Genomic DNA, 106,743 nt, shown 5'->3' with positions numbered 1-106,743 from the left:
CTACCAAGACCCCACCGAGCCTCAGACCTCGCCATCCGTGGCCCTGGCCGCTTGACGAAAACCATAGAGGCACCCCCCGGGGGGCGCCCTGCGCGTCGTCGCTTCGCGCTCAGTCCTGCTGCTCGCCCGCCCGGTCGAAGTGACCCGGCCAGTCCTTCGCCCTGATCCTCTTGATCTCCCGGATCGGGCCCAGCGTTCCCCATTCATTGCGACCCAGCCGGGACAAGGGTTCCAGCAGATCGATCCGCGGGTGAGCACCTTCCAGGATCTCGGAGGACACCGCGGCATGAACGACCTCCCCGAACACCAGCGTGCTGTCCCCCATCGGCAGCATGCGGTGGAGCCGGCACTCCAGAGCCACCGGTGACTCCTGCACCCGCGGCGGCCGCACCTTCACGCTCGGCTCCCGCGTCAACCCCACGGCGTCGAACTCGCTGACCTCCGGAGCAAAATCCGTACCCGTGGCGTTCACCTCCTCGAACAACGACGCCGGAGTGAGGTTCACGACGAACTCCCCCCTCACCTCGATGTTGCGCAACGAGTCCTTCTCCCCCACCGACGTGAACTGCACGATCGGAGGATCCACCGAAGCGACCGTGTAGAACGAGTGCGGCGCGAGATTGTCCACGCCCTCCTCGGACGTGCTGGACACCCAAGCGATCGGTCGTGGGACCACCACCGCGGTCAACAACCGGTAGAAATCCCGTGACGAGATGGCACCGGGATCGAAATCTGCTCGTGCCATTCTCTTTCACCTGTCCTTCCCGATCCTGGCAACCCGCCCGTGGCAGACATGCCCAGGTCGACTCACTCGAACTCTACGGTGCACCGACTGGAGATCACGACCGTCAGACAGGTGCGACTGCCCCACACCCGTCTGCTCTCCCCTTCCCTGCGGCCTCGAAACAGCCCGGGAGCTACCCGATGGTGCGCAGAGGCCGTGGCAGCTCACCACTCAGGTCCTACTGACAGGGACCCTAGCCGGACACGGATCCACGCATAGGTTGCAGGAGCCGTCCAAGAGCACCGGCATGCACCGAGCACCCCGCCCGGTAAGAGCCCCATCTGAGGACCCGTCCAGGGCGACTTCTGCATCACCGGCCAGTGGCCCGAACGACATCAAGTCCCCGCGCCTGCGGCAGCCTCCCGGTCCGCCAATACAGGGTTGCCCACGGCATCATGCAGTCGCGCCGACATCACCGCGTTCGCCGCTGCCCAGGTCCACGACTCCACCCTCTGCAACCCCGCTGCCCATCAGCAGCCGATTCGTACCACCTCGCTGCCCCGCCAGGGATGCCGTGTCGCTGTGCGCAGCACAGGATTCACTCAGCACACCCCATCGCCGGTCGCTGACCGGACCATTCGCAAAGCGGTGGACTGCGCCTGAGTCGGCACCCTAGGCGGCAACTGAGTCTCAGCCACGTCGGGGCCTGTCTCAGCGTGTCGTTTCGGGCGGGGCGTCGGCAGGATCGGGGGTGCCCTCCTCGGTCACTGGTCAGGCACCGAGGGTGACCAGAGTCAGTGCTGCCGCCGCCAGGAGAAGTCCGGTGGCCACGGTCATCGCGGTGCCGAATCCGGCGACCAGGCCCGCCCCGGTTGGCAACGCCGTGTGCTACGGGGCGGCGGAGACGGTGGCGGCGATCCCGGCCAGGACGGCCAGGACGGCCAGGACGGCCAGGACGAGGAGACACTGGCAGCAACTCGCGCAGGTCGTTCACCGGGCCCAGACAGTTGAAACGATTCCTCGGGTGACCTCGACTTCGTCCCGGGGCTCCAGCCGGCGCCACTCATGATCCAGGGCAGTGCGCCTATCGCCGCGACCCCAGAATGTCGTCGAGCCAGTCGAGCACCCGCCGGTTGAGCAAGGAGCGGTTCATCATCTCGCAGTGCTCGCCCGCTCCTTCGGCCGCGCTGAAGTCGACGACCGTGGCCGGGGACGACAGTGCGGCCGCGAACCGCTCGACCCCCGCCGCGAGAGGATCGTTCTCCGCCCTGGTCAGCAGCACCGGGCAGCGGAGGTCGACGATCCGGTCGCGGAGGGTGAACTGCGCGGTCCTCTCCAGGAAACCGCGCATGTCGCTGACACCGTTGGCCCAAAAACCGCGCTGGATAACCCCCCACGTCAGCTTGGGGCTGGCGCGCACCGATGCGGTGATCCGCTCCAGCAGGGCGTCACTGATCAGACGCGGATCCGCGGCCTCCTCCGGCGTCGCCCCGAACCGGTGCACGAAGTCGCGGATGTTCTCGCCGAGATCCCACTGACCCGGGTCGGCGATGCACGCGGCGATCCGGGGGTCTCCGGATGCCGCCCGCGGGGCGAGATAGCCGCCCAGGCTCCAGCCGCTCACCGCGATGCGGTCGGGGTCCACGATCGGGGAGCCCAGGGCGTGATCGATCAGGGCCGAGACGACCACTTCCCAGTCGGGCCGCAACGGCACTCCCTGCTCGTAGAGGACCCCACCCTGTCCGGGCCCGTCGAACAAGAGACAGTGGTAACCGCGGCGCAGAGCGGCGACCGCGGAGGCGAAGTAGACGTCTGTGATGGTGGCGTCGTAGCCGTTCACGAGGATCAGCAACGGCCGCACCTCGGTCTCGTGGCCGAGGGCGGGAATCAGATAGACGGGCATGCGGACCGGCCCGTGGACCGGGTCCGCGAGGACGACCTCCTCCGGAGGCACCGGAACCTCGCGCAGCGCCATGCCCCGCTCGAAGGCTCGCACCTGTGCCCGGTAAGCGTGCAGCAGCCGGGGGTCGACCGGCGCGCCGTACAGCGGATGGTAAGCACTGGCGTAGAAGGCACTGGCCCGCAGATACAGATCTTCGGCGCTTGAGCGGTGCCCAGCAGAGGCTGCGGCCTCCGCCTCTGTCACGGACCGGTCACCGGCGGTGACCCAGGCGTCGTAGAACGCGCCGTCGTCACCGTCGCCCACCGCTGCAGCCACCGCGGCGACGTCACCGTGATCGCCGCCTCCGTATGGTGTGTACCCCAGCATCCAGGTGCCGAACTCGTCGTGCAGCGCGTCGATGAACAGTTGGCCTGAGGCGTTGCCCATCGCCTGAGCCTACCGCCGGGCGGCCACCCCATCCGCCTGCCCGCCGACTGTGACGCAACCCCGCTCCGATTGCAGGACGACGGCAACACCCGACGCGACGACGCGCATGCACGTTCCGCCCCCGACGACCGCAGACGGTGTCCCCGTCCGCGGCGGGTACGCGACGACGCCGATGATCAGTTCCGGCATGACGAAGCGCCGTTCCCGGACCAGCGCCTCTCCCGGTTCCTCGAGAACTGCAAGATCAGACGGGCCCATTGGTGGTCCGGAAGCAGTGTCGGACCCACTGCCCACGACGCTTCACACCGACCTGTCCTGCCGGCTGTGGGGGACTGTCGCGCCAATGGTGTAAGACGTCCATGGGCGGCATCAGCGCGAGGTCCTGGGTGGGTGCAGGGGTGCCACGTGCAGAGTCCCTTGCGGACGAAAATCTCTGTGATCTTCACGTACCCAGGCGTTTCCGACCGGTTGGCTTGCCCGCCGAGGGACCCTGCATCCGAGTCATGCCGCGGGAGACGAGCTCTCAGAGTATCCGGTGGCGTTCGGCAGTCGTCAGACCGTGGGCCGAGGTTGTGAAGAAGTAGGCCGTGTCGTTCCAGTCCGCCAGAAGCGCTAGAAGATTCAGGCCCTGGTTCCTGTGCTGCTCCAGACCGTCGGCCAAGGTCTCGAAGATCGCGGACCGCAGTTCGGTGTTGATGTTGATCTTGCCGATGCCCGCCAGGGGTGCGCGGACCAGCATGGTCTCGGGAATTCCGGAGGCGCCGTGCAGGACGAGGGGGGTCTGGCCGGCGGCGTCGCGGATCTCCTGGATGCGGTTCCAGTGCAGGCGCGGGGTGCCCTGGTAGTGGCCGTGCACGTTCCCCACGGCTACGGCCAGAAGGTCCGCCTCGGACACGGCCAGGAACCCGGGGACCTCATCGGGGTCGGTCATCCCGCCGGCCACGGAGGCTCGGGCCGTGTCCTCGTCGCCGGGGAGGCTGCCGAGCTCGGCCTCCACGACGATGTCGGGGCCCACGAGCTTCCGTGCCCGGGCGACGAACTCCGCGTTCTCATCGGGGGGCAGGGCGGAGCCGTCGGGGAGGACGGCGTCGACGCCGGCTGCCACGGCTCGCTCGATGAGTTCCAGGTCGACGGCGTGGTCCAGTTGCACGCACACGGGAGTGGCGGCGTCGTCTGCCAGATGGCGCAGCGCGGTGATGAAGCGGCGCCCACGCGTTCCGGCGGCCGCCTTGGGCGGGACCAGGAGGATCACGGGCCGGTCGGCGTGCTCGCTGGCAGCCACCACGGCCTGGGCTGTGGAGAAATCGTAGGTGGTCAGAGCCGGCACGGCGGTGCGGGCGTCGAGGGCGGAGGTGACGACGTCGAGCATGTTAGCGCGCACGGGGGGAGTCCTTCGAAGGGGTGTTCAGCGGTCGGCCGGGGAGTCGTCCCCGAGGACGTAGGTCTTCAGGTCAGAAAGTGTCTGCTGCATGTGCTCGTCCATGGCTTGGCGAGCCCGGACGGAGTCGGTGGAGGCCAGCGCGTCGACGATCTTCCGGTGCTCGGCGATGGCGTGGGTCTGGATCTCGGGCACCCGGGAAGTCTGGACGCGCCGCTCCTGCAGGACCCGGTGCAGCGGTTCGAACAGGACGGCCATGAACACGTTGCCGGAGGCCTGCAGGATCTGGTCGTGGAAGTGCAGATCGGCGGCCACGAAGGCCGCCACGTCCTGGGAGCCATGGGCGTTCTCCATGGCATCGACGTCCCGGGACAGCCCGGCCAGTTCCTCGGCGGACAGTCGTCCGGCGGCCAGCTCGCAGGCGCCGGTCTCCAGGAAACGGCGCAGCTCGATCAGCTGCACGGCGGCCTTCGCGTCGTCCTGCCCCTCGGAGACCGCGCGGAGGACCGCGTGCAGCGACGCCCATTGGGACACGGGGTTCACGAACGTACCCCGCCCGCGCTCGACGCGGAGGATGCGCTGGGCGCCGAGGGTCTTGATCGCCTCGCGCACGGTCATGCGACTCACCGCGTGCTCCGAGCTGAGGTCGATCTCCCCGGGGATGACCGCTCCCGGGGGGAAGTCCCCGGAGATGATCCGGTCGAGGAGGGCGTCGGCGACCTGATCGACGAGGGATGGGCGAGCCATGATGCTCCTCTGGGGTTGATGAGAGCGTGCCGGCGCATTCTCCTGGCGCACTCCACGTCGGGTAGTCCATTCTACTCGAGGTCAGACATCTTACCTATGGAGTCGCGTCCGTCTGCTGTGCCGCTGACGGCGTTCACATCACAGGAGCTTCCGGTCCCCAGTGGCCGCACGGGTGTGGCCGCAGACACAATGGGCGGACAACACCACTCCGGGTCGGGGAACACCACCTTCTCGCCGCCCTTGTCGACTCCAGCGCTGTGACACCCATGGCTTTCCGGAAACGACTCATTGACGACGTGTCGCGCCTCACATAAGATGTCTGACATCTTACAGGTGGGGCACTGGCCCCTAGAGATCAATGAGGCATTCATGACCACCACCACACTCGTTCTGCTGGGGGTGGCCGCGGTTGCGGTCATCCTGGGACTGATCATCAAGGGCAAGGTGCACCCGTTCCTGGCGCTGATGATCACCGCCGCCGCCCTGGCGCTGGCCGCCGGGATCCCACTGGGGGAGGTCGTCCCCACCTTGAGCACCGGCATGGGCAACACCCTCGGCAGCGTCGCCCTCATCGTGACCCTCGGTGCGATGCTGGGCCGGATCATCGAGGTCTCCGGTGGCGCCGATGTCCTGGCCCGCTGGTTGCTCGACAAGTTCGGGGAGAAGCGCGCGCCCTTCGCTCTGGGGGCCACCGGTTTCATCTTCGGCATCCCCGTGTTCGTGGACGTCGGGCTGATCGTGCTCATCCCGATCGTCTTCGGCGTGGCCCGCCGTCTGGGCGGCAACATGCTCGCCTACGCCCTGCCCATCGCGATCGCGATGCTGACCGTGCACGTCGTGATGCCGCCGCACCCGGGGATCGTGGGCGGTTCCGAGCTGCTGGGCGCCGACATCGGCCTGGTCCTGTTGCTCGCCTTCATTCCCGCGGTGCCCATGTGGCTGTTCGGGCACTGGCTGGCCATGCGCCTGTCTCGCACCGCGCACGTGGAGGTCGCGCAGGACGACGTCCTGCAGAGTGTCGGGGGCACCGGGCACACCGGTGTCCTCCAGACCAAGGCTCCCAGCATGGGGCTCGTGGTGGCGATGATCGCCCTGCCGCTGGTGCTGATCATGCTGCAGACCACCAGCGCGATGGTGCTGCCCGAGGGCAACGCGTTCCGCACGCTGCTGTCGATGGTCGGGGCGTCTCCGATGGCACTGCTCATCGGCGTGGTCACCGCATCGATCCTGCTGGGCTACCGGCGGGGCTGGGGACGGGAGGAGACCGAGCACGTCATCAACTCCGCGCTGCCCCCGGTGGCTGCCGTCATCCTCATCACCGGCGCCGGCGGCATGTTCGGCTACGTCCTGCGGGAGACGGGCGTCTCCCAGGCCGTTGCGGACGTCCTGGGCGCCACCGGCCTGCCGATCATCCTGCTGGCCTACGTCATGTCCGCCCTGATCCGCGCGGCGCAGGGTTCGGCGACCGTCGCGATCCTCACCACTGCCCCGCTCATCGCGCCCCTGGCCGCCGCCCAGAACCTCGCCCCGGTCCAGATGGCGATGCTCGCCCTGGCCATCGGTGTCGGGTCCATGGCGCTGAGCCACGTCAACGACTCCCTGTTCTGGGTCTGGAGCCGCTACTTCCGGGTCCCGGTCGCGACCGCCCTGCGGACGTTCAGCGTGCTCACCACGGCCACATCGCTGGTCGGGTTCCTGGTGGTGTCCATCCTGTGGTTCGCCCTGTCCGGTCTGTCCTGATCCACCCGCCCTTCCGAAAGGAGCCCCACCATGAATCCCACCCTGCTCGTGCTCGATGACGATCCGACCGGGTCCCAGTGCGTCCACGACGTCGACGTCGTCCTCGAGCTCGACCCCGCTCCCGTGCTCGACGTCGTCCGGCATCCCGGGCGCACCTGCTTCGTGCTCACCAACAGCCGGGCCCGGCCCGAGGCCGAAGCCGTGGCGATCAACACCGAGCTCATCTCGGCGGTGCTGAGGACCCTCGCGGCCGAGCACCTGCCCCTCCCCCACCTCGTCTCCCGCAGCGACTCCACGCTGCGCGGGCACGTGATCGCCGAGCCCACAGCCCTGGCGGACGTCCTCGAGCAACACGGGGTGGCCGTCGACGGGTTCCTCTTCGCCCCGGCCATGATCGAGGCCGGGCGCTACACCGAGGACGACATCCACTACGCGGTCCTGCAGGGCCGCCCGATGCCCGTGGGCGAGACCGACTTCGCCGCGGACGCCACCTTCGGCTACTCCTCCTCGGACCTCAAGGACTTCCTCGTGGAGCGCTCCGGCGGGAGCCTCGACCGGGACTCGATCCTGTCGATCGGTCTCGAGGACATCCGCTCCGGAGGCGTGCCCGCGGTCATGGAGATCCTGCGCCGGACCCGGGACCGGGCCTGGGTGGTCGTCAACGCCACGGACTACGCGGACCTCGACACCGTGGCGGAAGCCCGTGCGGCCCTCGAGGCCGAGGGCCGCACGTTCGTCACCCGGTGCGGGCCCTCCTTCGTCCGCCCGCTGGCCGGTCTCACGGACTCGCGGGTGCTGGGCCCGGAGGACATCGTCGTGGGCCCCGGGCGCCTCCCGCACGGGCTCGTGGCCGTCGGATCCCACGTGGGGCTCACCAACCGCCAGCTCGCCGAGCTGCGGACCCGTCGGGAGCTCTACGAGGTCGAGCTGCACGTGCCCACCCTGCTCGACGACGACGCCCGCCCCGGCTACGTGGCCGACGCCGTCGGGCGGATCACCGAGGCCCTGGCCGCCAGCGACGCGGCCGTGTGGACGAGCCGGGAGCTCGTGCGCACGGACGACCCCGAGGAGTCGCTGGCCATCGCCCGCTCGGTCTCCGACGCCCTCGTGGAGGTCGTGCACGGTGTGGCGCAGGCCCGCCCGGCGTGGGTCGTGGCCAAGGGCGGGATCACCTCCCACGAGGTGGCCCACCGCGGCCTCGGGATCCGCCGGGCCACCGTGGCCGGTCAGTTCTTCCCCGGCCAGATCTCGATGTTCCAGCCCACCGACGCCCCGGACGCCACCCGGGGCGGGCCCTACGTGGTCTTCCCCGGCAACGTGGGCGCCGAAAGCGCCCTCGCCGACGTCGTGGACGTCCTCGACCGGGCCGCCGAGCTCGCCCGGGCGACCACCCGCAGCACCCGACCCAGCACCACCGACCCCGAGGAGAACCAGTCATGAGCACACCACTGTCCGTCGGCTTTGTCGGCCTGGGCGCCATGGGCGCTCCCATGGCCCTCACCCTGGCCGGCGCCGGCTTCCCCGTCCGCGGCTTCGACGTCTCGCCGCGCGCCGAGGAACTCGTGGGCGACGCCCTGGAGTTCCTGACCGATCCCCGCCAGGCCGCGACAGGAGCCGATGTCGTCGTCGTCATGGTCGCGACCGGGGCGCAGCTGCACGACGTCCTGTTCGGTGAACGCGGCATCGCCGAGACCCTCGGCCCGGACTCGGTGCTGCTCGTGATGGCGACCGTCGGGCCCCAGGCCGTGGAGTCCTGCGCGCAGGGCCTCGAGGCCCATGGGGTGCGGCGGATCGTGGACGCACCGGTGTCCGGCGGCACCGCGCGTGCTGCCACCGGGGATCTGCTCGTGATGGTCGGCGGCGCGGAGGCCGACGTCGCCGCGGTCCGGCCGCTGCTGGAGGCGATGGCCGGCAACGCACCGGTCGTCGGAGCCCGGGTGGGCGACGGGCAGCGCTTCAAGGTGGTCAACCAGCTGCTGTGCGGGGTGCACATCGCCGTGGCCGGCGAGGCGCTGGCCCTGGCGGACTCCATGGGCCTGGACCCGGGCCAGTGCCTGGAGGTTCTCTCGACCGGGGCCGCCACGTCCTTCATGTTCGAGGACCGCGGACCGCGGATGCTGCAGGGTGATCAGGCCGAGGTCCGCTCCGCCCTGGACATCTTCGTCAAGGACATGGGCCTGGTCACCGACGCCGCCCGGGCGGTCGCCCAGCCGGTGCCGCTGGCCTCCGCGGCCGAGCAGCTCTACGTGCGCGGCCGCCGTGAGGGCCACGGCCGGCACGACGACTCCTCGGTCTACGACATCCTCCGCTCCAAGTAGGGACCGTTCCACGGGGAGGACGGAGAACGACGCGCCGCACGGCGTGAGCGCCACCGGCCATGATGTCCGTGCGCACGCCGGACGAGGACGTCCGCGCGGGCTTCCGGCGGAGGGGTTACCCCTCCTCCGCCGGAAGCCCGCGGTGCTGCGCCCGGGGCTTGTGCCAGTGGAGGGCCGTGCTTCAGGAGAGCATCTGCGCCACGCGGGCCGTGCTCAGCATCGCGACGATCGTGGGCAGGAGCACCGTGTCGCAGCACACCTGCTTCGCGCGGCCGGCCTGCGGTCCCTCCGGTCCGCAAGGCACCCGAGCGTACGGCGCCGGTGCTGACCGGGGATCTGGAGGCGCCGCGCAAGCAGCGGTGCACCGCCCGCCGGGTGCGGCAGCGGCCGTTCGAGGAGGAAGGGGGCGCAGGTGGCCGAGTCCACGGTGCGCAACATGGTCGCGCGGTTGCGCATCGCGATCGGCGCGTGACGGGCGCAGCTGACCAACGGGGCCGCACGGTCAGCGCTGGGCAGGACGATTCAGTCGCCACAGGCTGTACGTCCAGGGCAGGTCGTAGCCGATGACCCATAGGGTGTACGGGGTAAGGACGAGGACAGACGGCCGGTCTGAGGCCACGGCCTTCTGCAGCGCCAGAAGTGGCGCCAGGAACGCGACGATCCCGAGGAACCCGGCGCGTGGATCGCGCCGTCCGAAGAACGACACGTTCCAGAGCTCGTTGCCCGCGAGCACGAGCAGGGCGAGCCGCCGAACGCGCCGGTCGTCGTTGCGGTGGGCGCGATACAGAACGGCGCCGAGCTCGAGGTAGTACAGCGCTCCGACGACACCGAAGGCGGGCAGCGGCAGCTGCATCCGCGGAGCCTTCAGCTCGCGGAACCAGCCCATGGCCTCCTTGCCGATGAAGGAGTTCCCCAGCACCGCGGCGGCCACGGGGGGCCCGCCCACGGCCGTCCACTGCCTCACGCGAGCCCCGTGCTTCATGGGGTTCAGCATGCCACTGTCAGCCGATCAGCACAGTCACGTGCCACGAGCGCGGAAGGGCTGGACAGGACGAGTCGCCACGACAGCCGGACGGCCAGGATCTCAACGACCATCACGTGAAGGGGGCACCACCCCGGTCAAATAGCTGCGCACCACCGCGGCGATCTCGGCCTGGGACTGCGGCGTTCCAGGGACGGCCGCTGACATCGAGCCCACCCCCACGAGCCGATCGAACTGCAGCCCGTCGATCAGGGCGACCAGGCCGTCGGCCTGTCGCGGCGGGTCACCGGCGCCGAGCCGGGTGAAGGCAGCGACCGCCGTCCTCCGGAAGACGTCTCCTGCATGCAGGACCGCGCGCAGGTCCGGATCCGAGGCGACCTCGATCTCGCAGGCCATCCGGGCCAGGGTGTGTTCCCGCTGCTGGGTGATCTGACCATCGACGAACACCGCGATCCGTTGGGCCAGCTGGTCGGCTTCCGCGAGCCGGTCCGTCCGGGTGGCGGGCACGTCAACGGCTTCGGGGGGTGGACCCGGCACCCGGGCCGGCCGCTCGTGGTTGATCTGCGCGATCCGTGAGAGCACGCCATGCAACAGTTCGCGACGGGTCGGGAAGTGGTACGAGGTCGTTCCGTACGGCACCCCGGCGGCGGCGTCCACCGCCCGGTGGGTGAGCGCCCGCATCCCGCTACTCGCAATCACGCCGATCGCGGCGTCGGCCAGCAGTCGCGGCCGGTCGGTCCTAACAGGCATCGCACTCATACCCCTTCCACTTTCCACGCTACAGCTGTAGCGTAGCGACTACACGCATAATGCTACATGTGTAGCAGAAAGTGGGAGACACCGATGTCTGGACAACCACTCCACGTGGTGGTCGGGGCGGCGGGAGCGACCGGACGACGCGTAGTCGCCCACCTCGTCGCGGCCGGATGCGAGGTGCGGGCACTCACGCGGGACGGCCGCTCGATCGGTCACCCGGAGGCGGAGCTCGGTGCTGCCGACGCGGCTGATCCGGCGGCGCTGGTGGCGGCGACGGTCGGCGCCTCGGTGATCTACCACTGCGCAATGCCACCGATCAGCCTGTGGCAGCAGGACTTCCCCTTGCTCACGGACGCCGTCGTGACCGCTGCGGAGGCGGCCGCCGCCCGGGTGGTCTTCGCCGACAACACCTGGATGTACGGGCGGGTGGGTGGGCCGATGACCCCGGATCTGCCCTACCGGCCGGTCAGCTCTCTGGGGGTACTACGCGCGTGGTTGGCAGACCGCCTGCAGCACGCCGCGGCTGCGGGGCGCATCCGGCTGTCCCTCGTCCGGGCCGGGGAGCTGTACGAGCCCGGAGTGCGCTCGATGATCGCCGGCAACGTGTTCAACGCCCCTGGCCCCGGGGACCGCGCATTCTGGTTCGGCTCACCCGACCTGCCGATCACACCGACGTTCATCGACGACTTCGCTCGCACCATCGCCACGGTGGGTCGGGCGGACACCTCGGACTGCGCGACCTGGCACGTCCCACATCCTGAACCCACCACGGGGCGCGCGTTGGTCGCGTCGGCCGCTCGCGAGGCGGGCCGGCGGACCGCCTTGACCGCTGTCCGCGGCCGGCACCTTCGCGCGCTCGGCACCGTCGTGCCGCTCGCCCGCACCGGCGTTGAGCTGCTCTACCAGTTCGAGCAGCCGTTCGTCGTCGACGGAGCAGCGACCACGAAGGCGTTCGATCTGTGGCCGACCCCGTACGCCGTCGGCGTGCGCGAGACGCATCGCCTTGCGGGTCTCCAGCACTCCTTTCCCTGACGGGAGCAGACATGTCCACGGCATCCATGCGCGAGGGCTCGACGGCGAACCCTCCGAACGGTGGGGCGGTCGTCCGGTTCGTTCGCCGACGCCCCGAGGCTCACTGCGGGGCGCCCTCATTGTGGCACCGCTGTTCGCGCTGCAGCGCACGTCCTTTGTCGCCGGCCATAGCCTGATGGCAGGTGCGGCGATGCTGGTCCTGCTGGCAACCCTCGCGGTGCCGTTCCGGTTCGCGCTCGGGTGGACCGACCACCGCACCGGAAGCCTCTTCCTCATCGGGCTCGTCCACGCGGTCGGCAACGCCACGACCGGCGGCGACGGGGTCAACGCCGGCTACCTGCACCACCTGTACCCAGGCGACACGAACGTGACCATGGCGCACCTTGTGGCGATGTCTCTGCCCGAGCTGCTCGTCGTCATCGCCACACGCGGGCGGCTCGGGCACCGGACGTCGGGCGGTCCTGCGGAGGAGCGCCTCGAAGAGGTGGGGATGGCCACCCACGGAACAACGGACGAGTCATGATCGGGTCCCGCTGGGGAGTGTCCGACAGCGAGACCACGCTGCGCTACCCGTGTGACGCATTTCTTCCCGCTCCCACACTCGAGGTGTGGCGCGGCGTCACCGTCCAGGTGGAGCCAGAAGCACTCTGGCCATGGCTGACACAGGTCAGAGTCGCGCCGTACTCGTACGACTGGATCGACAACCTCGGTCGTCGGTCCCCGCGCAGACTCCTCCACCTGCCTGAGCCAAGAGTCGGCGACCCGTACACCACCGCCGGGCGCCGCGAGATGGGCCGCATCGTCGCCGTCGAACGCGGACGTCACCTGACCGGAACGATCCTCGGGGCGTACATGTCCTACCTGTTGGTGCCCGGAGACCCCGGGACCACGCGGCTGCTCCTGAAGGTCGTCGCGGACGTCAATTCCCTGCTCGCACCAGCACTGTCCGTCGGTGACCTCGTGATGGCCAGACGCCAGCTACTGAATCTGAAGGCCCTCGCCGAGGAAGCACCCCGCCCGGCAGGGCGGTGAACGCACCGGCGTTCTCCGGAGCCCCACGCAAGACCCAGTCATCTGCCCGGATGACCGCGCCCACACGCTCCGTGACCGCGAGGTGCCCATCAGCACCGCTCAACAGAATCCGGTGCACGCTCTGCGCATCATGATGTCCACAGAAAAGACGGACTCAGATGGCCGTCACTGGCGGCATCTCCCGGATCCGCCGGTACAGAGCGGCCCGGAACATCCCGAGGTCGCGGGCGACCTGGATGGCCGGCTCCCCGGAATCGATCAGCCGCAGCGCATGGCGAACCTGGGAGTCGGTGAAGGTGAGGCGCCGCCCGCCGAGGTCCATGCCGGCCGTCCGGCGCTCGCCCACCGAGTCGGCGATCCGTTCTCGTTCGATCTCCAGCTCCCTCTGCGCCGGAGCCGCCATCACCGTGAAGACCGTCGGAGTGGCCGTGTCCACGTCTCCCCCACCCGGATTCAGCACCCGCAAACCGGCACCTCGTCCCCGGAGCGCCTCGGCGACGACCAGCATGTTCTGCGTCGACCGCCCGAGCCGGTCCAGGGCCCCCTGGCCTTCCGCCGCGGTCGAGGGTGCGTGTTCCGGTCCGTGGCAGGCCGGCCGTTGCACATCAGAGCGTCGATAGCGGCCAGATTCTCGCAGGTCAGCGCCACCTTCTGTCACAGTCCTCGGCTGCTCCGCTCCGGAGGTGAGGACGGGCCACGATGTTGCACGGATCCGTAGGTGGCGGTGGGGGCACAGAGGACGCGCAGACAGACGGTCAGGCCGACGAGGCCCGAAGCGACACCGACACAGCGGTGGAGCAGTTGTGGCTGGGTCACCAGGTGCAGGCCCGCGTCCACGGGGTGGTGCACCGGGCCGGGACGGTGAAGACGGTCTCGACCCCATGGGGCGTGGTGTGGATCCGAGAGAACGGACTGGGGGAACGCGATCTGCTGGACCTGCAGGAGTACCAGGTGCAACCCGAGGACCCCGACGACGGGTGATCCGAACCGATCGCATCCGGTACGTGTCGGGGCCGACCGGTTCTCCCCGCGCCGTTCTGCGCAGGTTCATCCCGCTCTGGCTCACGTCCAGGATGCGACACTCGGGCCGGCGAACCCGAACTCGGCCGTGATGGCGATGTGTGGTCCCGGTCTTGCGGAGCCGCCATCGGCCGCCATGTCCGCAAGCGGAACCCCCAATGGCAACGTCCTGGCTCTGAAGGGGAGCGTCGATGTCTTCCGTGCAGCGGGCGGGGTGGTCAGCCGGCACGGTCGGCGCAGCGCAACACGCGCAGGTAAGCCCAGGAGTGCCGGGCCCGGACGAGGCTGATCACGGCGAGACCTGCGATGGCGAGCACCCACCACACCCAGGAGCGCTCCGCCACCAGGAACCAGGCCACTACCATGCCGACCGTGGCGGCCACCGCGTAGACCGCGGCCTCGACACGCTGGCAGGCCGTGACCCCGGCCGCGGCTCGCACCTGCGGATCCGCCGGCACCGCACCGTCCCGAGACGCCGACCCCAGCGCGGACCGAAGCCGCTCTGCAGGCACCTGTTGCAGGCCGGGCCGCGGGGCGCCCGCCAGACGGGCCAGCACATGGAACAGCACAACGAGGCCGATGAGCAACGCCATCCACCACAGTGTGTCCAGCACGGCGGGCGTGGCCGACAACCACCACAGCACCCCCGGCATTGCGACAGCCAGGACTGCGGCGGCAGGCATGGTTCGCACCACAACCCGTCCGAGGGTGGGCACCGGGACGGTCGCGACCGGTGGGGCAGGACCGTCTGCGGCGGAAGCCGTGGGCTCACTCATGTCTGGACCCTACCGACCGGAACACCACGGGCAGAGTACCCGGCGCGGACGGACCTGGTTCGTCACAGCGGTGGATCGAGGGGTTCGTCGACGGCGTGGATCTCGTTGGTGAGGCTGCTGCCCCCGATGCCGTCCAGTGGGGTGATGTCCACGACGATGCCCGTCTGCACGTCCAGATGCACGCAGTACACCGTCGGGACCTCACCGGTGGTGAGGGCCGGATCCTCGGGGCCGTACTCAGGGATCAGGCTGGCGGGGCTGAGCAGCAACGGGCAGCAACCGCACCTCGGGTCGTAGCCGCCGCCCCATTCCTCGTCCTCCTCGAGCAGCGGCCGGCAGGTCGCCGACCACGTGGGACGGCCCCGCAGCACAGTGGCTGCGACATCACTCACCTCTACCCCCTGGCTGAGCTCTGCCGGATCGAGCATGGCCGTGAACTGGTAGTCACGCCACATCGGATCGCCGTGGTCGTAGTGCCACCCTTCCGGGCGCTGGGCGACCAGCCCGTCCGGACGCAGCACGACTCCCGTGTCCGGAGACGGCTGAACAGCGCACACCGCCCCGCCGTCGTGGTCGTTGCAGCCCACCAGGCTGACAGCTGTTCCGTAGGGCACGCCCTCGGCCGTCTCGACCCCCGCGCCGGAGCGCACGGCCAGCCGCCCAGTACCCCGGTCGAGCCAGACCTCGACCGGGCCGCCGGACGGGGTGCTCCCGTTGTCCTGCTGGCACCGGTGAGTGAGGCGCACAGTGGTGAACCGCCACGGCGAGCTGGACGCCAGGGCGCGGAAGTCAGCCGCAGTGGGGGTGCCGGGCAAGAACTCGCTGCTCATACCACCGAGTATGAGCACATCCCCAGCCCTGCGCGACGGACCCTTGAGATCAATCGACCGCACCGAAGAAGAACACCACGTTCGAAGAACCTCGACAGCAACTTCTGCGCAGCCGGCGCGCTGGGTCCGTGTTGGTGTCAGGGGCACTCACCGCCGTGACCACAGCACTGGTCGGGCAGGTGTGGTTGCGTCTCAATTCTCATGCCCTCACCACCATCCCTTTCAGCCTGCTGCTGACCGGACTGATCGCGCTCACCATCAGGCGAGGCTCACCCTCACCGCATCGCATCACCTGAAGCCTGCCTGCCCTGCTCAGCAACGGTGAACGGGTCCAGGGACAGCTCCGGGGCGACCGGGCGGGTCTTGCATCACTGCATGTGGACGTGTGCGGGGTGGCGGGGGGTGAGCACCTCCAGTCGACGCGGTGGGCCCAGACGCTATGAGACTCCGCGCTGAGGGCGGACCAAGAGCCTCGCTCGCAAGTTAGCGTGGACCCTCAGAGCATCCAGATCCCAACCCCTTTCCGGTGCCGGCACCCCGTCGGGGCGCGGGCACCGTCAGGAAAAGCACCCCCATGCGCATTCTCGTCATCGGAGCCGGTGCGACCGGCGGCTACTTCGGCGCCCGTCTGGCCCAAGCCGGCCGTGACGTCACCTTCCTCGCCCGCGAACCCCGAGCCACCCAGCTGCGGGAAGAAGGACTGACCGTGGTCGGGCTCGACCGCACCGACACCTTTGCACCCACCGGTGGTGACCACCGAGGACCTGAGGACACCCTTCGACCTCATCATCGTCGAGGTGAAAGCCACCTCCCTGACCGCAGCCCTGCAGGGCCTCGACCCCGCAGTGGGCGAGCACACCATGGTCCTGCCGTTCCTCAACGGCATGGCCCACCTGGACGAGCTCGCTGCACGCTTCCCCGGCCACGTGCTGGGCGGGATCGTGCGCGTGGTGACCACCGTCGACGAAGCAGGCCGCATCGTGCAGTTCACCCCGATCGCCACCCTCACCCTCGGGGAACTCTCCGCAGACACCACCCCGCGGGTGCGGGACGCACTGGAAACCCTCACCGTGCCCGGCATCGACACCACCCTGGCACCGGACATCACCGCATCGATGAGGCACAAATGGGCCTTCATCGTCGCCTCCGGGGTGGCCACCTGCCTGTTGCGCAACAACATCGGCCACATCGTGGCCACACCGGGAGGTGAGGACGCGTTCCGGCGGATCATCGCCGAGAGCGAAGCCGTCGTCGCCGCCGCCGGACACCCCGTCACCGGCACCGAGCGCCAGGCCACCCTCAGCATGCTCACCGAGCCCGGCGCCGTGTACACCTCCTCGCTCTACCGCGACGTCACCGCCGGACGCGCCGGAGAGACCGAACACCTCATCGGTGACTTCGCCGCCCGCGCCCGTCAGTACGAGGTACCCACCCCCATCCTCGACCTCGCCCTCATCCAGCTCAGAGCCGCAGCACGCACCACCACCGCATGACCGAGGTCGGTGGACCTATGGCAGGTCCCGCGCTGCCCGTCCCATACGGGTCAGCGCCTCGGTGAGGATCGCCTGTGAGGTCGCGAAGTTCAAGCGCACGTGTCCGGCTCCGCCGGTGCCGAAGACATGCCCGGAGCTGAGGGCGACCCGGGAGCGGTCCAGGAACATCTGGGCGGTTGCGCCCATGTCCGAGACGACGGCGAGCCCCTCGGAGCGCTCCCCGGACTCCAGGCCCAGCGCGCGGCAGTCCAGCCACGCCAGATAGGTGCCCTGCGGCGGGGTGTGCCGCACGCCCGGCAGGTGCTGCGCCAGCAGGCGAGCCAGCAGCGCCCGGTTGGCGTCCAGGCCCTCCAGGAGCGCGTCCAGCCACGCCTCCCCTGCGGCGAAGGCAGCAGTGTGGGCGATGATCCCGAGGTGACTGGGCCCGTGGCTGACCTCCTCGGGCATGCGCCGCAGGTCCGCAACGGCCTCCGGGCCGGCGAGGATCAGGGCGGCCTTGAGCCCGGCGAGATTCCACCCCTTGGAGGCCGACATCAGCGCGAACCCGCCCTCGGCGCCGGGCACGCTCAGATACGGGGTGAACCGGGCCCCCGGCAGCACCAGGGGCGCGTGGATCTCATCGGCGACCACCCGCACCCCGTGCCGGCGGGCCAGCTCGGCCACCGCGGCCAGTTCCTGAGCAGTGTGGACGGCCCCGGTGGGATTGTGGGGGTTGCTCAGCAGGTAGGCGACCTTACCCCCGCGCGCCCGCGTGCGCCGGAACGTGGCCTCCAGGACGTCCAGATCGATCCGCAGATCCTCGCCCAGCGGTGCTTCCACCACACGGCGGGCGTCGTGGGAGACGAAGGCGTAGAAGGGCGCGTAGACCGGGGAGTTCACCACCACCGCGTCCCCCGGATCGGTCAGCAGGCGCAGCACCTCGACCACCCCCAGCATGACGTCCGGGACGACGGCGGTGCGCTCCACGGCGATCCCGTCCCACTGCCATCGCCGCCCAGCGAAAGCGCTCAGCGCCTCGGCGTAGTCGGTGCCGGCCGGGTACCCCGTGTCACCGCGGTCGATGGCCTCGTGCACGGCCCGGGCCACCGCCGGAGCCAGCGAGACGTCCATCTCCGCCACCCACAGCGGCAGCACGTCCTCGGGGTGGGCCCGCCACTTCATGCTGGTGCGCCGGCGCAGCTGATCCAACGACAGGATCTCCAGCGGATTCGGCAGTGCCTCCATCATCACGGAACCTTTCTGACCACCGGATCTGCCAACAGCGGCCGGCGACCGTCCGGATCACATCACCAGCGCTCAGCGCCTACGATGCCACAGCCTGCCGTGCGCGCCAGCCCCGCGGCCCGTGCTCGGCCAGCAGCACCCGGCAGGCGCGTTGATCACCATGAGGGGCGTCGCTGAAGCCATCACCACGAGCTGTCCAGCCCCCGATCCTCACCGTAGACAGCGCAGCACCGGGCTCTCCCGTTCCCAGGTCTCGTCCATGGCCGCCGACCTCGACACCCACGTCGAGGCCTTCCGCACCCGCCCACAGGACGCAGGGACCTGCACGTTCGTGGCCGCCGACGCACTGACCATGACGGCGCGCGAGGGCGGGCGAACGATCAACACCCACGTGCTGCTGGCCACCGGGGTCAACGCCGACAAGCACCGCGAGATCCTCGGGGTGCCGATCGGCTCGGCCGAGGACACCGCCGGGTGGCTGGGATTCTTCCGCGACCCGGTGCCGCGGGCTCACCGGAGTGCGTCTGCTGACGTCCGAGGCCCACCCCGGGCTGGTCGCCGCGATCGGGGCGACCAGCCCGACGCGGACGCGGTGCGCGCCCAGTTCGACCGCGTCCTGGACACCCTGGCCCCGAAGAGCTGGTTGAACCCCGGATGACGGACGTTCCTCGGGCCCCCGCCAACGGACCCCGCTGGGGGTCGGCCCGAGCCCCTCGCGGAAGAAACGCGGGCACCGTCAGCAGATCGATGCCTCATGGGACCGGCCACCCCATCCGGTCGCCTGTCACCAGAAGGAAGCACCTGGCTCACCGTGACAGGTGAGCCAGGTACCGTCGTTGTGGGCCAAGGGAGAGACGGTTGCCGAACCGCGCCCCTGCTCGTTCCGGTGGCCGCCTGTCCATCTGCTGGACGTAGGGGCGCACAGCGTCGTCGATCACGGCTCGAGCGGTGCTGTCCCGGTCGGGAGTCTCGCAGACCGGATCGGAGACGTCCTGGGCCACCTGCACCCCCGGCCGAATCGTGGGCTCGCGGCGAGGCCGACTACGGCCCCGCCTGCGTGCGCCCACCGGGTACTTCTCGGCCGGTGTCGTCCGTAACGGTGGTCCCGACCCTGGTGGCGCCGCGGCCCGTGGGGGCGAAGAGCCCACCAGTTCGATGTGCTCACCCGGTGCCGTCCTCCGTGACGGTGTCCGGGGCGCCGAGAAGCCGGCGGTGCCGGCAGAACAAGCTTGCCTGCCGGTCGGGAACCTACGGGACCGGCCAGGTGTGCACCGGTTCGTTGGCGTCCATGTGCTCGGTGTAGGCCTCCAGCATCCGGCGCAGCGCGGTGGGCCGGTCGGCGCCGTGGCGCTCGAAGTGCTCGACCGCCCGCGTCTGCCACGCCGCGCCGTTGACCCCGGAGACGCACCGGCCCTCGATGATCCCCAGGTAGCGCTCGCGCACCTCCGGGGCGACCCCCCACTCCTCGAGGCCCTGGTGGGCCAGCGGGAGGAGGTGGCGCAGCACGAGCTCGTCGGCGCTGACCTCCCCGAAGCCCGGCCAGTAGAACCGGGCGTCGATCCCGTCCCGGGCGGCCCGGGTGAAGTTCTCGGCGCAGGCCGGGAAGCTCATCCGGGTCCACACCGGCCGCTCCTGCCGGGCCAGGACGCGGACGGCACCGTAGTAGAAGGCGGCGTTGGCCATCACATCGGCGATCGTCGGCCCCGCGGGCAGCACCCGGTTCTCGACCCGCAGGTGCGGACGGCCGCCGACGACGTCGTAGATCGGCCGGTTCCACCGGTAGACCGTCCCGTTGTGCAGTCTCAGCTCCGAGAGGTCCGGGGCGACCCCGGCCCGCAGCTTCGCGGCCGGGTCCTCCTCGGAGCACTCGGCCAGCAGCGCCGGGAAGTACCGGACGTTCTCCTCGAACAGGTCGAAGATCGAGGTGATCCACCGCTCGCCGAAGAACACCCGCGGGCGCACCCCCTGGTTCTTCAGCTCGATCGGCCGGGTGTCGGTGGCCTGCGCGAACAGCGCGATCCGGGTCTCGGCGTGCAGCCGGCGGCCGAAGAACCAGGGGCTGTTGGCCCCCAGGGCCACCTGCGGGGCGGACAGGGCCTGGGCGGCGTTCCAGTGGGCGGCGAACTGCGCGGGGGCGACCTGCAGGTGCAGCTGGACGCTGGTGCACGCCGACTCGGGGGCGATCGAGTCGCAGTACATGGACAGCCGCTCCCCGGAAGGCCCCTCGATCTCGAGGCGGATGTCCTCGCCACGGGCCACGAAGATGGAGTCGTTGAGCGCCGTGTAGCGGTTGTTGTCGCTGATCCACTCCTGCTCGTAGTGCTCGGGCCGCAGCGTGGGAAGGATGCCGATCGTCACAATCCGTGAGCCGACGCCGCGGGCCGCGGCGTCGGCGGAGTTGAGCGAGGCCCGCAGGTCCTCCTCGAGGTCGAGGGCGGCCCGCCCGGGCAACGGCCGCGGCGGGACGTTGAGCTCGATGTTGTACCGCGCCAGCTCGGTCTGGTAGCCGGGATCGGCGATCGCGGCGAGCACCTCGTCGTTGTGGAAGTGCGGGTCGAGGCGCTCGTCGACGAGGTTGAGCTCGATCTCCAGCCCCGTCATGGGCCGCTCGAACTCGAACGAGTCCCGGGCGAGCATCCGCGCGAACACGTCGAGGTCCTCGTGGACCTTCTCGCGGTAGCGCTGGCGCTGCTCGCGCGTGTAGCTGCGGGAACTGACCTCTTCGCCCACGGTGGCCTCCGACTCCCGGCCGCGGCGCGGCCCCAGGACTCCAACCAACCACACCGCGGCCCGTGCGCCAACACCCGGCCCGCCCCGGGCGGGGCGCCGTCCGCGGGAGCCCCCGGCCGGCGCGGCCCTCAGAGCAGGTCGGTGACGTCGCAGCGCACGTGCACCGGGGCGTGCTTGCGCAGCGCGGAGGCCTTGGACCGGGCGGCCCGGAGCCGGCGGGTGACCTCGCCGGCCACGCCGTAGCCGAAGAACAGCAGCGCCCGGTGCGGGGCCGGCTCCCCGTCCGGCCCGGGCTCGTGGTCCTCCAGGGGCGTGGGGCCGATGACCCGCACGGCGGGCGGCAGCTCGAGGTCGGCCAGGAACGCCGACACCGCCGCGGCCGGGCCCGTCACGGCCGCCGAGCGCACGGCCGGGGGCAGGCCCAGGGAATGTCGCTCCACCAGCTCGCGCTCGGCGTACCCGGCCGGGTCCCACCGCACGAGCGCGCCGACCGCGGCCTCGTGCTCCGCGGTGACCACCACGATCCCGCCGTCCCGGGCCCGGCGCACCAGCGCGGCCGCGTTGCACCACCGGCGCAGCGTCTGCTCCGCGGCGCGCAGGGCGGGGCGCATGAGCATCTGGTTGCCGTCCAGCAGCAGGGCCGCCGCGTAGCCGCCCTCCGCGACCGGCTCGGCGCCCGGGGTGGCCACGACGAGGGCGGGGGCGCCGGGGACGTCCGTGCGCACCGCGTCGCCGGAGGATGCCACGACGGGCACCTTGGGAAACGCCCGCCCGAGCTCCTCGGCGGTGCGCAGCGCCCCCACGGTGATCAGGCGCATCCGCGGGGACCCGCACGCGGCGCAGGACCAGGAGTGCGCCGAGCGGCCGCACCACCCGCACCGGGGCACCCCGCGCCGGGACACGACCCCGAGGGGCCCGTCGCAGGCCGTGCAGCGGGCGGGCTCCCGGCAGCGCTCGCACGCGAGGTGCGGGGCGTAGCCGGCGCGGGCGACCTGGACCAGGACGGGGCCCCGCTCGAGGGCCTCGCGGGCGGCGCGGTAGGCGGTCTCGGGCAGCCGGGCCCTAGAGGCCAGCGGGTCCCGGGCGGCGTGGAAGGAGTCGGCGGTGGAGACGATCCGGGGCGTGTGGACGCGCAGCACGTCCCGGGCGGGGGCGATCCGGCGGGCCCACCCGGAGACGACGAGCCGCTGGGCCTCGGGGCTGACGGCGTGACCGGCGAACAGGGCCGCGCACCCGGTGCGCCCGGCGCGCAGCAGCAGCACGTCCCGGACGTGCTGGTAGGGGGCGCGCTGCTCCACGAGGTTCTCGTCGCCGTCGTCGAAGCAGGCCACGAGGCCGAGGTCGTCCACCGGGGCGTAGGCGGCGGAGCGGGTGCCGAGCACCACCCGGACCTGACCGGTCGCGGCGGCCAGGAACGCCCGGTAGCGGGGCGTGGGGCCGTCCTCGGCGTGCAGGCGCACGAGGTGCTCCCCGCCGATCTCGTCCACGACCGAGCGCTCGATCCGTGCCAGCGCCTTCTGGTCCGCGACGACGGCGACCGCCCCGCGCCCGGCCCGCCACGCCGCGCCGATCGCGGCGGCCAGGACGTCCGTCCAGTCGTGGGCGGGATGGGCGGGCAGCACCTCGACGACGGCCCGCGGCGAGGCCCCCGCCGCGAGTTCCGCCAGGAACCCCGGACCGCCGGTGTAGTCCGCCAGCGCGGCGTCGTGGGAGGGGCCGGGGGCGTGCGGGGACAGCCCGGTGGAGTGGCCCGGCGCCTCGGCCAGCCGCTGCTCGACCTCCTTCTCGACGCGGGCGACGCGGGGCGGGACGGCCACCCGGACGACGTCCGCGGCCGTCCCGGCCGAGCGGGCGGCGACGTCCTCGGCCAGCCGCGCGATCTCCGGGGCGAGCACCGGCAGCGGGGACATGACCCGGCGCAGGGGCTGGATCCGGGGCATGACCTCGGAGTCGGCGGTGCGCTCGAGCACGTAGCCCGTCAGCTCCTGGCCGCCGAAGCCGACCTTGACGCGGGCGCCCGGCACCGCCGCCTCGGCCATCTCGGCCGGCACGAGGTAGTCGAACGGGCGGTCGAGGTGCGGGACGTGGGTGTCCAGCAGCACGCGGGCCACGGGCTCGTGCGCGGCCGGCAGCACCGCGCCCACTCCCTTCGCGTCCTCGCGCGGCGGCCGGGGCGGGAAGCCCGAGAGGAGCGACAGCTGCCACGGGCCCTCCGCGGCGGCCCCGGCGTCCTCCGGGTCCACGGTCAGACCCCGGCGGCCGACCGCAGGTCCGCGACGCGGTCGGTGCGCTCCCAGGTGAACCCGGGCTCGGCGCGGCCGAAGTGCCCGTGCGCGGCGGTGCGGGCGTAGATGGGCCGCTTGAGGTCGAGGTCCTCGATGATGGCCAGCGGCCGCAGGTCGAAGACCTCGCGGATGGCGCGCTCGATCCGGGCGGGGTCGGCCTTCTCGGTGCCGAAGGTCTCGACGTAGAGACCGACGGGGGCGGCGCGCCCGATCGCGTAGGCGACCTGGACCTCCACGCGGTCGGCCAGGCCGGCCGCCACCACGTTCTTGGCCACCCACCGCATCGCGTAGGCGGCGGAGCGGTCGACCTTCGAGGGGTCCTTGCCGGAGAAGGCGCCCCCGCCGTGGCGGGCCATGCCCCCGTAGGTGTCCACGATGATCTTGCGGCCGGTCAGCCCCGCGTCCCCCACGGGCCCGCCCCGGACGAAGTTCCCGGCCGGATTGATGATGACCTGGGTGCCGGACAGGTCCAGCCCCGACTCCTCGAGCACGGGGGTGATTACGCTCTGCCGCAGGTCGGAGGCGAGCTGGTCGAGGTCGTAGCCCTCGATGTGCTGGGAGGAGACCACCACGGTGTCCACGGCCACCGGGCGGTCGCCGTCGTAGCCGAGGGTGACCTGCGTCTTGCCGTCGGGGCGCAGACCGGGCAGCACGGCGGTCTTGCGCACGCGGGTGAGCTGCTCGGAGAGGCGGTGGGCGAGGAAGATCGGCGCCGGCATCAGCACCTCGGTCTCGTTGGTCGCGTAGCCGAACATGATGCCCTGGTCCCCGGCGCCCTGGGCGTCGCGGGCGTCGCGGGCGGTGCCCTCGCGGACCTCGAGGGACTGGAACACGCCCTCGTAGATCTCCGGGGACTGCTCCCCGACGCTGATGGACACCCCGCAGAACTCGCCGTCGAAGCCGTGCACCGAGGAGTTGTAGCCGATGTCGAGCAACGTCTTGCGCACCACGTTGGGGATCTCCACGTACCCGCGGGTCTTCACCTCGCCGGCGACGTGCACCAGCCCGGTGGTCACCATGGTCTCCACCGCCACCGACGACTCGGCGTCCTGGCGCAGGAGGTCGTCCAGGATGGCGTCACTGATCTGGTCGCAGATCTTGTCGGGATGTCCCTCCGTGACGGACTCGGAGGTGAACAGTCTCAGGTGCTGGGTCGTCTCGCTCACGGGAGACCACACTACCGGGCGCCCCGGACGGCGCAGCGCCGCAGCGTACGGTGCCCGGCCGGCACGGGACCGGACGCCGGATCGGGCGCGGACGCCCGGACAGGGGCGCGGACCCCCGTTCAGGCGTGGACGCCGGCTAGGTCCTGCGCGATCCGCGCCACGAGCCCGCGGGCGACCTCCGCCTTGGAGCCCTCGAGCACCTGCTCGGGGGTGCCGGCGGCGCTGAGCACGGTCAGGGTGGTGGTGTCCTGGCCGAACACGAGGTTCTCGCCCACGTGGTTGACGGCCAGCAGGTCGCAGCCCTTGCGCACGAGCTTCCGGCGTCCGTACGTCAGCGGGTCGGTCCCGGCGTCACCGGTCTCGGCGGCGAAGCCGACGAGGAGCTGGCGGCGCCGGGCGGTGTTGCGCAGGTCCACGAGCTCCTTGAGGACGTCGGGGTTGCGCACTAGCTCGAGCACGGGGTTGGACCCGTCCTCGGCCTTCTTCAGCTTGGCGTCGGCGATCCGGGCCGGGCGGTAGTCGGCCACCGCGGCGGCCATCACCACGACGTCGGCCCGCGCGGCGGCGCGCACGCAGGCCCGGCGCAGCTGCTCGGCGGTGCCCGCGTGCACCACCTCGACGCCGGCGGGCACCGGGGTCTCCAGGTGGGCGGCCACGAGGGTCACCGCGGCGCCGGCGTCCCGGGCGGCGGCGGCGACCGCCACGCCCTGCTTGCCGGAGGAGCGGTTGCCCAGGAACCGCACGGGGTCGAGGGGCTCGCGGGTGCCGCCCGCGCTCACGAGCACCCGGGTGCCGGCCAGCAGGCCGTCGGCGGCGTCACCGCGTGCGGCCAGGCGCAGCGCGGCGTCGCGGACCACCTCGGGCTCGGGGAGCCGCCCGGGACCCGAGTCGGGGCCGGTGAGCCGGCCGTCGGCGGGCTCGAGCACGGTGTGCCCGTGGGCGCGCAGCGTCGCGACGTTGGCCTGCACGGCCGGGTTGAGCCACATCTCGGTGTGCATCGCCGGGGCGAACAGCACCGGGGCGCGCGTGGCGAGCAGCGTGGTGGTCAGCAGGTCGTCGGCGTGCCCGTGGGCGGCGCGCGCCAGCAGGTCGGCGGTCGCCGGGGCGACGACGACGAGGTCGGCGGCCTGGCCCTGGTGGACGTGGTTGACCTCGTCCACGCGGTCGAAGACGTCCGTGCTGACCCGCTGCCCGGAGAGCGCCTCCCAGGTGGGGGCGCCCACGAACCGCAGCGCGGCCTCCGTGGGGACGGGCACCACCGTGTGGCCGCTCTCGGTGAACAGGCGCAGGAGCAACGCCGCCTTGTACGCGGCGATGCCCCCGCCGACGCCGAGGACGATCCTCATGCGGCCGTGCCCCGTCGCAGGGGCGCCGGCCGGCTCACAGGTCCTGGAGGTCCCCGGGCTCCCGCCCCGGCTCCTCCGGAGCGGCGTCCGCGGCGTCGCCGGCGCCGTTGGAGGGATTGTCCTCGCCGCTGCCGGGGAGGTCGCCCAGCGGCTCGGCCGGGGTCTCGGCGCCCGCGGAGAAGTCCACCGAGGTGCCGCCGGCGAAGGGGTCGTCCGCGGAGAAGTCCACGGCGCTCTCCTCGGTGGCCTGGGCGAAGAAGTCGGCGCCGAAGACGTCGGCGGCGAGGTCGGCCTCCGTGGTGAGCTGGCCGTTCTCGGCGAATCCGGCGTGCTCGACCGGGCGGCCCTCGATGAGGCCCTCGTCGATCTCGCGGAAGGAGATCGACAGCGGCTTCTCGTTGAGCTGGGTGTCCACGAGGGGTCCGACGTACTCGAACAGGCCCTCGTGCAGCTGCGAGTAGTAGGCGTTGATCTGCCGGGCCCGCCGGGCGCCGAAGATCACGAGCCCGTACTTGGAGTCGGACTTCTTCAGCAGGGCGTCGATCGGCGGGTTGATGATGCCTTCGGTGTGGGTAGACAAGCGATTGCTCCAGACGGGGTGGACGGGTATCAGGATGCCTGCTCGGGGTCGACCCCCATGAGCTGCACGAGTTCGGCGGCGGCGCGCTCGACCCGGTCGTTGATCACGGTGTGGTCGAACTCGGGCTCTGCCGCGAGCTCCAGTTTAGCGGTTTCCAGCCGGACCCGCTGTTCGGCCGCCGTCTCGGTGCCCCGGCCGACGAGCCGGGCGACCATCTCGTCCCAGCTGGGCGGGGCGAGGAACACGAAGGTGGCCTCCGGCATGGTGTTGCGGATCTGGCGGGCACCCTGCAGGTCGATCTCGAGCAGGACGCTGCGCCCGCGCTCGAGGGCCTGCTCCACGGTGGAGCGCAGCGTGCCGTAGCGGTGCGAGTTGTGCACCACGGCCCACTCGAGCAGCCGGCCGTCGCGGGCCATGGCGTCGAACTCCTCGTCGGAGACGAAGAAGTAGTGGGTGCCGTCGACCTCCCCGGGTCGGGGGTCCCGGGTGGTCGCCGACACGGACAGCCACACCTGCGGGTAGTGGTCCCGGACGTAGGTCGAGACCGTGCCCTTGCCCACGGCCGTGGGGCCGGCGAGCACGGTCAGGGACGGGCGCGCGGTGCGGGGCGCGTCGGGGCTCACGGGCATCCTCCTGGGACTGGGGTGTTTCCCCCAATCTAGCGGATCTCGCCCGGGCCCCCGCGCCCCGCCCGTGGGTGTCAGCGGTCGAGGTGCTCGATGAGCGCCTTGCGCTGGTGCACGCCGAGACCGCGCAGCCGCCGGGTGCGGGCGATGCCGATCTCGTCCATGATGGCCGCGGAGCGGACCTTGCCGATGCCGGGGGTGGCCTCGAGCAGGTCCGAGACCTTCAGCCGGCTCACGGCCTCGTCCCGGTCCGCCCGGTCGAGGATCTCCGCGACCGTCATGCGGCGCTCGCGCAGCCCCTTCTTCACGTCGGCGCGCGCCGTGCGCGCCCGGGTGGCCTTCTCCCTCGCGGCGGCTCGCTCGTCATCCGTCAACGGTCGCAGTGCCATGTGGTTCCTCCTCGTCGCCACGGACTGCAGCCCCCGTCCCGCGAGAGGACGGACAGCCCGTTTGCTAAAGAAACTACATGAAGATCGATGCTTTGCACGGCAACACGACCGTGGCGTGACCAGGGGTGTCGTCGCCGGGGCACCGGAAGGAGCGGGAGTGCAGGCGCATCCGGAGCTCAGCCCAGCGCGGCCGCCAGCTCCCCGGCGGAGCGGCGGACCGCCTCCTGCAGCGCCGCCGCGTCCGGTCCCCGGCGCAGGATCGCCCGGCTCGAGGCCGCGAGCACCTGCCCGGCCGCCGCGCCGAACACGGCCGGCAGGTCCTCGGCGCGGGCGCCCTGCGCGCCGTAGCCGGGGGCGAGCAGCGGTCCCCGCACGGCCGTCAGGTCGACGCCGAGCTCGGCCAGGGCGTTCCCGACCGTGGCGCCGACCACCAGCCCGCAGGGGCCCAGCCCGGCCCGGGCGGCGGACCCGCCCCCGGGAAGCCGGGCGTTCTCGGCGGCGGCCGCGGCGCACACGGAGCCCGCCACCGAATCCCGGCCCCCGACGTGCTGGACGGAGCGGCCCTCGGGGTTGGACGTGAGCGCCAGCACGAACGTGCCGCGGCCGGTGCGGACCGCCAGGTCCAGGGCCGGGCGCAGCGACTCGAAGCCGAGGTAGGGGCTCAGGGTCACGGCGTCCGCCGCGAGCGGGGACCCCTCCCCCAGCCACGCGGCCGCGTAGGCCTCCATCGTGGAGCCGATGTCGCCGCGCTTGGCGTCGGCGACCGTCAGCAGGCCGGCCGAGCGCGCCTGCGCGAGCAGGTCCTCGAGCACGGCGAAGCCGGCGGCCCCGTAGGGCTCGTACAGCGCCACCTGCGGCTTGATCGCGGCGGCGTGCCCGGCGGCCGCCTCCAGGACCGTCAGCGTGAACCGGCGCAGGCCCTCGGCGGAGCGGGGCAGTCCCCACGCGTCCAGCAGGACCGGGTGCGGGTCGATGCCCACGCACAGGGGCCCGTGCTCGTCCATCGCCGCGCCCAGCCGCGCGCCGAAGGGCGCGCGGCTGGGCGCTGGGGGCACCGGGGCGGGGACCTCAGGCACGCACGACCTCGGGCTCGTCGGCGCGGAGCAGGGCCTCCAGGCGCTGTTCGTGCTCCTGCAGGCTCGTCACGTCCCACGAGTAGGCGCGCAGCGCGGTGACGGCCTGCAGGGCGGCACCCAGCACGGAGACCGTGGTCATCAGGGGCACGCCCACGCTGGTCGCCGCGGCACGGATCTCGTAGCCGTCGCCGCGGGCCGCGCCGCCGGCCGGGGTGTTGAAGATCAGGTCGATCTCCCCGTCCGTGATGAGGTCCACGATGGTCCGCTCGCCGGGGGCCGTCTCCCGGATCTTGCGGACCACGGTGGACTCGATGCCGTTGCGGCGCAGCACGTCGGCGGTCCCGCCGGTGGCGAGGATCTCGAAGCCGAGGTCCCGGAACATCCGCACGTAGGCGATCGAGGAGCGCTTGTCCTTGTTGGCCACCGAGACGAACATCCGCCCGGACGTGGGCAGGGAGACGTTCGCCGCGGCCTGGGCCTTGGCGAAGGCGGTGTCGAAGTACTTGTCCAGGCCCATGACCTCGCCGGTGGAGCGCATCTCCGGGCCGAGCAGGGAGTCGACGACGGCTCCCTCGGCGGTGCGGAACCGTGCGAAGGGCAGGACGGCCTCCTTCACGGCCACGGGGGCCGAGGCGGGCAGCGTGGACCCGTCGATCCGCTGGGGCAGGTGGCCCTGGGCCCGCAGCTGGGCGATGGTCGTCCCGGTGCCGATCAGGGCGGCGGCCTTGGCCAGCTGCACGCCCGTGGCCTTGGAGACGAACGGTACGGTGCGGGAGGCCCGCGGGTTCGCCTCGATGACGTAGAGGATGTCGGAGGCCACGGCGAACTGGATGTTGATGAGCCCGCACACGCCCACGCCGCGGGCGATCGCCAGGGTGGCCTCGCGCACGCGCTCGACCACGTCCGGGCCGAGGGTGATCGACGGCAGGGTGCACGCGGAGTCCCCGGAGTGGATGCCGGCCTCCTCGAGGTGCTCCATGACCCCGCCCACGTAGAGCTCCCGGCCGTCGTAGAGGGCGTCCACGTCGATCTCGATGGCGTCCTCGAGGAACTTGTCGATCAGCGCCGGCCGCGAGGCGGAGACCTCGGTGGCGTTCTGCAGGTAGCGGGCCAGGGCCGGCTCGTCGTAGACGATCTCCATGCCGCGGCCGCCGAGCACGTAGGAGGGGCGCACGAGCACGGGGTAGCCGATCTCGTCCGCGATCCGCTTGGCGCCCTCGAAGGTGGACGCCGTGCCGTTCTTCGGCTGGCGCAGACCGGCCCCGGCGAGCACGCGGGCGAACTCCCCGCGGTCCTCGGCGAGGTCGATGGCCTCCGGGGTGGTGCCGAGGATCGGCACGCCCGCGGCCTTGAGCTGGGCGGCGAGCTTGAGCGGCGTCTGCCCGCCCAGCTGGACGAACACCCCCAGCAGCCCGCCGGTGCGCCGCTCCGCCTCGACGACCTCCATGACGTCCTCGAAGGTCAGCGGTTCGAAGTACAGCCGCGTGGAGACGTCGTAGTCGGTGGAGACGGTCTCCGGGTTGCAGTTGACCATGACGGTCTCGTGCCCGGCCTCGCGCAGCACCATGGACGCGTGCACGCACGAGTAGTCGAACTCGATGCCCTGCCCGATCCGGTTCGGGCCCGACCCCAGGATCATGATCGAGGGGCGCTCGTGCCGGCCGACCTCGCTCTCCTCGTCGTAGGAGGAGTAGTGGTACGGGGTGAACGCCTCGAACTCCGCCGCGCACGTGTCGACGGTCTTGAACACGGGCCGGATGCCCAGCGCGTGGCGCACGCCGCGCACCACGTCCTCGGCCAGGTGGGCGAGCTCGCCGATCTGCGCGTCGGAGAAGCCGTGCCGCTTGGCCAGGCGCAGGGTGCGGACCGTGAGGTCGGCGTCCTCGCGCACGACGTCCGCGACCTCGTTGAGCAGCACCAGCTGATCGAGGAACCAGGGGTCGATGCCCGTCGCCTCGTAGAGCCGCTCCACGGACGCGCCGGCCAGCAGGGCCTGCTGGACCTGCCGGATCCGCTCCGTGGTGGGCGTGCGGGTGGCGTCGACGAGCCGCGCCAGGGCGTCGGCGTCGAGCTCGCGGCGCACGAAGGAGAAGCTGGAGTCCTTCTGCTCGAGGGAGCGCATGGCCTTCTGCAGCGCCTCGGTGAAGTTGCGCCCGATCGCCATGGCCTCGCCGACCGACTTCATGGTGGTGGTCAGCGTGGGGTCCGCGGCCGGGAACTTCTCGAATGCGAAGCGCGGGATCTTCACGACGACGTAGTCCAGCGTCGGCTCGAAGGACGCGGGGGTCTTGCGGGTGATGTCGTTGGGGATCTCGTCGAGGGTGTAGCCCAGCGACAGCTTCGTGGCAATCTTGGCGATCGGGAAGCCGGTGGCCTTCGAGGCGAGGGCCGAGGAGCGGGAGACGCGCGGGTTCATCTCGATGACGACGACGCGGCCGGTGTCCGGCTCGATCGCGAACTGGATGTTGCACCCGCCGGTGTCGACGCCGACCTCACGGATCACGGCGATCGCGATGTCCCGCAGGTTCTGGTACTCGCGGTCCGTCAGCGTCATGGCCGGGGCCACGGTGATGGAGTCCCCGGTGTGCACCCCGACGGCGTCGAAGTTCTCGATGGAGCAGACAACCACGACGTTGTCGTGCTTGTCGCGCATCATCTCCAGCTCGTACTCCTTCCAGCCGAGGATGGACTCCTCGAGGAGCACCTCGGAGGTGGGGCTGTACTGGATGCCGGCGCCGGCGATGCGGTGCAGGTCCTCCTCGTCGTAGGCCAGGCCCGAGCCCAGGCCGCCCATCGTGAAGGACGGGCGCACCACCATGGGGTAGCCCAGCTCCTCGGCGGCGGCCAGAGCCTCCGGCATGGAGTGCACGATGACGGACCGGGCGGACTCGGCGCCGCAGCGCTCAACCACGCCCTTGAACTTCTCGCGGTCCTCGCCGAGGTTGATGGCCTCGACGTTGGCGCCGATCAGCTCCACCCCGTACTTCTCGAGCACTCCGTTGGCGTCGAGGGCGATCGCCGTGTTGAGCGCGGTCTGCCCGCCCAGGGTCGGCAGCACGGCGTCGGGCCGCTCCTTGGCGATGATCTTCTCCACCACCTCGGGGGTGATGGGCTCCACGTAGGTCGCGTCGGCGAACTCGGGGTCGGTCATGATGGTCGCCGGGTTGGAGTTCACGAGGATGACCCGCAGGCCCTCCTCCTTGAGCACCCGGAGGGCCTGCGTGCCCGAGTAGTCGAACTCCGCGGCCTGCCCGATGACGATCGGCCCGGAGCCGATGACCAGAACGCTGGTGAGATCTGTCCTGCGCGGCATGTCAGTTCTGCCCTTCTTCCTGTGCGTTCGGGGTGTCCTCGGAGCTCTGGGCGCCCTGGGCGCCGCCGGGGACGGCGTTGTCGACGGCCGGGTCGGCGCGGCCGTCCCGGTGGCTGTCCATCAGCTCGATGAAACGGCCGAAGAGGTAGGAGGCGTCGTGCGGGCCGGCGGCGGCCTCCGGGTGGTACTGCACCGAGAACGCGGGCAGGTCGAGGCAGTTGAGGCCCTCCACCACGTCGTCGTTGAGGCACACGTGGCTGACCTCGACGCGTCCGAACTCGCCCAGGGGCGCCTCGACCGGGCCGTCCAGCGGCGCGTCGACGGCGAAGCCGTGGTTGTGGGCGGTGATCTCCACGCGCCCGGTCCTTCGGTCCAGGACCGGCTGGTTGATCCCCCGGTGGCCGAAGACGAGCTTGTAGGTGCCGAAGCCTAGGGCCCGGCCGAGCAGCTGGTTGCCGAAGCAGATGCCGAAGAAGGGGATGCCGGCGCGCAGCACCTCCCGCAGCGTCCCGACCTGCAGCTCGGCGGTGGCGGGGTCGCCGGGGCCGTTGGAGAAGAAGACCCCGCGCGGGGCCAGGGCCTGGATCCGCTCGAAGCCGGTGTCGGCGGGCACCACGTGCACGCGCACCCCGCGCTCGGCGAAGCGGTGCGGCGTCATCGACTTGATCCCCAGGTCCACCGCCACGAGCTCGTGCAGCACCTCGCCCGTCCAGCCGTGCTCGGCGGGCTCGACGACGTAGGCCTCCGGGATCGAGACGGTCTCGGCGAGCCGGCGCCCCTCCATCCGCTCGGCGGCGCCGACCTCGGCCACGAGCTCGGAGTCGGGGCGCAGCGCGGCGTCCCCGGAGAAGATCCCGCCGCGCATCGCGCCGCGGTCGCGCAGGTGGCGGGTGATGGCCCGGGTGTCGACGTCCTGGATGCCGACGACGCCCTGCGCCGCCAGCTGCTCGTCGAGTGAGCCCTCGGAGCGCCAGTTGGACGGGCGGCGGGCGGCGTCGCGCACGACGTAGCCGGACACCCAGATCCGCCGGGACTCGGCGTCGGCGGCGTTGACGCCGGTGTTGCCGATGTGCGGGGCGGTCTGCACGACGAGCTGGCCGGCGTAGGACGGGTCGGTGATGGTCTCCTGGTAGCCGGTCATGCCGGTGGAGAACACGGCCTCGCCGAGGGCGGTGCCGAGCGCGCCGTAGGCGCGGCCGCGGAAGACGCGGCCGTCCTCCAGCACGAGCACGGCGGGGTCAGTGGTGATCGAGCTCAAGGGTCGTCCTCACGTTCAGGTCTGTGGTGCGGGAAGGCGGGGCGGCGGTGGGCGCCGCCGGCGGGTCAGGAGTGCGGTGCCGGGGCGATCGCCTCCACGGCGGCGAGGAGGCGCTGCTTGTCCTCGGCCCGCTGGGTGCGGAAGCCGGTGTCCACCACGGTGGCGCCCAGCCTCCAGGTGAGCACCGCGAGCCCGTCCTTCTCCACGAACTTGCCGACCATGCCGGAGCTGGTGCCCACGGCCACGAGGTCCGCGGCGGGGACGAACAGGGGCGGGGCGCCCTGTCGGTCGAGGAGCACGCCGTCGTCGAGGACCAGGGCCGTCGCCCGGGCACGGACGCCCAGCCCGTGGGCGGCGATCCGCTCGAGCGGGGCACCGGCCTCCGTGGTGCTCACGTACATGCCCGGCACGACGAGCCGGGGCTCGCGCTCCTCGATCCCCGCGGGCGGCGCGGCCAGCGCGGGGATCCCGGACTGGCGTCGCACGCGCGTGGTCCAGCCCCGGCGGAGCAGGGCGAACAGCACGGCGAGGACGAGGACCGTGACGAGCACGGTGGTGAGCTGGTCCATGGGACGGGGGCCTCCGGGCGGTGGAAGGGGTCGGCGCGGTCAGGCGGCAGGGGTCGGGACGGGGGCGTTGAGCGACCCGTCGAGGACGGTGGGGTGGCCCCGGAAGAAGGTGGCGCGCACCGCACCGGGCAGCTCCATGCCGCGGTAGGGGCTGTTGCGGCCCTTGGACGCGTGCCGGGCGGGGTCCACCACGGTGGTCGCGGCCGGGTCCCACAGGGTGATGTTCGCGGGCTCGCCCTCTTCGAGCGGGCGGCCCTGGCCCGCCAGGCGCCCGATCCGGGCGGGGGCCGCCGAGGTGATCCGGGCGACGTCACGCCAGGTCAGCAGGCCGGTGTCGACGAGACTCAGCTGGACCACGGACAGCGCGGTCTCGAGCCCGGTCATCCCGTTGGCCGCGCACGACCACTCGCACTCCTTGTCCTCGGCCGGGTGCGGCGCGTGGTCGGTGCCGATCACGTCGATGGTGCCGTCGGCCACGGCCTCGCGCAGGGCGTGCACGTCCTCGTCCGTGCGCAGCGGCGGATTGACCTTGAACACCGGGTCGAAGCTGCGGACCCGCTCGTCGGTCAGCAGCAGGTGGTGCGGGGTGGCCTCGGCGGTGACGTCGATGCCGCGCTGCTTGGCCCAGCGGACGATGTCCACGGAGCCCCTGGTGGAGAGGTGGCAGATGTGCACGCGGGAGCCGACGTGCTCGGCGAGCAGCACGTCGCGGGCGATGATGGCCTCCTCCGCGACAGCGGGCCAGCCCGTCAGCCCGAGCTCGGCGGACACGGAGCCCTCGTTCATCTGGGCGCCCTCGGTCAGCCGCGGCTCCTGGGCGTGCTGGGCCACGACGCCGTCGAAGCCCTTGACGTACTCCAGGGCCCGGCGCATGAGCACCGGGTCGTGCACGCACATGCCGTCGTCGGAGAACATCCGCACCCCGGCGCGGGACTCGGCCATCGCCATGATCTCGGACAGCCGCTCGCCCTTGAGGCCCACGGTGACGGCGCCCACGGGACGGACGTCGACCCAGCCCGCGGAGCGGCCCAGCTCGTGCACCTGCTCCACGACCCCGGCCGTGTCCGCCACGGGATCCGAGTTGGCCATCGCGAAGACCGCGGTGTAGCCGCCGAGCGCTGCGGCCCGGGTGCCGGTCTCGACGGTCTCGGCGTCCTCCCGGCCCGGTTCGCGCAGGTGCGTGTGGATGTCCACGAGCCCGGGCAGGGCCACGAGCCCGGCGGCGTCGACGACGCGGGCGGCACCCGCCGCCGCGTCGAGATCGGGGCCGATGCGCCGGACGACTCCCTCCTCGACGAGGATGTCGGCGGTCTGCTCGCCGAGCAGCTGGGCGCCCTGGATGAGGTACGAGGTCACGTGGGTTCAGCGCTCCTGGGGGTGCGGGGTGGAGGTGGGGTCGAGGTCGTCGCCGGACAGCAGCAGGTAGAGCACCGACATCCGCACGGAGACGCCGTTGCGCACCTGGTCCAGGACCGTCGAGCGCGGCGAGTCCGCCGCGGCCGAGGAGATCTCCAGGCCGCGGTTCATGGGTCCCGGGTGCATGATCGCCGTGGAAGCCCCGGCGTCGTCGAGGGCGGCGACCCGCTCGGGGGTGAGCCCCCACTCCCGGGCGTACTCCTGGGGGGTCGGGAAGAAGGCGGCGTGCATCCGCTCCCGCTGCACGCGCAGCATCATCACGGCGTCCGGGGCGGGGTCCAGCGCCTCGTCGAGGGAGAACACCACCCGGCACGGCCAGTCCGCGATGCCGACCGGCAGCAGGGTGGGCGGGGCCACGAACGTGACGCGGGCGCCCAGGGTGGTGAACAGCCACAGGTCGGAGCGGGCCACCCGGGAGTGCAGGACGTCGCCGACGATCACCACGTGCATGCCCTCGAGGTCGAGCCCGCGGGTGCTGTCGCGGCCCTCGGTGCGGGCGCGGTGCTGGCGCAGGGTCATGGCGTCGAGCAGGGCCTGCGTGGGGTGCTCGTGCGTGCCGTCGCCGGCGTTGACCACGGCGGCGTCGATCCAGTCGGACTCGGCCAGCTGCTGCGGGGAGCCGGAGGCCGAGTGCCGGATCACCACGGCGTCGGCGCTCATCGCCGCGAGGGTCTGGGCGGTGTCCTTGAGGGACTCCCCCTTCGAGACCGACGAGCCCTTGGCGGAGAAGTTGAGGACGTCCGCGGACAGGCGCTTGGCGGCCGTCTCGAAGGAGATCCGGGTGCGGGTCGAGTCCTCGAAGAAAAGGTTGACCACGGTGCGGCCCCGCAGCGCGGGGAGCTTCTTGACGGAGCGCTGTCCCACGGCGGCCATCTGGTCCGCGGTGTCCAGGACGGTCAGGGCGGCGTCGTAGGAGAGGTCCTTCGTGGACAGCAGGTGCCTCATGCGCCGGCTCCCGGCGCGGTGGTCTCGATGACCACGCAGTCGGCGTTCGCGTCCGCGCGCGGCTCGGGGTCGGTCTCGGCCAGGCGGACCCGCACCTTCTCCTGGGAGGAGGTGGGCAGGTTCTTGCCCACGTGGTCGGCGCGGATGGGCAGCTCGCGGTGTCCGCGGTCCACGAGCACGGCGAGGCGGACCACGCGGGGGCGCCCGACGTCCACGAGGGCGTCGAGGGCGGCGCGCACGGTGCGCCCGGAGTACAGCACGTCGTCGACGAGGACCACGGTGCGCCCGTCGATGCCCTGCACGGGGATGCGGGTCGGCCGGGGGGCGCGGGCGGGATTCTTGCGCAGGTCGTCCCGGAACATCGTGACGTCGAGCTGGCCGAGGCTCGCGGCGGCGTCGAAGCCGGAGTCGGTCGCGGCGATCTTGGCGGCGATCCGCTGGGCCAGCGGATAGCCGCGGCGCGGGATGCCGAGCAGGACGAGGTCCGAGCTGCCCTTGTTGGCCTCGAGGATCTCGTGGGCGATGCGCGTCAGCGCGCGGTCGATGTCGGCTGCCGAGAGGATGACGCGCGCGGCCGCGGGTCCCGTCGAGGGACCGGCCGCGGAGGTGTCGTCAGTCATGGGTGCCGCCTCCTTCCCCGCCTCACAGGACGGACTTAAAGGTTGCTTGCTCGCCCCAAGTTAGCACAGCGGCCCTCCCGCCCCGCGCCGGACGTGACGCCCGCCTCGTCCGGGGACCCCGTCCGGGTCAGGCGCTGTGGTCGGCCCGCTCCCACCAGGCGGCGGTGGCCGCGGCGGAGCCGAGGGCGACGAGCACGACGCCCAGGATCCCGGCCGGGCCGGCGTCCGCGGCGTCCGGGCCGGCGGTCCCGGCGAGGAGGGCGGGCACGGCCCAGGGGAACCACGCGCCGTGCCCGACGGCGGCGAGCACCTGCGCCACGAGGACGGTGAGGAACAGGACCGCCACGGCGGGCAGGTAGCCCCGGCCCACGCTCGCGGCCAGCCCGTAGGACGCGGCCAGACCCGCCGTCAGGAGCCCGGTGCCGAGGACGCCGCCGGCGCCGCGCAGGGCCACACCGCCCGACCAGCCCGGCAGTCCGAGGGCCGCGCCGAGGACGAGCACGAGCGCGACGAGGAGCACCGTGAGCGCGGCGCACCAGACGAGCAGCAGCAGCAGCTTGGCGAGGACCACGGCGGTGCGGGAGGTGGGCAGGGCCAGCAGGTCGGTGGCGGTCCGGTCGGAGAACTCCCGGCCGAAGATCCAGATCGCGGCGGTCCCGAAGATGATCAGCCCGCCCACCGCGACGGTCTGCGCGGTGAGGGAGAAGTATCCCGGCCAGTCCGCGGTGCCGCCGGTGAGCTGCGCCTTGGTGCCGAGCAGTCCCATCGACCGGGCCCGGTCGACGTCCTGCAGCACGAACATGAAGAACGCCCCCACCCCGCCGGCGAGGGCGATGGCCCCGGCGGTGGCCCACGGCACGCGGGAGCGGCGCAGCTTCAGCGCCTCCGCGTGCACCGCGGCCCCGAGCTCACCGGGCACCGGAGCGCTCCTCCGGGCGCCCGGCGCCGACCAGGCGCAGGAAGTAGGTCTCGAGGTCCTCGCGGACCACCGCGAGGCCGGTGGGCGGCACGCCGCCGTGCACGAGGGCGGCGGCTACGGCGTCCGGCCGGTCCGTGGCCCGGGCTTCCCCGAGCACGACCGCGCCGGGCCCGCGGTGCGCCTCGAAGCCGGCGGCGGCCAGGACGCGCACCGCCCGGGCGTCGTCCCGCGTGGTCAGCTCCAGGTGGCGGCGGACCCGGTCGGGCAGGTCGGCCGTGGCGAACTGGTCGATCAGCCCGCCCCGGTGCAGGACGCCGATCCGGGTGGCGACGCGGGCGACCTCGCCGAGGATGTGGCTGGAGAGCAGCACCGCGGTGCCCTGCTCGCGGGCGAGGTGCTCGAGCAGGGTGCGGACCTCGACGACGCCGGCCGGGTCCAGGCCGTTGACCGGCTCGTCCAGGACCAGCAGGGAGGGCCGGTGCAGCATGGCCCGGGCCAGTGCCAGGCGCTGCAGGTTGCCCTGGGACAGGACGCGGGCGCGGCGGTCCGCGTGTTCGCGCAGCCCGAAGAGCTCCACGGCGTCCTGCACCGCGGTCGGCGACCGCAGCCGGCGCAGCCGGCGGGCGACCTCGAGGTTCTCGCGCACGGTGAGCTCGGGATAGGCGGAGGCGGCCTCCACGAGGTAGCCGACCTCGGCCCGGACCGACCGGTCGCCGCGGCCGCGGCCGAGGACCGTGACGGAGCCGGCCGAGGGCCGGACCATGCCGAGGACCGTCCGCATGACCGTGGTCTTCCCGGCGCCGTTGAGCCCCAGGAGCGCGTAGAGCTCCCCCGGGCGCACCTCGAAGGTGACGCGGTCGACCGCGCGCACGGCCCCGTAGTGCTTCGAGACGCCCTGCAGGCGCAGCGCGGGAGCTGTCATGCGGACCTCCCCGGAGCGGACGGTCGTGGTCCCGGTAGGATAGCGCTCCGGGCGGGGCGCTCAGCCCAGCAGGGTCGGCTTCATCTGCTGGAGCCGGCCCAGCAGGCCGTTGACGAAGCGCGGGGAGTCGTCCCCCGCAAGCTCCTTGGCGAGGTTCACGGCCTCGGCCACGGCGACCCCGTCCGGGACGTCGTCGTTGAACAGCAGCTCCCAGGCCCCCACGCGCAGCACGTTGCGGTCCACCGCCGGCATCCGCTCCAGGGTCCAGCCCTGGGAGTACGTCTCGAGGTACTCGTCGAGCTCACCGCGGCGCATCGTGACCCCGAGGACGAGTTCCTCGGCGTATGGGGAGACGAGCGAGTCGCTGTGCAGCCGGCGCCGCTCCATGACCTCCCGGGCGTCCTCGGAACGCTGCTCCGCCTCGAAGAGGATCTCCACGGCGCGCCGGCGCGCCTTGCCCCGGGCGCTCACTCGTTGACGCGGCCCAGGTAGTCACCCGTGCGGGTGTCGACCTTGACCTTGGTGCCCTGCTCGAGGAACAGCGGCACCTGGATCTGGTAGCCGGTCTCCACGGTGGCGGGCTTCGTGCCGCCGGTGGAGCGGTCGCCCTGCAGGCCCGGCTCGGTGTAGGTGATCTCGAGGACCACGGACGCGGGCAGCTCGATGTAGAGGGGGGCGCCCTCGTGCAGCGCGACGGTCGCGTTGAGGTTCTCGAGCATGAAGTTGGCGGCGTCGCCCACCACCTCACCGGGGACGGTGATCTGGTCGTAGGTCTTGTTGTCCATGAAGACGTAGTCGGCGCCGTCCTGGTACAGGTACTGGTACTCGCTGCGGTCCACCGTGGCGGTCTCGATCTTGGCGCCGGCGTTGAAGGTCTTGTCGACCACCTTCCCGGAGGTGATGTTGCGCATCTTGGTGCGCACGAACGCCCCGCCCTTGCCCGGCTTGACGTGCTGGAACTCGATGACGTTCCAGAGGTTGCCCTCCAGCTTCAGGACGGTGCCGTTCTTGATGTCGTTGGTGGTAGCCACAGGTTCTCTCTCTGGTTGTCTGGGAAGTCGGCAGGTCGGCGCGGCGGGGGGTGTCGTCCCGGACCGCGGACCATTCTAGCTGGGCGCGCCCTCGGCGATCTCCTGGTAGGTCGCGAAGAGGATCGCGGGGTCGGGAACCTCGAGCACGCGGGGCCGGCCGACGGCGTCGAGGACGACGAAGCGCAGCAGGTTCCCGCGGGTCTTCTTGTCCCGCTTCATGGCCTCCAGCAGCCGCGGCCACTGGTCCCACCGGTACGTGGTCGGCAGGCCGAGGGACGCGAGGACGCTGCGGTGGCGCTCGACGACGTCGTCGGACAGGTTCCCGGCCGTGCGGGCGAGCTCCGCGGCGAAGACCATCCCCACGGAGACCGCGGCGCCGTGGCGCCACTGGTAGCGCTCGTTGTGCTCGATGGCGTGGCCGAGGGTGTGCCCGTAGTTGAGCATCTCGCGGCGGCCGGTGTCGCGCAGGTCGCCGGAGACGACCTCGGCCTTGACCCGGATGCTGCGCTCCACGAGTTCGCGCACCACCTCGGACTGCGAGTCGCGCACCGCCTCCGGGTGGGCCTCGATGAGCTCGAGGATCCGCTCGTCGGCGATGAAGCCGCACTTGACGACCTCCGCCATGCCGGTGAGCAGCTCGTTCTCGGGCAGCGTGCTCAGCGTGTCGAGGTCGCACAGCACGGCTGCGGGCGGGTGGAAGGTCCCCACGAGGTTTTTGCCCTCGGCGGTGTTGATCCCGGTCTTGCCGCCCACCGCGGCGTCGACCATGCCGAGCAGGGTGGTGGGCACGTGCACCACGCGCACGCCGCGCAGCCAGGTGGCGGCCACGAAGCCCGCGAGATCGGAGACCGCTCCCCCGCCCACGGAGACGATGGCGTCCGAGCGGGTGAAGTCGTTCTGCCCGAGGACCTGCCAGCAGAAGGACGCCACCTGGACGTGCTTGCCCTCCTCCGCGTCCGGGATCTCGGCGGTGAAGGCCTGGTAGCCCTGGCCGCGCAGCTCCTCCATGACCACGTCGCCGGTGCTGCGCAGCGCCCGCGGGTGGATGACGAGCACGCGCTGGACGCGGTCGCCGAGCACCCGGGGGACCTCGCCGAGCAGCCCGTGGCCCACGAGCACGTCGTAGTTCTCGGCCGGACGGTCCCCGGTGACGGAGATGGTCGTGACGGTGCGGGGAGCGGACTCGCTCATGCCTGGGCCTCCTGGGTGCTGTCGGTGGTGCCGGCGCCGCCGCGTAGGGACCGCAGGCGGGTGAGCTCCGCCTCGAGGTCGGCGCCGATCTCGGCGACGGGCCGGTTGCCCCGGCCGTCGAGGGTGATGTCGGCGAGCTCCTCGTAGCAGGCGCGCCGGGACTCGTAGAGCTCCTGCCAGCGCCGCTCCGGGTCCGGCTGGAGCATGGGGCGGGTCCGGTTGCCGCTGATCCGCGGCAGCACGGTCTCGGTGTCCACCTCGAGGTAGGCGACGGTCTCGTGGCGCAGCAGCTCGCGGGTGGACGGGGTCGTGGGGGCGCCGCCGCCCACGGAGAAGATCGCGTTGGCGTGGTCGGGGTCCCGGAGTATCTCGGCGACGGTGTCCGCCTCGAGGTCGCGGAAATACTTCTCGCCGTGCTCGGCGAAGATCTTCGAGATCACCCCGTAGCGGGAGACGATGACCTGGTCCGCGTCCACGAAGTCGTAACCGTAGAACTTGGACATGTGCAGCGCCAGGAAGGACTTGCCGGCGGCCATGGGCCCGATCAGCACCACGGGCCGCTGCGGGACCGCGGGGGCGTCGGCAGGAGCGGGGAACTGGGCGTTCACGCCTGGCCCTCCCCGGTCTCGACGGGCGCCACGAAGGGGTCGCCCATGTGGTCGTCGCGGGCCGCGGCGGCGTCGTCCTCGAAGGCCCCGAGCTCGCCGGCGGAGTACAGGGACTCCGGGATGGATGCGAGGTAGGCGTCCCGGTTGCGGGCGGTCTCGGCGATCGAGTCCCCGCCGAACTTCTCCGTCACGGCGTCGGCGAGCACGAGGGCCACCATCGCCTCGGCGACCACGCCGGCAGCCGGCACGGCGCAGACGTCCGAGCGCTGGTGGTGGGCGCGGGAGGACTCTCCGGTGGCGACGTCGACGGTGCGCAGGGCCTTCGGCACGGTCGCGATGGGCTTCATGGCCGCACGCACGCGCAGGACGTCGCCGATGGACATGCCGCCCTCGATCCCGCCCGCCCGATTGCTGACGCGGCGCACGACGCCGTCGGCGCCGCGGGAGATCTCGTCGTGGGCCTCGGAGCCCGGCCGGGCGGCGGTCAGGAAGCCGTCTCCGACCTCGACGCCCTTGATGGCCTGGATGCCCATGAGGGCCCCGGCCAGACGGGAGTCCAGCCGGCGGTCCCAGTGCACGTAGGAGCCGAGCCCGGGCGGCAGCCCGTAGGCCAGGACCTCGACGACGCCGCCGAGGGTCTCCCCGTTCTTGTGGGCGGCGTCCACCGCCGCCACCATGGACTCCGCCGTGGCGGGGTCGAAGCAGCGCAGCGGGTCGGCGTCGAGCCCGCCGACGTCGGAGGGCAGCGGGCGCGGGGCGTCCACCGGGGCGCTGACCGTGCCCACAGCGGTCGTGTGGGAGACGAGGTGCACGCCCACGGCCTCCAGGATCTTGGCGGCGACGGCGCCGAGTGCCACGCGCGTGGCCGTCTCGCGGGCGCTGGCCCGCTCGAGCACGGGCCGGGCCTCGTCGAAGCCGTACTTCTGCATGCCGGTGAGGTCGGCGTGGCCGGGCCGGGGGCGGGTCAGGGGGGCGTTGCGGGCGCGGCCCGCGAGGACGTCCGGGTCCACGGGGTCCGCGGACATCACCTCGCGCCACTTGGGCCACTCGGTGTTGGCGATCTCGATCGCCACCGGCCCGCCCTGGGTCACGCCGTGGCGCACGCCGCCGAGGAGGCGCACCTGGTCCTGCTCGAACTTCATGCGTGCGCCGCGCCCGTAGCCGAGCCGGCGCCGGGCCAGGGCGTCGCGGACGTCCTGACTGGTCAGGCTCACACCCGCCGGGACGCCCTCGATGATCCCGACGAGCGCCTCGCCGTGCGACTCGCCGGCCGTGAGCCAACGCAACATAACAACTCTTTCCGTTCGGGGTCTCGACGGCAGGGCCGCGGAGGGCGCGGCCGCCGACAGGTCTCAGGTGCGGCGCAGGGACGGGACGGCGAGGATGGGCCGGCCCACGGCCGTGCACATGGCGGCGATCACGTCCTGCTCGCAGGGCAGGGGTGTGCCCGGATCGCGGCCGGTGAACAGGCGGATCTGGTCCACCGCCTGGAAGATCAGCATATCGAGTCCGGGGGCCACCGCTCCCCCGGCCCGGGACCAGGCGCCGGCGATCGCCGACGGCCACGGGTCGTAGGCGGCGTCGAGGAGCACCCCCGTGGTGGCCGGGGCGCCGGCCTCCAGCTGCGCCGCCAGCTCGTCCGCGCCGTGCGGCGGGAGCGTCGAGACGACCACGTCGTAGCCGGCCAGGAGGCCCGGCGTCTCGTCCCACGCCCGCAGTCGCACGGGGACCCCGAGCCGGCGGCCCGCATCGGCGGCGCGCCCGGCGCGGGCGGCGGAGCGCACGAAGACGTCCACCGAGGCGGCCCCGAGCCGCTGGGCGGCGGCGACGGCGGCCGTGGCCGTGCCGCCCCCGCCGAGGACGGCGGCCCGGGGGGCCTCCGGCACCGTGCCCGCCGCGAGCACCGCGCCCACGATGCCGGTGACGTCGGTGTTGTGGCCCAGCACCGTCCCGTCCGGGCGGAAGAGCAGGGTGTTGACCACGCCGACCGCGTCCCCCAGCGCCGTCAGCTCGTCGGAGCACGCTGCGGCGACCGACTTGAGGGGCATCGTCACCGACAGCCCGCGCCAGGCGGGGTCGCCACGGCGGGCGTCGACGAACGGCGGGAGCTGCTCCTCGACCAGGTCGTGGGCGTCGTAGTGCACGTCCTCGCCCAGCACCGCGTAGGCGGCGCGGTGCAGGTCCGGGGACCGCGAGTGGCCGATGGGGTGGCCCACCACGGCGGCGCGGGCGGGGCTCACCCGCACCGGCCCTCGTTCTCGCTGCACCACTGGTTGTACTCCTCCACGTACTCGAGGTGCTGGGCGTAGGTCTCGGCGAACTTCGTCTCGCCCGTGTCGAGGTCCACGGTCACCCAGAAGTAGTAGTCGTTGTCCTGCGGGTCGGCGGCCGCCACGATGGCGGCGTCCCCCGGGGAGCCGATCGGGCCCACCGGCAGCCCCGGGTTGGCGAAGGTGTTGTACCGGTTGGACGCGTCGCGGCGCTCCTCCTCGGAGAAGTCGTAGCTCCTGCGGTCGAGGCCGTAGGTCACCGACGCGTCGGACTGGATGAACCCGGACGTCTCGCCCTCGGGGTTGTCGAGGCGGTTCTGGATCGCGCCGGCCACCACGTCGTAGTGCTCGGGCTGGACCTCGAACTCGATGATCGAGCCGATGGTGAGCACCTCGAAGATCTGCTCCTCGTCGGTGATCCCGTTGTCGTCGAGGGTCGTGCGGGTGCGGTCGACCATGGCCTGCAGGATCTGCTCCGCCGTGGCGTCCAGCGGGAACCGGTACTCGCCCGGGTGCAGCCAGCCCTCGAGGGTCGGGAAGCGGTCCGGGATCCCGAACGTCCCCGTGTCTTCCTGGTAGGCCTCGAACTCGGAGACGGGGATGCCGGTGGACTCGCTGAGGATCCCGAAGACGTCGGACATGCGCAGGGTCCGGTTGACCGCCGCGTAGTGGCTGGCCTCGTCCTCCTCCATGAGCGCGCCCACGGCGGCCTCGGAGCTCATCTCCGTGCGCAGCTCGTACTCGCCCGGCTGGATGAACTGCTCGGCGTGGTCCTCCTGGTAGGTCTCGATGAACGTCTCGGCGTCCGCCACGATCCCCTGCGCCTCGAGGGCGACGGCGACCTGCCCGGTGGTGGCGCCCTCGGCGACGGAGAACGTCACGGGGTCCTTGCCCTCGCCGCGGTAGTCGCGGATCTCGAACCACCCGAAGGTGGAGGCGAGCACGGACACGGTGATCAGCGCGGCGAGCAGGAACAGGGCGATGGCCGTGGTCAGGGATACGCGGCCGCGGCGCAGGCGCCGCTTGATCTGCTCGGCGGTGAGCTCCTCGTGCTCGAACACGCCGCGCAGGCCCGTGGAGGGCTCCCGCGACGACGGTGCGTCGAGCAGGCTGCCCAGACCGCCGCCGGACGACTCGCGGGGCGCCTCGGGTCGGCGGGGCGCCGACTGGTCGTACGGATCGTCGCTCACGAATGCTCTCCGTCCGGATCGGTGGTCGTCAACGGTGCCGTGCGCGCCCGGTCGGGCGCTCCGGCGGTGTCCTCGGCGGTGTCCTCGGCCCTGCTTCCGGCTCCGGTGGACGACTCCCCGCGGTGCACCACGGCAGGACCCTGCCCGTCGTGGTCACCCCCATTATGCGGGACGGCGGCATCCTCGGTGCCCGGGAGCGGCGGGTCCACCGGCGCGCCGGGCTCCTCCCCGGTGGCCTTGGCCAGGTCCACGGCGCTCTGCAGGATGGTGGCGGCGGCCACCTGGTCGACCTTGTCCATGTGGTCGCGGCGGGAGATTCCGGCCTCCAGCAGCACCCGGTGGGCGTCCACCGTGCTGAGGCGTTCGTCGACCAGCCGCACCGGCACGTCGCGGCCCTTCACGCGCAGCCGCCGCACGAGGGCCTCCGCGTAGTCCCGCGCCATCGCGGTCGAGGCGTTCTCCCCGCCGTCGAGGCTGCGGGGCAGGCCGACGTAGACGGCGACGACGTCGTGCTCCTGGACCAGCCCGGCCAGGAGCTTCACGTCGAAGCCCTTCCGGGGGTCGCGCCGGAGCGTGGTGAGCGGCGTGGCGAGGATGCCGTCGGGGTCGCACAGGGCCACCCCGACGCGGACCAGGCCGACGTCGACCCCCATCCGCCGTCCCCGGGCGTAGGCGTCCCTCACGCGGCGGCGCCGCCCGTCGCCCGGGCGATGTCGGCCAGCACCGCGTCCAGGGCGGCCCCGGACCGGGCGGGGTCCTGCCCGCCGCCCTGGGCGATGTCGTCCTTGCCGCCGCCGCCCCCGCCGAGGACCTTGGCGGCCGAGCGCACGAGCCGGCCGGCCTGCACCCCGGCGTCGCGGGCGCCCTCGGTGGTGGCCACGAGGACCAGGGGACGGCCCTTGGCCGTGCCCGTGACGGCGACGACGAACGGCTCCGCCGTCATCCGGCCCCGCAGGTCGAGCGCGAGCGAGCGGACTTCGTCGGCCCCGGAGACCTCGCCCATGTCGTACGTCAGGGCCTTGACCGCGCCGACCTGGCGCACCCCGTCGAGCAGCGAGCCGGCCTGCGCCTGGAGCTTCTCCCGGCGCAGGACCGCGAGCTCCTTCTCGGCCGACTTCAGCTTCTCGAGGGTGCCCGCCAGGCGCTCGGGCAGCTCCGCGGAGGACTGCACCTTGAGCATGCCGGTGAGCTGGTGCACGAGGGTCCGCTCGGCGGCGAGGTGCCGGAACGAGTCCAGGCCCACGAGGGCCTCGACGCGGCGGTTGCCCGAGCCCACGGACTGCTCGGTGAGCAGGGTGAGCGAGCCGATCTGGGCGGTGGCGCCCACGTGCGTGCCGCCGCACAGCTCCCGGGACCACGGCCCGTTCAGCTCGACCACGCGCACCCGGTCCCCGTACTTCTCGCCGAACAGGGACATGGCGCCCATGGCCTTCGCCTCGGCGAGGGCCATCTCCTGCGTCACGACCTCGTGGTTCGCGTGGATCGCCGCGTTGGAGACTTCCTCGATCTCCTGGCGCTGGGCCTCGGCGAGCCCCTCGCCCCACGCGAAGTCGAAGCGCAGGTAGCCCTCCTTGTTGAAGGAGCCGCGCTGGACGGCCTCGGGCCCGAGGATGTCGTGGAGGGCGGCGTGCACGATGTGGGTGCCGGTGTGGGCGGCCTCGGCGGCCCGCCGCCGGGCGACGTCCACCTGGGCGAGCACCGTGGCCCCGGAGAGGGCCTCGCCCTCGCGTACGACCGCCTGGTGCACGGACAACCCCTTCACGGGCTGCTGGACGTCGGTGACGTCGAGCACGAAGCCGTCTCCGCTGATCGTGCCCCGGTCGGCGGCCTGGCCGCCGGCCTCGGCGTAGAACGGCGTCTCGTCGAGGACGACCTCGACGTGCGTCCCCGCCGGTGCGGCGGGGACGGTCACGCCGTCCTGCAGCAGGGCGCGCAGCACCGTCTCGTGGCCTAGCCGGGTGTAGCCGGTGAAGACCGACCCGCCCTCGTCGACGAGCCGGCGGAACACCGAGAGGTCGGCGTGGGCACCCTTCTTGGCGCGGGCGTCCTGCTGCGCGCGCCGGCGCTGCTCCTCCATGAGACGGCGGAACGCCGTCTCATCGACCGCGATCCCGGCCTCGGCGGCCATCTCGAGGGTCAGGTCGATGGGGAAGCCGTACGTGTCGTGGAGGGCGAAGGCCTCGACGCCGGAGACGGCCTGGCCCTGCCGCCGGGCGCCGGCCACCGCCTCGTCGAGCCGCGTGGTCCCCGACTCGATGGTCTTCAGGAACGCCCGCTCCTCGGCGTAGGCGATCCGGGAGATCCGCTCGAAGTCCTCGGCCACGTAGGGGTAGACACCGCGCATGGCGTCCCGGGACGCGGGCAGCAGCACGGGCAGGCAGGGCTCGGTGACCCCCATCAGGCGCATCGCGCGGATCGCGCGGCGCAGCAGGCGGCGCAGGATGTACCCGCGCCCCTCGTTGGACGGGCTCACGCCGTCCGCGATGAGCATCAGCGAGGAGCGGACGTGGTCGGCGACCACGCGCATCCGCACGTCGTCGTCGTAGCCCTCCTCCCCCGGCTTCTCCGAGCCGTGGTACCGCTTCCCGGAGAGCTCGGCCGCCTCGTCGAGGACGGGACGGACCTGGTCGGTCTCGTAGAAGTTCTCCACGCCCTGGAGCAGCATGGCCAGCCGCTCGACGCCCAGGCCGGTGTCGATGTTCTGCTCCGGCAGGTCGCCCAGGATCTCGTAGTCCTTGCCCGAGCCCTCACCGCGCTGGTACTGCATGAAGACGAGGTTCCAGATCTCGATGTACCGGTCGTCGTCGACCGCCGGGCCGCCCTCCTGGCCGTACCGGGGGCCGCGGTCGTAGAAGATCTCGGAGTCGGGGCCCGCGGGGCCGGGCTGGCCGGTGTCCCAGTAGTTCTCGTCCCGGCCCATCCGCTGGATCCGTTCGGCGGGCACGCCCACCGTGTCCTTCCAGAGCGTGTACGACTCCTCGTCGCCCTCGTAGACGGTCACCCACAACCGCTCGGGGTCGAGCCCGTAGCCGCCCTTCTCCTGGGCGCTGGTGAGCAGCTCCCAGGCCATGGGGATGGCCCGCTCCTTGAAGTAGTCGCCGAAGGAGAAGTTGCCGGCCATCTGGAAGAACGTGCCGTGCCGGGCGGTCTTGCCCACCTCGTCGATGTCGAGGGTGCGGATGCACTTCTGGATGGACGTGGCGCGCCGGTAGGGGGCGGTCTCCTGGCCGAGGAAGTACGGGATGAACGGGACCATGCCCGCGATCGTGAACATGGCACCGGGCTGGGAGGAGATCAGCGAGGCGGAGGGCACCACGGTGTGGCCCTGGCCTTCGAAGTAGTCCAGCCAGCGCTTGGTGATTTCCTGAGACAGCATTACCGGTGCTTTCCTTCGCGTTCGGTCGAGGGGTCGGTGGGGTCCGGCGCGGGCCCGTGCGCGTGGGGGGCGGCGGAGTCGTCGAGCACCGGCGGGGCGGCGTCGCGGGCTGTGAGGCGGGTGGCCGGCGGCCGGGGCGCGGCGACGCCGAAGGACTCGCGCAGTTCGGCCTCGCGCTCGTCCATGCCGGCGCGCACCGTGGCGGCGAAGCGGTAGAGCCGGGAGCGCCAGTCCCCCGCGCGGGGAGTGCGCGCGCCGCCGGAGGCGCCCGGCACGGAGAGGTCCTGGCCGGGCGACCGGGCGAACCGGGTGGCCGCGGCGCCCAGGACGCCGCCAGCGGCCACGAGGGCGAGCCTGCCCCAGAAGCTCATGGCCGGTCCTCCCCCGGGGTGCCGGGGACCTGCTCGTCGTCGGCCCCGAACCGGTCGGCCCGGTGGGAGCCCTCCGGGGCGGTGTCGCCGGTGAAAGCCCGGCGCACGCCGTGCGAGAACGCGGCGACCTTGATCAGCGGCTGGCCCACGGTGGAGGCCACCAGGGAGGACAGCGCGGAGACGTTCGCGGAGGCGTCGGAGACGTTGGTCGTGATGCCGTCCACCTTCTCGAGCTGCGAGTTGGTGGTCGACACGGTGCGGGTGACCTCGTCGATGAGGGGGACGGTCTCGTTGTTGAGCGAGCGGATCGTCAGCCGCAGCTCGTCGAAGACCTTGCCCAGCTTGAGGATCGGCACCGCGAGCAGGAGCACCAGCACGGCGAACACCCCCGCGGCGAGCAGTCCTGCGATTTCTCCACCGGTCATGGGGCAGCGCGCTCCTTGCTGGTCGGGTCGAGGGGGCCGGGGCGGCGGCACCGCCCGGGCGTGCGGGGAGGGGCACCGGCGCGGTGCCCGGTGATCAACTGTACCGAACGGGAGAGCCCGCGGCGCAGGCGCCGCGGGCTCTCCGCAGGGAAGGCCCTGCCTCCGGGGTGTCCCGGCGGCAGGAGCCCGCAGGCTCAGGCCATGCGGGCGTAGTACTCCACCACGAGCTGCTCCTCGCAGGTCACGGGGACCTCGGCGCGCTTGGGCTTGCGCACCAGCTTGGCCTGCAGCTTCTCGATCTGCACGTCGAGGTAGCCCGGGGTGTCGGGCAGCACGGCCTGGTGCGCGCCGGCGGCGGCGACCTGGAAGGGCACCATCTTCTCCGACTTGGCGTGCACGTGGATCAGCTGACCCTCCTTGACCTGGTAGGAGGGTCGGTCCACCCGCTCGCCGTCCACCAGGATGTGGCGGTGCACGACCATCTGGCGGGCCTGGGCCATGGTCCGGGCGAAGCCGGAGCGCAGAACCAGGGCGTCCAGGCGGGACTCGAGCAGGGCGACCAGGTTCTCACCGGTCTGACCCTCCTGGCGCTTGGCCTCGACGTAGGCGATGTGCATCTGCTTCTCGCGGATGTTGTACTGCGCCCGGAGACGCTGCTTCTCGCGCAGACGGACGGCGTAGTCCGAGTCGGCCTTCCGGCGGGCACGGCCGTGCTCACCGGGGCCGTAGGGACGGCGCTCGAAGTACTTCTCGGCCTTCGGGGTCAGGGCGATCCCGAGGGCGCGGGACTTGCGCACCTGGCGGCGCGCACGCGTGTTGTTAGCCACGTTTACCTTTCACAATGCGGTGCTCCCCCCCCGTCCGGCGTCCGGTGCGGGGGGAGCGTGTTCTGTTCGGTCCGGCCTCCGAGGACGGGATCGGTCCCGCCGGAGAGGTGAGGATCAGCCGCAATCCTCCTGTCCTGCAAGCGCCGTGGCCGTGCGCCGTGCACCGTGGTTGAGGCGGTGCACCGGGCGTGCGGGAGCACGGGCCTTGCCGGCCGACGTCCCACTATAGCGTGTGCGGGGGCCGTCGCGCGCCCCGACCCCGCGCGCCGGAGCGCCGCCCGTGGTCCACGGGCGGGGCTCCGGGCCTGCGGGGAGCGGCGGTGTCAGTCGACGTCCTCGTCGACCCAGCCGAAGGACTTGGTGACGGCCTTCTGCCAGTTGCGGTACAGCCGGCCGCGCCGGTCCTCGTCCGTCGCCGGCTCCCACCGCGTGTCCTCGGCCCAGTTCGCGCTGACCTCGTCGGTGCCTGACCAGAAGCCCACGGCGATGCCGGCCGCGTAGGCCGCTCCGAGGGCCGTGGTCTCCGTGACGGCCGGACGCACGACCGGCACGCCCAGCTGGTCGGCCTGGAACTGCATCAGCAGCTCGTTTGCGGTCATGCCGCCGTCCACCTTCAGCTCCGTGATGTCCACCCCGGCGTCGGCGTTCATCGCCTCGACCACCTCGCGGGACTGGTAGGCCGTCGCCTCGAGGGCCGCCCGGGCGATGTGGCCCTTGTTGACGTAGCGGGTCAGGCCCACGAGGGCGCCGCGGGCGTCCGGGCGCCAGTGCGGGGCGAACAGGCCGCTGAAGGCCGGCACGAAGTAGGCCCCGCCGTTGTCCTCCACCGAGGCGGCCAGCGACTCGACCTCCGGAGCGGAGGAGAGGATCCCGAGGTTGTCCCGCAGCCACTGCACCAGGGACCCGGTCACGGCGATGGAGCCCTCCAGGGCGTAGACGGCGTCCTGGTCGCCGATCTTGTAGCACACCGTGCTCAGGAGGCCGTTCTCCGAGTGCACCACCTCGGTGCCCACGTTCATCAGCACGAAGCTGCCGGTGCCGTAGGTGTTCTTGCCCATGCCCTTCTCGAAGCACGCCTGCCCGAACATCGCGGCCTGCTGATCGCCCAGGATGCCGGCGATCGGCACGTCCTTGAGGAAGCCCCGGGTGCGGCCCCTGCCGTAGACCTCGGAGGAGGAGCGGATCTCGGGGAGCATCGACGTGGGGATGCCCATGTCGGCGCAGATCTCCTCGTTCCAGTCCAGGCTCGCCAGGTTCATCAGCATGGTCCGCGAGGCGTTGGTGACGTCGGTGACGTGCACCCCGCCGTCCACGCCGCCGGTCATGTTCCACACCAGCCACGAGTCGGTGTTGCCCATGAGCAGGTCACCGCGCTCGGCCCGCTCCCGGGCGCCGTCCACGTTGTCCAGGATCCACTTGACCTTCGGGCCCGAGAAGTAGCTGGCCAGCGGCAGCCCCACGCGGTCCTTGTACCGGTCGGGGCCGGCGTCCCCGCCGAGCTCCTCGACGATCTTCTGGGTCCGGGTGTCCTGCCAGACGATGGCGTTGTAGACGGGCTGCCCGGTGGTGCGGTCCCAGACCACGGTGGTCTCGCGCTGGTTGGTGATGCCCACGGCGGCCAGGTCCCGGGCATTGATCTCGGCGGAGGCCTCGGCGTCCGCGACGACCTTGCGGACGTTGCGCCAGATCTCCAGCGCGTCGTGCTCCACCCAGCCGGCGCGCGGGAAGATCTGCTCGTGCTCGAGCTGGCCGGTGCTGACGATCGATCCCCCGTGGTCGAAGATGATCGCCCGGGTGCTGGTGGTGCCCTGGTCGATGGCCATGACGTACTTCTGGTCGGTGCTCATGGGTGGTACCTCGCTTCGTGGTGGTGTGGTGTGGGTCGGACGGTTGCGGGTGGCCGGGCTCAGGCCGGCGTGTTGGCGTATAGCTGGTAGAAGCCGCCGGCGAGCACGGCCCCGATGATCGGGCCCACGACCGGGACCCAGGCGTAGGCCCAGTCGCTGGAGCCCTTCCCGCGGATGGGCAGGAGGGCGTGCGCGATGCGCGGACCGAGGTCGCGGGCGGGGTTGATGGCGTACCCCGTGGGCCCGCCGAGGCTCGCGCCGATGCCGACCACGAGCAGTGCCACGGCCAGCGGCCCGATCTCCGAGGGCGTGTTGCCGAAGAGCAGGATCACGATGACGAGGACGAACGTGCCGATCACCTCGGTGACCACGTTCCATCCGTAGGAGCGCACGGCGGGGCCGGTGGAGAACACGGCGAGCTTGGTCTCCGCGTCGATGTCCTCGTCGAAGTGCTTCTTGTAGGCGAGGAAGGCCAGGACGGCGCCCAGGAAGGCGCCGGTGAGCTCTCCTGCGAAGTAGACGAGCGTGCTGACGAGCGAGACGGCCACGCCGGGGGCGTACTCCTCGGCGCCGCTGGCCCACAGGCCCACGGTCACCGCGGGGTTGATGTGCGCGCCGGACTGCCAGGCGACGTAGACACCGGCGAACACCGCCAGGCCCCACCCGAAGTTGATCATCAGGAACCCGCCGCCGAGACCCTTGGTCCTCGGCAGCACGGCGTTGGCGACCACGCCGGCGCCGAGCAGGATCAGCATCGCGGTGCCCGCGACCTCGGACCAGAAGACGGTGGACAGGGAGATGGGCACGGTAGGCGCTACGGCCTGGACCACAACGTTCGACATCGACAGCACTGCGACTCCTCGGGTGGTGCGGACTGGACGGACCGGCCGTCCGTCGGGGACGGCCGGTGGGGGGATGGGATGGATGGGACGGGTGGGACGGGGACCGGCGGACGCCCGGCCGGTGGACGCTCAGGCGCCGGAGGGGCGCACGAGCTCCAGGACGTCGGGGGCGGCGGCCCGTGCGGCGGCCGCCGCGGTGTCGTCGGAGGCCCCGGCGGCCGCGTCCTCCGCCGCGCAGCGGAGCCGGTAGGCCTCGACCTCGGCCCCGCGCCGCCGCTCGTCCCAGCCGAGGGCCTCGGCCGCGAGGTCCGCGACCTCCTCGACAGCGTCCAGGCCGTGGCGGACCTGCTCCCAGGTCAGCCGGGTGCGGGTGTCGTAGAGGTCCTCGAGGTGGAGCGCGCCCTCGTGGGTGCAGGCGTGCACGATCTCCGCCCGCAGGTAGGCCGGGGCGCCCCCCAGCGGGCGGCCGAGGTCGGGGCGGCCCTCGACGAGCTCCGCGATCTCGGAGATCGCCGACCCGTAGCGGCCGAGCAGGTGCTGCACCCGCTCCTCGGTCCAGTCGTGCCGCGCGCCCAGGGTCCCGGCCTGGCGGCTCAGCGCGAGGTAGCCCTCGGCGCCCAGCAGCGGCGTCCGGTCGGTGACCGAGGGCACGGCCTCGGCCCGCTCCTCGCCCAGGGCGAGGTCCACGGCGTCCTCGGCCATCACCCGGTAGGTGGTGAGCTTGCCGCCGGCGATCGTGATCAGCCCGGGGGCGACCTCGGTCACGGTGTGCTCGCGCGAGATCTTCGTGGACTGCGCGTCCCCGTCGCCCTTCTTCGTCCCGGGCTGCAGCAGCGGCCGCAGCCCCGCGTACGTGCCGATGACGTCCGCGCGGGTGAGCGGCCGGTCCAGGACCACGTTGGCGTGGTCGATGACGTAGTCGATGTCCTCCGCCGTCGCCACCGGGTTCACGAGGTCCTGGTGGTAGGGGGTGTCGGTGGTGCCGATGAGCCAGTACCGCGCCCACGGGATGATGAACAGCACCGACTTCTCGGTCTGCAGGATGAGCCCCTTCTGGCCGCGGATCCGTTCCCGGGGCACGATGATGTGGATCCCCTTGGAGGCGAGCACCTTGAGCCCGCCCTCGGCATGGGCCAGGTCCTGGGTCTGCTCGGTCCACACCCCGGTGGCGGCGATGACGGTCTTCGCCCGGACCGTGTGCTGCTCGCCCGTCTCGAGGTCCTGGACGGTGGCGCCCACGACACGACCGGTCTCGTCCTTCGGGAAGGCGACCGCCCGGGTGCGGTTGGCGGCGAGCGCGCCGTAGCGCACGGCGGTGCGCACGATCGTCAGGACGAGGCGGGCGTCGTCGACCTGGCCGTCCCAGTACTGGACGGCACCGACCATGGAGCCGGGCCTGACGTCGGGGAAGACCCGCTGCACGCCCTTGAAGCCGTAGTGGCGCTGGTAGGGCAGGGTCGCCACCTTGGCGCCGAGGTGGGCCAGGGCGTCGTAGAGGCCGATCCCGGCGGTGACGTAGGGCCGCTCCCAGAACCGGTGGGTCAGCGGGTAGAGGAAGGGCACGGGCTTGACGAGGTGCGGGGCGAGGAAGTCCAGCAGCAGCTCGCGCTCGCGCAGCGCCTCGGAGACGAGCTTGAAGTCGAGCTGCTGGAGGTAGCGCAGGCCGCCGTGGACGAGCTTGGAGGACCACTGCGAGGTGCCGCCGGCCCAGTCCTGGGCCTCGACGATGCCGGTGCGCAGGCCTCTGGTGACGGCGTCCAGGGCGATGCCGGCACCGGTGATGCCGCCTCCGACCACGAGGACGTCGAGCTCGGGGCCGCCGGAGAACTCGGCGAGCGCGCGGTCCCGCTCGGTGCGGGACAGTGTGGGGTGGGCCATGGTGGGGAACTCCTCGGGGCGGGCGGTTTCGAATCGCTAACGTGCTCTGCATCACACTCTGTCGCGGGTTGCACCTATGCTCAAACCAAATGAACAGACGTGCAGGACCGGGAGGCGAACATGCACGGTGATGCCGAGCTCCACCACGCGGCGGAGCTGTACTACGTGCAGGGCATGACGATGGAGGCGGTGGCGGACCGCTTCGGCGTGTCCCGCCCGACGGTCTCGCGAATGCTGCAGGCCGCCCGGGAGCGGGGCATCGTGCGGATCACCCTCGCCGCTCCCCCGGACGCGGGACACGACCTGTCCCACCGGCTGCGGGAGGCCTTCGGGGTCACGGTGCACGTGGCGGGCACGCCGCGCACGGCCACGGAGCCGCAGCGGCTGGAGTCCGTGGCCCGGGCCGCGGCGGGGCTGCTGGGCGACTGGTTCGGGGACGGGATGACCCTGGCGGTGGCCTGGGGGATCACGACCTCGGCGATCGGGAGCCACCTGCAGCCGAAGGCCACGCGGGACGCGGTCGTGGTGCAGATGAACGGAGCGGTCAGTGCCCGCTCCACGGGCGCGGCGCAGTCCTCGGCGCTGCTCGGGCAGATGTCGGCGGCGTTCGGGGCGGCCCTGCTGCCCTTCCCGACCCCGGCGTTCTTCGACCAGGAGGAGACGCGGCGGCTCATGTGGCAGGAGTCCTCGGTGCGTCGGGTGCTGGCGGTGCGCAACGCGGCGGACCTGGCGGTGTTCAGCGTGGGGGCCTTCCGCGGGCCGATGATCTCCCAGGTGTACAGCAGCGGCTACCTCCCGGACGACGCCCTCCGGGAGCTGTCCGCGCACCGCGTGGTCGGCGACGTGTGCACGGTATTCCTGCGGGAGGACGGGACCTACGCCGACATCGACTACAACCGGCGGGCGAGCGGGCCGACGCCCATGGAGCTGCGGCGGATCCCGCGCCGGCTGTGCGTGGTGGCGGGGGACCACAAGGTGCCGGGCGTGGTGGGCGCCCTGCGGGCGGGCGTGCTCACGGACCTGCTCATCGACGAGCGCACGGCCGCGTCGGTGCTGCGCCACCTGTTCGGCCGCTGAGCACGGCCGTCAGCGGCCCCGGACGATGCCCCGCAGGATCTCGAGGCGGTGGGCGATCTCGCGCTCGCGGCCGTGCTCGGTGGGCCGGTAGTAGTCGGTGCCGACGAGCTCGTCGGGCGGGTACTGCTGGGCGGCCACGCCGTTGGGCTCGTCGTGGGAGTAGACGTAGCCCCGGCCGTGGCCGAGCTGGCCCGCCCCGGGGTAGTGGGCGTCGCGCAGGTGGAGCGGGACGGGGCCGGCCCGGCCCGCGCGGACGTCGGCGATCGCCTCGTTGATCGCGGTGTAGGCGGCGTTGGACTTCGGGGCGGTCGCCAGGTGCGCCACGGCCTGGGCCAGCGGGATCCGACCTTCGGGCATCCCGATGAGCTGGACGGTGTCGGCGGCCGCCACCGCGGTCTGCAGGGCGGTCGGGTCGGCGGCGCCGATGTCCTCGGAGGCGGAGATGATGAGCCGGCGGGCGATGAACCGCGGGTCCTCCCCAGCCTCGATCATCCGGGCCAGGTAGTGCATGGCGGCGTCGACGTCCGAGCCGCGGATCGACTTGATGAACGCGCTGACCACGTCGTAGTGCTGGTCGCCGTTCTTGTCGTAGCGCACCGCGGCCCGGTCGAGGGCCTCCTCGGCGTGCTCCCGGGTGATCACCGGGACCGGCCGCCCGCGCGCCCCGACGTCGTTCCGGCCGTCCTCGTCCGCGACGTGGCCGTCGGGCTCCGGCTGCTCCGAGAACGCGACCCCGGCGGCGGCCTCGAGGGAGGTCAGGGCCTTGCGGGCGTCCCCGCCGCACAGATCCAGAAGGTGCTCGCGGGCCTCCGCGGAGAGCTCGACCTCGCCGTTCAGGCCCCGCGGATCGGCCACGGCCCGGTCCACCAGCGCTCCGATGTCGGCGCGCTCGAGCGGCTGCAGCGTGAGCAGCAGCGAGCGCGAGAGCAGCGGCGAGATCACCGAGAAGGACGGGTTCTCCGTGGTGGCCGCCACCAGCACCACCCACTGGTTCTCCACGCCCGGCAGCAGCGCGTCCTGCTGGGCCTTGGTGAAGCGGTGGATCTCGTCGAGGAACAGCACCGTGGTGCGCCCGTGCAGGTCGCGGTCCGTGAGCGCCTCGTCCATCACCTTGCGGACGTCCTTGACCCCGGCGGTGATCGCCGAGAGCTCCACGAACGTCCGGGACACCCCCCGGGCGATCACGTGGGCCAGGGTGGTCTTGCCCGTGCCCGGGGGCCCCCACAGGATGATCGACGACGGTCCCGCCGGTCCGCGGTCCTCCCCGGCCAGCACCTGCAGCGGGGACCCGGGCTTGAGCAGGTGCTGCTGGCCCACGATCTCGTCGAGGCGGCGCGGGCGCATCCGCACCGCCAGCGGCGCCCGGGAACGGGACCGGCGGGACCGGGCGGCGGGGCGGGCGGCACGGTCTTCCTCGTCCCCGGGTGCACGGGAGCCGGGATCGGAGGCGTCGAGGTCGTCGAAGAGGGAGCCGGTCACCCCCTCAGGCTAGCGGCTGCGTCCGTCGTGGCCTGTCGGAGGCGGGGCCATGGAGCGTATGATCAGCCTGCTGATCACGTCGGTGCGACCGGTGGGCCCCGCCCGTCCGCCGCCACGACGGCGGCCGCCACCGCGCGGGTCCACCGGGGATCCCGCCCGGCCGTTCCAGGAATGAGGTACCGGTGTTCGAGGCCCCGAGTCTGCTCTTCGCCGCCGCCGGGCTGGCCGTGTTCGCGGCCGCCCTGCTGCCCCGCCTGCTCCTGCGGGCCCCCGTGTCGATGCCCATGGTGTTCCTGGGCGCCGGGGCGGTGGTCTTCTCGCTGGCGGACTCCCTGCCGGACCCGGACCCGGTGGCGCACAGTGCTGTCACCGTGCACCTGAGCGAGATCTGCGTGATCGTCTCGCTGATGGGCGCCGGACTGGCGCTGGACCGCCCGCTGGGACTCCGCCGGTGGGCCACGACCTGGCGGCTGCTGGGGATCGCCATGCCCCTGAGCCTGCTCGGGGCGGCCCTGCTGGGGTGGTCGGTGCTGGGGCTGAGCGCGGCCGGCGCCGTGCTCGTGGCCGCGGCGCTGGCGCCCACCGACCCGGTCCTGGCCTCCGAGGTCCAGGTCGGGGAGCCCTCGGAGGCGCAGGAGGACCTCGACGGCGAGGACGAGGTCCGGTTCGGGCTCACCTCCGAGGCCGGGCTCAACGACGGTCTGGCCTTCCCCTTCGTCTACCTGGCCATCGCCCTGAGCGTCGTGGGCACCGCCCCCGGCGCGTGGCTGCCGCACTTCCTCGCCGTGGACGTGGCCTGGCGCATCGCCGTCGGCTGCCTGTTCGGCGTCCTGGTGGGCCTGCTCCTTCGACGGCTCTTCTTCCGGTCCCGGCTCGACAGCGTCCGCAGGGCCGCGCAGACCGAGGGGTTCGTCGCCCTGGCGGCCACGTTCCTCACCTACGGTCTGGCCGAGATGGTCGAGGGCTACGGCTTCGTCGCCGTGTTCGTGTGCGCGGTGACCATCCGGGCGGGCGAGCGGGTGCACGGGGCCCACGGCGTGCTGCACAGCTACATCGAGCAGCTCGAGCGGCTGCTCACCGTGGTGGTGCTCGTGCTCCTGGGCGGTGCCGTGGCCCGGGGACTGCTCGCCGGGCTGACCTGGCGCGAGGTCCTCGTCGCGGCGGCCTTCCTGCTGCTGGTGCGCCCCCTCGCCGGGTGGATCAGCCTGCTCGGCGGCCGGACGGGCCCCCGGGAGCGCGGCGTGCTCGCCTTCTTCGGCGTGCGCGGCATCGGTTCCGTCTACTACCTGGCCTACGCCCTGTCCGAGGGCGAGTTCGCCGCGGAGGACCAGGCCCTGTGGCGCATCGTGGGGCTGGTGATCGTCTCGTCGATCGTGCTGCACGGGATGACCGCGGGACCCGTCATCGCGGCTCTCGACCGCGCCCGGGAGCGCCGGGCGCGGGAGGAGTCGGGCAGCGAGGAGGCCGCTCCCCGCACGGCGATCTGACGGCCCCCGCCGGGCCCGCCGGGCGGTGTCAGCCCCGGCGGGGCCGTTCCAGCCCGGCGCTGTCCAGGACCAGTGTGAACGGGCCGTCGTTGACGAGCTCCACCTGCATCGCGGCCCCGAAGCGGCCGGTCTGCACGCGCGCGCCGAGGTCCCGCAGCGCCTGGACGTAGGCCTCGAACACCGGCTCCGAGGCGGGGCCGGGCGCGGCGGCCGACCACGAGGGGCGCCGGCCCCGGCGGGCGTCGCCGTAGAGGGTGAACTGGCTGACGGCGAGCACGGGGGCGCCGAGGTCGCCGCAGGACCGCTCCCCCTCCAGCAGCCGCAGGGTCCAGGTCTTCTCGGCGAGCTTCGCGGCGGTCGCGGCGTCGTCGTCGTGCGTCACGCCCACGAGGGCCACGAGACCCGGCTCCTCGATCGCCCCCACGACGTCTCCACCGACGGTCACGGCGGCCCGGGCCACTCTCTGCAGAACGATGCGCATGGGCTCCAGTCCACCACAGGCGCGGCCGGGCCGCGGACCCCCGCTAGCCTCGTCCCATGGCAGCCGAGCGCAGCACGTCCCGACCGAGCACCCTGGTCGCCGAGGTCTTCGCCCCCGCCCCGCTGGTGCTGTCCCTGCTGGTGCTCGCCGGCTGGACGGGAGCCGGGTGGCCGGGGGCCCTGTGGGGCCTGGGCACGGCCGTGGTCGTGGCCTCGCTGCCGATGCTCGTGCTGCGGGTGCTGGCCCGGCGCGGGCGGGTGGACGGGCACTTCGTGCGCGCCCGGGCCCAGCGGCTGCCGGTCTACGCCGCCACGGGGCTGCTGACGTCCCTCGTGGTGGTCGCCGAGCTCGCGCTGGGCGCCCCGCTGGTCGTGCCGATGACCACGGCGTTCGTGCTGCTGGGCATCCTGGTGCTGCTGGTCGTCACGCTGTGGTGGAAGGTCTCCGCCCACGTGGCGATGGCGGCGTGCTGGGCCGTGGCGCTCGGCGTCCTCACCACCCCGTGGGCGGCGCTCGCCGCGGCGCCGGTGCCGGTCGCGGTGGCCGTCTCCCGGGTGCGCACCGGGGACCACACTCCCGCGCAGGCGGCCGTCGGGGCGCTCGTCGGGGTGCTCATCGGGCTGGGCTGGGCGGCCGCCGCCGGCACGGTGCTCTGACCGGGGTCCTGGGCCCTCCGCGCCCGGACCTCCGCGCCCGGTACGTGTCCGGTCCGGCCTCCGCTCGGCGTCAGCTCCGTCGCCGGGGCCGTCCTAGCCCAGGACCGAGAACCCCGGCGGCAGCGTCCGCCGGCCCGTGAGCGCCAGCAGGATCCCGGGCAGCTCCCCGCCGCGGGCGGCGATCTCCAGCACCGTCTGCCCGGCGTCGGCCAGGACGTGCTCCGAGGGCCTCCGGTCCAGCCCGCAGGCCCCAGCCACGTCCAGGCCGTGGACCGCCAGCTCGAACGTGCGGGTGGGCAGGTAGGCGCGCAGCCGGGTGCCGCCCACCACGGTGCGGATCAGGGGGTCCTCGTCGAGCGGCACCTGCGCCAGGGCGTCCCGGGCCCGGTCGAGCGACGCCCGCACGGTGGCGGCCGGGTGCCGGCCGAGCTCGCGGCCGGCGGCGACGCCCCGGGCCGCGACCTCCCCGGGGTCCGTGGCCGCGGCGGAGAGCGCGTAGTACTGGGCCACCCCGGTGCAGGTCTCGTCCTCGGCCGGGACCGTGAGATAGGTCCCGAGCGTGACGAGCGCACGGTGGGTGTGCCCCACCAGCGCACGGACGTCCCAGGCGCCCAGGCCCGGACGCGTCCAGTGGTGCGGGCGGAGCTCCTCGACGAGGTCGGCGAACCAGGCTCCGGCGTCGAGGAGGGCGGTGCGGGCGGCGGCGGGATCGCGGTTCATGGGCTCCCCTGGGTGCTGCGGGCGGGGACGGGTCCGACCGGTCGGGCGGGACGCGGCCCCGGAGGTGACCGAAGCATACTGCGGGACGCCGGCGCTGGGCCCGATGTTGCTCCCGGTGGCAGCCGCACAACGCGCGGCCGGGGGCGGGACGGGCTGTCGGTCCGGGACACGGGTCGTGCCCGGGGGACCCCGAGGCGGCCGGGACGCCGTACGCTCGGAGGAGACCGCACGGCCGCGCTGCCGCGCTCCCGCGCGGTCCCTCCCGATCCGTTCCGTGCACTCCTGACCTCTGCAGCTTCCGTCCTGTTCAGTCTCCGTCCTGCGCAGAGCCTGTCCCGCTCCCGTCCCGGAAGGCCCAGCATGCCGCCCCGCCCCTCCTCAAGGACCATGGCCGCCACCTCGATCGGCGCCCTGACGATCGCCCTCACCGGTTGCGGCCAGGAGGCCCAGGACGTGCAGGAGGTGGACTCCGACTACGCCCAGATCTGCGTCCAGGACCCGGACGGGGAGGGCGGCGCCGAGCCCGTCCGGGTCGACGACGACGAGTGCGACGACGACCGCGGTCCGCGGGTGGGCGGCTTCTTCCCCATGTGGGTGCTCATGAGCTCCACGCGTGCCGCGACCGTCCCCGCCGTCGGCACGCCCGTGCCCCGCTCGGCGGGCTACACCACCGGCCGCCCGCCGGCCTCGGCCACCGTGGCCCGCGGTCTGCCCCGCGACGGGACCGCCGTGGGCAAGAGCGGCGTCTCCCGCGGCTTCGGCGGATCGAAGAGCGGCTGGGGCTCCTGATGCGACGCATCGACGGCCTGGCGCCGCGCCCCGGCTGGGAGCGCACCATCCGCGACGAGGGGCTCACCTACGCCCTCACCGAGCGGCCCGACGGCCGGCGGTTCTCGTACTGGAACGAGACCGCCGCCTACGTCCTCACCCCCGACGAGGCGGACGAGCTGGAGTCCGTCACGGACGAGCTGCACCGGATGTGCGCCGAGGCCGCGCGGTATCTGGCCACCGGCGCGCTGGGCACCCTGGGCCTGTCGGAGGCCGCCTTCGAGCTGGCCCAGCACTCCCTCCGGCTGCGCGAGCCCTCGATCTACGGCCGCTTCGACCTGGCCTGGGACGGGACGGGCCCGCCGAAGATGCTCGAGCTCAACGGCGACACCCCCACCGGGCTGGTCGAGGGCGCGATCTGCCAGTGGAGCCGCGCGGAGGCGCTGTTCCCGGGCCTGGGCGAGGACCACGCGGAGTTCGACCAGCTCAACGGTCTGTGGCCCATGCTCGTGGAGCGGTGGCGGCAGCGGCTGCCGTACTCGGCCACGAAGACCCTGCACGTGGCGTACACCCGCGAGGAGGAGTCCGGGGAGGACGCGGCCAACGCCGCCGTGATGGCGAACACCGCGGTCGAGGCCGGCTACCGGGCCGTCCTGCTGCCCGTGGAGGACGTCCGCTACGACACCCGGTCCCGCGGCTGGGTGCACGCGACCGGGGACGTGGACGAGCCCGTGGTGGTGGGCCCGATCGAGGAGATCTTCGCCCTGCACCCGTGGGAGCACATGGTCGACGACGGACCCGGGGCCTTCGTGCTGGACGACCCCACCCTGATGCACCACTGGTACGAGCCGGCGTGGAAGATGTTCCAGTCCAACAAGCTGCTGCTCGTGGCCCTGTGGCGGTGCTTCCCCGGGCACGAGAACCTGCTGGCCGCCCACCCGGACGGGCCCGGCGACCTGGAGGAGTGGGTGCGCAAGCCCGTGTTCGGCCGCGAGGGGGACGGCATCGAGATGCACGCCCGCGACCTGCGGATCCGCTCCGAGCACCCCCACCCCTCCCCGCTGGACGTGTGGCAGGCCTACACGCCTATCCGGAACTTCCCCGGCTCCGACGGCGCCCCCAACCACCCGGTCATCGGCTCGTGGATGGTGGGCGAGGCCGGCGCGGCGGGCATCGGCATCCGCGAGTCCGACGGCCCGCTCACCGACTACTACTGCCGGTTCGTGCCCAACGTCATCGACAAGAAGGGTCTGCTGTGACCGCCCACCTCCTGCCCCGGTCGATCTCCACCACGACCTCCGCGGTCATCGGGTCCACCTCGATCGCGCCGCTGTACTCGGCCGTGGTCACCGTTGGGCTGATCCACGCCCTGGTCGGCGCCTGGACCCCCGTGGTGCTGGTCGGCGCCGTGCTCCCCATGGTGATCGTCTCGATCTGCTTCGCCCGCCTGGACGCGCTCTACGAGGACCAGGGCACCGTCTACCGGTGGGCCCGGGAGGCCTACGGGGCGTTCACCGGGTTCCTGGGCGGCTGGGGGCTGTGGCTCTCCGCGACCCTCGTCCTCGCGTCCCTGGCGTGGGTCACGGCCGACTCCACCCTGTTCGCCCTCGGGATCGGCGCCGGCCCCTGGACCACCACCGCCGTGGCCGCACTGCTCATGGCGGCCTTCGCGGCGGTGTCCTCGACGGGCATCAGGATCTCGGCCGCCGTGCAGTGGGTCCTGGCCGTCCTGCAGCTCATCGGGGTGGGCGTGCTGGTGTGGGCCGTGCGCACCGCACCAGCACTGCCGCCCGGCACGAGCGCCGAGGACGGGGAGTGGACCGGCTTCTACGGCGCCACGGAGCTCGCGACCGGCGCCGGGGTCTCGGCCGGGGACGTGGCGGCCGCCCTGCTGCTGGCCCTGTTCCTGTACTGGGGATGGGACTCCACGTTCTCGCTCACCGAGGAGTCCACCACCGAGCGGGCCCCGCGGATCTCGGCGTGGGTCGCGCTGGGCGTGGTGGCGGCCGCCTACGCCGCCATCGGCTGGGCCTACGCCCCGGGGTCCTCGGTGGCCTCCCCGCTGCTGGCCGCGCTCGTGGCGGTCTCCGCGGGCGCGTCCATCGGCACCACCATGATCCCCACCTCACGCGGCCTGATGTCCATGGCCCGGGGCGGGCACCTGCCGCGCCGCTTCCTGTCCCTGTCCTTCGCCACGTGGTCCACCGCCGCGGTCGCGGCCTTGTGGATGGCGTTCTCCGGCCCGCTGTTCGACGACTCGATCGGCATCATCTCGGTGCTCGTGGCCCTCTACTACGGCCTGGCCTGCGCGGCGGTCGCGAAGCTCGGCCGGACCGCCGGGGCGCGGGCGCTCGGCGCGGTGGGTGCCGCGCTCATGGCCGTCGCCCTCGTGCTGACGGGCGCGGAGTACGCGCTGACCGCCTCGTGGGTGTGGGTGGGCCTGCTGCTGGCCCTGCTCGTGGTGCCGCTGTGGTTCCTCCTGGGCCGGGGCCGCGAACCGCTGCCGGGCGCCCACGAGCGCACCCCGCACCTCGAGAGCCTGCTCGACTGACCCGCCCCGGCGGAGCGTGCACGCGCGAGGGCCGGGCCCGTCGTCGTGGTGCACGATCAGGGCCCGGCCCCCGACCGGGAACCGCCACGGCTCAGGCGTCGACCGGCTTCTTCTCCCGGGTCCCGGGCTTGGCCCCGGCGCCGGCCTGGGGCTCGGGCTTGGCGTCCACCCCGGCTTCCTTGCGCTGCTGCGGGGTGATCGGTGCCGGTGCGGCGGTCAGCGGGTCGAAGCCGTTGCCGGTCTTCGGGAACGCGATGACCTCGCGGATGGAGTCGGTCCCGGCCAGCAGGGCGACCACGCGGTCCCAGCCGAAGGCGATGCCGCCGTGCGGGGGCGCGCCGTACTTGAAGCCCTCGAGCAGGAACCCGAACTTCTCGTCCGCCTCCTCCCGGCCGATGCCCATGACCTCGAAGACCCGCCGCTGCACGTCCTGCTGGTGGATGCGGATGGATCCGCCGCCGATCTCGTTGCCGTTGCACACGATGTCGTAGGCGTAGGCCAGAGCGTGCTCGGGGTCCTGGTCGAAGCTGTCCAGGAACTCGGGCTTGGGCGAGGTGAACGCGTGGTGCACGGCGGTCCACTGGCCGGCGCCCACGGCCACGTCACCGGACTCGACGGCCTCGGCGGCGGACTCGAACAGAGGCGCGTCCACGATCCACACGAACGCCCAGGCGTCCTCGTCGATCAGCCCGGTGCGGTGGCCGATCTCCACGCGGGCGGCGCCCAGCAGCGCGCGGGAGGACTTTCTCTCGCCGGCGGCGAAGAAGATGCAGTCCCCCGGCTGCGCGCCGGTCGCGGCGGCGAGGCCCTCGCGCTCGGCCTCGGTGATGTTCTTGGCGACGGGACCGGTGAGGGTGCCGTCCTCGCCGACGAGCACGTAGGCCAGGCCCTTGGCCCCGCGCTGCTTGGCCCACTCCTGCCAGGCGTCCAGGGTGCGGCGCGGCTGCGAGGCCCCGCCGGGCATGACCACGGCACCCACGTAAGGGGCCTTGAACACGCGGAAGGTCGTGTCCTGGAAGTACTCGGTCAGCTCGGTGAGCTCCAGGCCGAAGCGCAGGTCCGGCTTGTCGGAGCCGTACTTCGCCATCGCCTCGGCGTAGGTCATCCGGCGGATGGGGGTGAGGATCTCGACGTGGACGAGCTTCCACAGGGCGGCCACGATGCGCTCGCCGAGGGCGATGACGTCGTCCTGCTCCACGAAGGAGGCCTCGATGTCCAGCTGGGTGAACTCGGGCTGGCGGTCGGCGCGGAAGTCCTCGTCCCGGTAGCAGCGGGCGATCTGGTAGTACTTCTCGATCCCGCCGACCTGCAGCAGCTGCTTGAACAGCTGCGGGGACTGGGGCAGGGCGTACCAGGAGCCGGGGGCCAGGCGGGCCGGGACCAGGAAGTCGCGGGCGCCCTCGGGGGTGGAGCGGGTCAGCGTGGGCGTCTCGACCTCGGTGAAGCCGTCGGCGTGCAGCATCTCGCGGGCCACCCGGTTGGCGTCGGAGCGCAGGCGCATGATGCGGGCCGGCTCGGGCCGGCGCAGGTCCAGGTAGCGGTGCCGCAGCCGGGCGTCCTCGCCGACCTCCACGTGCTCGTCGATCTGGAAGGGCAGCGCGGCGGCGGTGTTGAGCACGGTCACGGTCCCGGCCATGACCTCGACCTCGCCGGTGGCCAGCGCCGGGTTCTCGTTGCCCTCGGGGCGGCGCTCCACGGTGCCGGTCACCTGGAGGACGAACTCGTTGCGCAGGTGGTGGAAGTCCGCCTCGTCGCGCACCACGATCTGGGCGACCCCGGAGGCGTCGCGCAGGTCCAGGAAGGCCACCCCTCCGTGGTCGCGTCGCCGGCCGACCCAGCCGGCCAGCGTGACGGTCTCTCCGATGTGCTCGGCGCGCAGGGCGCCGAGGTTGTGGGTGCGCAGCACTGAAAAACCCTTCGTTGTTCGGGAGGTGTGGACGGGGCCGCGCCCATCGCGCGTTTCCCCAGGATTCACCGGGTGCCCCTACTCTCGTTCCGGGGACGAGTTTACAGCCCGGTCCCCCGGCACCAGGACGACGACAGGACGCCCATGAGCACCTCCCCCGGCCACCCGGCCCTCGCCCGCCGCCTGGGCGCTCTCGACGCGACCGTGATCGGGGTGGGTTCGATGGTGGGGGCCGGGGTGTTCGTGGCCTTCGCCCCGGCCGCGGCGTTCGCCGGCCCGTGGCTGCCGCTGGCCCTGCTGCTGGCCGCGGTGGTCGCATGGTGCAACGCGACCTCCACCGCCCAGCTGGCCGCCGTCCACCCCGCCTCCGGCGGCACCTACGTCTACGCGAACCGGCAGCTGGGCCCGTGGCCGGGGTTCGTGGCCGGCTGGGGCTTCGTGACCGGCAAGACCGCGTCCGCGGCGGCGATGGCCCTGACCTTCGGCCTGTACGCCGCGGAGCTCACGGGGGCCGGCGACGCCGGGGCACGGCTGCTCGCCGTGGCCGCCGTCCTCGGTCTCACAGCGGTCAATCTGGGCGGGATCACCCGCACGGCCCGGCTGACGAAGCTGCTGGTCGCCCCGGTGCTGGTGGTCCTGCTGGCCGTGGTCGTCCTGCTGTTCTCGGGCACCGGTCCCGCCGCGGGCGGGACCGGTGCGGAGGGAGCCTCCCCGGGGAACGGGACGGGGTGGGACGGCCTGGTGTGGGACGGCACCGGGTGGGGCGTGCTGCCGGCGGCGGGCATCCTCTTCTTCGCCTTCGCCGGCTACGCCCGCGTGGCCACGCTGGGCGAGGAGGTCCGCGACCCTGCTCGCACCATCCCCCGGGCCGTGCTGGGGGCGCTCGCGTTCACGCTGCTGCTCTACGGCCTGCTCGGTCTCGGGCTGCTGCGCTTCCTGGGGGTCGACCGGCTGGCGGCGTCGGCAGCCCCGCTGCTGACGGTGGTGCTGGAGGCCGGCTGGGCGGTGGGGCCGGCGACCGCGGCCGCCGTCGTCGTCACCGCGGCCGCCGCCCTGGCCACGCTGGGGGCGCTGCTGGCGCTGGTCGCCGGGATCTCCCGCACGGCCCTGGCCATGGCCCGCGGGCGCGACCTCCCCGGGCCGCTGGGCGCGGTGTCGCAGCCGCACCAGGTGCCGTGGGCGGCGGAGCTGGCCGTGGCCGGGCTCGTGGTGGTGCTCATGCTGATCGGCGACGTGCGCACGGTCATCGGGTTCTCGAGCTTCGGGGTGCTCGTCTACTACGCGCTGGCCAACCTCTCGGCGCTCACGCTGGAGCAGCGGCCGGGGTGGGCGCCCCGGGCGGTCAACGCCGTCGGGCTGGCCGGTTGCCTGGTGCTGGCGTTCACGCTGCCGTGGCAGTCGGTCGTCACCATGCTCGGCGTCTTCGCGGTGGGCCTGGCCGGACGCGCCCTGGTCCTGGCGCGACGACGCTGACCCCTGCTCCCCCAACTCGACGGCCGAGCCCCCACCCTCCGGCCACTCCCGCCGCCGAGCCCCCACTTCCGCCGCAATTCCCCAGAAAAAGTCTGGGGAATCAGAATGAGACTGGGGACTCGGCGGCATGGGCGCAGTGGGTGGAGTGGGGGGAATGGGCGGCCGGAGGCTGAAGCTCGGTGGTCCCGGACGGGGCGGGCGAGCGGGTCAGGACCCTGCAGCCCGCACCACCGGGCGCAGGTCCTCGGCCGGCGGGGTCCAGGAGGCGGGGTCCGCGGAGACCTGCTCACCCGAGCGGATGTCCTTGACCTCGTGGGCGAGCGACCCGTCCGCGCCGCGGACCGTGAACCACACGTAGGGGATGCCGCGGCGCTCGGCGTACTTGATCTGCTTGCCGAACTTCGCCGCGCTGGCGGAGACCTCGCACGCGATGCCGCGCCCGCGCAGCTGCTGGGCCACGTCCTGGGCCGGGGACCAGGACTGCTCGTCCACCAGCGAGATCAGCACCGCGGTGGGAACCGTGCGGGAGGGCGCGGCCATTTCCTGGGAGAGGATGCGGGAGACGAGCCGGGTGACGCCCACGGACAGCCCCACGCCGGGGTAGGTCTTCCTGCCGGTGGACGCGAGGGACTCGTAGCGGCCGCCGGAGCACACGGAGCCCAGCTGCTCGTGGCCCACGAGCACGGTCTCGTAGACGGTGCCGGTGTAGTAGTCGAGACCGCGGGCGATCGAGAGGTCGGCGACCACCGTGCCGGGGGCGCGGCGGGAGGCCTCCCCCACCACCTCGGCGAGCTCGCGCAGCCCCTCCTCGAGCAACTGGGTGTTCACCCCGAGCGCTCGCACCTGCTGCACGAACGAGGTGTCCTCGGTGCGGATCGCCGCCAGCTGCAGCGCGGCCTGCGCCTGCTCGGGGGTGGCGCCGACCTCGTCGCACAGGGCCTGGGCGACCCGCTCGGGGCCGATCTTCTCGAGCTTGTCGATGCCGCGCAGCACCCCGGCGGTGTCCTGCAGCCCGATGCCCTGATAGAACCCCTCGGCCAGCTTGCGGTTGTTGACGCGCAGCACGAACGGCGGGATGGGCAGCCTCGACAGGGCGTCGATCATCACGAGCGCGAGCTCCACGTCGTAGCGGAACGGCAGCGTGCCGTCGCCCACCACGTCGATGTCCGCCTGGGTGAACTCGCGCGCCCGGCCCTCCTGGGGGCGTTCGCCGCGCCACACCTTCTGGATCTGGTAGCGGCGGAACGGGAAGGCGAGGTGCCCGCCGTTCTCCACCACGTACCGGGCGAAGGGCACGGTGAGGTCGAAGTGTAGCGCCAACCGGTCGTCACCGCGCTCGGCGGAGGCGGTGTCCTCGTCCTCCTGCAGGCGGGAGACGACGTAGACCTCCTTGTCGATCTCGCCCTTGCGCAGCAGCTGCCCGACCGTCTCGACGGCGCGGGTCTCGATCGAGGAGAAGCCGTGCAGCTCGAAGCTCTCCCGCAGGACGTCGAGGACGTGCAGCTCGACCAGACGCTCCTCCGGAAGCCATTCGGGGAAACCGGACAGGGAGGTCTTGCGGGCCATGGGGACGTGCTCCTCGGATGGGTCGGCGGCGGGACGGGTGGACGGCCGGGCCGGACGGGCCCGACGGTTCCGCACTCATCCTAGGGATCCCCGAGCGCCCGGCCCAAAGCCCCGGCCGGGACGGGCCCCGGTGCGGCCCTCCGGCGGGCGGGCGCACAGCGGCGCACCGGGACGGCCCGGGGGCGCTCGGCAGCCGGAGGTGGTCGCCTCGGTAGTATGGGTCTGACGATTGTCCGAAGCCGGACGACGACGCCGGGCACGTTCCCGGGGCCGCCGCCGGCGAGAGCGAAAGAGTTCCAGCGGTGACAGAACGTCTCGAATCCGACGACCAGCCCACGCCCCGCCCCGTCCCCGCCCCGGGACCCGTGCCGAAGCCCGGAGCCCCCAAGCCGGGCGCCCCCGCGGCACCGGCGCAGGCCTCCCCCGGTCCGGCCCGCACGCCCGCGGCGGTCCAGCCGTCCGGGACCCCGTCGTCGGCCCCGGCGTCGAGTCCGACCCCGACGACTCCCTCGGCGGCGGCGCCGGCCCTCGCCTCCCCGGAGTCTGTGGCCCGCGCCCGGGCCTTCGGCCGGGTCACCGAGGACGGTCACGTCTACGTGGTCGTCGACGGCGAGGAGATCCTCTGCGGGCAGTTCCCGGACGCCACGGAGGACGAGGCGCTGGGCTACTTCGCCCGGAAGTTCGACGACGTCGAGGCCCAGGTGACGCTGCTCGAGCAGCGGGTGGCCGCGGGTGCGCCCTCGGCGGACATGCAGAGCACGGTGGATCACCTCGCCGAGCAGGTCGGCCAGCGCACGATGCTCGGGGACGTCAAGGCCCTCGAGTCCCGACTGGAGTCCCTGCGCCCGGCGATCCGGGACCTCGAGGCCGTCGAGCGGGCGGCCCACGAGGCGCAGCGCGCCCAGAACGTGGCGGCGCGGGAGGCGATCGTCGCGGAGGCGGAGCAGATCGCCGCCCAGGACCCGCAGCGCACGCAGTGGAAGCAGTCGTCGGCCCGGATGGCCGAGCTCTTCGACCAGTGGAAGACCCACCAGAAGTCCGGCATCCGCCTGGGCCGGGCCGCGGAGGACGCCCTGTGGAAGCGGTTCCGGACCGCGCGCACCACGTTCGACCGGCACCGCCGCGCGTTCTTCTCGCAGCTGGACGCCGACAACACCGAGGCCAAGAAGGCCAAGGAGGCCCTCATCGCCGAGGCGGAGGCCCTGTCCGGGTCCACCGACTGGGGCCCCACGGCGGCGGAGTACCGCCGCCTGATGGACCGGTGGAAGGAGTCCAAGCGCGCGTCCAAGAAGGACGACGACGCCCTGTGGGCGCGGTTCCGTGCCGCCCAGGACACCTTCTTCGCGGCCCGCAAGGCCGACAACGACCGGATCGACGAGGAGTTCGAGGGCAACCTCGCCGTCAAGGAGCAGCTGCTCGCCGAGGCGAAGGCCCTGCTGCCGGTCACGGACGTCAAGGCCGCCAAGCGGGCGCTGGGCGACATCCTGGACCGGTGGGAGCAGGCGGGGAAGGTCCCCCGCGCCCACATGCGCCGGGTCGAGGCCGAGCTGCGCACCGTGGAGGACGCCGTGCGCCAGGTCGAGGACGAGAAGTGGCAGCGCTCCAACCCGGAGACCAAGGCGCGCTCCAACTCGATGCTCACACAGCTCGAGTCGAAGATCGAGGACCAGGAGGAGGCGCTGGTCAGGGCGCAGGCCACCGGGGACGCCAAGCGCGCGGCCAAGCTGGAGGGCGAGCTCGCCACCAGCCGCCAGTGGCTCGAGACGCTGCGCCGTTCGGCGGCCGACCTGCGCTGACCGAGCGCGCACCGGTCGGCCCCGCGGCCGCGCTGTCCACAGCGCGCCGCGGGGCCTTTCGCGGGCCGCGGCCGTGGGCGAGAGTGGGCCTATGGACGCCCCGCCCCGGCTCTCCGACACCCTGTTCCTGCCCGCGCGGCCGTTCTCGCGCGTCGAGCTCTCGGCCCTCGTCACGGACGGGGTGCTCGTGCCGGTGGTGCTGGAGGCCCACGTGCTGCGCGGCCGCCCGGTGACCCGGGCGGTGAAGGTCGCGGCGCTGGAGGCGCAGCTGCCCGCGCACCTGCTGCGGCGCGGAGTGCTCGGGCGGCTCTCGGCCGCGTGGTTCTACGACTGCGCCGGTCGGCCCAGCATCATGCCGGTGCTGCTGGACAAGCTGCGCCGCACCACGATGTCCCCGGTGCCCGAGGGCCTGGCGCTGCACCAGGTCACGCTGGGCAGCTACGACGTCCACGACGCCGGGCCCGTGCACGTCACCACGCCGCTGCGCACCGCGGTGGACCTGGCCCTGCACGTGCCGGGGAAGGAGGGGACCGCGGCCCTGGAGAAACTGATGCACGCCCCGCACCTGCACTGCCCTCCCCCGCTGGTGCAGGCCGCGCTCGAGAGCTTCGAGCGGATGCCCGGCCGGCAGGCGGCGCTGCTGCGCGTGCGCCGCGCCGCCCGGGCCGTCGGCCGCCCTCTCCGCTGACACGGGCGGCCGCCCGGCCGGCACCGGGCCAGGACGGCACGGCCACCGGGGCGAGCAGTGGCCGGCCGGCTCACCGGCCGGTCGGCTCCGAGATGGGCCGGTTGCCCGAGGTCCGGTAGACGTCGTAGACCCCGTCGATGCGGCGGACCTGGTTGAGCACGTGGTCGAGGTAGCGCGGGTCGCCCATCTCGAAGGCGAAGCGGGAGATCGCGAGCCGGGACTTCGAGGTGTGCACGGAGGCGGAGAGAATGTTGACGTGGTTCTCGGAGAGCACCCGGGTGACGTCCGAGAGCAGGGACTTGCGGTCGAGGGCCTCCACCTGGATCTCCACCAGGAACACGCTGGACTGGGTCGGCGCCCACTCGACCTGGACCACCCGCTCGGTGGACGTGAGCGCGAGCATGTTGGCGCAGTCCTTGCGGTGCACGGAGATGCCGGTGCCGCGGGTCACGAAGCCCGTGATCTCGTCCGGGGGCACCGGGGTGCAGCAGCGGGCGAGCTTGACGTAGACGTCCGAGGCGCCCTGGACCGTCACCCCGGAGTCGGACACCCGCGGGCGCACCGGCTGGGTGGCGATGGTGGTCTCCGCGAAGTCCTCCTCCGCGCCGTCGGCCCCGCCGAGGTCGCCCACGATCTTCTCGACCACGTCGTGGGCGCTGACCACGTCGGAGCCGATCGCCTCGTAGAGGGAGCTGATGTCGGTGCGGTGGAAGTCCTGCGCCACCGCGAGCAGGGACTCCTGGGTGAGCGTGCGCTGCAGGGGCAGGTGGTGCTTGCGCAGGGCGCGGGTGAGCGCGTCCTTGCCCTTCTCGATGGCCTCCTCGCGGCGCTCCTTGGAGAACCACTGGCGGATCTTGTTGCGGGCCCGCGGGGACTGCACGAACTTCAGCCAGTCCTGCGAGGGCCCGGCGTGCTCGGACTTGGAGGTGAGCACCTCCACCCAGTCCCCGTGCTGGAGCTCCGAGGACAGGGGCACGAGCTTGCCGTTCACTCGGGCCCCGATGGTCTTGTGCCCCACCTCGGTGTGCACGGCGTAGGCGAAGTCGACCGGGGTGGAGCCGGCGGGCAGGGCCATGACCTCGCCCTTGGGGGTGAAGACGTACACCTCGGACGTGTTGATCTGGTAGCGCAGGGAGTCGAGGAACTCGGAGGAGTCCTGGGTCTCCTCCTGCCAGGACACGAGCGAGCTCAGCCAGGCGAGGTCCCCCTCCATGGCCTTCGGGGTCGCGGAGTTCGCCTGGTTGGCCTGGTCCTTGTACTTCCAGTGCGCGGCCACGCCGTACTCGGCGCGCCGGTGCATCTCGTGGGTGCGGATCTGGATCTCCACGGGGCGGCCGTCCGGGCCGATCACCGTGGTGTGCAGGGACTGGTACATGTTGAACTTCGGCATGGCGATGTAGTCCTTGAACCGCCCCGGCAGCGGCCGCCACCGCGCGTGCAGGGCGCCCAGCGCCGCGTAGCACTCGCGCACCGTGTTCACGAGGACCCGGACCGCCTGCAGGTCCTGGATCTCGTCGAAGTCCTTCCCGCGCACGATCATCTTCTGGTAGATCGAGTAGTAGTGCTTGGGGCGGCCGGTGATGGTCGCCTCGATGCCCGCCTCGGAGAGGTCCAGGGCGATCCGCTCCCGGATCCTGGCCAGCGACCGCTCCCGCTGGGGCTGGCGCTCCCCCACCATCCGCACGATCTCCTCGTACACCTTGGGGTAGAGCGCGGCGAAGGCGAGGTCCTCGAGCTCCCACTTGATGGTGTTCATGCCGAGCCGGTGGGCCAGCGGGGCGAAGATCTCGAGGGTCTCGCGGGCCTTCTTCGAGGAGGAGGTCTGCGAGACGAAGCGCCAGGTACGGGCGTTGTGCAGGCGGTCGGCGAGCTTGATGACCAGCACGCGGATGTCCTTGGCCATCGCCACGATCATCTTGCGCACCGTCTCGGCCTGCGCGGCGTCCCCGTACTGGACCTTGTCCAGCTTCGTCACGCCGTCCACGAGGGCGGCGACCTCGTCGCCGAACTCCGCGCGCAGCTGGTCGAGGGTGTAGTCCGTGTCCTCGACCGTGTCGTGGAGCAGGGCGGCCACCAGGGTGGCGCCGGTCATGCCGAGCTCGGCGAGGATCGTGGTCACGGCCACGGGGTGGGTGATGTAGGGATCGCCGCTCTTGCGCTTCTGGCCCTCGTGGCACTTCTCCGCGACCTTGAAGGCGCGCTGCAGGACCTCGAGGTCCTCCTCGGGGTGGGTGGCGCGCACGGTGTGCAGCAGCGGCTCGAGGATCGGCGAGTGGTCCATGGGCCGGCCGGAGAGGTAGGACAGGCTCGACCGGGTGCGGTCGCTGCGGCCCGGGAACACCGCCCTGCCCAGCAGCGGCCGGGACGCGGGCACCACGTAGTGCGTGCCGGCCATGTCCGACCGGCGCGGCGGGGTCGGTGCGGCACCCTGGCCTGTGGGGACGGCCCCGTCGTCGGACGAGCTCATGACCCACGCTTCCTTCCCATCGATGCACGCGGGGCGGCGGCCGTGCGGCCGCCGCCCCGGTCGTCGAGTCCGGATCCGGTTCGACCTGTGCTGCTGCGACGGGCCGCTCCTGCACGGCCCGCCCTACGGTGGCTACAGTCTAGTGCGCCGCGGACTCCGCGGCGGCACGCTCCACGGGCGCTGTCGCACGGACCTCCTGCTCCTGGATGGCGGGCTCCCCGCGGCGCAGCAGCGCGTAGAGGGGCGCGGCCACGAACAGGGTGGCCGCGGTGCCCACGATGATCCCGACGAACAGGGACAGGGACAGGTCCTTGAGGGTGCCCGCACCCAGGACGAGCCAACCGATGAACAGGATCGAGCCCACCGGCAGGATGCCCACCACGGAGGTGTTGATCGAGCGCACCAGGGTCTGGTTGACGGCGAGGTTCACCTGGTCGGAGAACGTCCGCGCGGCCCGCTCCGGCGGCGCCGTGCCGTCGAGCAGGCCCTCGGTGTTCTCCCGGACCTTGTCGAAAACCACCACGGAGTCGTAGAGCGAGTAGCTGAGCACCGTGAGGAAGCCGATCACCGCGGACGGGGTGACCTCGAAGCCCACGAGCGAGTAGATCCCGGCGGTGATCGCCACCGAGGCGAGCATGCCCGCGACCGCCGAGACCGACATCTTCCAGGTGCGGAAGTACAGGGCCATCAGCGCGGTGGCCAGGACCACGAAGATCACCAGGCCCCGCAGGGCCTGGCTGGTGACGCCGGCCCCCCACGTGGGACCTACGAAGTTGGAGGTGACCTCCTCCTCGCTCACGCCGTAGGCCTCGACCAGCGCGTCCTTGACGGCGAGCGTCTGGTCGTCGTCGAGCTGCTCGGTGCGCACCCGGACGGTCTCCGGGGCGATGTTCGTGACCTCGACCTCCGCGGCGTCCGAGGACGCGGCGACGGCGCGCCGGCCGGTGTCGATGTCCGGTTCGGCCACGGAGGACACGGTGAACTCGGACCCACCGGTGAAGTCGATGCCGAGGTTGAAGCCGCCCTTGGCGACGGGCACGAGCAGGGAGAGCAGGACGAGGACGCCCACGATCGCGAGCCACTGCTTGGCCCGGGCCACGAAGGGGTAGGAGGTCCGCCCGCTGTGCAGGGCGTTGCCGAAATCAGCGAACCGGGACATCAGGCGTTCTCCTCGGGAGTGCGGGCGGCGGACGACGACGCGCCGACCGGCGCTCCGTCCGGTGCCGCCACGGACGGGGGGTCCTGCGGCACGGTCTGTCCTGCGCGCCGGCGCCGCTCGGCGATGGTCAGGCCGTCGTGCTCCGCCCGGGGTTCGCGCAGCCGTCCGGCGCCCCGGTACAGGGGCACCGCGTCGAGAGCCTCGGGGCTGAGCCCCGAGTGCTTCCCGCCGCCGCCGAAGTAGCGGGTGCGGGCGAGCAGGACCATCATCGGGTGCGTGAAGAGGAACACGACGAGGAGGTCGGCGATCGCGGTGAGGCCGAGGGTGAACGCGAAGCCGCGCACGTTGCCCACGGCCACGAAGTACAGGACCGCCGCGGCCAGCAGGTTCACGGCCTTGGAGGCGAGCACGGTCTGGCGGGCACGCTGCCACCCGTGGTCGACCGCCGCGGGGATGGAGCGGCCGCTGCGGATCTCGTCGCGGATGCGCTCGAAGTAGACGATGAACGAGTCGGCGGTCTGGCCGATCGCCACGATCAGGCCCGCCACGCCGGCCAACGACAGCCGGTAGTTCGCGGACCAGCCCAGCAGGGTGATCGCCAGCCAGGTCAGCACGCCCGCGACCACGAGCGAGCTGATGGTCACGAGGCCCAGCAGCCGGTACTGGAACAACGAGTACACGCACACGAGCACCAGGCCGATGATCCCGGCGATGATGCCCATCCGCAGCTGATCGGCGCCCAGGGTCGCGGAGATCTGCTGCTCCGACTGGATCTCGAAGCTCATCGGCAGCGCGCCGTACTTGAGCTGCTCGGACAGGAACTTGGCCTGCTCCTCGGTGAACTGGCCCGTGATCTGGGCCTGGCCGTCGGAGATCACGGCGTTCATCGACGGGGCGGAGACCACTTGGCCGTCGAGCAGGATCGCGAACTGGCTGCGGGGGTCCCCGGGCGTGGCGCTGCCGATGCCGTAGAGCCGCTCGGAGAGCTGCCGGAAGGTGTCCGTGGCCTCGGGGCCGAACTGCAGGTTCACGGCGAACTGGTTCAGGGACACTCCCTGGGAGTTCTGGGCCGTGCCGTAGGAGGCGTCCTCGATCCCGGTGCCCTGGATCTCGACCGGGCCCAGGAGGTACTTGGTGCCGGTCTCGGGCTCGCAGGCGACGACGGGCGCGTCGGCGTCCTGGGCCTCCCGCTCCTCGGGGGACTGCGGCACGGTGCAGTCGGTCTCCTCGAACTCCCGGAACAGATCCGGGGTGATCCAGTTGGGGTCCGAGGCGTCGGTGGGCTCGGCGCTGGGCTCGGGCACGTCGTCGTCGGCGACGCGCTGGTCCTCGGGCACCGGCTCCGCCGCGGCGGTGGTGAGCACGGGCCGGAAGTTCATCTGCGCCGACGTCTGGATGAGCTCACGGGTCTGGGCGGAGGGCACGCCGGGCATGGAGACCACGATGTTGCTGCCGGACTGGGTGGCGATCTCCGCCTCCGCCACGCCCGAGCCGTCGACGCGCTGGCGGATGATCTCCACGGCCTGGTCCAGCTGCTCGGCGGTGATCTCCTGGCCGGTGTCGTCGCCCTGCAGGGACGGGGAGAGGATCATCTGCGTTCCGCCCTCGAGGTCCAGGGCCAGCTTGGGACCCCACCCGGTGCGGTCGGTGCCCGTTCCCCAGGCCAGCAGCCCGGCCAGAAGGGCGAGCAGCACGGTCAGCCCGATCAGGGACCGCCGGGCGGTCGAGAGCGCGGCCCGCACCCCGGACCGCGCCGGTGCGGTCGAGCCGCCCCGACCGGACGGCCCGTCCGGTCCTGCGGGCCCCGGGTCACCGGAGGTCTTGGGTGTGGTCAGTGCCATGGTCTTCCTTACGAACGACGGTCCGGCGGGGCCGGGCCTGTGCATGGGAACGGGCCGACCATCGGTCGGCCCGTCGTCCCGTGGGGGGTCAGTCGTTGCGCTGCCCGGGATCGCGCCGGGGGTCGTCGTCCAGGGGCTCGACCGGGGTCGACCCCGCGCCGGGGGCGTCGGGCTCGATCACGGACGGCTCGGCCTGGGTCTCGGGGGCGGCGGCGGGGGCCACCTCGTCCTCGACGACCGTCGTGACGGTCTGCAGGTGCACGGTCACGGCGGTGCCCGGAGCGATCTCCAGGACGACCTTGTTGGTGTCCCGGTCGATCGAGCGCACCGTGCCGTAGAGGCCGTAGTTCGTCATGACCTCGGTGCCGGGGCCCATGGCCGCCTGCTTCTCCTTGACCTGCGCCAAAGCCTTCTTCTGCCGGCGCATGGGCAGCCAGAGCAGGAGCACCATGGCCACGAGCATCAGAGGCAGCAACCAGGCGGTGCCCCCTCCCGTGGGCTGGGCGGCCTGGGCGGGGAGGGACTGGGCGAGGAGGAGCGGGCTCACGGACTTCCGTTCGATCGGCGGTGGGTGTCCTCACCATGGTAGGGGATCCAGCTCGGAGCGTCCTGGACCGCACCCGGAGAGCCGGTCCGGGGGTTGCCGCCGCTCTCAGTCCTCGAACAGCGGCGGGGCGTCCTCGGCGGCGGCCGGGGGCCCGGCCGTCCCGCCGAAGGCGGCCCGCAGCCCGGGGTCCTTGAACGCGGCGTGCTCGGGCGGGCGCAGTCCCAGGTGGTCCCAGGCCGCGGCCATCGCGATCCGGCCCCGGGGTGTCCGGCCGAGCAGGCCCTCGCGGACCAGGTAGGGCTCGGCCACGGTCTCGACCGTCTCGGTCTCCTCCCCCACCGCGATCGCCAGGGTGGACAGGCCCACGGGCCCGCCGCCGAACTTCGTCACGAGCGCCTCGAGCACCGAGCGGTCCAGGCGGTCGAGGCCGCGGGCGTCCACCTCGTACATATCGAGGGCCGCGGAGGAGGTGCGGGCGTCGATCCGGTCGATGCCGTGCACGAGAGCCCAGTCCCGCACCCGGCGCAGCAGCCGGTTGGCGATGCGCGGGGTGCCCCGGGACCGGGAGGCGACCTCGCTGAAGCCCTCGGCGGTCATCGCGAGGTCCATGAGCCCGGCGGAGCGGCGCAACACGAGCTCGAGCTCCTCCACGGAGTAGAACTCGAGGTGGCCGGTGAAGCCGAAGCGGTCGCGCAGCGGGCCGGGCAGCAGACCCGCCCGCGTGGTGGCACCCACCAGGGTGAAGGGCGGCAGATCCAGGGGGATGGACGTGGCACCGGCTCCCTTGCCGACCACGATGTCCACCCGGAAGTCCTCCATCGCCATGTAGAGCATCTCCTCGGCGGGCCGGGACATGCGGTGGATCTCGTCGAGGAACAGCACCTCCCCCTCGGTCAGGGAGGACAGGATCGCGGCGAGGTCACCTGCGTGCTGGATGGCCGGGCCGGAGGAGATCCGCAGGGGCGCGCCCATCTCCTCGGCGATGATCATGGCCAGGGTCGTCTTGCCCAGCCCGGGAGGCCCCGAGAGCAGGACGTGGTCGGCGGAGCGACCCCGCATCCGGGAGGCCTCGAGCACCAGCGAGAGCTGCTGGCGCACCCGCTTCTGCCCCACGAACTCGTCGAGGTTCGCGGGCCGCAGTGCCGACTCCAGCTGCTTCTCGTCGGGCTCGTCCTCCGCCGAGACCAGCCGGTCCCGGGAGTTCACGGCGGCTCCGTCCTCACGGGCCATGCTCAGACACCCCGCTCAGCGGTGGCCCGGGACCCGGCCTTGGCCGCGCCGAGCCACCCGAGCACGGCGCGCAGGATCATGGGGACGTCCCCGGACGCGGCGAGCTCCTCCCGGCCGTCGAGGGCGTCGGCGATGCCCCGGGCGGCGTCCTTCTCGTTCCAGCCCAGGCCCACGAGGGCCTCGAGCACCTGCGCCCGCCACGGCTCCATCGGGGCGGCGTCGGGCTGGGCGGGACGGTCCGGGACGATGAGCTTGTCGGCCAGCTCCAGCACGATCCGGCGGGCGCCCTTGGGGCCGATGCCGGGGACGGTGGTGAAGGCTTTGGCGTCCCCCTGGGCGATGGCGCGGTGGACGGCGTCGGGTCCGAGCACGGAGAGCGCCGCCAGGGCGGTGCGGGGGCCCACACCGCTGACACCGAGCATGATCTCGAAGACCTCGCGCTCGGCGGGGCTGCGGAAGCCGAAGAGCAGCGGGGCCTCGTCCTTGCGGGCCACGTAGGCCGTGTCGAGCCGGATCTCTCTCCCGATCCGCAGACCGGACAGGGTCTCCGGCGTCGCCTGGACCTGGACGCCGAAGCCGCCCACCGCCACGACGGCGGTGGTGAGGCCGACGTGCTCGACCTGTCCCGTGATGGACGCGATCACCGCGCGACTCCTTCCCGTGCCCCGGCGGGGCCGAGCACGGTTGCTCGAACAGATCTACGAATGAGGGCTCGCGGGCCACTCTAGCAGTGGGCACCGACTCAGCGGCGCCCGCCCCGCTTGGCGCGGTGCTCCGCCTCGGCCCAGGCCCGCTGGGCGGGGGTCATGCCGGTGCGGGCGGCGGCCAGGGGGCGGGCGCCCTGGTGCGTCTCGGTCCGGGCCGTCGCGTCCACGCCCGTGCCGCCGCCGCGCCAGCCGTGGCAGATGGCGATGGCCAGGGCATCGGCTGCGTCGGCGGGCCGTGGCGCCTCGTCGAGCCGGAGGATGCGCGCGACCATGCGGGCCACGGACGCCTTGTCGGCCCGCCCCTCCCCCGTCACCGCGGCCTTGACCTCGGACGGGGTGTGCCAGGCCACCGGCACGCCGTGGCGGGCCGCCGAGGCGATCACCGCCCCGGAGGCGTGGGCCGTGCCGATGACCGTGTTCACGTTGGTCTGGGCGAAGACGCGCTCCAGGGCGAGGGCGTCGGGCCGGTACCGCTCGATCCAACGCTCGGTGGCCTCCCAGATCCGCAGCACGCGCACGTCGAGCGGGTCGGCGGCGTCCGTGCCGGCCACGCCGACGTCCACGCAGGACGCGGTGCGGTTGCCGGCCATGTCGATCAGGCCGAATCCGCACCGTGTCAGTCCGGGGTCGACCCCGAGGATCCGCTGCGTGGCCGTGGTCAGTCCTCGGAGTCGAGCTGGGCCATGACGTCGGCGGGGATGTCAGCGTTGGCGTAGACGTTCTGCACGTCGTCGAGCTCCTCGACGGCGTCGACCAGGCGCAGGAACTTCCGGGCACCCTCGGCGTCCAGCTCGACCAGCATGCTGGGGCGGAACTGGGGGTCGTCGTTGTTGTACTCGAGCCCGGCCTCGTCGAGGGCCGAGCGGATCGCGGGCAGGTCGGTGGCCTCGGAGACGACTTCGAACACGTCGTCCTGCTCCACGACCTCGTCGGCGCCCGCGTCCAGGACCGCCATGAGGACGTCGTCCTCGGTCAGCCCGTCGGTGCGGGTGACCTCCGCGACGCCCTTGCGCTCGAAGAGGAACGCGACGGAGCCGGAGTCGGCCATCGTGCCGCCGTTGCGGGTCACGGCCACGCGCACCTCGGAGGCCGCGCGGTTCTTGTTGTCGGTGAGGCACTCGATGTACAGCGCCGTGCCCTGCGGGCCGCGGGCCTCGTAGAGGATCTCCGTGTAGTCGACGACCTCACCGGTCAGGCCCGCGCCGCGCTTGATCGCCCGGTCGATGTTGGCGACCGGCACCGAGTTCTTCTTGGCCTTGGACACGGCCAGGTCCAGCGCCGGGTTGCCGGCGGTGTCGGGCCCGCCCATGCGCGCGGCCACCTCGATGCCCTTGATGTACTTGGCGAAGGCCTTCGCGCGCTTGGCGTCGATCGCGGCCTTCTTGTGCTTGGTCGTGGCCCACTTGGAGTGTCCTGACATGCGTCCCTCCTCGGGAAGTCGTTCGCGGTCGGCCGGGACGCGGCGGTCGTCGTCCCGGCACGGCCCGCCCCGGCGGTGGCCGGGACGGGCCGGAGAAGTCCTGCTCCATTCTACCGGGTGCTTCCGCGCCCGGCCGGGGGTCTAGCGGGGCCGGGCCTGCGCGACCTCCCGGGCCCGCTCGGCCAGGGTGTCGTCCAGCGGTGCGGCGTCGAAGTCCCCGAGCCGCCGTTCCACGGCGGCGCGGATGAGGTGGTCGGCCACGGCGGGGTTCTTGGGTAGCATCGACCCGTGCAGGTAGGAGCCCACCACGTGGTGCACGCGTGCGCCCTCGGTGCCGTCCTCGCCGTTGTTGCCCGCGCCCTTGAGCACCGTTCCCAGCGGTGTCTGGCCCGGGCCGAGGCGGGTGACCCCGGAGTGGTTCTCGTAGCCGACGACGGTCCCGAACTCCGGGGACTCCAGCACGATGTTGCCGATCAGGCGCGTCGGCCCGCCCACCGTGATCAGGTCCAGGATGCCGATGCCGGGCAGGGTCTCGCCCGCGCCGGTGCGGAACTCGTGGCCGAAGAGCTGGTAGAGGCCGCAGATCGCGAGCATCGGCACGCCGCCGGCGGCCATGGCCCGCAGCTCGGGGGCGATCCGCTGCAGGTCCTCCAGGACCCGGAACTGCCCGGAGTCCTGGCCGCCGCCGCCCACCAGGAGATCGGCGTCGGCAGGGAACGGGTCCCCGGGGTTGTGGTCGCTCAGGCGCACGGCAAAGCCGTACTTCTCGAGCCGGCGCTTGAGGGTGAGGGTGTTGCCCCAGTCCCCGTAGATGTTCATGTCCCGGGGATAGAGCTGGACGAGGTGGACGGTGCGGTCGGTCATGGAGGCTCCGCTCAGATCTCGGCGACCTCGGCCACGCGGGACAGCTCCCGGCGCAGCTCGAGCATGGACGTGTAGGTGCAGAAGACGCGCATGGGCCGGTCCCCGGCCCCGGCGACGAAGCGCCGCAGGGCGTCGCCGAGGCCCGGGACCACCTCGCGCACCGCGACCTCGTCGTAGTCCAGGCGCAGGGCCATGTCCCACGCCCGGGTGCCGGCCACCACGTCCACACCGCCCGAGCGCAGGGAGTGGAAGTCGACGTCCCACAGCCAGGAGACGTCGCGGCCGTCGGCGTACTCGTCGTTGATGGCGATCATCGTGGCGTAGTCGCCCGGCCGGGCCGAGGCCAGCGAGAGGCGGAACCCGGCCGGGTTCTTCACGAGCAGCAGCTGCAGCGGCCGGCCGTCCACGGTGATGGTCTCCCCGCGGCCGAAGGCGGGGGTGACCCTGGAGAGCTCGTCCACCAGGCCGGCGCGGTCCGCGTCGGGGCCGGCCACGGCGAGCGCCAGGGCGAGGGCGGCCGCCGCGTTGTACATGTTGTAGACGCCGTAGAGCTCCACGGTGGTCTCGACGGCCTCCCCGCCCACCGTGAGCCGGACCCGGTTCGCCTCGAAGGACGTCAGCTCCACGTCGGCGGCCGGCCGGGGCGCCAGCTCCGCCTCGTGGTCGGCCTCGGCGTCGGGCCCGCCGGCCGAGCGCATGTCGTCGTCGGAGGGGAACATGGGCCGCAGCGGAGCGGAGAGCCCGAACCAGCGGGTCTGCGTGCCCTCGGGCACGTGCTCCGCGAGGGACACGATCCGGGGGTCCTCCCGGTTGAGCACCACGGTGCCCGTGGTGGCCGCCGCGATCCGGGCGAGCATCCGCCGGGTGGTGTCGATCTCGCCGAAGCGGTCGAGCTGGTCGCGCATGACGTTGAGCAGCAGCGCGTGGCGGGGCTTGACCTGCTTGACGAAGTGCACGGCGTGCGCCTCGTCGAGCTCGAGCACGGCGACGTCCGCGTCGAGGCGGCCGGTGAGGCTCATCTCCCCGAGCAGGGCCGCGGCGACGCCGCGCACGAAGTTGGAGCCCGTGCGGTTGGTGAACACCTTGTACCCCTGCGAGCGCAGCAGCTGCACGGCCATCTTGGTGGTGGTGGTCTTGCCGTTGGTGCCGCTGATCAGCACCACGCCGTGCGGCAGCTTCGCGAGCTCCTCGGCCACGAACCCGGGGTGCAGCCGCTCCATCACGAGGCCGGGAAAGGCGGAGCCTCCGCCGCGCAGGGTGGTCAGGTACCGGATGCCTTGGCCGAGCAGGCGCACGTGGGGTCTGGACATGCGCTCCATCCTATGGTCTGCGCCCGTGCGGGCCCGGGCGCCCGGGGAGCGCGGTCGGCGGTCCTGCTCCGCGACGCCCGGGGGACGGACGACGACGGAGCCCTCTGCGGCGGGTGGGCCGCTCCACCGCGCGATCGGGGGCGCGCTGTGGCGGCGGGACTGGTCCTGTGGTCCTGCGGCGCCGGCCGGCCCCTGGGCCGACGGCGTCGCGACCCGCTGTGCTGAGCGGAGGGGCGAAGTCCTGGCTCTCGCCGTGTCCTCAGGTCAGGCCCAGGCCTCCGTCGGTGGTGATCACCTGCCCGGCGACCCACCCGCCCTGGTCGGTGGCCAGCCAGCCGATCAGCCGCGCCGGATCCCTGGGGCGTCCCCAGCGGCCGAACGGGGTGGCCTGCCGCCACGCCTCGAGCTCCGCCAGGGACCGGTCGGTGGTGGCGGGGTCGAGGTAGCCGGTGTCGACCGGGCCCGGGTTGATCGTGTTCAGGACGATGCCGAGCTCGAGCAGCTCCGCGGCCACGGTGGGCGTCACCCCGGCCAGGGCGGCCTTGCTGGTGGCGTAGGCGACCTCGCCCCTCATCGGCCCCTGGCCCTGGCCCGAGGTCATCCAGAACACCCGGCCCGCCGTCCGCTCGTCGTCCGGTCTCCTCCTCCCGATCCGGTCGCCGGGCCGGGCAGGCACGGACCGCTCCGTCGTCGCGGCGTGCCGGTGGGCGAAGTGCCGGGTGAGCAGCAGGGTGGAGCGGGCGTTGGTGTCCCAGAACGCGTCCAGGATCTCGGCGGTCATGTCCAGGACGGACCCGTCCCCGCCGCTGCGGGCATGGTTGCAGACCAGGATGTCCAGCCGCCCGGTCAGGGAGCAGGCCCGGTCCACGAGGTCACCGACGGCGTCCGCGTCCCGCAGGTCCGCGGAGACGTCGCCGGTGACCGCACCGTCCTGCAGCGCGGCCCGGACCCCGTCGCGCACCGCGTCCAGGTCGTCGCCGCCCCACGGCTGGTCCGCGTCGTGGGGGCTGTAGTGGTGGAGGAACACGCTCGCGCCCAGGGCGGCGAGCTCGACGGCCACCGCGTACCCGATGCCGCGTCGACGGGAGACCCCGGTGACCAGGGCGGTCCTGCCCTGCAGGGGGTGCGCGGAGGAGGAGTGGGACATGGTGATGCTCCTGACGTGCTCGGTCGGCGGGATGTCGCTGGGCCGGTGGATCGGGCCGTCACAGCGGTGGGGTCCAGGGGGTCGTCCACGGCGTGCATCACCGGGCTCACGGCCTCGTTGCGGGGCGCTGCTCCGGCGACGGCGACCTCCCCGGCGGAGCGGACGACGACACGGCCGAGGCGCCGGACGAGCCAGGCCTCGACCGGTCTCAGCGCTCACGGTGCTCCCGCCGTCCCGCTGCCGCCGACGGGTGCGGTGCACGGTGCTGGACCGCCACGGCGAGCCGCGCGCCGGCGCGCGGATGTCCTCGGCCGTGGGGGCGTCAGGCAGGGCATCGCCGGTCATGCGACCGAGTAGAGCACATCCCGCTATCGTCGGACCATGACCGGGCACGAGCTGTTCCCCATCATCAACTGTGCGGATCTGCTGGGCACCCGCGCCTTCTACGAACGGGTGTTCCACGCCGTGCAGGCCTACCGGTTCCCCGAGGAGGGAGAGCCGACCTTCCTCGTGCTGCAGGTGGGAGACGGTCAGCTCGGTCTCAGCGTCGGCACCGCGGCGGCGCTGTACGGCGACACACCGCTGCCCGCCACCGGCCACGCGGTGGACCTGTGCATCTACGTCGAGGATCTTCCCGCCGTCGTCGAGGCCGCCCGCCGGTCCGGTGCCGCCGTGCCGGTCGATGCCCGGGCCATGCCGTGGGGCGAGACCGTCGCCTACGTCCGCGACCCCGAGGGCACCATGCTGCTGGTCGTCCGGTCCGGCCCGGGCCCGGAGGACCCGACGTCGTGAATGCCGGTCGGGGTCCTGAGGCCGAGCGCTGTCCGTCCCCGCCGGCGACCGCGAAGAACGCCCCCGAGGAGCCGGCGGAGGAGTCGATGCCGGTGGCTGCCGACCTCGCCCTCAGGCACCCGGAGGAGTCATGTACTCCCCCGCACGTGCGCGGCACGACCTCCCGGGCGGACCCGGGTGCGCCGCGACCCGCCGCCGAGGCCGACGCCCAGCGGCGGGAGGTCCGGGCCGCCCTGGGCCGGCGGACCGCTCCCCTGTGGCCGGCTCATGCGCCGGTGCGGCCGTCGACGGCGGCAGCGACCCGCCGGGACTGGCAGCAGGTCCATCGCCGGGCCGGGTTGGAGATCCAGCACCACGCGCTGGTGCTGCGCCGGATCACCACCGTCTACGTCGTCGCCGTCGCCGAGGCCCACTTCGAGGCCGGCTGGAGCATCGCCGACGTCCTGCACGCCCTGGACTGGACCCCGCGGGCGGTGCGCTACACCCATGACTCGGTGACCGGGATCGAGAACCCCGGAGCCTGGTTCGCCGCCCGCCTGCGCGCCTGGACCCACCAGGACGGCACCCCGATGCGCTCTTTCGACCAACGCGCCGCCGCGGAGGCCGGGCAGCGGCGCGCCGGGGCCCTCGCGGCCGCTCAACGGCACGCCGCCCGCCAGGCCCGGCAGCAGAGCGCCGGGACGGACGCCGGAGGGGCTCGTCCGTCGGTTCACCGCGCCGGCTGGGGGCGGCAGGCCCGAGGGCTAGGTTCTCGGCTCGTACCGCATCGCCACCGCTCCCGAGCTCAGCTCCAGCCGGCCCACGAGCGTCAGATCGACATGCCTCGACAGCCCCGCGAACAAGGTCGGCCCGTGGCCCGCGAGCCGGGGATGCACCACGAACTCGTACTCATCGATCAGTCCCAGCTCCGTCAGTGCCAGGGGGAGCGTCACACCGCCCACGAGCAGTCCCTTGCCCGACTCCCGCTTGAGCTGCTGAACGGCCTTGCCCAGGTCTCCGCGCACGAGTTCCGCGTTCCAGTCGACGCGCTCCAGGGTGCTCGACACGACGTACTTCTGTGCCGCATCGATCGTCCGGGCGAAGGGTTCCAGCTCATCAGGACTCGCTCCCGCCGGCGGCCGCCACGCTGATTCCATCAGCTCGTAGGTCACCCGGCCGAAGAGCAGGGCATCGGCCCGGCTGAGGGTCTCCACCGCGTGACGATGCAGCTCCTCGTCCGCGGGGATCGCACGGTGGTCGCAGCACCCGTCCAAGGTGACGTTGACGGAGTACCGCAGAGGTCCCATGGCGCAAGAGTACCGCCGCTGGGCTGCCCGGCGAGGCGTCGCGTGAACGGTGATCCGATGTTGCGCGGGTGGAACGGTGGCTGCGGCCACTGCATGGAGGTTCCCGCCAGGTCCGCCTGCTGTGCTGTGGCCGGAACCCGCTCGCCACGACTGAGGCAGGTACGCCATCGGAGATCAGATCGCCGTGATCGGCGCCGGAGCCGTCGGATCAGCCCTGGCCCGTGAGCCGGCCGGCAACGGCACTCACGAGGTCCCCGTGCCGGTTGCACGCCTGCACTCGTGATGACCGTCGACGACACGCACGGGGGCCGGCGGCGCCCCCGGCGGCCGCTCCTGGTTCTTCTTCTGCTGCTCGGAATGCTCGCCGGAGGACTGGTGCTCTTCGGGCCAGGCCTCCTCAACGGCCTGCGTTCAGGGGACGAGTGGCTGCGCTGGGGCCCGGAGTGCACGGTCGAGACCTCGGAGGGAGAGGTCGGGCTCGACCGTGAGCAAGCGAAGCTGGCCACCACGGCGGTGGCGCTCGCGGCCCGTGGGGCGGAGGCCCCGGACACCTCCGGTCTCGACGAGACGGTGCTGCAACGCCTGGCCGACGGGCCGCCCGGGGACGCCGGTGCGAGCCTGGCCTGCCGAGGCACGGCCGCCGGTGATCTGCCGGAACAGCAGCTGACCGGGACCGGTCTCACCCCGCGCGCCGAGCAGCTCCGCCGGGCGATGACCGAGGTGTTCGGCGAGCAGAGCCTGGGCGGGTTCGCCCCCGGCGGAGTCGACCAGGGCCACGGAGCGGAGTCGACGCACTACGACGGCCGCGCCGTTGACGTCTTCTTCCGCCCGGTGACCGAGGAGAACCGGCGGGAGGGATGGCTGCTGGCCCACTGGCTGGTCGCTCATGCCGAGGACCTGGACGTCCAGTACGTCATCTTCGACGACCGGTTCTGGAGCGCCCACAGCCCGCGAGGGCAGTGGCGGGACTACGACGCGCCCGACCCCGGCAACGAGATCCTGCGCCACCTCGACCACGTGCACGTGGACGTGCTGCGCGGAGGTCCTGGCTGAGGAACAGGTCGTGGCCTCGCTCCGGCCACGGCGGCCGACGACGATGGGACCCGGGGCATGCCCGCACGACGGGACGGGTGTGCACGGGCGACGGCCGGTCCTCGGGCGGGTCGATCTCAGCCGACGCCGGGATGCGCCCGCCGAAGAAGTCCCTTCCCGTGTTGAGGTAGGCAGTATGGTGGCCGCCGCCGAAGATGACGGTGGCATGACGGTGATCACGAGAGCGGTTGATGCGGAGTGGGAGGTCTTTCACCGGCGTGTCGTCGAAGGATTGCCCGTTGGAGGACACGATCGCCCGCGAATCGGTGAGCCCGTAGACCGTCATCGTCTGGCGGCGCTTCTTGTCGACGAAGCGACCGACCATGAAGCACAGGCCCACCAGCACGAACGGGATGCCCCACAGGGCAAAGAGGAGTGACCCGCTGCTGGTGACGGCCTGCCACTCCCAGTCGATCGATTCCTGCCTTCTGCCCCGGGGACGGGGAAGGCGAGCCATCCCGCGTTGCCGCGGGGATGCACGGGGTTGGCGGACTCCTCGACGATCCAGGTGATCGTTCCTGCGACGACGGCGATGGCGCCGCTGATGCCGGTGACCATCAGGGCCACCCGACGCGACGACCTGGGCGGTTTCCTCCTGCGCTCGATCCCTCCCGCTCGCTCGTCCGTGCTTGGACGCTACTGGTCGTCCCCCACGGGAGCCAGGACGCACGAGAGGGGAAGCATCGTGCGCGGCAAAGGGAGGGTGCAGCTCCCGCTGGCACCGTCGACCGTGAGCATCGACGACTGCGACACGACCCGTTCCCGGCATCGGCCGGCGTTGCGCCGTACGCGGTCGCGTTGGCCGGTCGAGCCGTGCAGGCAGGCAGGATCGTGATCCACGCGGGTGCAGGCATCAGCCGCTCTACCCCACCGACCCGGTGGGCCGGCTGCAGTTCAGCGTGCTGAGAATGGTGGCCGAGTTCGAGTCCGACGGGCGCGGCGTGGAAGCACCACCGTCACACGGGGAGGCTAGTCTTAAGTGCGCCCGTCCGCCCACCACGACAGAAGCCGGCCCTTGGACAACCCACTCCTGCGCCCCAGCGAGCTCCCCTACGAGCTGCCCGACTTCGGGCGGATCAAGGAGGAGCACTTCCTGCCGGCCTTCGAGGCGGCGATGGCGCAGGACCTCGCGTGCGTGCGGGCGATCGTGTCCGACCCGGACCCGCCCACCTTCGCCAACACCATCGAGGCCCTCGAAGGCGGAGGCCTGGCCCTGGACCGGGTCGAGTCCGTCTTCTTCACGCTGACCGCCGCCCACAACACCGAGGGCGTCCAGCGGATCTACCAGGAGCTCGCCCCGCGGCTGTCGGAGCACAAGGCGGACTTCACCCTCAACAAGGACCTCTACGCCCGGGTGCGGCGGGTCGACCGCACCGGCCTGGAGCCGTGGCAGCTGCACGCGCTGGACGAGTACGTCTCCTGGTTCGCGAACTCCGGCGCGGAACTCACCCTGGACGACCAGCAGCGGCTGCGAGAGATCAACGACGAGCTCTCGCAGCTGAGCATCCGCTACGGCAACGACCTGATCCGGGAGGTCAACGCCTCCGCCGTGGTCGTCGACGACCCTGCGGAGCTGGACGGGCTGTCTCCCGCGGACGTCGAGGCCGCCGCCTCCGCGGCCGCCGAGAACGGACAGCCGGGGCAGTACCTCCTCACACCCTCGCTGTTCACCGCCCAGCCGGTGCTGTCCGTGCTCACGGACCGCGCGCTGCGCCGGCGGATCCACCTCGCGGCCGTCCACCGCGGCACCGGCGAGCACGGCGGCGAGGGCTCGCAGAGCCGCACGGACCTGCTGCCCGCGGCCGCCCGGATCGCGCGGCTGCGCTCGGAGCAGGCCGGGCTGCTCGGCTACCGCAGCCACGGCGACCACGTCATGGCCGGGGCCACGGCGCCGTCCCAGGAGGCGGTGCACGAGATGCTGGAGCGGATCACCGGACCCGCCGTGCGCAACGCCCTCGAGGAGCGGGCCGAGCTCGAGGAGCTGGCCGGCCACCCGATCGAGGCGTGGGACTGGCCGTTCTGGGCCGAACGGCTGCGCCGGGAGCGCTATGCCGTGGACGCCTCCGCGCTGCGGGAGTACTTCGAGCTGGAGTCCGTGCTGGAGCACGGGATCTTCCGCACCGCCCGGGATCTCTACGGGCTGGTCTTCACCGAGCGCCCCGACCTGCACGGCTACCTGCCGCAGGTGCGGGTGTGGGAGGTGACCGACGAGGAGGGCCGTGGCGTCGGGCTGTTCCTGGGCGACTGGTTCACGCGGCCCACCAAGCAGGGCGGGGCCTGGATGGGCTCGCTGGTGCACCAGAACCGGCTGACCGGGCAGCGCCCCGTGGTCGTCAACAACGCGAACTTCACCCGACCGCCCGCGGGCAGGCCCAAGCTGCTCACGCTGGACGAGGTGGTGACGGTCTTCCACGAGTTCGGCCACGCCCTGCACGGGCTGCTCTCCGACGTGCACCTGCCCTCGTTCTCCGGGACGAAGGTGCCGCGGGACTTCGTGGAGTACCCCTCCCAGGTGCACGAGATGTGGGTGCTGCACCCGGAGGTGCTCCGGCACTACGCCCGCCACCACTGCACGGGCGAGCCAGTCCCCGAGGAGACCCTGGCAGGCCTGCGGGAGTCCTCCGCGCACGGGCAGGGCTTCCGGACCGTGGAGTACCTCGCCTCGACCTGGCTCGATCTGGCCTGGCACGGGATCGAGGACCCGGCCGAGCTGCCGGACCCGCGGACCGTGGAGCAGGAGGCGCTCACCCGAGCGGGGGTGGACGTGCCCGGCATCGCCCCGCGCTACCGGACCGGCTACTTCAAGCACATCTTCGCCGGCGGCTACTCCGCCGGCTACTACTCCTACATCTGGTCCGAGATCCTCGACGCCGACACGGCGCAGTGGTTCACGGCCCGCGGCGGGCTGACCAGGGAGAACGGGCGGCGCTTCGCCGAGGAGGTGCTCTCCCGGGGCAACGAGACCGCCCCGATGGAGGCCTTCGAGGCCCTGCTGGGACGCCGCCCGCACCTCGGCGCGCTGCTGGAGCGGCGCGGGCTCCAGCCGCGGGAGGAGTTCGTCCACCGGCAGCGCGGTGCGCCCGCCCGGGACGTCCGCGGCTGAGCGCCGCACCGCCCGGGGCCGGGTTCGGACGACCGGGTGCGGACGACCGGGTGCGGACGGCCGGGCCGAGGAGCAGGCCCCGGCGCCGGACGGAACCACCTCGCCGAAAGACCTGGCCGGAGTACCGGACCGAGGATTCAGGCCGCGGGCCAGGCGTCGGCGATGTCCTGGCGGGTGTCGCCCAGGGTCTGCATGATCGCCTTGGTCCCGGCGAGGACCGGCATGAAGTTGGCGTCCCCGTTCCAGCGGGGCACCACGTGCTGGTGCAGGTGCCCCGAGAGGGAGCCGCCGGCCGCGGCCCCCAGGTTGATGCCCACGTTGAAGGCGTGCGGGGACGCGACGCTGCGGATCGTCGCGACCGCGGTGCGGGTCAGGTCCGTCAGCTCCCGCAGTTCCTCCAGCTCGAGCTCCGTCAGATCGGCCACGTGCCGGTACGGGCAGACCATGAGGTGGCCGGGGTTGTAGGGGAACAGGTTGAGGATCACGAAGCAGTGCTCGCCGCGGTGGACGATCAGCGACTCCTCGTCCGCGCGGTCCGGGCCGTGGCAGAACGGGCACCCCGGGTCCTCGCGCACGGACGGGTCCTCCCCGCGCACGTAGGCGAGCCGGTGCGGGGTCCACAGCCGCTGGAAGCTGTCGGGCACCCCGGGGATCTCGAACTCGTCCTGGCGGATCCAGTGGTGCGGAGGCCCGGCGTCGGGCGCCGTCCCGGTCACTGACCCACCCCCGCCGTCTCCGCGGCGGCGCGGGGGTCCTCGGCGGCGGCCGTCGGCTCCTCGTTGACGCGGCGCTGGACGTGCGCCACGATCCGCTCGACGGCCTCGCCGACCGGGACGCCGTTGTCCTGCGAGCCGTCGCGGAAGCGGAAGGACACGGCGTTCGCCTCGGCGTCCTCCCCGCCCGCGATGAGCACGAACGGGACCTTCTCCTTGGAAGCGGTGCGGATCTTCTTGGGGAACCGGTCCGAGCCCGCGTCGAGCTCCACGCGCACGCCCCGGGCCCGCAGCGTGTCCACCACGCCCTGTAGGTAGGCGTTGAAGGCCTCGGCCACCGGGATCGCCACCACCTGCACCGGGGCCAGCCACGCGGGGAACGCCCCGGCGTAGTGCTCCACGAGCAAGCCCATGAACCGCTCCACGGACCCGAACAGGGCGCGGTGGATCATCACGGGCCGCTGCCGGGTGCCGTCGGCGGCCTGGTACTCGAGGTCGAAGCGCTCCGGCAGGTTGAAGTCGAGCTGGATGGTGGACATCTGCCAGGTGCGCCCGATCGCGTCCTTGGCCTGCACCGAGATCTTCGGGCCGTAGAACGCGGCGCCGCCGTCGTCCGGGACCAGGTCCAGCCCGGACTCGGCGGCGACCTCCGCGAGGGTGTTCGTGGCCTCCTCCCAAAGCTCGTCCGAGCCCACGAACTTCTCCGGGTCCTTGGTGGAGAGCTCGAGGTAGAAGTCGTCCAGCCCGTAGTCCTTGAGCAGGTCCAGCACGAAGGTGAGCGTGGTGGTCAGCTCCTCCTTCATCTGGTCCCGGGTGCAGTAGATGTGGGCGTCGTCCTGGGTCATGCCGCGCACCCGGGTCAGGCCGTGGACCACGCCGGACTTCTCGTACCGGTACACCTGCCCGAACTCGAACAGGCGCAGCGGCAGCTCGCGGTAGGAGCGCCCCCGGGACCGGAAGATCAGGTTGTGCATCGGGCAGTTCATGGGTTTCAGGTAGTAGTCCTGGCCCTGCTTGGTCAGCTCCCCGGTCTGCGGGTCCCGCTCCTCGTCCACGTGCATCGCGGGGAACATGCCCTCGCGGTACCAGTCGAGGTGGCCGGAGACCTCGTAGAGGTGCCCCTTGGTGATGTGCGGGGTGTACACGAACTCGTAGCCGGCCTCCGTGTGCCGCTCCCGGGAGTAGTCCTCCATGGTCTTGCGGATGATCCCGCCCCGGGGGTGGAACACCGGCAGACCGGAGCCGAGCTCGTCGGGGAAAGAGAACAGGTCCATCTCCGAGCCGAGCCGGCGGTGGTCGCGTCGCTCCGCCTCGGCGAGGCGGTCCTTGTACGCCGTGAGGTCCTCCTTGGAGGGCCACGCGGTGCCGTAGATGCGCTGGAGCTGCTTGTTCTTCTCGGAGCCGCGCCAGTAGGCGGCGGCCGAGCGCATGAGGGCGTAGCCGTTGCCGATCAGCTTGGTGTCCGGCAGGTGCGGGCCGCGGCACAGGTCCTTCCAGACCGTCTCCCCGGTCTTGCGGTCCACGTTGTCGTAGATCGTCAGCTCGCCGGCCCCGACCTCCACGGAGGCGCCCTCCGCGGCGGCGTCCACGTCGCCGCCGGAACCGGGGCCCTGGGACAGGCCGATGAGCTCGAGCTTGTACGGCTCGTCCGCCATCTCCGCCCGTGCCTCGTCCTCGCTCACCGCGCGGCGGCGGAAGGACTGGGTGGAGTTCACGATCCGCTGCATCCGCTTCTCGATGGCTTTGAGGTCCTCGGGCGTGAAGGGGTGCTCGACGTCGAAGTCGAAGTAGAAGCCGTCGGTGACGTAGGGGCCGATGCCGAGCTTCGCGTCCTCGTGCAGCTGCTGCACGGCCTGGGCCATGACGTGGGCGGCGGAGTGGCGTAGCACCTCGAGGCCCTCGGGCTCGGAGACCAGCACCCGCTCCACGTCGTCCCCGTCGGCCAGCTCGACGGCCAGGTCCCTGAGCTCGCCGTTGACCCGGGCCACCACCACCGAGCGGTCCTCGCGGTACAGGTCCGCGGCGGACGTCCCAGTCCCCACCGTGCGCTGCTCGCCGTCGACGGTGATCGTGAGGGGGGCGGACTCGGGCTGGTGCTCGGGCACGGTGGTCATGGGGAAGGTGCTCCTCGGGTCGGAAAACGGCACGCACCGGTACGGGGGGCGCGTGGCAGCGGCACCGGCAGGCGGCGCGCACTGCATCGATGGTACCTGTCGGCCGCTGCGGGCAGCGGCGGTGAGATGATGACCGGCGGAGGTGAGGCCGCCCGATGCCCGCAGACGTTCCCGGACCGCCCGACCCGCCCGCGCCGGGAGGGGAGGGGCCCTCCTCTCCCCCGCCGCCCCGGCACCGGCTGTGGACCACCGGCTTCGTGCTGATGTGGGCGGGCCAGTTCCTCATCTCCATGAACTTCTACCTGCTGATGACCGTCATGGCGCTCTACGCCATGGACCGCTTCGGCACGGACGAGGCGCTGGCCGGGGTGGCCACGAGCGCCTTCATCGTCGGGGCGGTCCTGGCGCGGCTGCTCACCGGCAAGTACATGGAGCTGCTCGGGCGCCGGCGCGTGCTGTCCGCCGCGCTCGTGCTGCTGGCGCTGTGCGCCGCCGCCTATCTGCTGGACACCGGCTTCTGGGGCCTGCTGGTGGTGCGGGTCCTCAATGGTGTGGGCTTCGGCATGGCCACCACCGTGCTGCCCGCCGCCGTCCAGGCCCTCATCCCGGCACACCGGCGGGGCGAGGGCACCGGGTACTTCATGCTCTCCACCACCCTGGCCGCCGCGCTGGGCCCTCTGGTGGGGCTGAGCCTGTCCACGGCGGTGGGCTACGGCACGCTCTTCGGGGTGTGCACGGCGATCGCCCTGCTGGGTCTCGCCGTGGGAGCCTTCACCCGGGTCCCCGAGCTGAGCCTGTCCCCCGAGCAGCGCGCGGGACTCCGGTCCTTCTCCGTGGGGCAGTTCGTGGAGGTGCGGGCCCTGCCCGTGTCCGCGCTGATGCTCTTCGTGGGCGTGGGCTACTCGGCGGTCCTGTCCTTCCTCAACCCGTTCGCCGTGCAGGTGGACCTCGTGGGGCCCGCGGGCGCGTACTTCGTGGCCTACGCCGTCACCGTCCTGGTGAGCCGTCCGTTCGCGGGCCGTCTGCAGGACCGGCGCGGGGACAACGCGGTGCTGTACCCGTCGTTGCTGCTGTTCGTGGTGGCGCTGCTGCTGCTCGCGGCCGCGAACTCGCCGTTCCTGGTGCTCGCCTCGGGCACGGTGCTGGGGGTGGGCTACGGGGCGGTGCTCTCGGCGGCCCAGGCCGCCGCGGTCCGCTCGGCCCCGCTCACCCGCGTGGGGCTGTCCACCTCGACCTACTTCCTGTGCATGGACGTCGGAGTGGCGCTGGGCCCGGTGCTCATGGGGGCCATGGTCCCCGCGCTGGGCTACCGGGGCATGTACGTGGCGGCCGCGGCGGTGGTGGCGCTGGGCCTGGTCTACTACGCGACAGTGCCCGGCGCGCGGGCCCGGCGGGGAAGGGCGTGAACCGCGCCCGGTACGACGACGGGGCCCCCGTCACCGCGTGGTGACGGGGGCCCCGGAACAGATCGGGTGCGATCAGATGCGGTCGCGGCGATCGTTGTCGGTCAGGCCGGTGCCGCGCTCGGCGTCGGTCTCGACCTCGACCTGCTCCTTGCGGACCTCGGCGTCGACGCGCTCGGTGTCGCGGACGGTCTCCTTCTCGAGGCCGACCTTCTCGACGCCCACGGTCTCCTTGGCGACGACGGGACGCTCCTCGTGGAGGGTCACCTCGACGTCCTCCTCGCCGATGGTGCCGGAGGTGGCCTCGGTGCCGCTCAGCGGGGTGCGCTCGACACGGACCTCTTCGCGCTCGAGGGGCACGTCCACGGTCTCGTTCTCCGTGACCACGTACTTGCGCAGACGGGCGCGGCCGGTCTCGCGCTGCTCCTTGCCGACGTGCAGCTGCTCCTCGTGGCGGACCACGCCGTTGTCGGCACGGTCGGTGAGGTCGCGGTCACGGTCGGTGAGGTCGCGGTCACGGTCGGTGAGGTCGCGGTCGACGTCGGCGATCCCGGCCGTGCTGTTGCGATCGGTGCGGTTGCGGTCGTCGTAGCCGTCGTTCTCGGGGTAGCCGGCGGTGCCGGTCGCCGGGACGGCGTTGCGGTCGGTGTCCGCGGCGTAGCGGTCGTCGCGGTCGGCGAGACCCGCGGTGCCGGCGGTACCAGCGGTGCGGTCACGGTCCCGGTCGTCGGCGCCGGAGTAGTTCATCTTGTAGTAGCGGTAGATCTCCTCCTCCTCGGCCGGGGAGAGGTGCTGGTCCGCGTCCACGTTCGGGGCGTCCTTGACGACGTCCTTGGTGTAGGGAAGGACGAAGCGGTCGCCGTCCTGCTGGGCGCCGTCGACCGGGACGAAGCTCTCCTTGGTGCCGAACAGGCCGGTGTTGACGGTCACGAAGGTGACCTCTTCGGTGTTGTCGTCCAGGAAGACCTGCTCGACCTTGCCGATCTTGTCGCCGTCCGACCCGTAGGCGGTGGCGGAGAGCAGTGCGTTGACGTCATACGTAGCCATGAGAACTCCTTCTTCTATTCTGCGAGGCAACGGGCTCCCCTGGACGGGGGGCTCGCCGCGGACGATCTCCGCCTGGGGGGCGGGGTGCAGCTCGTCCGCTGTTATTAGTAACCATACTGGCAATCAGTTCCCTGGCCAATGGATTCACCGAGAGTGAAACCTCTGGATCCGGACGGTTTCCCGGCTCATCCTGCCCCGGCTCCCCGGAGGCTCAGCGGGGAGGCGGCGCGCACGGCCGCCGGGGTCCCCGGGTCGGTGAGGTCCCACGCCTGCTCCGCGCTGAGGCTGATCCCGCGGGGCCCGGTGCGCCGCGTCCGTCCCCGCACCAGCAGCATCCGCGTGCCGAACAGGTGCTGCCCCGAGCGGGCCTGGGCGTCGGAGAAGAAGGCGCAGTCCACCGCGCCCGTGCCGTCGTCGAGACTGACGAAGACCACCCGCCGGCCGCTGCGCATGGGAGGGGTCATGGTCGAGACCCGCACCCCCGCCACGAGCACCTCGGACCGGCTGCGCAGCTCGAGCAGCCGCTCCGAGGGCGTGACCCCGAGCTCTCGGAGCAGGGGGGCCCAGCTCTCCAGCAGGTGCGCCGAGACGTCCACCGCGAGCAGGTCCAGCTCGGTGCGGACCTTCTCCGCCAGGGTGGGCTCGGGACGCTCCGCGGGCAGGGCGCGCAGCTCGAGGTCCCCGAGCGGAAGGGCCAGCTGCCCCTCGACCTCCCCGGCCGGCCGGGTGGGCCGGCCGCTGTCCGCCCGGGTCCGCAGGGCGTGCACCAGGTCGGCGCGGGAGGCGGCGCCACCGGACCGGCGCAGCAGGCCGTCGAAGGCCCCGACGGCGGCGAGACGCTCGAGGGTGCGCCGGGCGGGACGGGCCCGCTGCCGCAGGTCGGCGAGCGAGGCGTAGGGCTGCCCGGCCACGATCCGGCGGACCTCGGCCTGGGAGACCCCGTGGATCCCGGTGAGGGCCAGGCGCACGCCCAGGCGGGCGGGGTCGTCGTCGAGCCGCTCCACGCGGTAGTGCTCGTCGGAGCGGTTGACGTCCACGGGCAGGACGGGGACGCCCATCCGCCGGGCCTCCCCCACGAGCAGGCGCTTGGGGTACATCCCGGGATCGTGCTCCCACAGCCCCGCGAGGAACGCCTCCGGGTGGTGGGCCTTCAGCCACGCGGACTGGTAGGTGGGCACCGCGAACGCCGCCCCGTGGGCCTTGCAGAAGCCGAACGAGCCGAACGCCGCCAGGATCCCCCAGACCCGGTCCACGACGTCCAGGGGGTAGTCCTGCGCGCGGGCCCGCTTGCGGAAGAACTCCTCCACCTCGAGCTGGCGCTCGGAGCCCAGCCGGCGGCGCAGCTCGTCGGCCCGGGCGAGCCCGCACCCGGTGAAGGTGTCCAGGATCCGCAGGACCTGCTCGTGGAAGACGGTCACCCCGTGGGTCTCGGCGAGGATCGGGTCGAGGGCCGGGTGGATCGAGACGGGCGGGGACCAGCCGTGGCGGTGCTCCAGGTAGGGGCGGACCATGTCCGAGTGCATGGGCCCGGGGCGGAACAGGGAGATGTCCACGATGAGGTCCCGGACGCTCGTGGGCGCCATCTTGCCGATGAGCTCGCGCTGGCCCGGGGACTCGATCTGGAAGCAGCCCAGGGTGTGGGTGGAGCGGATGAGCTCGAACGTCCTCGCGTCGTCCACGGGGATCGCCTCGAGGTCCAGGCGGGGGCGGCCGGGGTGGGTGCGGGCCACCTCGTCGACGGCGTGGGCCAGCGCCGACTGCATCCGCACGCCGAGGATGTCGAGCTTGAGCATGCCCATCGGGTCCATGTCGTGCTTGTCGAACTGGCTCATGGGCATCCCCGTCCCGCTGGACTGCACCGGGGTGCGGTCCAGGAGGCTCAGGTCCCCCAGGATCACCCCGCACGGGTGCATGGAGATGTGCCGGGGCAGCCGGTCCAGGCGCTCGGTGAGGTCCACGAGGAGGTCGAGCTGCTTCTCCTGGGCCACCTGCTCGGCGAAGTCCCTCAGTTCCGGCTGGCGGGCGATGGTCTCGCGCAGCGCCGAGGCCGGCAGGTGCCACAGCTGCTTGGCGGCACCGTCCACGGTCTCGGGGTCGATGCCGAGCGCCAGCCCGGCGTCCCGGACGGCGCCGCGGGCCCGGTAGGCGTTCTGCATGCTCATGAGGCTCACCCGCTCGGGGCCGAAGCGCTCGAAGATCCGCCGGTAGACGCGGTGACGCTCGGCCGACTCGACGTCGATGTCGATGTCCGGGAGGGTCGAGCGGTCGTTGGAGAGGAAGCGCTCGAAGAGCAGCTCGTGCTCGAGCGGATCCACCTGGGAGACGTCGAGCAGGTAGTTGACGAGCGAGGACACACCGGAGCCGCGGGCGGCGTGGCGCACCCCCATCTCGCCGATCATCGCGGAGACCTCGGCCACGGTGAGGAAGTAGGAGGCGAAGCCGAGGTCCTCGATCACCCCCAGCTCCTGCTCCAGCCGGTCCCGCACGGCCCGCGTCGCGCGGCGGCCCGGGTAGCGGCGCCCCAGCCCCGCCTCGCACCGGGCCCGCAGCTCCGCCGGCGCCGGCCGGTCCAGGCCGAGCACGGAGGCCTCGGGCACCACCGGCCGCCCCCAGCCGCAGTCGCCGGCCGGGTCCAGCCGGCACCGGTCGGCCACCCGCTGGGTGCCCGCCAGCAGGGCTGCGGCACCGGCGGCACCGAGGTCCGCGGCCCGGGCGATCTCCGCGGCGAGCGCACGCATCTGCCGGTCGGACTTGAGCCACCCCTGGCCGTTGGGCTGCAGCGGCTCCGGCGCCGCCGTCCGCCGGGACGCCCCGGTCCGTCCGGCGGCTCTTCTGCCGCCGGGCGCGCGGCCGGCGCGCTCCCCCAGGGTCTCGAGCGGCGTGAGGGCGCGGGCGGCGTCGAGGACGTCGGCGGTGGCGGCCTCGGCGGGGGTGGCGTAGCGCACCGCGTTGGTCAGCACGGGGGTCAGCCCCGCCTCGAGGGCGGCGCGCAGCATCCGGGCCGCGTGGGACGTGCTGCACGCCGTGCCGGGGGCCGCCAGGTGCGAGACCACCTCCACGGCGAGCGCCGGCGCGGGGAGCAGGGCCCGCCACCGGGCCAGGGCGGCGCGCCCGGTGCGGTAGCGGCGGGCCGCGAGCTCCTGACCGACGTCCGAGGCGGGCCCGAGCAGCACGATCAGGACCGGCTCCCCGTGCCGGGGCGAGCGGGCGGCGGCCGCGATCTCGGCGGAGGTCACCCCGGGCGGGCTCTTCGTGGCGTGGGCGGTGGAGACGAGCCGGCACAGGGCGGCGTAGCCTGCGCCGGCGGTGCCGCCGGCCGCCAGGACCACTACGCGGCCGAGGGCGCGCTCGCGGCCGGGGGCCAGCAGGACGAGGTCGACCCCCAGGACCGGGTCGATGCCGTGCTCCCGGCACGCGCCCAGGTGCTTGATCGCGCCGTAGAGCCCGTCCCGGTCGGTGCAGGCGAGCACGTCCGCGCCGTCCGCCGCGGCGGCGGCCGTCAGGACGGCGGGCCGGCTGACCCCGAAGTGGGCGCTGAAGGCGGTGGCGACGTGCAGGTGCGGAAAGCTCACGACCCCATTCGAATACGTGTTCGAATATTAAGTCAATTGCAAACCGCCGGACCTGCCAGAACTTCGGGGTCACGGTGTCCTTCGTGGCGCGCCGGGGCCCATGCCGTGGACCACACCCGGCCTCCCGTGCCGGGGTCCCGCTCCTGCCGCGTCTCGACCTGCTCTCGGAGCCGGCGGATCAGCTTGCAGCGCTCCCCTTCGCGGGACACGATCCGACCACGGTCCGCAGGAGCACCCGGCCCGGGACGCCCTCGTTCGGGGACGGGACGGTCCTCCACTTCTGTGGCATGTTGTTTCCTGCACCCATGGGCAGGGCCGGGGGGATCCGTCCTCCCCGGGACGGGCGGGCGCCGCACGGCCGCGGCGCCACGGCAGGACGGGGCGTCCGGCCCGCACGCCCCGCCGCACGGACGCAGGAGGAGACGACGATGGACGTCCGGCAGCTGATGTACTTCCTGGCCGTGGTGGACCACGGCGGGTTCACCCGTGCCGCCGAGCAGCTCATCATCGCCCAGCCCTCGCTGTCGCAGACCATCAAGGGCCTCGAGCGGGAGCTGGGGGTGCCGCTGTTCCACCGGATCGGCCGGCGGGTGGTGCTCAGCGGAGCCGGCCAGGAACTGGTGGGGCCGGCCCGGGTGGTGGTCCGCGATCTGGCCGCCGCCCGGGCCGCCGTCGACGACCTGCGCGGGGTCCGCAGCGGACGCCTGGACGTGATCGCCATGCCCTCCCCGGGGATCGAGCCGCTCACCGCGATGATCGCCGCCTACACCCGGGCCCACCCGGCCGTGACGGTCGACGTCGACGCCGCGTTCACCCCCGAGGAGGTGGCCGAGGCCGTGCGCACCGGCCGGGCCGAGATCGGGATCCTGGGCTCGGAGCGCCCGTTCCGCTCCGCCGAGGTCGAGGTGCGGCAGCTGGAGCAGCAGCCCCTGGTGCTGATCGTGAACCCGCAGGCGGACGCCTTCGGCGACGGCGGGACGATCCGGCGCGAGGACCTCGAGGGACACCGGGTGGTCGTGTCGCAGCGGGGGTCGCTGATGCGCCGGCTGGTCGACGACACCCTGGCCGGCGGGGTGCAGCTCGAGATCACCGCGGAGGTCGCCCACCGCACCTCGGTCCTGCCCCTGGTGCTGGCCGGAGTGGGCCACGCGGTGATGCCCTCCTCCTGGGGTCCCCTGGCGCACGCCGCGGGACTGCGCGTGCTGCGGATCGAGCCGGTCACGGTGCTGCACGTGGCCGTGCTCAGCCGCCCCGCGCACCTGACCCCGGCCGCCCGGGCGTTCCTGGAGGTCGCCGCCGAGCACGCGGCCCGGCACATCGCGGACCACCTCCGGGCGCCGTAGGGAGTGCCACAGGGCCTGCCACGGAGCGTGCCATAGGAGCTTCCTATCTACGGGATGGGAAGCCGGTCTTGGACCTGACCCGGACCGGGGCGCTCTACTGGAACCCGACACCGGGCAGGAGCACCGAAGATCACCCGAGAAGGAGAGCACCACCATGACCGAGCACCAGGTCTTCACCATCGCCTCGATCCCCGCCGACGGCGTCGGCCAGGAGGTCGTCGCCGCCGGCCGCACGGTCCTGGACGCGATGGCCGCCCAGTCCGGCGGGGCGTTCTCCTTCGACTGGACCGAGTTCCCCTGGGGCTCCGAGTACTACGCCCAGCACGGCGTGATGATGCCCGCCGACGGGCTGGAGGCCCTGAAGGCCTTCGACGCGATCTACTTCGGCGCCGTGGGCTGGGAGAACGTCCCGGACCACGTCAGCCTGTGGGGGCTGCGGCTGAACATCACCCAGAACTTCGACCAGTGGGCCAACATCCGCCCCGTGCGGTTCCTGTCCGGGGTGGTCTCCCCGCTGCGCAAGGCCGAGGACACCGAGCTGGACTGGGTCGTGGTGCGGGAGAACAGCGAGGGCGAGTACGCCGGGCTCGGCGGGCGCAACCTCTCCGGCCGGGGTCCCGGCAACGAGGTCGCCGTCCAGTCCTCGCTGTTCACCGAGAAGGGGTGCGAGCGGATCATCCGCTTTGCCTTCGACCTCGCTCGCACCCGCACGGTCAAGAAGGTCTCGAGCGTGACCAAGTCCAACGCCCAGCAGTACGGCATGGTGCTGTGGGACGAGGTCTTCGCCCGGGTCGCCAAAGACTACCCCGACGTGCAGACGGAGTCCGTGCTGGTGGACGCGATGAGCGCGAAGTTCGTCCTGCACCCCGAGGACCTGTCGGTGGTGGTGGCCTCCAACCTCAACGCCGACATCCTCTCCGACCTCGGCTCCGCCCTGGCCGGCAGCCTCGGGCTGGCCGCCAGTGCGAACCTGAATCCGGAGCGGCGGTTCCCGTCGATGTTCGAGCCCGTCCACGGCACCGCCCCGGACATCGCCGGGCAGGGGATCTCCAACCCCATCGGGGCGATCGCCAGCGCGGCCCTGATGCTCGACCACTTCGGTCTGCACGACGAAGCCCGCCGCCTGGAGGCCGCCCTCGAGGCCACCACCGCCTCCGGGCACCTCACCCGCGACATCGGCGGCACCGCAGACACCGCCGAGATCACCGAGGCCGTCGTCGAGGCCCTGGCCACCTCGCTGACCTCCGCCTGAGACCCGGCCGCCCCGGGCGCGACGGTCACCGGCACGTGGCGCAGATCGCCCGCTCGATCAGGGAGGCGCTGCGGCGGTCGATCTCGTCCTCCACGAGCCTGCTGGGAGCATCGGGGTACCACCCGAGGTCGTCCCGCACGTCGGCGGCGACCTCGGACCCTCCGCTGCCGGGGGCGACCCGGAAGGTGGCCAGCAGGGGCAGGGCCCGCCACCCGAACTCGGAGGCCGTTCCGCGGCGGCGGAAGGTGACGTCCGAGCCCGCCGACACCTCCACGCAGCACTCCTCGGAGCGGACTGCCGGACCGAGGTCCTCGAACGCCGTGCGGATCCGCTCCAGGGCTTCCTCCGGAGGCATCGGGCAGGTCCACGCACGGGTCGTGGTGATGCGCGGCCGGTTCGGGGGCCGGCGCGCCAGCCAGGGGACGACGAACCGCTGCCCGAGCACCAGCGCGACGACGACGAGCGCCGCCGCCCCGAGCGCGAGCTGAGCCACGGAGACCACACCCCGGAGGAGCAGCTGGACCACCACGAGGACGACGACCGCCGACCCTGCCGGTCCGGCCAGCCGGTCCCATCCCCGGGCGGAGCGTCTGGCGGACACACGACCTCCCCTCCTGGCCCGGACCGCGGTGCCCCGTGGCCATCATCCGTCGCTGCCATTCTGGCCCTCGCGCACCCCCCGGCACTAGATGTGCAACCGCAAAGGGGACAAGTTCGTGGCCGCACGCCCTCCGTGCAGGGAAGGACGGACGGCAACGCCCCGCGGCCCGCCGTGCCCGCCGCCCTGCCTATGCTGAGGTCTCGCGGCAGCACGGCAGCAGCACAGCGGCGCCGGAACGGCGGCCGCGACGACGGAGGGATGTGGGGCATGACGGCGACCTATCGGTACGACGTGGAGGTCCTGCACCTGCTCGTGTCCCCGGGGCACGCCTACTTCGGCCGCGCCCGGGACGGCGCCGCGGACGTCCCCACCACCGATGCCGAGCGCGTCGAGCTGGTGGCCGGCAAGGGCGTGGTGGGCGACCGGTTCTTCGGCAAGGCCGCCCACATGGACGCCGCCGTCACCCTGCTCGCCGTCGAGGCGCTCGAGGCCATGGCCGCGGATCTGGGCACGGCCCCCTTCGACCCGCTCCTGACCCGCCGCAACGTGGTCCTCCGGGGCGCCCACCTGGCCCCGCTGCTGGGCGAGGAGTTCGCACTGGAGTCCCGGGGTGCGCTCGTGCGGCTGCGGGGCGGGCGGCCCGCCCACCCCTGCGCCTGGATGGACCGGGTGCTGGCTCCGGGCGCGCACGCCGCCATGCGGGGGCGAGGGGGCCTGCGCTGCCGGCCGCTGTCCAGCGGCGACCTGCACCGCGGACCGGCCGTGCTGCACAGCCCGGTCCCGCTCGAGCCGGAGCAGGCCGGTGCGGCCGTGCTGCGGCGACCGTCCCGGCTGCCGTAGCGCGCACCGGACGGTCAGCGGTACGGCACCTCTCGCCTCCCCGCCAGCCGGCGGCCCGGCAACAGGACCGACCGCACGCTGGTGGCCCCCGGGGGCGGCAGTCAGGCCTGCGCCAGCTGGGGCAGCACCGTCTCCCCGAAGGCGTCGAGGAAGCGGCCCTGCTCCTGCCCCACGTGGTGCAGGTAGATCTCGTCGAAGCCGAGCTCGGCGTACTCGTGCAGCCACTGGGCGTGCCGGCCGAGGTCCTCGGAGACGTTGACCGCCCCGGCGATCTGCTCGTCCCCCACGTCCTCCTGGACCGCCTTGCGCAGATAGTCCTGGGGCGATGCGAGCTCGGCCATGGTCACGGGGTCGAAGACGTTGGTGCGCCACTGGTCGAGGGCGAGCGCACGGGCCTGCTCCGGGGAGGGCGCCCAGCTCAGGTGCACCTGCAGCGCGGCCCGGCCGGTGCCGCCGGCCTCGCGCCAGGTGCCGAGCATCCGGCGCAGGTCCTCCAGGGGCTGCTGGACGGTGATGAACCCGTCGGCCACGGGGGCGAAGCGGCGGACCGTCGTCGGGGTGAGCGCCGCCACGAGCAGGGCGGGCGGGACCTCCGGCGGGTCCCAGACCCGCGCGCGGTCGGCGTGGAACGGCTCACGGCAGGACACCTCCTCGCCCGCGTGCAGCCGGCGGACGACGTCGAAGCTGCCCTCGAGGAACCGCTGCCGCTGCTCCTTGGCCGGCCACTCCGGGGCGACGGCCCGCTCGTTGAGCTTCTGCCCGCTGCCCAGGGCGCTCCAGAGCCGGCCGGGGAACATGCGGGCGAGGGTGGCCGTGGCCTGGGCGGTGACCACGGGGTGGTACCGCCGCCCCGGGGCGTGCACGAACCCGAACGGCAGGTCCGTGGTGGCCAGGGCGGCGCCCAGCCAGGACAGGGCGAAGCCGGAGTGTCCCTGGTGCGGTGACCACGGCTCGAGGTGGTCCGAGCACATGGCGGCACCGAAGCCGGCCTGCTGGGCGTGCCCGACGTCGCGCAGCAGCTGCTCGGGAGGGATCTGCTCGTGGGAGGCGTGGAAGCCGATCGTCGCCATGGGGTCCTCCGGTCGAAGGCGGGAACAGGACAGTGGAATTCAGGACGGTGGAACAGGACAGCAGGAACAGGTGGGGACGGGTGTCGCGGACCGGCTCAGCCGGCCGCCGCCCGGAGGTCCTCGGCGGGGGTGCAGACGTTGCGCAGCTCGCCGATGCCCTCGATCTCGGTGACGACCTCCTGGCCGTCGCGCAGCCAGATCCGGCGGGGCTTCCTGGCCAGGCCCACGCCGGCGGGAGTGCCGCAGGCCACGAGGTCCCCGGGCTCGAGGGTCAGGAACCGGCTGAGGTACTCGACGAGCTCCACGGCGGAAAAGATCATCCGGTCGGTGCCGGAGTCCTGGTGCCGCACGCCGTCCACGGTGCAGCGGATCGCCAGTCCCGCCTCGGGGTCGATCTCGTCGGGGGTCACGACCACGGGGCCCACCGGGGTGGTCCGGTCGAAGTTCTTGCCCTGGAACCACTCGGAGGTCCGGCCCTGCCAGTCCCGCACCGAGATGTCGTTCATGATGGTGTACCCGGCGATCGCGGCCCGCGCCCGGTCGAGCGTGGCGTGGCGCAGGGGCGAGCCGATCACCACGGTGAGCTCGGCCTCCCAGTCGACCTTCTCGGACTCCTCTGGCATGGCGATGGGGTCGGTGGGGCCGATGAGCGCGGTGGCGTACTTCGCGAAGATCGTGGGGTGCTCCGGGATCTCCTGGCCGACCTCCTCCGCGTGGTCGTAGAAGTTCAGTCCGGCGCACAGGATCTTGCCCGGGCGCAGGACGGGGGTCGCCAGGACCTCCGGGGCCGGCGCGGGGCCCGGCTCCCCCGGCAGCCGCAGGTCGCCCCCGGCGAGGAGGGCCCCGACGTCGGGGACGGGGAGGTAGACGGTCCGCCCGTCCTCCTGCCGGAACGCCTGGGTGGTGCCGTCGCGTCGCACGGTGCCGAGTCTCACGGGTGCTCCCTCATGTTCTGCGGTGCGGTCTGCGACTCCGATCCTATGCACCTCCGGTGGGCCTATGCACAGCGCACCACCCGGATCCCCGAGGCGCTCGTGGCCGCGAGCAGACGCCAGCGCCCGGTGTCGAGGGTGTGGACGAGCTCGAGGGTCAGCAGCTCGGAGCGGGCGTTCAGCTGGACCTGGACCCGCCACATCTGCTGGTCCACCGCCCCGATCCCGCGGTCCTTGGGCAGCCGGGCGTCCTCGGACCACCAGGCGCGGCGCTCGTACCAGCGCACGGGGTCCTGGGCCACCAGGTAGTTCCGCTCGCGCCAGCGCACGCCCACCGGCACCCCGTCCGTGTCGCAGTCCACGTCGACGCTCTCCGTCAGGAAACCCACGACGGCTCCTCTCTCCCTCGGCCGGCGCCCGTTGCGCGGTGCGCCCTGTTCCCTGGAAGCTAGAACACCTGTACGACACGCTAACCCGTGACGGTACCGGAATGGAACAGGCATTCCCCCCGGGCCGTTGCTCCGGCCCAAGCGTTCACTTTTGCGACCGGCCGTGGGGGAGCATGGACAAGCCCAGCGAAATGGATACGCTGAGAGCACGGAGGGCCTGCCCTGCGCGGCCCGCCCGGACGTCCCCTGTCCCTCGTCCGCCCCGCCGGAGCAGCCGGCGTCGACCTCACGGAGGCCTCCCATGACCGGAACCATCACGCTGATCGCCCACACCGCGGCGAACACCAAAACTCCTGCGGTGACCCTGCGTCCGGCCGGTCCGGAGGACGCCGACAGCCTCGCCCAGCTCTACTACTCCTCCTACGAGCAGGGCGGTGTCTCCAGCCTGGAGGAGGCCCGCCAGGTGATCCGGGGCGTCTTCGACGGGGAGTACGGGCCCTTCCTCCCCGACGCCTCGCCGGTGGTGGTCGACGACGACGGGACCGTGGTGGCCGCTGCCCTCGTGCTGTCCCGGCGGATCGGCGAGGACCTCCCCGACGTCCCCTACATCTTCGAGCTGTTCACGGCGGCCTCCCGCCGCCGCCAGGGCCTGGCCGAGCAGCTGGTGCGCTGCGCCATGGGCACCCTCTACAACAACGGCTACGACCAGGTCTGCCTGCGGATCGACGAGGACAACGCGGCGGCGCTCGCCCTCTACCTGACGCTCGACTTCAATCGCTGGGTCCCCGAGACGGACTACGTCTGAGTCCGGCGGACGCTCCGGACGGGGGACGCCGGAACGAACGCCACCAGGCCCGGAAAAGGCCACGGGAAGGGCCCGGGACCCGCGATGTGGGTCCCGGGCCCTTCCCATGGCCTCCCCTGTGGCCGGATCAGAGCGCGAAATCCTCCCGGACCGGAGGATCGACGGCGATGTCGACGAACCGTGCCCAGCGGGGGCGCACCGCCACGAGACGGGTGCTGGCCTTGTCCGTGGCCCCCGGGTGCCGGGACTCCAGCACCTCGCCGGCGTCCCGCGCGGCGGGCCCCTCGAGCACGGCGGCCTCGCCCTCGAGCTGGAACTCCTGGCCCGTCCCGGAGACCACCACGAGGGAGACCCGGGGGTCCGCGAGGAGGTTGGCGTACTTGCGGCTGCGCTCGTTCGTGCCGAAGACCAGCCGCCCGTCCCCGTGGGCCGCGAGGTTGATCCACGCGGACTCGGGGCAGCCGGCGCCGCTGTTGGTCGCCACGACTCCGCCGCCGTGGGCGCGGACGAAGTCGGCGATCCGGTCGGCGGGGTCCCGGGGGCTCAGAACAGGCTCCGCTGCGGCTCCACGAGCTCCGGGGAGTTGTTGCGCACGTTGCCGACCGCAGGGTCCACCGGGTCGAGCACCCAGTCGGCGGCCGACCGGTGCGCC

At 72.6% G+C, this 106,743-nt stretch carries 95 protein-coding genes and 2 pseudogenes (1 of these 97 cut by a window edge); 29 read left to right on the top strand and 68 right to left on the bottom strand.

Annotated features, from left to right (window positions below):
- Positions 1–109: 109 nt before the first annotated feature.
- The 4 genes from ACFYE1_RS07575 to ACFYE1_RS07560 all read right to left on the bottom strand — a co-directional run bounded on the left by ACFYE1_RS07575 (position 110) and on the right by ACFYE1_RS07560 (position 5,178).
- A complete protein-coding gene (locus ACFYE1_RS07575; RefSeq protein WP_387741504.1) occupies positions 110–745 on the bottom strand; it encodes a flavin reductase family protein in 636 nt (211 codons plus the stop codon).
- Positions 746–1,808: 1,063 nt separating this feature from the next.
- Positions 1,809–3,053: an alpha/beta hydrolase family protein gene (locus ACFYE1_RS07570; protein ID WP_387741503.1), complete on the bottom strand. Its 1,245-nt coding sequence runs from the start codon at positions 3,051–3,053 to the stop codon at positions 1,809–1,811.
- Between the two features lie 523 nt (positions 3,054–3,576).
- Positions 3,577–4,434, bottom strand: a complete 858-nt coding sequence (locus tag ACFYE1_RS07565) for a class II fructose-bisphosphate aldolase (protein WP_387741501.1) — start codon at positions 4,432–4,434, stop codon at positions 3,577–3,579.
- Between the two features lie 24 nt (positions 4,435–4,458).
- Positions 4,459–5,178 carry a FadR/GntR family transcriptional regulator gene (locus tag ACFYE1_RS07560; RefSeq protein WP_387741499.1) on the bottom strand — a complete coding sequence of 240 codons (720 nt, stop codon included), beginning with the start codon at positions 5,176–5,178 and terminating at the stop codon, positions 4,459–4,461.
- A 369-nt stretch (positions 5,179–5,547) separates the two neighbouring features.
- Here ACFYE1_RS07560 and ACFYE1_RS07555 point away from each other — a divergent pair, with 369 nt between their 5' ends.
- From ACFYE1_RS07555 to ACFYE1_RS07545, 3 genes are read left to right on the top strand one after another with little or no spacing between them, the layout of a single operon-like run.
- On the top strand, positions 5,548–6,918 hold the full coding sequence (locus ACFYE1_RS07555) for a GntT/GntP/DsdX family permease (protein ID WP_387741497.1): 1,371 nt from the start codon (positions 5,548–5,550) through the stop codon (positions 6,916–6,918).
- A gap of 30 nt (positions 6,919–6,948) precedes the next feature.
- The gene (locus ACFYE1_RS07550; RefSeq protein WP_387741495.1) at positions 6,949–8,358 is read left to right on the top strand and encodes a four-carbon acid sugar kinase family protein; all 1,410 of its coding nucleotides are present in this window, start codon (positions 6,949–6,951) and stop codon (positions 8,356–8,358) included.
- Positions 8,355–9,236, top strand: coding sequence for an NAD(P)-dependent oxidoreductase (locus tag ACFYE1_RS07545; RefSeq protein ID WP_387741493.1), 882 nt, complete (start codon positions 8,355–8,357; stop codon positions 9,234–9,236). Before ACFYE1_RS07550 ends, ACFYE1_RS07545 begins: the two co-directional genes overlap by 4 nt.
- A 502-nt stretch (positions 9,237–9,738) precedes the next feature.
- Here the strand turns inward: ACFYE1_RS07545 and ACFYE1_RS07540 are convergent.
- Together ACFYE1_RS07540 and ACFYE1_RS07535 are read right to left on the bottom strand one after the other, a co-directional pair.
- On the bottom strand, positions 9,739–10,200 hold the full coding sequence (locus ACFYE1_RS07540; protein WP_387741491.1) for a TspO/MBR family protein: 462 nt from the start codon (positions 10,198–10,200) through the stop codon (positions 9,739–9,741).
- Between the two features lie 120 nt (positions 10,201–10,320).
- Positions 10,321–10,977, bottom strand: a complete 657-nt coding sequence (locus ACFYE1_RS07535) for a TetR/AcrR family transcriptional regulator (RefSeq protein WP_387741489.1) — start codon at positions 10,975–10,977, stop codon at positions 10,321–10,323.
- Positions 10,978–11,061: 84 nt separating this feature from the next.
- On the opposite strand from ACFYE1_RS07535, the gene ACFYE1_RS07530 reads away from it, so the two are divergent.
- From ACFYE1_RS07530 to ACFYE1_RS07520, 3 genes are all read left to right on the top strand, one after another.
- Entirely contained in the window at positions 11,062–12,006 is a 945-nt protein-coding gene (locus ACFYE1_RS07530) for an NAD(P)H-binding protein (RefSeq protein ID WP_387741487.1), read from the top strand.
- A 121-nt stretch (positions 12,007–12,127) separates the two neighbouring features.
- Positions 12,128–12,529: a hypothetical protein gene (locus tag ACFYE1_RS07525; RefSeq protein ID WP_387741485.1), complete on the top strand. Its 402-nt coding sequence runs from the start codon at positions 12,128–12,130 to the stop codon at positions 12,527–12,529.
- Positions 12,526–13,038 (top strand): hypothetical protein, encoded by a 513-nt coding sequence (locus ACFYE1_RS07520; RefSeq protein WP_387741483.1) that lies wholly within the window; start codon positions 12,526–12,528, stop codon positions 13,036–13,038. The genes ACFYE1_RS07525 and ACFYE1_RS07520 overlap by 4 nt, the downstream gene beginning before the upstream one ends.
- 154 nt (positions 13,039–13,192) lie before the next feature.
- Here ACFYE1_RS07520 and ACFYE1_RS07515 read toward each other — a convergent pair whose 3' ends face one another.
- Positions 13,193–13,789, bottom strand: a complete 597-nt coding sequence (locus tag ACFYE1_RS07515) for a recombinase family protein (protein ID WP_387741513.1) — start codon at positions 13,787–13,789, stop codon at positions 13,193–13,195.
- A gap of 50 nt (positions 13,790–13,839) precedes the next feature.
- Between ACFYE1_RS07515 and ACFYE1_RS07510 the strand changes: the two genes are divergently transcribed.
- A complete protein-coding gene (locus ACFYE1_RS07510; protein WP_387741515.1) occupies positions 13,840–14,019 on the top strand; it encodes a hypothetical protein in 180 nt (59 codons plus the stop codon).
- Between the two features lie 257 nt (positions 14,020–14,276).
- On the opposite strand, the gene ACFYE1_RS07505 is transcribed toward ACFYE1_RS07510, so the two are convergent.
- Together ACFYE1_RS07505 and ACFYE1_RS07500 are read right to left on the bottom strand one after the other, a co-directional pair.
- Complete coding sequence (locus ACFYE1_RS07505; protein ID WP_387741481.1) at positions 14,277–14,741, bottom strand: hypothetical protein; 465 nt, start codon at positions 14,739–14,741, stop codon at positions 14,277–14,279.
- Between the two features lie 155 nt (positions 14,742–14,896).
- Entirely contained in the window at positions 14,897–15,664 is a 768-nt protein-coding gene (locus ACFYE1_RS07500; RefSeq protein WP_387741479.1) for a hypothetical protein, read from the bottom strand.
- Between the two features lie 155 nt (positions 15,665–15,819).
- On the opposite strand from ACFYE1_RS07500, the gene ACFYE1_RS07495 reads away from it, so the two are divergent.
- The 3 genes and pseudogenes from ACFYE1_RS07495 (at position 15,820) to ACFYE1_RS07485 (ending at position 17,157) form a co-directional block, all read left to right on the top strand.
- Entirely contained in the window at positions 15,820–15,960 is a 141-nt protein-coding gene (locus ACFYE1_RS07495) for a hypothetical protein (protein ID WP_387741477.1), read from the top strand.
- A gap of 278 nt (positions 15,961–16,238) precedes the next feature.
- Positions 16,239–16,325 (top strand): annotated as a pseudogene (locus tag ACFYE1_RS07490) (2-dehydropantoate 2-reductase N-terminal domain-containing protein); the annotation flags it as partial.
- Positions 16,326–16,413: 88 nt separating this feature from the next.
- The gene (locus ACFYE1_RS07485) at positions 16,414–17,157 is read left to right on the top strand and encodes a ketopantoate reductase C-terminal domain-containing protein (protein ID WP_387741476.1); all 744 of its coding nucleotides are present in this window, start codon (positions 16,414–16,416) and stop codon (positions 17,155–17,157) included.
- Between the two features lie 15 nt (positions 17,158–17,172).
- Here ACFYE1_RS07485 and ACFYE1_RS07480 read toward each other — a convergent pair whose 3' ends face one another.
- Positions 17,173–18,384, bottom strand: coding sequence for a MalY/PatB family protein (locus tag ACFYE1_RS07480; protein WP_387741474.1), 1,212 nt, complete (start codon positions 18,382–18,384; stop codon positions 17,173–17,175).
- A gap of 226 nt (positions 18,385–18,610) precedes the next feature.
- Between ACFYE1_RS07480 and ACFYE1_RS07475 the strand changes: the two are divergent.
- Positions 18,611–18,977 (top strand): annotated as a pseudogene (locus ACFYE1_RS07475) (transposase); the annotation flags it as partial.
- A gap of 652 nt (positions 18,978–19,629) precedes the next feature.
- On the opposite strand, the gene ACFYE1_RS07470 reads toward ACFYE1_RS07475, so the two are convergent.
- The 31 genes from ACFYE1_RS07470 to ACFYE1_RS07320 all read right to left on the bottom strand — a co-directional run bounded on the left by ACFYE1_RS07470 (position 19,630) and on the right by ACFYE1_RS07320 (position 54,397).
- The gene (locus ACFYE1_RS07470; RefSeq protein ID WP_387741472.1) at positions 19,630–21,111 is read right to left on the bottom strand and encodes a glutamate--cysteine ligase; all 1,482 of its coding nucleotides are present in this window, start codon (positions 21,109–21,111) and stop codon (positions 19,630–19,632) included.
- Positions 21,112–21,239: 128 nt separating this feature from the next.
- Positions 21,240–23,354: a primosomal protein N' gene (locus tag ACFYE1_RS07465; protein ID WP_387741470.1), complete on the bottom strand. Its 2,115-nt coding sequence runs from the start codon at positions 23,352–23,354 to the stop codon at positions 21,240–21,242.
- Between the two features lie 2 nt (positions 23,355–23,356).
- On the bottom strand, positions 23,357–24,562 hold the full coding sequence (metK, locus tag ACFYE1_RS07460; protein ID WP_387741469.1) for a methionine adenosyltransferase: 1,206 nt from the start codon (positions 24,560–24,562) through the stop codon (positions 23,357–23,359).
- Positions 24,563–24,681: 119 nt separating this feature from the next.
- A complete protein-coding gene (gene coaBC / locus ACFYE1_RS07455) occupies positions 24,682–25,908 on the bottom strand; it encodes a bifunctional phosphopantothenoylcysteine decarboxylase/phosphopantothenate--cysteine ligase CoaBC (RefSeq protein WP_387741467.1) in 1,227 nt (408 codons plus the stop codon).
- Between the two features lie 34 nt (positions 25,909–25,942).
- Complete coding sequence (gene rpoZ, locus ACFYE1_RS07450; RefSeq protein WP_387741465.1) at positions 25,943–26,488, bottom strand: DNA-directed RNA polymerase subunit omega; 546 nt, start codon at positions 26,486–26,488, stop codon at positions 25,943–25,945.
- A 29-nt stretch (positions 26,489–26,517) separates the two neighbouring features.
- Positions 26,518–27,117, bottom strand: a complete 600-nt coding sequence (gene gmk / locus ACFYE1_RS07445) for a guanylate kinase (protein WP_387741464.1) — start codon at positions 27,115–27,117, stop codon at positions 26,518–26,520.
- A 71-nt stretch (positions 27,118–27,188) separates the two neighbouring features.
- The gene (gene mihF / locus ACFYE1_RS07440; protein ID WP_387741462.1) at positions 27,189–27,503 is read right to left on the bottom strand and encodes an integration host factor, actinobacterial type; all 315 of its coding nucleotides are present in this window, start codon (positions 27,501–27,503) and stop codon (positions 27,189–27,191) included.
- 176 nt (positions 27,504–27,679) lie between these two features.
- Positions 27,680–28,579, bottom strand: a complete 900-nt coding sequence (gene pyrF, locus ACFYE1_RS07435; protein ID WP_387741460.1) for an orotidine-5'-phosphate decarboxylase — start codon at positions 28,577–28,579, stop codon at positions 27,680–27,682.
- The gene (gene carB, locus ACFYE1_RS07430) at positions 28,572–31,892 is read right to left on the bottom strand and encodes a carbamoyl-phosphate synthase large subunit (RefSeq protein WP_387741458.1); all 3,321 of its coding nucleotides are present in this window, start codon (positions 31,890–31,892) and stop codon (positions 28,572–28,574) included. Before carB ends, pyrF begins: the two co-directional genes overlap by 8 nt.
- A gap of 1 nt (position 31,893) precedes the next feature.
- Positions 31,894–33,150 (bottom strand): glutamine-hydrolyzing carbamoyl-phosphate synthase small subunit, encoded by a 1,257-nt coding sequence (gene carA / locus ACFYE1_RS07425; protein ID WP_387741456.1) that lies wholly within the window; start codon positions 33,148–33,150, stop codon positions 31,894–31,896.
- 65 nt (positions 33,151–33,215) lie between these two features.
- Complete coding sequence (locus ACFYE1_RS07420; protein WP_387741454.1) at positions 33,216–33,719, bottom strand: PH-like domain-containing protein; 504 nt, start codon at positions 33,717–33,719, stop codon at positions 33,216–33,218.
- Between the two features lie 39 nt (positions 33,720–33,758).
- Positions 33,759–35,075: a dihydroorotase gene (locus ACFYE1_RS07415; protein WP_387741453.1), complete on the bottom strand. Its 1,317-nt coding sequence runs from the start codon at positions 35,073–35,075 to the stop codon at positions 33,759–33,761.
- 6 nt (positions 35,076–35,081) lie between these two features.
- On the bottom strand, positions 35,082–36,080 hold the full coding sequence (locus ACFYE1_RS07410; RefSeq protein ID WP_387741451.1) for an aspartate carbamoyltransferase catalytic subunit: 999 nt from the start codon (positions 36,078–36,080) through the stop codon (positions 35,082–35,084).
- A complete protein-coding gene (gene pyrR / locus ACFYE1_RS07405) occupies positions 36,077–36,700 on the bottom strand; it encodes a bifunctional pyr operon transcriptional regulator/uracil phosphoribosyltransferase PyrR (protein WP_387741449.1) in 624 nt (207 codons plus the stop codon). The genes ACFYE1_RS07410 and pyrR overlap by 4 nt, the downstream gene beginning before the upstream one ends.
- Before the next feature lie 127 nt (positions 36,701–36,827).
- Positions 36,828–37,619, bottom strand: coding sequence for an ABC transporter permease (locus ACFYE1_RS07400; protein WP_387741447.1), 792 nt, complete (start codon positions 37,617–37,619; stop codon positions 36,828–36,830).
- Positions 37,609–38,541 carry an ABC transporter ATP-binding protein gene (locus tag ACFYE1_RS07395; RefSeq protein WP_387741445.1) on the bottom strand — a complete coding sequence of 311 codons (933 nt, stop codon included), beginning with the start codon at positions 38,539–38,541 and terminating at the stop codon, positions 37,609–37,611. The genes ACFYE1_RS07400 and ACFYE1_RS07395 overlap by 11 nt, the downstream gene beginning before the upstream one ends.
- A 60-nt stretch (positions 38,542–38,601) precedes the next feature.
- Complete coding sequence (gene nusB, locus ACFYE1_RS07390; protein WP_387741443.1) at positions 38,602–39,012, bottom strand: transcription antitermination factor NusB; 411 nt, start codon at positions 39,010–39,012, stop codon at positions 38,602–38,604.
- Positions 39,009–39,572 carry an elongation factor P gene (gene efp / locus ACFYE1_RS07385; RefSeq protein ID WP_387741441.1) on the bottom strand — a complete coding sequence of 188 codons (564 nt, stop codon included), beginning with the start codon at positions 39,570–39,572 and terminating at the stop codon, positions 39,009–39,011. Before efp ends, nusB begins: the two co-directional genes overlap by 4 nt.
- A 75-nt stretch (positions 39,573–39,647) precedes the next feature.
- Positions 39,648–40,763: a 3-dehydroquinate synthase gene (aroB, locus tag ACFYE1_RS07380; RefSeq protein WP_387741439.1), complete on the bottom strand. Its 1,116-nt coding sequence runs from the start codon at positions 40,761–40,763 to the stop codon at positions 39,648–39,650.
- Positions 40,760–41,371, bottom strand: a complete 612-nt coding sequence (locus tag ACFYE1_RS07375) for a shikimate kinase (protein ID WP_387741437.1) — start codon at positions 41,369–41,371, stop codon at positions 40,760–40,762. Before ACFYE1_RS07375 ends, aroB begins: the two co-directional genes overlap by 4 nt.
- Positions 41,368–42,660: a chorismate synthase gene (aroC, locus tag ACFYE1_RS07370; RefSeq protein ID WP_387741435.1), complete on the bottom strand. Its 1,293-nt coding sequence runs from the start codon at positions 42,658–42,660 to the stop codon at positions 41,368–41,370. Before aroC ends, ACFYE1_RS07375 begins: the two co-directional genes overlap by 4 nt.
- Positions 42,661–42,723: 63 nt before the next feature.
- Positions 42,724–43,617 (bottom strand): shikimate dehydrogenase, encoded by an 894-nt coding sequence (locus tag ACFYE1_RS07365; protein ID WP_387741434.1) that lies wholly within the window; start codon positions 43,615–43,617, stop codon positions 42,724–42,726.
- Positions 43,608–44,831 carry an endolytic transglycosylase MltG gene (locus ACFYE1_RS07360; RefSeq protein ID WP_387741432.1) on the bottom strand — a complete coding sequence of 408 codons (1,224 nt, stop codon included), beginning with the start codon at positions 44,829–44,831 and terminating at the stop codon, positions 43,608–43,610. The genes ACFYE1_RS07365 and ACFYE1_RS07360 overlap by 10 nt, the downstream gene beginning before the upstream one ends.
- A complete protein-coding gene (gene ruvX, locus ACFYE1_RS07355; protein ID WP_387741430.1) occupies positions 44,828–45,484 on the bottom strand; it encodes a Holliday junction resolvase RuvX in 657 nt (218 codons plus the stop codon). The genes ACFYE1_RS07360 and ruvX overlap by 4 nt, the downstream gene beginning before the upstream one ends.
- Positions 45,485–45,510: 26 nt before the next feature.
- Complete coding sequence (alaS, locus tag ACFYE1_RS07350; protein ID WP_387741428.1) at positions 45,511–48,207, bottom strand: alanine--tRNA ligase; 2,697 nt, start codon at positions 48,205–48,207, stop codon at positions 45,511–45,513.
- Positions 48,207–48,578, bottom strand: coding sequence for a hypothetical protein (locus tag ACFYE1_RS07345; RefSeq protein WP_387741426.1), 372 nt, complete (start codon positions 48,576–48,578; stop codon positions 48,207–48,209). Before ACFYE1_RS07345 ends, alaS begins: the two co-directional genes overlap by 1 nt.
- Positions 48,575–49,003, bottom strand: coding sequence for a DUF948 domain-containing protein (locus tag ACFYE1_RS07340; RefSeq protein WP_387741424.1), 429 nt, complete (start codon positions 49,001–49,003; stop codon positions 48,575–48,577). Before ACFYE1_RS07340 ends, ACFYE1_RS07345 begins: the two co-directional genes overlap by 4 nt.
- A 194-nt stretch (positions 49,004–49,197) precedes the next feature.
- On the bottom strand, positions 49,198–49,830 hold the full coding sequence (gene rpsD / locus ACFYE1_RS07335; RefSeq protein ID WP_017832285.1) for a 30S ribosomal protein S4: 633 nt from the start codon (positions 49,828–49,830) through the stop codon (positions 49,198–49,200).
- Positions 49,831–50,153: 323 nt separating this feature from the next.
- On the bottom strand, positions 50,154–51,677 hold the full coding sequence (glpK, locus tag ACFYE1_RS07330) for a glycerol kinase GlpK (RefSeq protein WP_387741422.1): 1,524 nt from the start codon (positions 51,675–51,677) through the stop codon (positions 50,154–50,156).
- A 59-nt stretch (positions 51,678–51,736) separates the two neighbouring features.
- Positions 51,737–52,519, bottom strand: a complete 783-nt coding sequence (locus ACFYE1_RS07325) for an MIP/aquaporin family protein (RefSeq protein WP_387741511.1) — start codon at positions 52,517–52,519, stop codon at positions 51,737–51,739.
- A 129-nt stretch (positions 52,520–52,648) separates the two neighbouring features.
- On the bottom strand, positions 52,649–54,397 hold the full coding sequence (locus ACFYE1_RS07320) for a glycerol-3-phosphate dehydrogenase/oxidase (protein WP_387741420.1): 1,749 nt from the start codon (positions 54,395–54,397) through the stop codon (positions 52,649–52,651).
- Between the two features lie 99 nt (positions 54,398–54,496).
- Between ACFYE1_RS07320 and ACFYE1_RS07315 the strand changes: the two genes are divergently transcribed.
- Positions 54,497–55,474: a sugar-binding transcriptional regulator gene (locus tag ACFYE1_RS07315; protein ID WP_387741418.1), complete on the top strand. Its 978-nt coding sequence runs from the start codon at positions 54,497–54,499 to the stop codon at positions 55,472–55,474.
- Positions 55,475–55,483: 9 nt separating this feature from the next.
- Here the strand turns inward: ACFYE1_RS07315 and ACFYE1_RS07310 are convergent, their stop codons facing one another.
- Positions 55,484–56,953 (bottom strand): replication-associated recombination protein A, encoded by a 1,470-nt coding sequence (locus ACFYE1_RS07310; protein WP_387741416.1) that lies wholly within the window; start codon positions 56,951–56,953, stop codon positions 55,484–55,486.
- Between the two features lie 182 nt (positions 56,954–57,135).
- Here ACFYE1_RS07310 and ACFYE1_RS07305 point away from each other — a divergent pair, with 182 nt between their 5' ends.
- Positions 57,136–58,440 (top strand): cation:proton antiporter, encoded by a 1,305-nt coding sequence (locus tag ACFYE1_RS07305; protein ID WP_387741414.1) that lies wholly within the window; start codon positions 57,136–57,138, stop codon positions 58,438–58,440.
- A gap of 28 nt (positions 58,441–58,468) precedes the next feature.
- Here ACFYE1_RS07305 and dtd read toward each other — a convergent pair whose 3' ends face one another.
- Positions 58,469–58,921, bottom strand: coding sequence for a D-aminoacyl-tRNA deacylase (dtd, locus tag ACFYE1_RS07300; protein WP_387741412.1), 453 nt, complete (start codon positions 58,919–58,921; stop codon positions 58,469–58,471).
- A gap of 56 nt (positions 58,922–58,977) precedes the next feature.
- Here dtd and ACFYE1_RS07295 point away from each other — a divergent pair, with 56 nt between their 5' ends.
- Positions 58,978–59,577 (top strand): hypothetical protein, encoded by a 600-nt coding sequence (locus tag ACFYE1_RS07295; protein ID WP_387741410.1) that lies wholly within the window; start codon positions 58,978–58,980, stop codon positions 59,575–59,577.
- A gap of 93 nt (positions 59,578–59,670) precedes the next feature.
- Here ACFYE1_RS07295 and ACFYE1_RS07290 read toward each other — a convergent pair whose 3' ends face one another.
- Positions 59,671–60,297, bottom strand: coding sequence for a maleylpyruvate isomerase N-terminal domain-containing protein (locus ACFYE1_RS07290; RefSeq protein ID WP_387741408.1), 627 nt, complete (start codon positions 60,295–60,297; stop codon positions 59,671–59,673).
- 387 nt (positions 60,298–60,684) lie between these two features.
- On the opposite strand from ACFYE1_RS07290, the gene ACFYE1_RS07285 reads away from it, so the two are divergent.
- The 3 genes from ACFYE1_RS07285 to ACFYE1_RS07275 are packed head-to-tail and all read left to right on the top strand — an operon-like array spanning position 60,685 to position 63,616.
- A complete protein-coding gene (locus ACFYE1_RS07285) occupies positions 60,685–61,086 on the top strand; it encodes a hypothetical protein (protein ID WP_387741406.1) in 402 nt (133 codons plus the stop codon).
- Positions 61,086–62,324 carry a glutathionylspermidine synthase family protein gene (locus ACFYE1_RS07280; protein WP_387741404.1) on the top strand — a complete coding sequence of 413 codons (1,239 nt, stop codon included), beginning with the start codon at positions 61,086–61,088 and terminating at the stop codon, positions 62,322–62,324. The genes ACFYE1_RS07285 and ACFYE1_RS07280 overlap by 1 nt, the downstream gene beginning before the upstream one ends.
- Entirely contained in the window at positions 62,321–63,616 is a 1,296-nt protein-coding gene (locus ACFYE1_RS07275) for an APC family permease (protein WP_387741402.1), read from the top strand. The genes ACFYE1_RS07280 and ACFYE1_RS07275 overlap by 4 nt, the downstream gene beginning before the upstream one ends.
- 91 nt (positions 63,617–63,707) lie before the next feature.
- On the opposite strand, the gene aspS is transcribed toward ACFYE1_RS07275, so the two are convergent.
- A complete protein-coding gene (gene aspS / locus ACFYE1_RS07270; RefSeq protein ID WP_387741401.1) occupies positions 63,708–65,522 on the bottom strand; it encodes an aspartate--tRNA ligase in 1,815 nt (604 codons plus the stop codon).
- A gap of 144 nt (positions 65,523–65,666) precedes the next feature.
- Here aspS and ACFYE1_RS07265 point away from each other — a divergent pair, with 144 nt between their 5' ends.
- Complete coding sequence (locus tag ACFYE1_RS07265; protein WP_387741400.1) at positions 65,667–66,995, top strand: APC family permease; 1,329 nt, start codon at positions 65,667–65,669, stop codon at positions 66,993–66,995.
- A gap of 207 nt (positions 66,996–67,202) precedes the next feature.
- On the opposite strand, the gene hisS is transcribed toward ACFYE1_RS07265, so the two are convergent.
- Entirely contained in the window at positions 67,203–68,561 is a 1,359-nt protein-coding gene (hisS, locus tag ACFYE1_RS07260) for a histidine--tRNA ligase (protein ID WP_387741398.1), read from the bottom strand.
- Between the two features lie 365 nt (positions 68,562–68,926).
- Between hisS and ACFYE1_RS07255 the strand changes: the two genes are divergently transcribed.
- Both ACFYE1_RS07255 and ACFYE1_RS07250 read left to right on the top strand, forming a co-directional pair.
- A complete protein-coding gene (locus ACFYE1_RS07255) occupies positions 68,927–70,357 on the top strand; it encodes a DUF349 domain-containing protein (RefSeq protein WP_387741509.1) in 1,431 nt (476 codons plus the stop codon).
- A gap of 91 nt (positions 70,358–70,448) precedes the next feature.
- Positions 70,449–71,045, top strand: a complete 597-nt coding sequence (locus ACFYE1_RS07250; protein WP_387741397.1) for a hypothetical protein — start codon at positions 70,449–70,451, stop codon at positions 71,043–71,045.
- Positions 71,046–71,115: 70 nt separating this feature from the next.
- On the opposite strand, the gene ACFYE1_RS07245 is transcribed toward ACFYE1_RS07250, so the two are convergent.
- The 11 genes from ACFYE1_RS07245 to ACFYE1_RS07195 form a co-directional block, all read right to left on the bottom strand.
- On the bottom strand, positions 71,116–73,512 hold the full coding sequence (locus ACFYE1_RS07245; RefSeq protein WP_387741395.1) for a RelA/SpoT family protein: 2,397 nt from the start codon (positions 73,510–73,512) through the stop codon (positions 71,116–71,118).
- Positions 73,513–73,651: 139 nt separating this feature from the next.
- Positions 73,652–74,671, bottom strand: coding sequence for a protein translocase subunit SecF (gene secF, locus ACFYE1_RS07240; protein ID WP_387741393.1), 1,020 nt, complete (start codon positions 74,669–74,671; stop codon positions 73,652–73,654).
- On the bottom strand, positions 74,671–76,512 hold the full coding sequence (gene secD / locus ACFYE1_RS07235; RefSeq protein ID WP_387741392.1) for a protein translocase subunit SecD: 1,842 nt from the start codon (positions 76,510–76,512) through the stop codon (positions 74,671–74,673). Before secD ends, secF begins: the two co-directional genes overlap by 1 nt.
- Positions 76,513–76,600: 88 nt before the next feature.
- The gene (gene yajC, locus ACFYE1_RS07230; RefSeq protein WP_387741390.1) at positions 76,601–77,059 is read right to left on the bottom strand and encodes a preprotein translocase subunit YajC; all 459 of its coding nucleotides are present in this window, start codon (positions 77,057–77,059) and stop codon (positions 76,601–76,603) included.
- A 105-nt stretch (positions 77,060–77,164) separates the two neighbouring features.
- Positions 77,165–78,289: a Holliday junction branch migration DNA helicase RuvB gene (gene ruvB / locus ACFYE1_RS07225; RefSeq protein WP_387741388.1), complete on the bottom strand. Its 1,125-nt coding sequence runs from the start codon at positions 78,287–78,289 to the stop codon at positions 77,165–77,167.
- Positions 78,290–78,291: 2 nt separating this feature from the next.
- A complete protein-coding gene (ruvA, locus tag ACFYE1_RS07220; RefSeq protein ID WP_387741386.1) occupies positions 78,292–78,933 on the bottom strand; it encodes a Holliday junction branch migration protein RuvA in 642 nt (213 codons plus the stop codon).
- A 98-nt stretch (positions 78,934–79,031) separates the two neighbouring features.
- On the bottom strand, positions 79,032–79,658 hold the full coding sequence (ruvC, locus tag ACFYE1_RS07215; RefSeq protein WP_387741508.1) for a crossover junction endodeoxyribonuclease RuvC: 627 nt from the start codon (positions 79,656–79,658) through the stop codon (positions 79,032–79,034).
- Positions 79,655–80,416: a YebC/PmpR family DNA-binding transcriptional regulator gene (locus tag ACFYE1_RS07210; RefSeq protein WP_387741384.1), complete on the bottom strand. Its 762-nt coding sequence runs from the start codon at positions 80,414–80,416 to the stop codon at positions 79,655–79,657. The genes ruvC and ACFYE1_RS07210 overlap by 4 nt, the downstream gene beginning before the upstream one ends.
- Positions 80,417–80,557: 141 nt before the next feature.
- Positions 80,558–81,280: a type 1 glutamine amidotransferase gene (locus ACFYE1_RS07205; protein ID WP_387741383.1), complete on the bottom strand. Its 723-nt coding sequence runs from the start codon at positions 81,278–81,280 to the stop codon at positions 80,558–80,560.
- Positions 81,281–81,291: 11 nt separating this feature from the next.
- Positions 81,292–82,599: a MurT ligase domain-containing protein gene (locus ACFYE1_RS07200; RefSeq protein ID WP_387741381.1), complete on the bottom strand. Its 1,308-nt coding sequence runs from the start codon at positions 82,597–82,599 to the stop codon at positions 81,292–81,294.
- Between the two features lie 250 nt (positions 82,600–82,849).
- Positions 82,850–83,737 (bottom strand): SDR family oxidoreductase, encoded by an 888-nt coding sequence (locus ACFYE1_RS07195; protein ID WP_387741379.1) that lies wholly within the window; start codon positions 83,735–83,737, stop codon positions 82,850–82,852.
- Between the two features lie 381 nt (positions 83,738–84,118).
- Here ACFYE1_RS07195 and ACFYE1_RS07190 point away from each other — a divergent pair, with 381 nt between their 5' ends.
- Positions 84,119–84,529 (top strand): VOC family protein, encoded by a 411-nt coding sequence (locus ACFYE1_RS07190; RefSeq protein WP_387741377.1) that lies wholly within the window; start codon positions 84,119–84,121, stop codon positions 84,527–84,529.
- 743 nt (positions 84,530–85,272) lie between these two features.
- Here the strand turns inward: ACFYE1_RS07190 and ACFYE1_RS07185 are convergent.
- On the bottom strand, positions 85,273–85,815 hold the full coding sequence (locus tag ACFYE1_RS07185) for a dihydrofolate reductase family protein (RefSeq protein WP_387741375.1): 543 nt from the start codon (positions 85,813–85,815) through the stop codon (positions 85,273–85,275).
- Positions 85,816–86,097: 282 nt separating this feature from the next.
- Between ACFYE1_RS07185 and ACFYE1_RS07180 the strand changes: the two genes are divergently transcribed.
- The 3 genes from ACFYE1_RS07180 (at position 86,098) to ACFYE1_RS07170 (ending at position 90,010) form a co-directional block, all read left to right on the top strand.
- Entirely contained in the window at positions 86,098–86,868 is a 771-nt protein-coding gene (locus ACFYE1_RS07180) for a hypothetical protein (protein WP_387741373.1), read from the top strand.
- A gap of 175 nt (positions 86,869–87,043) precedes the next feature.
- Positions 87,044–87,286 (top strand): hypothetical protein, encoded by a 243-nt coding sequence (locus ACFYE1_RS07175; protein ID WP_387741371.1) that lies wholly within the window; start codon positions 87,044–87,046, stop codon positions 87,284–87,286.
- A gap of 636 nt (positions 87,287–87,922) precedes the next feature.
- A complete protein-coding gene (locus ACFYE1_RS07170) occupies positions 87,923–90,010 on the top strand; it encodes a M3 family metallopeptidase (RefSeq protein WP_387741369.1) in 2,088 nt (695 codons plus the stop codon).
- Between the two features lie 137 nt (positions 90,011–90,147).
- On the opposite strand, the gene ACFYE1_RS07165 is transcribed toward ACFYE1_RS07170, so the two are convergent.
- Both ACFYE1_RS07165 and thrS read right to left on the bottom strand, forming a co-directional pair.
- On the bottom strand, positions 90,148–90,726 hold the full coding sequence (locus tag ACFYE1_RS07165) for an HIT family protein (RefSeq protein ID WP_387741367.1): 579 nt from the start codon (positions 90,724–90,726) through the stop codon (positions 90,148–90,150).
- A complete protein-coding gene (gene thrS, locus ACFYE1_RS07160; protein ID WP_387741365.1) occupies positions 90,723–92,837 on the bottom strand; it encodes a threonine--tRNA ligase in 2,115 nt (704 codons plus the stop codon). The genes ACFYE1_RS07165 and thrS overlap by 4 nt, the downstream gene beginning before the upstream one ends.
- A 155-nt stretch (positions 92,838–92,992) precedes the next feature.
- Between thrS and ACFYE1_RS07155 the strand changes: the two genes are divergently transcribed.
- Entirely contained in the window at positions 92,993–94,243 is a 1,251-nt protein-coding gene (locus ACFYE1_RS07155) for an MFS transporter (protein WP_387741363.1), read from the top strand.
- 72 nt (positions 94,244–94,315) lie between these two features.
- Here ACFYE1_RS07155 and ACFYE1_RS07150 read toward each other — a convergent pair whose 3' ends face one another.
- Together ACFYE1_RS07150 and ACFYE1_RS07145 are read right to left on the bottom strand one after the other, a co-directional pair.
- A complete protein-coding gene (locus ACFYE1_RS07150) occupies positions 94,316–95,287 on the bottom strand; it encodes a PRC and DUF2382 domain-containing protein (protein ID WP_387741361.1) in 972 nt (323 codons plus the stop codon).
- Between the two features lie 185 nt (positions 95,288–95,472).
- On the bottom strand, positions 95,473–98,859 hold the full coding sequence (locus ACFYE1_RS07145) for a DNA polymerase III subunit alpha (protein WP_387741359.1): 3,387 nt from the start codon (positions 98,857–98,859) through the stop codon (positions 95,473–95,475).
- Positions 98,860–99,287: 428 nt separating this feature from the next.
- Here ACFYE1_RS07145 and ACFYE1_RS07140 point away from each other — a divergent pair, with 428 nt between their 5' ends.
- Together ACFYE1_RS07140 and ACFYE1_RS07135 are read left to right on the top strand one after the other, a co-directional pair.
- Positions 99,288–100,202 carry a LysR family transcriptional regulator gene (locus tag ACFYE1_RS07140; protein WP_387741357.1) on the top strand — a complete coding sequence of 305 codons (915 nt, stop codon included), beginning with the start codon at positions 99,288–99,290 and terminating at the stop codon, positions 100,200–100,202.
- 154 nt (positions 100,203–100,356) lie between these two features.
- On the top strand, positions 100,357–101,454 hold the full coding sequence (locus tag ACFYE1_RS07135) for a tartrate dehydrogenase (RefSeq protein ID WP_387741355.1): 1,098 nt from the start codon (positions 100,357–100,359) through the stop codon (positions 101,452–101,454).
- Positions 101,455–101,479: 25 nt separating this feature from the next.
- Here ACFYE1_RS07135 and ACFYE1_RS07130 read toward each other — a convergent pair whose 3' ends face one another.
- Complete coding sequence (locus ACFYE1_RS07130) at positions 101,480–102,055, bottom strand: hypothetical protein (RefSeq protein WP_387741353.1); 576 nt, start codon at positions 102,053–102,055, stop codon at positions 101,480–101,482.
- A gap of 267 nt (positions 102,056–102,322) precedes the next feature.
- On the opposite strand from ACFYE1_RS07130, the gene ACFYE1_RS07125 reads away from it, so the two are divergent.
- The gene (locus ACFYE1_RS07125; protein ID WP_387741352.1) at positions 102,323–102,895 is read left to right on the top strand and encodes an MOSC domain-containing protein; all 573 of its coding nucleotides are present in this window, start codon (positions 102,323–102,325) and stop codon (positions 102,893–102,895) included.
- Between the two features lie 101 nt (positions 102,896–102,996).
- Here the strand turns inward: ACFYE1_RS07125 and ACFYE1_RS07120 are convergent, their stop codons facing one another.
- The 3 genes from ACFYE1_RS07120 to ACFYE1_RS07110 all read right to left on the bottom strand — a co-directional run bounded on the left by ACFYE1_RS07120 (position 102,997) and on the right by ACFYE1_RS07110 (position 105,286).
- A complete protein-coding gene (locus tag ACFYE1_RS07120; protein WP_387741350.1) occupies positions 102,997–103,965 on the bottom strand; it encodes a TIGR03885 family FMN-dependent LLM class oxidoreductase in 969 nt (322 codons plus the stop codon).
- A 95-nt stretch (positions 103,966–104,060) separates the two neighbouring features.
- On the bottom strand, positions 104,061–104,900 hold the full coding sequence (locus ACFYE1_RS07115) for a fumarylacetoacetate hydrolase family protein (RefSeq protein ID WP_387741349.1): 840 nt from the start codon (positions 104,898–104,900) through the stop codon (positions 104,061–104,063).
- Between the two features lie 62 nt (positions 104,901–104,962).
- Positions 104,963–105,286, bottom strand: coding sequence for a DUF6504 family protein (locus ACFYE1_RS07110; RefSeq protein WP_387741347.1), 324 nt, complete (start codon positions 105,284–105,286; stop codon positions 104,963–104,965).
- 301 nt (positions 105,287–105,587) lie between these two features.
- Between ACFYE1_RS07110 and ACFYE1_RS07105 the strand changes: the two genes are divergently transcribed.
- Positions 105,588–106,091, top strand: a complete 504-nt coding sequence (locus ACFYE1_RS07105) for a GNAT family N-acetyltransferase (RefSeq protein WP_387741345.1) — start codon at positions 105,588–105,590, stop codon at positions 106,089–106,091.
- A 127-nt stretch (positions 106,092–106,218) separates the two neighbouring features.
- Here ACFYE1_RS07105 and ACFYE1_RS07100 read toward each other — a convergent pair whose 3' ends face one another.
- Together ACFYE1_RS07100 and ACFYE1_RS07095 are read right to left on the bottom strand one after the other, a co-directional pair.
- The gene (locus tag ACFYE1_RS07100) at positions 106,219–106,611 is read right to left on the bottom strand and encodes a pyridoxamine 5'-phosphate oxidase family protein (protein ID WP_387741506.1); all 393 of its coding nucleotides are present in this window, start codon (positions 106,609–106,611) and stop codon (positions 106,219–106,221) included.
- A gap of 23 nt (positions 106,612–106,634) precedes the next feature.
- A protein-coding gene (locus tag ACFYE1_RS07095) for an SOS response-associated peptidase (protein ID WP_387741343.1) crosses the window boundary here: on the bottom strand, positions 106,635–106,743 show its end. It continues 731 nt past the right edge of the window; the window shows 109 of its 840 coding nt (coding positions 732–840); its start codon lies beyond the right edge, outside the window — the gene reads right to left on this strand; its stop codon occupies positions 106,635–106,637.

Origin of the sequence: Kocuria nitroreducens, assembly GCF_042879195.1 — a bacterium.
Taxonomy (GTDB): Bacteria; Actinomycetota; Actinomycetes; order Actinomycetales; family Micrococcaceae; genus Kocuria; species Kocuria nitroreducens.
This window is presented reverse-complemented; position numbering and strand designations above follow the sequence as displayed.

Bases quoted from the DNA above. Each gene is read 5' to 3' on its own strand.
- ACFYE1_RS07560 (WP_387741499.1), bottom strand. From the start codon at position 5,178: ATGGCTCGCCCATCCCTCGTCGATCAGGTCGCCGACGCCCTCCTCGAC.
- ruvB (WP_387741388.1), bottom strand. From the start codon at position 78,289: ATGGCCCGTGAGGACGGAGCCGCCGTGAACTCCCGGGACCGGCTGGTC.
- ACFYE1_RS07480 (WP_387741474.1), bottom strand. From the start codon at position 18,384: ATGATGGAGGCACTGCCGAATCCGCTGGAGATCCTGTCGTTGGATCAG.
- ACFYE1_RS07325 (WP_387741511.1), bottom strand. From the start codon at position 52,519: ATGTCGAACGTTGTGGTCCAGGCCGTAGCGCCTACCGTGCCCATCTCC.
- ACFYE1_RS07250 (WP_387741397.1), top strand. From the start codon at position 70,449: ATGGACGCCCCGCCCCGGCTCTCCGACACCCTGTTCCTGCCCGCGCGG.
- dtd (WP_387741412.1), bottom strand. From the start codon at position 58,921: ATGCGCATCGTTCTGCAGAGAGTGGCCCGGGCCGCCGTGACCGTCGGT.
- ACFYE1_RS07555 (WP_387741497.1), top strand. From the start codon at position 5,548: ATGACCACCACCACACTCGTTCTGCTGGGGGTGGCCGCGGTTGCGGTC.
- ACFYE1_RS07290 (WP_387741408.1), bottom strand. From the start codon at position 60,297: ATGAACCGCGATCCCGCCGCCGCCCGCACCGCCCTCCTCGACGCCGGA.
- thrS (WP_387741365.1), bottom strand. From the start codon at position 92,837: ATGACCACCGTGCCCGAGCACCAGCCCGAGTCCGCCCCCCTCACGATC.
- ACFYE1_RS07135 (WP_387741355.1), top strand. From the start codon at position 100,357: ATGACCGAGCACCAGGTCTTCACCATCGCCTCGATCCCCGCCGACGGC.
- coaBC (WP_387741467.1), bottom strand. From the start codon at position 25,908: ATGAGGATCGTCCTCGGCGTCGGCGGGGGCATCGCCGCGTACAAGGCG.
- ACFYE1_RS07340 (WP_387741424.1), bottom strand. From the start codon at position 49,003: ATGACCGGTGGAGAAATCGCAGGACTGCTCGCCGCGGGGGTGTTCGCC.
- ACFYE1_RS07320 (WP_387741420.1), bottom strand. From the start codon at position 54,397: ATGGCCCACCCCACACTGTCCCGCACCGAGCGGGACCGCGCGCTCGCC.
- ACFYE1_RS07395 (WP_387741445.1), bottom strand. From the start codon at position 38,541: ATGACAGCTCCCGCGCTGCGCCTGCAGGGCGTCTCGAAGCACTACGGG.
- ACFYE1_RS07190 (WP_387741377.1), top strand. From the start codon at position 84,119: ATGACCGGGCACGAGCTGTTCCCCATCATCAACTGTGCGGATCTGCTG.
- ACFYE1_RS07125 (WP_387741352.1), top strand. From the start codon at position 102,323: ATGACGGCGACCTATCGGTACGACGTGGAGGTCCTGCACCTGCTCGTG.
- ACFYE1_RS07200 (WP_387741381.1), bottom strand. From the start codon at position 82,599: ATGGAGCGCATGTCCAGACCCCACGTGCGCCTGCTCGGCCAAGGCATC.
- ruvX (WP_387741430.1), bottom strand. From the start codon at position 45,484: ATGGGGGTCGACGTCGGCCTGGTCCGCGTCGGGGTGGCCCTGTGCGAC.
- ACFYE1_RS07575 (WP_387741504.1), bottom strand. From the start codon at position 745: ATGGCACGAGCAGATTTCGATCCCGGTGCCATCTCGTCACGGGATTTC.
- ACFYE1_RS07570 (WP_387741503.1), bottom strand. From the start codon at position 3,053: ATGGGCAACGCCTCAGGCCAACTGTTCATCGACGCGCTGCACGACGAG.
- ACFYE1_RS07285 (WP_387741406.1), top strand. From the start codon at position 60,685: ATGGCCGCCACCTCGATCGGCGCCCTGACGATCGCCCTCACCGGTTGC.
- ACFYE1_RS07150 (WP_387741361.1), bottom strand. From the start codon at position 95,287: ATGGCTACGTATGACGTCAACGCACTGCTCTCCGCCACCGCCTACGGG.
- mihF (WP_387741462.1), bottom strand. From the start codon at position 27,503: ATGGCACTGCGACCGTTGACGGATGACGAGCGAGCCGCCGCGAGGGAG.
- ACFYE1_RS07105 (WP_387741345.1), top strand. From the start codon at position 105,588: ATGACCGGAACCATCACGCTGATCGCCCACACCGCGGCGAACACCAAA.
- ACFYE1_RS07550 (WP_387741495.1), top strand. From the start codon at position 6,949: ATGAATCCCACCCTGCTCGTGCTCGATGACGATCCGACCGGGTCCCAG.
- ACFYE1_RS07410 (WP_387741451.1), bottom strand. From the start codon at position 36,080: ATGAGGCACCTGCTGTCCACGAAGGACCTCTCCTACGACGCCGCCCTG.
- ACFYE1_RS07505 (WP_387741481.1), bottom strand. From the start codon at position 14,741: ATGCCTGCCGCCGCAGTCCTGGCTGTCGCAATGCCGGGGGTGCTGTGG.
- ACFYE1_RS07545 (WP_387741493.1), top strand. From the start codon at position 8,355: ATGAGCACACCACTGTCCGTCGGCTTTGTCGGCCTGGGCGCCATGGGC.
- ACFYE1_RS07205 (WP_387741383.1), bottom strand. From the start codon at position 81,280: ATGACCGACCGCACCGTCCACCTCGTCCAGCTCTATCCCCGGGACATG.
- ACFYE1_RS07500 (WP_387741479.1), bottom strand. From the start codon at position 15,664: ATGAGCAGCGAGTTCTTGCCCGGCACCCCCACTGCGGCTGACTTCCGC.
- ACFYE1_RS07175 (WP_387741371.1), top strand. From the start codon at position 87,044: ATGGTGGCCGCCGCCGAAGATGACGGTGGCATGACGGTGATCACGAGA.
- pyrR (WP_387741449.1), bottom strand. From the start codon at position 36,700: ATGACTGACGACACCTCCGCGGCCGGTCCCTCGACGGGACCCGCGGCC.
- ACFYE1_RS07185 (WP_387741375.1), bottom strand. From the start codon at position 85,815: ATGGGACCTCTGCGGTACTCCGTCAACGTCACCTTGGACGGGTGCTGC.
- ACFYE1_RS07180 (WP_387741373.1), top strand. From the start codon at position 86,098: ATGACCGTCGACGACACGCACGGGGGCCGGCGGCGCCCCCGGCGGCCG.
- ACFYE1_RS07280 (WP_387741404.1), top strand. From the start codon at position 61,086: ATGCGACGCATCGACGGCCTGGCGCCGCGCCCCGGCTGGGAGCGCACC.
- alaS (WP_387741428.1), bottom strand. From the start codon at position 48,207: ATGCTGTCTCAGGAAATCACCAAGCGCTGGCTGGACTACTTCGAAGGC.
- ACFYE1_RS07245 (WP_387741395.1), bottom strand. From the start codon at position 73,512: ATGAGCTCGTCCGACGACGGGGCCGTCCCCACAGGCCAGGGTGCCGCA.
- ACFYE1_RS07265 (WP_387741400.1), top strand. From the start codon at position 65,667: ATGAGCACCTCCCCCGGCCACCCGGCCCTCGCCCGCCGCCTGGGCGCT.
- ACFYE1_RS07155 (WP_387741363.1), top strand. From the start codon at position 92,993: ATGCCCGCAGACGTTCCCGGACCGCCCGACCCGCCCGCGCCGGGAGGG.
- ACFYE1_RS07530 (WP_387741487.1), top strand. From the start codon at position 11,062: ATGTCTGGACAACCACTCCACGTGGTGGTCGGGGCGGCGGGAGCGACC.
- aroB (WP_387741439.1), bottom strand. From the start codon at position 40,763: ATGAGCGAGTCCGCTCCCCGCACCGTCACGACCATCTCCGTCACCGGG.
- ACFYE1_RS07345 (WP_387741426.1), bottom strand. From the start codon at position 48,578: ATGAGCTTCTGGGGCAGGCTCGCCCTCGTGGCCGCTGGCGGCGTCCTG.
- aroC (WP_387741435.1), bottom strand. From the start codon at position 42,660: ATGTTGCGTTGGCTCACGGCCGGCGAGTCGCACGGCGAGGCGCTCGTC.
- ACFYE1_RS07210 (WP_387741384.1), bottom strand. From the start codon at position 80,416: ATGTCAGGACACTCCAAGTGGGCCACGACCAAGCACAAGAAGGCCGCG.
- ACFYE1_RS07295 (WP_387741410.1), top strand. From the start codon at position 58,978: ATGGCAGCCGAGCGCAGCACGTCCCGACCGAGCACCCTGGTCGCCGAG.
- ACFYE1_RS07420 (WP_387741454.1), bottom strand. From the start codon at position 33,719: ATGGACCAGCTCACCACCGTGCTCGTCACGGTCCTCGTCCTCGCCGTG.
- secD (WP_387741392.1), bottom strand. From the start codon at position 76,512: ATGGCACTGACCACACCCAAGACCTCCGGTGACCCGGGGCCCGCAGGA.
- ACFYE1_RS07140 (WP_387741357.1), top strand. From the start codon at position 99,288: ATGGACGTCCGGCAGCTGATGTACTTCCTGGCCGTGGTGGACCACGGC.
- gmk (WP_387741464.1), bottom strand. From the start codon at position 27,117: ATGCCCGTGAGCCCCGACGCGCCCCGCACCGCGCGCCCGTCCCTGACC.
- hisS (WP_387741398.1), bottom strand. From the start codon at position 68,561: ATGGCCCGCAAGACCTCCCTGTCCGGTTTCCCCGAATGGCTTCCGGAG.
- ACFYE1_RS07120 (WP_387741350.1), bottom strand. From the start codon at position 103,965: ATGGCGACGATCGGCTTCCACGCCTCCCACGAGCAGATCCCTCCCGAG.
- ACFYE1_RS07520 (WP_387741483.1), top strand. From the start codon at position 12,526: ATGATCGGGTCCCGCTGGGGAGTGTCCGACAGCGAGACCACGCTGCGC.
- glpK (WP_387741422.1), bottom strand. From the start codon at position 51,677: ATGAGCACCGACCAGAAGTACGTCATGGCCATCGACCAGGGCACCACC.
- carB (WP_387741458.1), bottom strand. From the start codon at position 31,892: ATGCCGCGCAGGACAGATCTCACCAGCGTTCTGGTCATCGGCTCCGGG.
- ACFYE1_RS07535 (WP_387741489.1), bottom strand. From the start codon at position 10,977: ATGAGTGCGATGCCTGTTAGGACCGACCGGCCGCGACTGCTGGCCGAC.
- ACFYE1_RS07195 (WP_387741379.1), bottom strand. From the start codon at position 83,737: ATGTCCCACTCCTCCTCCGCGCACCCCCTGCAGGGCAGGACCGCCCTG.
- secF (WP_387741393.1), bottom strand. From the start codon at position 74,671: ATGTCCCGGTTCGCTGATTTCGGCAACGCCCTGCACAGCGGGCGGACC.